The organism is Enterococcus sp. AZ077, assembly GCF_051714965.1.
GTDB lineage: Bacteria > Bacillota > Bacilli > Lactobacillales > Enterococcaceae > Enterococcus_B > Enterococcus_B hirae.
Genome location: NZ_JBIOSX010000001.1, coordinates 2,387,843 through 2,503,185, shown reverse-complemented (window position 1 = coordinate 2,503,185; position 115,343 = coordinate 2,387,843). Strand labels below are relative to the sequence as shown.

The following is a 115,343-nucleotide window of genomic DNA, read 5'->3' as shown; positions in this document are numbered from 1 at the left end:
AACAGGATGCGACTATTTTTAATCACATCGTTTCTATTAAGATCACTAGTCGTTGCTTTGACAAAACTGCCTTTTCCTCTGACACGATAAATCAGACCTAATTGTTCTAATTCAGTTAATGCACGTTTAGAAGTGATTCGACTCACTTGATACTTGGTGGACAATTCCTTTTCGGTAGGTACCTGGCTGTCAACAGGTAACGATCCATCAGCAATTGCTTGTTGTAAGTCATGAAAGATTTGTTGGTATAGTGGTTGATTCATAAAAGCACCTTCTTATAAGATATATCATATAAAGATCATAGCATAAAACCACTAAAAGTAAATAAGAAAAATCTCATTTTGAAAGCGTAGACAATTGTAAAACGACGAGGTATAATCCTCTTATGATATATCAATAAAGAAAAGAGGAAAATAAATGGCATATAAAGATATACCAAAGTCAGTTCAACAGTTTATGGATGAAATTACTGCAAAATGTGGGGAAGAGCATGCAGATTGGGCTACGAATTTCTCTGCTGCCTTTGCTAATACATTGTTAACGACAGTCAAAAGACATGAAGACGGGACGACTTTCTTATTAACTGGTGATATTCCAGCGATGTGGTTGCGTGACTCCACCGCTCAAGTCCGTCCATATTTAGTCATTGCAAAAGAAGATGAAGACTTAGCTTCGATGATTAGTGGGCTTGTCAAAAAACAATTTGAATATATCAACATCGATCCATACGCAAACGCATTCAATGAAGAAGCAAATGGAGCGGGGCATCAAAGTGACCATACTGAAATGAATGATTGGATCTGGGAGCGTAAATATGAAATCGATTCCTTATGTTATCCTATCCAATTAGCTTACTTATTATATAAGAACACTGGTCGAACGGACCAATTGAATGATTCGTTTGTTGAAGGAATCAAAAAAGCCTTACATGTCTTCAAAACCGAACAAGATCACAATCAATCTCCTTATACTTTCGAAAGAGATACGACGAGGAAAGAAGATACCTTAGTCAACGACGGGCGTGGAAGTACAGTTGCACCAACTGGAATGACTTGGTCTGGTTTTCGTCCAAGCGATGATGCGTGTCAATATGGCTACCTCGTTCCTTCAAATATGTTTGCTGTAGTAGTGCTGGGTTATATTGAAGAAATCTTTACGAACATTCTCACGGAAGAAACAAGTAGTAAAGCAATCCTTGAAGAAGCCAAACGTTTAAAAGAAGATATCCAAAAAGGAATCGAAGACTATGCGTTGACTAAAAACCAACAAGGAGAAACCATCTATGCTTATGAAGTTGATGGATTAGGAAACGCTTCTATTATGGATGACAGTAATGTACCTAATTTGATTGCTGCTCCGTATTTAGGTTACTGTTCTACCACAGATGAACAATATTTAGCAACGAGAAAAACGTTACTAAGTAAAGAGAACCCTTACTTCTATGAAGGGAAATATGCAAAAGGGATCGGATCATCTCACACTCCAGAAAATTACATCTGGCCGATTGCATTAGCGATGGAAGGGATGACCACTGAAGATAAAGAAGAGAAAAAGCGGATTTTAGACTTATTAGTTGCGACAGATGCTGGTACACATTTGATGCACGAGGGGTTTGATGTCGATGATCCAAACAACTACACCAGAGAATGGTTCTCTTGGGCGAACATGATGTTTTGTGAATTAGTGATGGATTACTTTGATATTCGAGTAGCGAAATAGGAGGAATAAAATGAAAAAGAAAGTATATATCATTTCACACAGTCATTGGGATCGTGAATGGTACATGGCTTATGAACAGCATCATATGCGTTTAGTCGAATTGATGGATGATCTTTTGGAATTATTTGAAACCGATCCAGATTTCAATAGTTTCCATTTAGATGGACAAACGATTATTTTAGATGATTATTTACAAGTACGTCCAGAAAAGAAAGAAGCGGTGCAACGAGCAATTGATGCGGGGAAATTAAGGATCGGTCCTTTTTATATTTTACAAGATGATTTCTTGATCAGTTCAGAAGCGAATGTCCGTAATATGTTGATTGGAATGGAAGAAAGTAAGAAGTGGGGAACGCCTGTGATGCTCGGTTATTTCCCGGATACTTTTGGAAATATGGGGCAAACACCACAAATGATGAAACAAGCAGGACTTTCAGCTGCTGCTTTTGGACGAGGCGTAAAACCAATTGGCTTTGATAATCAAGTCTTGGAAGCAGAAAATTATTCTTCTCAATATTCTGAAATGTGGTGGAAAGGACCAGATAGCACAGAAATCTTTGGGTTACTGTTTGCCAATTGGTACAGTAATGGAAATGAAATCCCGACTGAAAAAGAGAAAGCAAGAGCCTTTTGGGACCAAAAGCTGGCAGATGCAGAGCAATACGCATCAACCGATCATCTGTTGATGATGAATGGAGTGGATCATCAACCGGTTCAAAAGGATGTAACAGCAGCAATCAAATTAGCGAATGAATTATATCCAGAGTATGAATTTATCCATTCCAATTTTGTCGATTATCTTGCAGCGGTGCAAAAGGACTTGCCAGAAGAACTTGGTTCCGTTGAGGGAGAGTTGACCAGTCAGGAAACAGATGGCTGGTATACGTTAGCGAATACTGCTTCAGCACGTGTCTATTTAAAACAATGGAATACTAAAGTTCAAAGACAAATTGAAAATATTGCTGAGCCATTAGCAACGATGGCTTATGAAGTTACTGGTAAATATCCCCATGATCAATTAGATTATGCGTGGAAAACGTTGATGCAAAATCATCCACATGACAGTATTTGCGGGTGTTCGGTTGATTCTGTCCATCGAGAAATGATGACACGGTTTGAAAAAGCAGATGAAGTAGGGAAGTATTTAGCAGAAGAAGCGATCAAACAACTTGCCCAAGCGATCGACACTAGCAGCTTACCAGCAAAAAGCTATCCTTTCTTAGTTATGAACACGGCTGGATCAGCAAAGACTGGTGAAGCAGAAATAACGATTGAGTTAGAAAGAAAATGTTTTGCAGAAGGAATACCTGAGAAATTATATGAAGAATTAGAAAAGCAACCACCAAAAAGCTATCATGTAGAAACATCCAATGGTGAAGAAGTCCCTGCATCACTATCAGAAACATTTGTGACGTTTGATTATGATCTGCCAAAAGATCGGTTTAGGATTCCTTACATGGCGAGAAAAATCACGGTCACTTTACCAGTGAGCGAAATGCCAGCTTTTTCTTGGAACACGTATGTATTAATAGAAGGAAAAGCTAAAGAAGAAAAAGAGACGATGATCCAAAAAGATGGACGAGTATTAGAAAATCAACAAGTTCGGCTAGAGATCCAACCGAATGGCACCTTGACGTTGAAAGACAAAACAACGGGCAAACAACTAGATGAATTATTGACATTCGAAGATGTTGGGGATATTGGAAATGAATATATCTTCAAACAGCCTGAAAATGACCAACCTATTTTATCAAAGGAAAATGATCAAAGTACCGTAGAAGTCGTAACTGATACGAGTGAATTAGCACAAGTAAAAGTTACCCAGGAATTATTGATCCCAGTAGCTGCTGATGAACGTTTAGCAAAAGAACAACAGATGGTCATTGAGTTTCGTCACCGTAAAGCAGGTCGTTCAAAAGAAAAGCGTGTGTTAGAAGTAACAACTATTATCACTTTAAGAAAAGACAGCAAAAAAATCGACTTTGAAACAAAAGTGAATAATCAAATGGATGATCATCGCTTACGTGTGTTGTTCCCAACAAAGTTACATGTGAAACAACATCAAGCTGATAGTATTTTTGAAGTGGTTACCCGTCCCAATGATGTATCAAGTAGTTGGGAAAATCCAACAAATCCACAGCATCAACAAGCGTTCGTTCATTTAGAAGGAAACGATTATGGAGTAACAGTTGGCAATTATGGATTAAATGAATATGAAGTAATTGATGACAGTGTGATTGCGGTGACTTTACTACGTTGTGTAGGGGAATTAGGCGATTGGGGATATTTTCCAACACCAGAAGCCCAATGTCATGGGGTACATTGCTTTAACTACAGTATCGAAGTGCATCAGCCAGAAGAAAAATTTGCTAGTTACCATCATGCTTATAGCGCACAGATTCCTTTTTCTACCACGCAAATGGCGATTCAAACAGGAACCTTGCCAGCTGAAAACAGCTATTTAACTTGCGAAGGGGAAACGTTTGCAATTACTGCTTTGAAACGAAGTAAATTTAGTGATAAAGTAGTGGTGCGTGGGTTTAATCTGTCCGGTCTTGATTCACCATTACAAATCACTAAAAATGGGAAACAAGGGGAATTATTGAATCTGCTAGAAGAAACAGTTGAGCAAACGATTGCTCCGACCGTTAGACCTTATGAAATTCGGACAATCGGATTCGAGGAGGAATAAGCAATGTATGGTGGAATAGAAGCAGGGGGAACAAAATTCATCTGTGCCGTTTCAAATGAAGGCGTTATCGTAGAAAGAGTAAGTATTCCTACAACTACACCTCAAGAAACACTAAAGCAAGTATTTGATTTTTTTGATCAATATGAACTAGAGGCGTTAGGGATCGGTTCGTTTGGTCCGATCGGTATTGATAAAAATGCCGATAATTATGGGTATGTTTTGGCAACACCTAAACCTGGATGGGGAAACTACAATTTTTTAGGCAGCATCCAAGAACGTTACGGGATTCCGATGGCTTGGACGACAGATGTGAATGCAGCAGCTTACGGCGAATTGCTAAAAGGAGCCGCACAAGGGAAAAAGAGTTGTATTTATTTGACTGTCGGTACAGGGATCGGTGCCGGTGTGGTCCTTGAAGGAGATATTTTTTCTGGACTTGCCCACCCAGAAATGGGGCATATATGGGTAAAACGTCATCCAGAGGATACCTATGAAGGAACATGTCCTTACCACAAAGATTGTTTGGAGGGGTTAGCGGCTGGACCTTCAATTGAGGCACGAACTGGAATCAAAGGCCAAGAACTTCCTCAAGATCATCCAATATGGGACATCCAAGCCTATTATATTGCTCAAGCATTGATCAATTATACGTTGACGTTAGCTCCTGAAAAAATCATTTTAGGTGGCGGAGTGATGAATCAAGACCACTTGTTGCATAAAATTCGACAACAATTCGTTGAGTTAATGGGTGGGTACATGGAAACGCCACAAGTAGATGAGTACATTGTACGCTGGGGGCTGCCGAATGAGAGTGGAATTATTGGCAGTTTGCTTTTAGCAGAAAAAGAACATGGTAAACAATAAGGTGTATATATTCTATATATAGTAATAAAAAACGGCTAGAGGTGTATCCCTAGCCGTTTTTTGATTGTGATCAGTAGTGGATCGCTCCTTACAATAGTGTCTTTACCATAAACCAGGGAGGGCTTTTGCGACAATGGTTTCTTGCGTGAAAGGATGAGACATGTGTAATTCTAACGCATGGAGCATGAGACGGTTCGCAGGCCGTGTTTGGTAAAGTGGATCACCGACAATGGGATGACCAATGTGAGAGAGATGGACCCTGATTTGATGAGTACGTCCGGTTTCCAAGACACAGTAAACCTGAGTCTGACCATTTACTACTTGATCAACGGAAACATGTGTGAGAGCCGTTTGACCTTTATGAGGATCTACCACCCGTTTTCTGCGATCGTGCCGATCACGACCGATTTTATCTTTTAAAATCAAATCCTCTTTGATTGTTCCCCAGACAAGTGCTTGGTATCGTCGATAAATCTTCTTTTGTTCCAACATTCTGCCTAGGATAGGTAAAACAAAGGGATTTTTAGCAAATAAAATTGCACCACTTGTTTCTTTGTCCAATCGATGCACGACATAAGGACGTTGCTCTTTTTTCTTTAAATACGCAGCTAAATGATTCAATAAAGTATCATTTTCGGTTGGTTCATTCGGATGAGTTTTCATGCCGGCGGGTTTATTGACAATGAGTAAATGATCGTCTTCATATAATGGTTGGACGAAGGAAGCTTTACCCAATTGGACTTCTTGGTATTGATAATCAGTTTCTTCAAAACGTAACGTAATATGGTCACCAGCGTGGACTTCAAAATGAAATAAGGCAGGTTCTTGATTGATCCACACATTTTTTCTTATACGTAAAAAGTGGCGGACTTTTCTTGGAACGAGCCATTCTTGTTCTAATAATTCTCGAATGGTGGTTGTTGGCTGGGTGTCAGGTAACGTAATCGTGATTTCCATAAAAATACTCCTTTTAGCAAAAATGCAGCTCTATTGTACCATTTTTAAAACTTATTTAAGAAAAAAGTGACTAATTTCTGATACTTCTTATGCTAAACTATCGTCAAAACTTAAAAAAACAGTTTGCCTACATCTCAAGCAGGAAGAATGAAGAACGTACCTGTGGTAGAATAAGGCGATTCAATCAAATAGACAGGAGAAGAATAAATGGATTTTCAAAGCATTTTAAGTAAAATAAAAGCTGCTTTGATCAGTTTTTGGCATTGGATTAAACCTTATTTAGGGCGATTCCATCGATGGCGAAAACGTATATGGAAAAAGTATCATATCAATAAACTGATCCTATTGATTGGCTTGATCTGTGTATTGATCGTCAGTATCTATCTTTTTATTTTAGCAAAACAGGCAAATGTCTCCACATTAAAATCGGGGCTAAGTCAGTCTACCGTTATCTATGATAAAAAGAATGAAGAAGCAGGCACCCTGTATGCTCAAAAAGGGACTTATGTGGAATTGAATGCAATCTCTCCAGATATCCAAAATGCGGTTATCTCAACCGAAGATCGTAATTTTTATCAGCATCATGGATTTGATATCAAAGGGATCGCTCGGGCAGCAGTTCGGATGGTCCTTTCAGGTGGCACTTCTGGTGGAGGTGGGAGTACAATTACCCAACAATTAGCTAAAAATGCTTATTTGACACTTGATCAAACTTTTGACCGTAAAGCAAAAGAATTATTTTTAGCCATTGAAATTGAAAAGAAATACAGCAAAGAAGAGATTTTGACCATGTATCTCAACAATGCTTATTTTGGAAATGGGGTATGGGGCGTACAAGATGCTTCAAGGAAATACTTTGGGGTAGATGCTAATCAGGTTAATTTAGCAGAAGCGGCAACGTTAGCTGGGATGCTTAAAGGTCCGGGTATCTATAATCCGATCGATCACCCAGAAAATGCAAACAATCGAAAAAACACCGTATTGAGTGTCATGGAAGAAAACGGCAAGATCACGAAACAACAATACCAAACGGAAAGCAAAGTGGATATCAAACAATACGTGAAAGATACGTATGATAATTCGGAATCAGGCTATCGCTATCCTTATTACTTTGATGCCGTGATTGATGAAGCAGTCAATGATTATGGTTTAGATGAAGAAGATGTGATGAACAAAGGATACAAAATCTATACATCACTTGATCAAAATTATCAAAAACAATTAGAAACAACGTATCAAAACAATGCACTATTTCCGGCAAATGCTGCGGATGGGGCAATGGTTCAATCCGCATCAGTCGCATTAGATCCTAAAACTGGTGGTGTTGAGGCGCTGGTAGGGCGACGTGGAGAACATGTTTTCCGAGGATTTAGTTTTGCAACACAAATGAAACGTTCTCCTGGCTCAACGATCAAACCTTTGAGTGTGTATGCACCAGCGTTAGAAGCGGGATACACCCCAGCAAGTATTTTGAAAGATGAACCATTATCTTATTATAAAGCTCATAATTACGACGGAACGTACCGTGGTGAAGTACCGATGTATCAGGCGGTTGCTGAAAGTTTGAATCTTCCTGCTGTATGGTTGCTTCATGAAATCGGTCTTCAAAAAGGTTATGATAAAGCAGAAGAATTTGGATTACCTCTATCGAAATCAGATAAGTATTATGGTTTAGCATTAGGTGGTTTAGCTAAGGGAGTTTCGCCGTTAACGATGGCTGGAGCTTACAGTGCATTTGCTAACGCTGGTAAAATGTACAAACCACATCTGATTACTAAAATCGTGGATTCAACGGGTGCAGTAATTGTTGATAAGACCAATGAAAAACCTAAACAAGTCATTTCAGAAGAAACGGCTAATCAAATGACTTCAATGCTGCTTGGGACTTTTTCTAATGGGACAGCCGTTGCAGCTAAACCGGCTGGTTATACAGTCGCAGGGAAAACAGGAACGACTGAAACCAATTTTGATCCTACCAAAGCTAACGATCAATGGATTGTTGGCTATACACCTAATGTCGTGATTTCAACTTGGATGGGATATGAAGAGTCTAGTGAATTGCATTATTTAGCAGGAACAAGTGGGAATGTGGTTGGTAAAGTCTTCAAATCGGCCGCAGAAGGCATTCTTCCTTATACTGAGCAAGAGCCTTTCCCTGTAGCAGATGCATATGCGACTGGCGGAAAAGTAGTCCCTGCTGATCAAGTCAATAATAATACGCAAACCAATGAGAACTCAGAACAATGGAAAGAAAATCTGAATAAATACGGGGAACAAGCTAAAGATGGGCTGAAAAATATCGGTGATATGGTAAAAGAAGGCGTAAGAGGTTTAGGCGAAGCTGCGAAAGATCTCTGGCGGAAATATCAAGGACAGTAATCCTATGAAAAACGATAAACAAATGGTACAATAAAACTAAACGATCTATAGAAAAGAGGCTAACTATGTCAAATATTTATGATAGCGCAAATCAAATCGAACGTGAGATTCGCGAATTGCAAGAATTCAAAGCTTTAGAAGAAGCCTATGCAAAAGTTAAAGCAAATGAAGAAGCGCATCGTCTATTCAAAGATTTCCAAGCGATGCAAATCGAATTGCAGGAAAAACAAATGAGCGGGCAAGAATTTAGCGATGAAGATGCAATGAAAGCGCAAGAAATGGCAATGAAAATTCAATCAGAAGAAGTGATCAATGATTTGATGCAAAAAGAACAACAATTCAGCACGATCATCAATGACTTGAATCGCATCATCATGACACCAGTTAGAGATTTATACAGCGAATAATTAACGTTGTAGAAAATAATTTAGCCAGAACAAGCAAAAGCAACGTAAAACAAAATTGTTTTGCGTTGCTTTTTTAGTATGAAGAAATCAGACGGGGATAACTCATAGAAAATTAGCTTATTTTTCATTGTTTAATAAATAATTATTGTTAACCTAGCTATAATAGCTGATTTTGTCTATTATAGAAGCGTAGAAATGTCTATTCAAGTAGTGAATTTCTCTCATATAAAGCAAGGAGGTGGAGCGATGAAACACAAAAAATTTTCTTGGAAAGATTTTTGGGAAATCAGTGGCTCGTATCTTTTCACGATTATTTTGCTACCCGCATTTTATTCTTTAACTACAAATCAGCCATTAACAAATGTTTTTAGCGACCAATATCTGATCGATATTCTTCTCTTGTTTCTTTTTGTGATCTTGCCATTAGCTATTTATAAAGGTGTGCGGTATCGAAAGTAAGATATGAGAGATATTTGATGATTGAGCATGAAAATAGCTAGCCATTTCAGTAATCGTCTGAAGTACCGATGAGTCTAAATAAGAAGATAGGCAACTAAAGTAGGTTAGACCAATAGAGAGAAATAAAGTAAGGTGCTGCTAAAATTAATTTTTAGCTTGACCATTCTTTTTTTTAATGGTAAAGTAATTGACGTTGCTGAAAAAGAGAAAAAGATCGTGAAATTTATTTAGAAAAATTCATTGACATTTACTTTTTAAGGTGATAAGATAACTAAGTCGTAAAAAATCAATAGCTTACGAAGCTTGATTTCATCGAAAAAGACTTTAAAAAAGTTGTTGACAAATAACAAATGATGAGTTATGATAAATGAGTTGCTGAAACACTTCTGAAAAACGAAGTTAAAAAAACTTTTAAAAAAGAGTTGACAAACAAACGTCACTCTGATATGATATAAAAGTTGCTACGGCAATCTCAACTGATTAGCTTTTAATCAAGTAGACCTTTGAAAACTGAACAAAGCAAAGACAAACCAAATGTGTAGGGCGTCTTGATTGATTCAAGACAACAAACATTTTTAACAAGCAAGCAATATGCTAGCAAACAATTGAGCTTAACAATCGTAAGATTGTTCGAACTTTTTATGAGAGTTTGATCCTGGCTCAGGACGAACGCTGGCGGCGTGCCTAATACATGCAAGTCGAACGCTTCTTTTTCCACCGGAGCTTGCTCCACCGGAAAAAGAGGAGTGGCGAACGGGTGAGTAACACGTGGGTAACCTGCCCATCAGAAGGGGATAACACTTGGAAACAGGTGCTAATACCGTATAACAATCGAAACCGCATGGTTTTGATTTGAAAGGCGCTTTCGGGTGTCGCTGATGGATGGACCCGCGGTGCATTAGCTAGTTGGTGAGGTAACGGCTCACCAAGGCGACGATGCATAGCCGACCTGAGAGGGTGATCGGCCACATTGGGACTGAGACACGGCCCAAACTCCTACGGGAGGCAGCAGTAGGGAATCTTCGGCAATGGACGAAAGTCTGACCGAGCAACGCCGCGTGAGTGAAGAAGGTTTTCGGATCGTAAAACTCTGTTGTTAGAGAAGAACAAGGATGAGAGTAACTGTTCATCCCTTGACGGTATCTAACCAGAAAGCCACGGCTAACTACGTGCCAGCAGCCGCGGTAATACGTAGGTGGCAAGCGTTGTCCGGATTTATTGGGCGTAAAGCGAGCGCAGGCGGTTTCTTAAGTCTGATGTGAAAGCCCCCGGCTCAACCGGGGAGGGTCATTGGAAACTGGGAGACTTGAGTGCAGAAGAGGAGAGTGGAATTCCATGTGTAGCGGTGAAATGCGTAGATATATGGAGGAACACCAGTGGCGAAGGCGGCTCTCTGGTCTGTAACTGACGCTGAGGCTCGAAAGCGTGGGGAGCAAACAGGATTAGATACCCTGGTAGTCCACGCCGTAAACGATGAGTGCTAAGTGTTGGAGGGTTTCCGCCCTTCAGTGCTGCAGCTAACGCATTAAGCACTCCGCCTGGGGAGTACGACCGCAAGGTTGAAACTCAAAGGAATTGACGGGGGCCCGCACAAGCGGTGGAGCATGTGGTTTAATTCGAAGCAACGCGAAGAACCTTACCAGGTCTTGACATCCTTTGACCACTCTAGAGATAGAGCTTCCCCTTCGGGGGCAAAGTGACAGGTGGTGCATGGTTGTCGTCAGCTCGTGTCGTGAGATGTTGGGTTAAGTCCCGCAACGAGCGCAACCCTTATTGTTAGTTGCCATCATTTAGTTGGGCACTCTAGCAAGACTGCCGGTGACAAACCGGAGGAAGGTGGGGATGACGTCAAATCATCATGCCCCTTATGACCTGGGCTACACACGTGCTACAATGGGAAGTACAACGAGTCGCAAAGTCGCGAGGCTAAGCTAATCTCTTAAAGCTTCTCTCAGTTCGGATTGTAGGCTGCAACTCGCCTACATGAAGCCGGAATCGCTAGTAATCGCGGATCAGCACGCCGCGGTGAATACGTTCCCGGGCCTTGTACACACCGCCCGTCACACCACGAGAGTTTGTAACACCCGAAGTCGGTGAGGTAACCTTTTGGAGCCAGCCGCCTAAGGTGGGATAGATGATTGGGGTGAAGTCGTAACAAGGTAGCCGTATCGGAAGGTGCGGCTGGATCACCTCCTTTCTAAGGAATATTACGGAGACTACACTGTTTGTTTTTCACTTTGTTCAGTTTTGAGAGGTTTACTCTCAAAGATATATTTTTGTTCATTGAAAACTGGATATTTGAAGTAAATTAGTAATACAAACCGAGAACACCGCGTTGAATGAGTTTTTTAATAAGTTCAATTGCTTATTTTCTTGATTGGACTTCTATCGCTAGAAGAAAGATCAAAACCCAACCGTAAGGTTGATAAGGTTAAGTGAATAAGGGCGCACGGTGGATGCCTTGGCACTAGGAGCCGATGAAGGACGGGACTAACACCGATATGCTTTGGGGAGCTGTACGTAAGCTATGATCCAGAGATTTCCGAATGGGGGAACCCAGCATCTTTTATAGGATGTTACGTTTGCGTGAATACATAGCGCATTCGAGGTAGACGCAGAGAACTGAAACATCTAAGTACCTGCAGGAAGAGAAAGAAAATTCGATTCCCTGAGTAGCGGCGAGCGAAACGGGAAAAGCCCAAACCAATGAGCTTGCTCATTGGGGTTGTAGGACTCCAATATGGTAGTTCTTTCAGATAGTCGAATGACTTGGAAAAGTCAGTCAAAGAGGGTAAAAACCCCGTAGATGAAATTTGGAAGGCACCTAGGAGGATCCTGAGTACGGCGGAACACGAGGAATTCCGTCGGAATCCGGGAGGACCATCTCCCAAGGCTAAATACTCCCTAGTGACCGATAGTGAACCAGTACCGTGAGGGAAAGGTGAAAAGCACCCCGGAAGGGGAGTGAAATAGAACCTGAAACCGTGTGCCTACAACAAGTCAAAGCCCGTTAATGGGTGATGGCGTGCCTTTTGTAGAATGAACCGGCGAGTTACGATTGCATGCGAGGTTAAGTTGAAGAGACGGAGCCGCAGCGAAAGCGAGTCTGAATAGGGCGTTTGAGTATGTAGTCGTAGACCCGAAACCATGTGATCTACCCATGTCCAGGTTGAAGGTGCGGTAAAACGCACTGGAGGACCGAACCCACGTACGTTGAAAAGTGCGGGGATGAGGTGTGGGTAGCGGAGAAATTCCAAACGAACTTGGAGATAGCTGGTTCTCTCCGAAATAGCTTTAGGGCTAGCCTCGGAATTGAGAATGATGGAGGTAGAGCACTGTTTGGACTAGGGGCCCATCTCGGGTTACCGAATTCAGATAAACTCCGAATGCCATTCATTCATATCCGGGAGTCAGACTGTGAGTGATAAGATCCATAGTCGAAAGGGAAACAGCCCAGACCACCAGCTAAGGTCCCAAAATATATGTTAAGTGGAAAAGGATGTGGGGTTGCACAGACAACTAGGATGTTGGCTTAGAAGCAGCCACCATTTAAAGAGTGCGTAATAGCTCACTAGTCGAGTGACCCTGCGCCGAAAATGTACCGGGGCTAAACATATTACCGAAGCTGTGGAGTACACCTTTAGGTGTATTGGTAGGAGAGCGTTCTAAGGGCGTTGAAGGCAGATCGTGAGGACTGCTGGAGCGCTTAGAAGTGAGAATGCCGGTATGAGTAGCGAAAGACAGGTGAGAATCCTGTCCACCGAATGACTAAGGTTTCCTGGGGAAGGCTCGTCCGCCCAGGGTTAGTCGGGACCTAAGCCGAGGCCGACAGGCGTAGGCGATGGACAACAGGTTGATATTCCTGTACTCGTTGTTTTTGTTTGAGCAATGGAGGGACGCAGGAGGCTAAGGAATGCAGACGATTGGAAATGTCTGTCTAAGCAGTAAGTCTTGATAGGAGTCAAATGCTTCTGTCTGTACGGACAAGCTGTGATGGGGAGGGAAATAATAGTACCGAAGTTCCTGATGTCACACTGCCGAGAAAAGCTTCTAGTGAGAAAACAACGACCCGTACCGCAAACCGACACAGGTAGTCGAGGAGAGAATCCTAAGGTGAGCGAGAGAACTCTCGTTAAGGAACTCGGCAAAATGACCCCGTAACTTCGGGAGAAGGGGTGCTGATCTAAGATCAGCCGCAGTGAATAGGCCCAAGCGACTGTTTATCAAAAACACAGGTCTCTGCAAAATCGTAAGATGAAGTATAGGGGCTGACGCCTGCCCGGTGCTGGAAGGTTAAGAGGAGTGCTTAGCGTATGCGAAGGTACGAATTGAAGCCCCAGTAAACGGCGGCCGTAACTATAACGGTCCTAAGGTAGCGAAATTCCTTGTCGGGTAAGTTCCGACCCGCACGAAAGGCGTAACGATTTGGGCACTGTCTCAACGAGAGACTCGGTGAAATTTTAGTACCTGTGAAGATGCAGGTTACCCGCGACAGGACGGAAAGACCCCATGGAGCTTTACTGTAGTTTGATATTGAGTGTCTGTACCGCATGTACAGGATAGGTAGGAGCCGTAGAAATCGGAACGCTAGTTTCGATGGAGGCGCTGGTGGGATACTACCCCTGCGTTATGGCCACTCTAACCCGCACCACTGATCGTGGTGGGAGACAGTGTCAGATGGGCAGTTTGACTGGGGCGGTCGCCTCCTAAAAGGTAACGGAGGCGCCCAAAGGTTCCCTCAGAATGGTTGGAAATCATTCGAAGAGTGTAAAGGCAGAAGGGAGCTTGACTGCGAGACCAACAAGTCGAGCAGGGACGAAAGTCGGGCTTAGTGATCCGGTGGTTCCGCATGGAAGGGCCATCGCTCAACGGATAAAAGCTACCCTGGGGATAACAGGCTTATCTCCCCCAAGAGTCCACATCGACGGGGAGGTTTGGCACCTCGATGTCGGCTCGTCGCATCCTGGGGCTGTAGTCGGTCCCAAGGGTTGGGCTGTTCGCCCATTAAAGCGGCACGCGAGCTGGGTTCAGAACGTCGTGAGACAGTTCGGTCCCTATCCGTCGCGGGCGTTGGAAATTTGAGAGGAGCTGTCCTTAGTACGAGAGGACCGGGATGGACTTACCGCTGGTGTACCAGTTGTTCTGCCAAGGGCATTGCTGGGTAGCTATGTAGGGAAGGGATAAACGCTGAAAGCATCTAAGTGTGAAGCCCACCTCAAGATGAGATTTCCCATTTCTTTAAGAAAGTAAGATCCCTGAGAGATGATCAGGTAGATAGGTCAGGAGTGGAAGTACAGTGATGTATGGAGCGGACTGATACTAATCGATCGAGGACTTAACCACATTGGTAAAGAAAAAACTCGGTAGAGTTTACGAAATACTTCAAATCCAGTTTTGAGTGAGCAAATGCAAACTCAATAATGATAACACCACAGTGTGGTGGCGATAGCGAGAAGGATACACCTGTAACCATGCCGAACACAGAAGTTAAGCTTCTTAGCGCCGATTGTAGTGAGGGGTTGCCCCTTGTGAGAGTAGGACGTCGCCACGCAAATGGTGAAAAGCAGATGAATTAAATTCATCTGCTTTTTTATTTGCATAAATTAAGAGAAAATAAAAAGTTAGGAATAATCGTATTTGGGATTGTTCCTAGCTTTTTTACAAACAAAGGTATATTAAAACAATGAAGATGGAAAAGCGAGGCATTCCTCCTATTTAGCTGGTTTTTAGTAAAAGATAAAAGGTGACAAAATTAAGTATAGTTAACAGGTTGTTTGACAAAGTGAGGCTGCCAAGTAAAAAAATTACACTGAAATTTGCAAACAGATTAAAGATAGACAGCTGGAAATACAAGTTACGCTACATATCAAAAGACAGTGTGTTAATTCCCCATTTTCTTTTTCTATCCTTTTAGAGAAAAAGGAGTAAATAATCCTCATGCTTCTACTTTTACCATAAAATACAAAAAAGTTAGGCATAAAGCAAGGGGAGAATTGGTCGGAGTAATCTATTCGAGTGAATGCGAACAAATTTTCGGTTTTTGATGAAAAAAAGCAATGAAAATGGTATGATAAAAGGGCATATAATTTTATAAAGCAGTACCTATTTTATAAAAATTATTCAAATAAAGCCGGATAAGGCATAAATTCATCTTGAGTAAAAAGGAGGACACTCGATGGTTAAATTCATCCATGCAGCTGATTTACATATCGATCGCTCTTTTGAAGGACTAGTAAATTTAGATAAATCGGTACAGGAAAAATTATTAGAGGTTAATTTAAAAGTTTTAGCAAATATTGTAGACAAGGCTATAATAAATGAAGTTGATTTTGTTTTACTTGCGGGAGACACCTTCCATCAAAATCGTCCTTCATTAAAAATCCAAAAACATTTTTTTGATCAAATCGAACGATTGAATGAAAAAGAGATTGCTGTCTATTTGACATTTGGAAATCATGATTATTATCAATCAGAGCGCTACTGGTTTACTTTTCCCGAAAATGTCCATTTATTTACTTCGGAAGAGGTAGAAACAAAGACATTTTTATCTAAAAAAGGGGAAAAGGTCGCCATCAGCGGGTTTAGTTATTTACACCAGTGGATACAGGGAGATAAAGTTGCTGAATTTCCTTTACGACACTCAGTGGATTATCATATCGGTCTGTATCATGGCGAAATAGGGAGCAATCAGCGGGGAAACTATGCACCTTTTCAGCCGTCTAAAATGCAGGAAAAAGGCTATGATTATTGGGCATTAGGACATATCCATGTGCCAATGTCTTTAAACGAAAAAGAAACAATGAATTATCCAGGGGCACCTCAAGGCCATACCCAAAAAGAGCAGACAGCTAGAAATGTTTTATTGGTTGAATTGACCTCCAGTGAATGCCAGACGATTCCGCTAGAGGTCGCAGAAGTATACTGGGAGAGTAAGACCGTTTCTTTAAAAACAGCTCGGACTACGCAAAACGTGTTACAAGTGATCCAAGAGCAGTTAACTATGGGAAATCCAAAACTGACGTTGTTAGATTTAAAGGTAACAGAGTATCATCACTTGAACCAAGAAGTGATTGATCGAATCTATTCTGGCGAATTACTTGAGTATTTAATGGAAAAAATAGCCAACCTATCTACAAATTTACTTATTTGGCGTATATCTATTAAGGAAGATGAAAGAATGAATCGAGTATCGTTGAAGGTCTCACAGACATTAGTTGACCAACTCTTTGAAACTTATCGGGTAAGTGAAGATTTCCATCAGATTTTAGGTGAGATGTACAGTCATCCTGATGCGGTTCGCTTGATGAATGATTTACCTGAATATCAGGAAGGTACCTTGACTAAAGCCAAGGCAATACTGGAGCAAGATTTTGTGTTTGAGGAGGAAAGTATATGAGAATCCTTCGAATCGAAATAGCTGCATTTGGTAAGTGGAGACAAAAAACATTTGATTTTATTTCTGGAAATCAATTGATCTACGGTGAAAATGAAGCAGGCAAGTCAACGATTTACCAATTTATTCAGGCTGTATTATTTGGCTTCCCTTCAAAAGGAAAGAAGAAAAAAGACTATACGCCGAAAGATGGGGCTGCCTATGGTGGGAAAATTTGGTTAGAACATCCAGTTCATGGAGAAATACTAGTTGAACGTTACAAACAGCAAAATCGTGGGAAATCCAAAGTCCTTTTTAATGAGCAACAGGGAAGTGATGAATTATTAGAGAAATTACTTTCTCCACTAACAAAGGATTTATTTCAGCAGGTTTTTACTTTTCAACAAGAACAGTTAACTGAACTAGATCATCTACGAGAAAAAGAATTACATGATGCACTGATCTCATTAGGGATTACGGGTAGTTCGTATGTTTTTCAAAAAAGACAAGAATATTATCACCAAGCCCAACAGCTTTTTAAGAAAAAAGGGCAGAAACTGCTTATCAATCAGAAATTGAATGAGTGGAAGAACCTTCAAGAAAGAGTCCATCAAAAACAAGAGCAGGAATCTTTTTTCGGTGAACTCGTTCGACAAGAACAAGCCTACAGTCAAGATCAAAGAGAGCTACAAAAAAAACTCCAAGAGATAAACGAAAAAATTTCTCAGATCAAGCAGCAAGAGCTGAATTATTCTTTATACGAAGAGTGGCAAACACTTAAAGCCAATACCTTACCACAAGTTCCTGAAGAACAGTTGCTTTTAGACTTAGAGGAATTCACTAAACGCTACCAGCAGATGACGGAACGCCTAGATGAGCTCGAAGCTACTTTAGAAAAACATAGCGGAATGGATCAACAGTCGGCACGATATTATTTCTATTTGGAACAAGAGCAAGTACTAAAAGAATTGCAACAACAGCAAACACAAATCGAACATTGGCTGAATGAATGGCAAAGACTCCAAGTGGAAGAACGAGAAATTGATTCAGAATTAAAAATTTTAGAACAAAGCTGGCAATGGCAACGGACACAAGAGCCACAAGAATTTTTGCATACTGAAGAGTGGCAACAACTATTTTCTGAAAATCGTTTGTTGAAAGAACAAGCCAATCAATTATCAATCAGATCAGAAATCGTCTTAGAGCAGCAGCGGACGATTGAAGCGGAGATCAACCAATTAGAAGCCACACATCCAGAATTATTACAGTCGGCACCTTCAGAAGTTCGTTCAAAGAACAAAACACCGTTTGCTATTATCGGCGGATTCTTTTTTGTGGTGGGGATCTTCCTACCAATGCCTTGGAAACTAGGAGTCTTTTTATTAGCCTTAGGTACATTGGGGTATTCATTTTATGAAAGGAAATCACTGAATGGTCAGAAAAGTGATTTATCAGAAATCAAAGGTAAGTGGCAAGAAAAACTGGGACAATTAGACAATACGTTAGCCCAAATCGAAGAGATTAATCAAAGTAAAAACAAGCTAGTGATTGAACAACAAAAAATCCAACAAAAAGCTTTCGATTTTACAAAGGTCCATCACTTAGGAACGATGAATACCTTAGAAGCGATGAAGGAATATGGGCATGAAGTATCCGATTATCAAGACTTGTATAGCCGCTTGATCAAGAAACAAGAACGAGCAAATGAGATTCAACAAAAGTTGGTACAGCTTGATCGTCAGTTTGAATTGATTAAGGAATGGTTACCGTTACAAGATAAAGGAATCGCTGAAAAAATGGTGCTTTTAACGAACTTCATCCAAGAAATGGAACAATTGAAATTCGCTAGAAGTTATCAACAAAATACACTATTGAAACAAGAAATCAACCAATTGAAAAAGAAACAAAAAAGTTTGATCGAACACTATAGCGGACAGATGGAACAGGTCGGACTTGCTTATCCATCCGAAGTAGCTGCTTATTTGCAAAAAGCGCAACAAACAAAAACACAACTTCAACGACTAAAAGAGTTGGATGAGATTCTCGCGCCACTTTTTCCAAAAAAACGGACACGGGAGCAATTAAGTACTGAACTGTATCATAATCAAGAGAAACAACGGCAGTATCAGTTTGAAGAAAAACAATTGATCGAACAACGTCAGCGGTTAAAGATCCAAATCGAGGAATTACAAAAAGATGGTACGTTGGATGAGATGTACCAAGAAGAAAGTTTATTGAGAGCACAACTGCAACAACTGATGGAACATTGGGGCGGTCTAATGGTCGCTGGGACTTTTTTAGGGGATCTGTCTACAGAAATGAGTGAACGTCAATTACCACAATTGTTAAAAGCTGCTGGTCACTATTTAGGAGTCTTAACACAAAATCATTACCAAGAGATTTTATTGAGAAATGATACTTTGACACTAACAGACGGTGTAACTGATTTTCCCATTTATGAATTATCTACAGGAACGAAAGATCAACTGATTATGGCCATGCGCTTTGCCTATCTATCGTTAGAATCAAAACGTTCGATTTGTCCAATTATCATTGATGACGGTTGGTTGCATTATGACCATCAAAGAAAATATCAATTAGCCAAATTGTTAGCTGATTTCGGTCAAAATTATCAAGTTATTTGTTTTTCTTCTGACCAAGAAATGGTAAGCTATTATCAGGAGCTTCAACAATCTGTGAATATATTAAAGGATGTATAAAGAATGAAAAAAATTCGTGAATTAGTTGTCGATGAACAATTTGAATTGTTTGTTTTAATTAAAAATGCTGATGTCAGAGTTGCGAAAAACGGAAAAAAATTTATTGCATTTACTTTTCAAGATACGTCTGGAACGATTGATGGCAAATATTGGGATGCTTCTGAAGAAGAGATCAACAAGTTTACTGCTGGGACAGTTGTTTTCTTAAGTGGGAAGCGGGAAATCTATCAAGGAAACCCACAAGTAAAGATTTTGCATATGCGATTGACTAAACTTGAAGAGCCAAGTGATCCTAGTTTTTATATGGAAAGGGCTCCTTTGAAAAAAGAAGAAATGGAAGAAGAAATCAATCAATTATTATTTGATATAACAAATGCTCATTGGAATCGGATTGTCCGTCATTTACTAAATAAATATCAAAAGCAATTTTTTGAATTTCCCGCAGCAAAACGGAATCATCATGCTTTTGCGAGTGGATTAGCTTACCACACATTGACTATGTTGCATTTAGGTAAAACGATTGCTGATGAATATCCAGAATTGAATCGATCGTTGTTATACGCAGGAATCATTTTACACGATCTCGGAAAAGTGATTGAATTATCTGGACCGATGAGTACGGAATATACTTTAGCGGGTAATCTAGTGGGGCATTTGGTACTAGTAGATGAAGAAATCACGAGAGCATGTATCGCATTGAAAATAAATGAAGCAGATGAAGATGTTTTGGTATTAAGACATATGGTCTTAGCACATCACGGCTTATTAGAATACGGATCGCCGGTTCGACCACGTATCATGGAAGCAGAAATCTTACATCAGATCGATAATCTCGATGCTTCAATGCAAATGATGTTGACGTCGATTCGTCAAACAGAACCTGGAAAATACACTGAACGGATTTTTGGAATGGAAAATCGCAGTTTCTATGTTCCCAAAGAACTATAGATAACTAAAGGCACGTAGCCTAACACGAACTACTTGTGAGCCTACGTGTCTTTATTATTGGAAAATTTATTTTGTTATTGATAAAAATCTACAATAGTGTAAGATTGTAGTCAGATGAGAAACCGTTTTACTAATAGGGGGAAAATAGTTAATGAATCATTATATCCAATCTCTTGGCGTTCAAAGAGATCCGCTATTTTTCTGGGTATTGGGAATTTTCTTCTCAGTATGTTTGTTGTATATGGCTTATAAATTGAGAAACAAATCCAAGATTGCTTTGATTACTTTAACGACTACGGGCGTCTTTATTTGTATTTTTGCTATGTTTGCAACGATCGTTACACTGATGACCAGAATCAGTTACTAAAAAACAGCTCTTTGTCAAAGTGAATAGGTAGCGAAAAAACATCAAAGTCAATCATTTACTTTGGTGTTTTAATCTATGCTTATCTTTTACAAAAAATAAGGTGGAAATTACGATCCTTCTTAGAAATTATAGCGTCAAAAAAACAGACCTGGATAGGTCTGTTTTTTTCATCTTATTTGCTTGATGATTCAGTTGTTGATGATTCAGAAGTTTTTGTTGATTCAGTTGTTTTAGATTCAGAAGATTTTGTTGATTTTGTTTTAGACTCAGATGTATTGGTATTAGCTGTTTCCATAGTAAATGGCGTTAATACATTTTTAAAGGCATCATCTGTGACTTTTACATTTTCTTCTTTTAATACTTTAGCGATAATTTCTTTTTGTAGGTCTTGATCACTTTCTTTTGTATCTCGGGCGATTGATTCTAATTGTTTCTTGTATTTATTCATGTCATCGCCTTTATTTTGGTTTTTGACCATTTTTACAACATAATAATCTGTTGAGTATGAAGTTGTATTTGTCGCTGAAATAATGTCAGATACTTGACCGTCTTTTAATTTGAAGGCTGCTTCTTTCACTTCAGTTGGAACATCTGTCGTTTGAGAATCAAATTTGATTTTTCCGCCATCTTTTTTAGTTGCTTCATCGGTTGATTTTTCTTTTGCCAGTTTCGCAAAATCAGTTCCGTCATCTGCTGATTTTTTCACTTCTTTTGCTTCATCTTCACTACTTACTTTAATGATTTGTGCTTCAACTTCTGGATGGAAAGTTTTCCAAGCTTCTTTTAAATCTTTTTCTGTCACTTTGACGTTAGCACTTATACCAGCTTTTAATACTAAACTGCTTCTAAGTGCTTGTTTATATGAGTCTTCTGTATAACCAGCTGCTTCTAATTGTGATTTAAAGGTGTCACCGTAAGTTTCTTCATTCTTTTTGTATTCAGCATTGACATCTTTATCCGTTACTTTATCGCCATATTTATTTTCAAAGGCTTTGTAAATAATCATATTTTGAACTAATTGTTGGTTGTTTTGCGTATGTTTTGCTTCATTATAAAAATCTTCAACCGTGATAGTTCCGCCTTTCATTGTGGCGATGTCTTTATTTGTACTACCTGAACAAGCAGCTAATGCTAATACAGCTAGCGCACTAGTTGCAGCTAAAATTATTTTTTTCTTTTTCATTAAAATTGCTCTCCTGTGATTTATTATTATTCTTACAATAATAACTATACCATATCTATTTATTAATAAAAACGTTCTCGTGATAGTTTCAAATAAAATTCAAATTTTGATCACATTCCTAACTAAAAATTAAAAAAACAATAAAATTAAAATCAAAAGTGTTATAAAATTCCGCATTATTGCATGTCTTGTGGCAAATCATTTGTTAATTTTTCAACTTGTTCTTGGATTTGTGCAATTCTTGGTTCTGCTTGAAATTTAAAATTTTCAATATCTTTTTTCATTGATTCTTGAAAAGCGGGGATCAAAGTATTAGCTGTTTCTTTTGTGTCAACTAATGCTTGTTTGAAATTATTAAGACTGTTATTTAAATCATTTGTTAATTCCGTTGCTTCGTCTAGTTCAGCGATCAATTTTTTTCTGGTTTCGTTCCCGCTTCTAGGAGCAAATAACAACCCGGATATAGCTCCAACGGTCGTTCCAAAAACGATTCCTTTTAAAAAGTTTTTAATCAATGTTCTTCACCTGCTTTACAATGGTATGTTGAATTTGTTGCAATTCTTCCGCACTATATTCTGACTGATGGTTGCCAAAGTGGATCGAAAAATCATCTTCTTTACTATAGCGAGGGACCAAATGGACATGTGAATGAAATACAGATTGATAAGCCAATTCACGGTTATTATTCAAGATATTCAGTCCTTGCATCTCAGGAAAGGCTTCTTCAATTGAACGAGCAATTTTAGGGATACGTGAAAAAACATCAGCTGCTAGTACTTCGTCATATTCAAAAATATCAGAAACGTGTTGTTTTGGAATAACTAGTGTGTGTCCTTTTGTCGCTTGGGATATATCTAAAAATGCATAGACTTTTTCGTCTTCGTAGATTTTATAACTAGGGATTTCTTGTTTAATAATTTTACAAAAGATACAGTTTTCCATAGGAAACATCCTTTCCATCAAAAATATTATTTATGTTAACTTTACCATATGTTCAAAGATTTGTATGAAAAAAAATAAATTGACTTCGTTTTCTTCATGGTATAATAAAAACAATCGAACGACGGAGGAAAAATTATGAGTCTAATTGTGGAACATGTAACAGGTGGCTATGGACATCTACCTGTTTTAAAAGATATTAGTTTTAGTGTACAGCCTGGCGAAATGGTAGGATTGATCGGTTTAAATGGCGCTGGAAAAAGTACAACGATCAAACATATCATTGGCCTCTTAGAACAAAAAAAAGGATCTATCACGATTAATGATCTGAGTTTGAAAAAAAATACTGAAGAATACCGAAAACAAATCGGTTTTATACCTGAAACGCCTTCTTTATATGAAGAACTAACTTTAAGAGAACATATCGAAGTGACTGCGATGGCCTATGATATTCCAATCGATATAGCGATGCAACGAGCTGAGAAATTGTTACATACGTTTCGTTTAGAGAATCGTTTGGAATGGTTGCCAGCCAATTTTTCAAAAGGGATGAAACAAAAGGTGATGATCTTGTGTGCTTTCTTGATCGAGCCTTCTTTGTATATTATTGATGAGCCTTTTTTAGGATTAGATCCATTAGCAATCAATGCTCTTTTAGAACTAATGGTAGAAATGAAAAATGAAGGTTCAGGGATCTTGATGTCTACGCATATTTTAGCTACGGCAGAAAAATATTGTGATCGTTTTGTAGTTCTGCACAATGGAGAAATACGTGCAGATGGAACCTTAAAAGACTTACAGGAGGAATTCCGACTACCTGATTCTTCACTGGATGAAATTTATATCTCCTTGACAAAGGAGCAGGATCATGAATAATTTCTTTCAATTGCGATTAGCAAAACACCAGAAAAAAATGATGAAGTATTTGCGTTATGTACTAAATGATCATTTTGTATTGGTTTGCTTATTTCTATTTGGCGGAGTCGGCTTTTACTATTCAAACTGGTTAAAAACGTTAACGACTCCTTTTCAAATGGGCGGGATTATCCTTACGATCTTTTGGTTTATTTGTTTGTTTTTTGGTAAATTTGCCACTTTCACGCAAGCGGCCGATCTGGTTTTTCTACTACCGAAAGAAAAGGAGATGCATCAGTATCTCCAACGAGCTTTTCTTTATTCCAGTCTATTTCCTTTTCTGTTCTTAGGACTAGCTTGTGGCTTTTCAATGCCCCTCGTGGTTGTGACAACCGGGCAGCCTTTTTCTTTTTATTTCGTTTATTTACTGATTCTCTGGGGATTGAAGAGTAGTCAACTACAAATCAAACGAGTGGAGCTTTTCCGAATTGAAGAGAAAAAATTGATGGTATGGAAAGCTTCTTGGTATCTTTCGACATTGCTGATCTTGTTGCTTACGGTCTATGGATGGCTCTGGCTTGGATTGTTAGCTATGTTGATTCAATTAAATATTTACTTTTGGTTTTTATGGAAAAATATGACGTATCGGTTGGATTGGGAAAAAATGATACAAAAAGAAGAGCAACGTTTACATCAAATCTATCAATTCATCAATCTTTTCACTGACGTGCCGGAAATCACTTCTAAAGTCAAAAGAAGAAGGTATTTAGACCCGTTGCTTCAACATACGAAGAAAACGAAAGATAATACTTATTATTATCTTTATGTCAGAAGATTTATTAGAGGTTCTGATTTCAGTGGTCTTTTCTTACGCTTAGTGTTGATTGGAAGTATCTTGATTGCGGGTATTGAAGATGTTTATTTTATAACTGCTATTGGGGCGCTTTTTATCTATTTGATCGGATTCCAAGTGATTCCTTTATACAATCAATTTCGTTACATGACACTTGTCCAACTTTATCCAATCACGGAAAAGCAAAAAGAAGTTGCGCTGCAAAAGTTATTGTTAAATCTTTTGCTGATTGCCGCTAGTCTTTTTGGATTGATTGGTGCGATCGTATTAAATGGTCTAGACAAACTCATACCGATTATCAGTTATTTGATTGTCATCGGCTTGTTTATTAAAATCTATACACCGACTCGGATCAAGAAAATGAACGAATAAAAGAGGTGAAAAAACGAGAGAATAAGGCAGATTTGCTTTTTCTCTCGTTTTTTTGATAAAAGATGGTTTTTTAGAGAGGAATACAGGAAAAAAGAACGTATATGTGCTTGACGTTCGGGGCTTAGGCGACTAGAATAATAAGTACTGCAAATCATAGAGTTTAGAGGACGGGAGAATGCATGATGGAGTTTCAGTTAGACCAAGAATGGCGTTTACGCCCAATCAAAGGTGATACGGGAAAAACATACATAGGCATGCGCGATGAAGATAAGGTCTTTATTAAACGCAATACGACTCCAATGCTTGCTGCACTATCCCGAGAAGGAATTACACCAAAACTGGTATGGACGAAACGGACAGGAAATGGCGATACCTTAACAGCACAGGAATGGCTAGAAGGACGTTTATTAACTCCGACCGAGATCGGCCAGCGAAATGATGTTATTGATGTCTTGTATCATTTGCATCATTCTGCTTCACTTAAAACGATGTTGACTCGGATCGGTGGTAGAGTGATGACACCAGAAAAAATGTTGCAACAATATGAACTGGAGTTACCTGAGACACTCAGAAAGAATCGATTTTTACAAATCGTTCACCAGTTTTTGCGTCAACAAATTCCACAGATGGATAAAGAGAACTTTGCAGTTGTACACGGAGATGTCAATCATCGGAACTGGTTAGTGTGCAAAAATTATTTGTATCTAGTTGATTGGGATTCAATTATGTTTGCTGATCCAGCGGTGGATATTGCCACGATTTTAGGGAATTATGTTCCATTATCTAATTGGAATCAATGGCTCGTTACTTATGGGATTCGCCCAACGGATGAGATATTAGAAAAATTACATTGGTATGCTGCGATGAATCTTTTACAAGAGATTACCCGATATTGTCAGCGTGAAGATCATCGACGAATGAATGAAGAGATCTTACAGTTGAAAAGAATTTTTAGTGGTTGAGCAAAGAGTCAAAAAGAATGAGTACGGTGTACGAATAAAGCATTTATTGTCGATTATTTATTCAGAGTTAAGATCAGAAGAGTAGAACATCACTTGTCTGATCTTTATTTTTTTAGGAAAGAAAGGAATGGAGTTTTCATGCGTGTACGTAATCGCCCAGGTGCTGCTGAAATGCTAGCAGCGCATCCAGATCTAGTAATAAGTGAACCAACCAAGTGGAGAGGTAAGTGGAACGAACTATTTGGCAATGAGCAGCCGATCCATATTGAAATTGGTATGGGAAAAGGTCAGTTTATCACAGGAATGGCTAAGGCTCATCCTGAAATCAATTATATCGGGGTAGAAATGCAAGTCAGCGTTGTATCAATTGCTTTAGATAAATTAATTGAACAACCATTACCAAATTTAAAACTATTGCATGTTGATGGTTCAGCGTTGACGGAATATTTTGCAGATAGTGAGATTGATCAAATCTATTTGAACTTTTCTGATCCGTGGCCTAAAAAAAGACATGAAAAACGCCGGTTAACGTATCATACATTTTTAGCGGTGGATGAACAAATTCTACGCCCTAAAGGAGAAATCCATTTTAAAACAGATAACCAAGGACTATTTGAATATTCATTAGCTAGTTTTTCTCAATACGGCATGATCATCAAACAAGTATGGTTAGATTTACATCAAAGTAAATATGAAGGAAATATCATGACTGAATACGAAGAAAAATTTTCTTCAAGAGGTCAAAGAATCTATCGTGTTGAAGCTCAATTTCCAGATAAAACGAAGAAATAATGACTTCATTTAATCAAAAGCAACCGAAACATTTTTGTTTCGGTTGCTTTTTTGGTTGTAGATGCAGCTGTTCGAGCAAGGAAAAATTGTAGGACAAAATATTTTCGTATTTATTTTATATAGAAGGTTCAATCAAGTTAAATTTAGAAAATGAAAATAAGCCTTTATCTGTGATCTTTAATTCGGGGATGACAGATAATGTTAAAAATGAAAGTGTTAAAAATGGATCGAATGATTGACTGGCACCTAACGCATGTGCTTCTTTAGTTAAGGAAACTAACTGCTCATTCACAGCTAAAAAAGGTTCTTGAGACATTAAGCCACCGATTGGTAAGGGTAAACAAGCCAACTCTTGACCATCTGCAACAGCGATCATTCCGCCACCTTTTTTGATTAATTGGTTTGCTGCTATTAACATATCTTCGTCATTCGTTCCCACCACGACGATGTTATGGGAATCATGCGCAACAGTTGTTGCAAGAGCTCCTTTCTTTAGTTGAAATCCCTTAACGATCCCAACGCCAACATTTCCTGTTCGATGGTGACGTTCGATCACAGCAATTTTTAGTTGGTCGTTGGCAATTGAAGGAACAAAGACACCGTTTTTTGTGTCTACTTCTACGAGACAATCATTGGTCAATAAACTATTAGGAATGACTTCGATCATGTGGGCTTTTTCAGTACAAAGTGGTAAAGCAAAAGAATCGACCGTTAATGGTTTCACATCCATTTTTGGTAATTTTTGAGCATAAGTATTTTTTTGTCTCGGAAATTGTTCCAGATTCAATTGTGCATTCTCTACCACGATTTTTCCATTAGAAAAGACAGTATTGATTGGAAGAGTCGTTAAATCATTGGTTAAAAAGAAATCAGCTTGATAGCCAGGTGCGATGGCGCCTAGCTGACTTAAGCCAAAACATTCGGCAGCGTTTAGTGTGGCCATTTGAATAGCTTGTAATGGTTCCATTCCTAAATGGATTGCTTGGCGTATGATGTGATCGATAGAGCCTTCTGCAACCAGATCATCGATCAGTTTATCATCCGTGACAAATAAACAACGTCGTGAATTTTCTGGTGTTACAACGGGAAGGAGTGCTTCGAGGTCTTTTGCAACTGTCCCTTCTCGAATCATTAAATACATCCCTAAAGCTAGACGTTCTTTTGCTTCTTGTGCGTTAGTCGCTTCATGGTCGGTTTTTATACCAGCCGTCAAATAGACGTTTAGCTCATCTCCTTGAATACCAGCTGCATGACCATCGATTTTCATATTTTTCTCATGCATCAATTGTAATTTATCAATGATGGTTTTTTCGTTATTTGCAACAGCTTGGTAGTTCATCACTTCAGCAAGTCCCAGCACTTCAGGACGATCAAGAAAAGGAATGAATGATTGAGCATCTAGCACTGCGCCGCTTGTTTCAAAAGGTGTTACAGGAACGCAGGATGGCAGCATGATAAAAATATTCATTGGTACGGATTGGGCATCTTCAATCATAAAATCAAGCCCAATACTCCCTGCTACGTTTCCTATTTCATGAGGATCAGTAATTACCGAGGTGACGCCATGTAATAAAGAAATTTTTGCAAACTCGCTTGGAGATAAAAGTGAACTTTCGATATGCACATGCCCATCAATAAGTCCTGGTACGAGGTATTGATTTTTTGCATCATAGATTTCTTTGCCTTCGTATTGACCGATCCCCACGATTTTACCGTCACAAATCGCAACATCACCGGTTAGGATTTCTTTTGTAAAAACGTTGACGATTTGTGCATGTTTGATTACCAGATCAGCTGGTTCTTTTTTCCCAGCGACTAAAATATGCTTTGTTCGTAATGATTCCACCATGTTCCCTCCAAAATAAATTTTTAATAGTATAACATAAATTCGGATTTTGCCCATCTTTTAGCATTTAATGATACAAAAATAAAATAGTATTAGAAAAAAGACGTATGTTTTTTATGGAGGGGATAAGATGGATATAAAGGAGATATCAGATGATCTCATTAATGAAAGTTATAAAAAACGTGTTCAAGATATCTATATAATGCCTAATCAAACTGATTTCAATATTTATTACCGCTATAGTAAAAAACGAACATTCCAAAAAAGTATTGCATCAGATATTGGACAACAATTAATCTCACGCTTTAAATATTTAGGAGAGATGGATATCGGTGAGAGAAGAAAAGCGCAATTAGGTGCAATGACTTACGTCTTAAAAGAAAAAGAGGTCAGACTGAGACTGTCTTCTGTAGGTGATTACTTACAAAGAGAAAGTTTGGTGATTCGATTACTTTATGATTTGTCTGAAAAACAGTTCCGCTGTTTTTGTCCTGAGGATTTAAAGGTGATCAATGAGCGGAGTAAAAAGCGTGGGCTCTATTTGTTCAGCGGACCAGTTGGGTCAGGAAAAACTTCTTTGATGTACTATTTGGCACAAGATAAAGAGGTACAAGTAATTACAATAGAGGACCCAGTAGAAATTGAAGAAACAGCCTTTTTACAATTACAAGTAAACGACAAAATCGAACAAACGTATGAGGAATTGCTGAAGCTTGCATTACGTCATCGTCCAGATTTATTGATCATTGGAGAAATCAGAGATAGCAAGACAGCGAATGTAGCAATTCGAGCAGCGTTGACAGGTCACCGTGTATTTGCGACGGTTCATGCCCGCCATTTAGATGGAACCGAAGCGAGAATTCTTGAATTAGTTGGCAGAAGCGATGAGTTTTTTGAATGTTTATCTGGCGTAATCTACCAAGAAATCCTTTTAGACCAAACACAAGCAGCAGCAGCTTTATGGGGTTACAACTTTACCTACAATGATTTTGAGAGGAAAGGGTGGGACCAAAGCTATGAAGAAGCAAAAAATAGTCGCTGGCGATCGTTTGCCTTCTAAGAAAATGTCACTGAACCATCAAGCAAAGTATATTCGACTGATGGGGGAGTTACTTGACCATGGATTTAGTATTCAAGAAGCAACGGAAATATTGTTGAAGATCACACCTGTCCCCCATATTTATTTACAGCAAGGACACCGTTTATTGCAAGAAGGACATTCTTTTTATGAGGTTCTACAAGCATTGGGTTTTACTCAAGACAAGCTTGTGCAAATCGAGTTAGCCAGTGCGCATGGGAACTTGATCCAAACATTGAATGGGATGGCAGAACAATTTCGTCTCGTAGCAGAATTTCGAAAAGAATTAAAAAAGATGATCAGTTACCCGTGTTTACTGTGTTTGTTTTTATTAGGGATCTTAGTTGCATTACGCCAATTTATTTTGCCACAGTTATTAACTTCGGAAATGGTCATGGATACGCATTGGGGAATCCGATTCTTGCAGTCCTTTCATTGGTATGTTCTTCTTGTTTTACTATCTGTTGGTTTATTATGTCTGTTTATCAAGATCAGGCTCCTAAAAATGGATATGATTCAACGAGGGGAATGGTTCAGCAACAAACCATTGATTGGTTCGCTTTTTTCCCTCTACCAGTCTTCTTATATCGCTTTAGAATTTGGGAAATTATTCTACGAGGGATTAGAATTGCGCCAAATTATTTTTTGTTTGAAAGAAACAAAACAAGGGAGTTTGATCCAACTATTAGCATTTCGTCTGACAAAAGGGTTAGAATCAGGAATTTCTTTAGCACAGCAGTTTGAGACTTATTCATTTTTAACGGCTGAATTTAGTCAAATCGTTTTACAAGGGGAAGCAAAAGGAAACTTAGGTAAAGAACTTTTGTTTTACAGTAAATTAGCAAGACATCATTTTTTCCAAAAGGTGAACCGTGGACTTTCATGGATACAGCCAGTCCTTTTTCTAGGAATTGCCAGCTTGATTCTATTGATTTATGCAGCAATTTTACTGCCGGTTTATGGCAACATTGAGGAGGTTTTATTATGAAATATCTAGTCAATTTCAGACGAAAACAATTAAGGAATGTTGAAAGTTTTACGTTGATCGAAATGCTGATCGTCTTATTAGTGATCAGTGCATTAGTTCTCTTGTTCATCCCTAATATTTCCCGTTATCGAGATCATGTCAATCGAGAAGGCAAACAAGCAGTGATGCAATTGGTCGATGCTCAAAAAGAATTGTACTCTTTGCAAAATAATGGGAAAGTCCCAACGATCGCAGAACTCTTAAAGGAGGGATATATAAAGCAAGAACATGCAGATGCCTATAACCGCAAATAAACCAATTTGCTTTACTGGTTATACTTTGATTGAAACCTTATTTGTTTTGACGATCACTTTAGGATTATTTCTATTCCCTTCACTTTCGGTCTCAGCTTGGCAAAAGCAGATGACAATAGAGCAATTTTTTGCACAATTTGAAAGTCGGATATATGCCACGCAGAAAATAGCCATTGTCAGCCAACAAGCTACAAGAATCTTTTACGATCAATCAAAGGATCAAATTGTTTTTGACGTACCTAATCCAAATCTCGGTTGGTCAACTTTAGAGGTGCCAGATGAAATTACTGTCCAACAGATGGAAAAGCTCATATTCGCTTCGGGAACCGGAAATGAAAGTTCATTGCAAGCCTATCGGTTCTATTGGACAAATAAAAGACAAACAATCGTTTATCAATTTCAGCTAGGGAGTGGCCGATATATTAAAAAAATCGAATAGACATGCTTTTATTCTATTAGAAACAGTAATGGCTTTATTCATTACATTATCGTGTATCTTTCTTGTCAGTCACGGGAATTTGTATTTATTAACTGCAGAAAAGCAAAATAATCAGGAAATCTTATTACTTCGCAGACTATATGAAGATGTAAAAACCTACCGAATGTATGAACAAATACCGAACCGAACGTTAAATGGACCAGATAGTCAGACAACCATAACCGCTAAAAAGAAAAAGATCGAAAAAGTGAAGCTCACACAAGGAGACAAAGTGATTGAGATTACCAAAATACCAGAATAAAGCTGCCTTTACACTGATTGAATGTTTGATTTCGCTTGCCATTTTAAGTGCTGTTTTACTTTCAATCAGTCTTTTAATCACGCAAACAACGAAAGTGGAACAATATTTACAACGAAAGGATCAAAAAGAGTGGCTGATTTTTTTAGCTCAGTTTGAAGAAGAAATAAAAAAAGGAAAAAATGTCGTCATTAAAGATAACCGTATTTATTATGAGATGGAAAAGAAAACCTATTTATTTGAGCAATATCATGCGTTGATACGTAAACGAGAAGTATCAGGGGGACACCAACCTGTGTTAACACAAGTCAAACATTGGGAAGTGAGAGATTCTACTGCAGCTATCACATTTTTAATCGAATTTATAAACGGAGAGAAGTATGAGGGGATTTGGACCAAGCCACTATCATAAAAAGTATAACAAGGGGTTCAGTAGTAATATCTTATTCTCAACCTTACTATTGTTTTTAGTTTGTAGTTCCTTATTGTCGATCATTGTACAAACTTATCGCTCGACAGTAGATTTGAACCAACGCACCAAAAATTATTATGTAGCAAAAATAATCAAACAAATGGTTTTATCTGAAAGTAACGAGTTGAAAGAACAGGGAATGTATCAATATAATGTAGGAAAGGCTCATTACAAAAGAAAAGCGAATCAGCTAACGATCGAAATTCAGATCGAATCTCAGCATTTTCAGTTCATAGAAATGCTTAACAGTGATACAGAAAGTAACACAGAAAGTGAGCGAATCCATGAAAACGCACTCTTTTCTGTGTTACCGCTGTTTACATAACGTTTATGTTTTTTATTTCACAAACAAAAAAGTGTGAAAACGATTGAAATTTTGCTCATAGTTCGTTAAAATTAAACAGGTAAAATAATTGTTATAATATATCTAGAAATGAGGTGCACCATGTTACCAGAAAAAATGGAACAGGGGTTTGAACAAAACCTAAAAGCGATTCAGCTTTTACAAAATGCATTGGGAACTTCCTTTTTAGAAGCCTATGTCGAAAATGCTGAAAACTTAATCGACAACTATCAAGTACGAGTGGTAGATGGAGTACCGTCTGAAGAAATCAAGCAACAGATTTCTGCTTTGTATAAAGAACTCAGTCAACTTTCCTTTGAACCAGAAGAGTGGCGCCGTCTGTCACAACTACTGTTACTAAAGGGGAGTCAGACAGAACATCTTCAAGCGAACCATCAACTTACTCCAGATAGTATTGGTTTTTTATTTGTCTTTTTAATTGAACAGCTATTCACAAATAAAGAAGAGCCAATCAAGATTTTGGACATTGCAGCAGGAATGGGCAACTTGTTATTAACAGTTCTTTTAAACCTATCAAGTGCGGGATACCAAGCGGAAGGGATGGGTGTAGATATTGACGATACGTTATTAGCGGTTGCTGCTTCAACAAGTGATCTGACTCAGGCGAATGTTCAATATTTTCACCAAGATGGCTTACAAGAATTACTGATTGATCCAGTGGATGTAGCTATCAGCGATTTACCGATTGGTTATTATCCGAATGATCAAAAAGCAAAAGAGTTTTTAACAAACACCACACAAGGGCATAGTTATGCCCATCATCTGCTATTAGAACAGGCAATGAAGTATGTCAAACCAGATGGATTCGGTCTGTTTTTGATGCCAAGTAACTTCTTAGAAACAGAACAAAGTGAAGAAGTCAAAAGATGGTTTAAAGAAGAAGGATATCTTCAAGGAATGATCCAATTACCAGATGAATTATTCCGTAACAAGCAATCACAAAAAAGTATTTTGATCTTGCAGAAAAAAGGAACAAAGGCAAAACAAGCACAAGAAGTATTACTTGTAAAACTTGATTCACTAAAGAAACCAGAGAAGGTGACTGAATTTTTTAAAGAATTTGAAACATGGAAATCGTCTTCTCTTTAATCACGCACTAAGAAGGAGAATTATATGTCTAAAACAATTGCTATCAACGCTGGAAGTTCAAGTTTAAAATGGCAGCTATATCAAATGCCAGAAGAAACCGTAATTGCTAAAGGAATTGTCGAAAGAATCGGTTTAGAAGATTCAATTTTTACGATCAAATATGGTGAAGATCAAAAATTTGAGAAAATCATGGACATCGATGACCATGAAGTAGCAGTAAAAATGTTGTTAGATCAACTGATTGCATTACAAATCTTAAGTTCTTACGATGAAATCACTGGGGTAGGACATCGTGTGGTTCATGGTGGAGAAACTTATGCTGATTCTGTAATCGTGGATGAAGCTGTGATGGATCGCATTGAAGAATTGGCAGAGTTTGCACCATTGCATAACCCTGCTAATCTAATGGGTATCAAAGCATTTAAAAAAATCTTACCTGATATCCAAAGTGTGGCTGTGTTTGACACGTCATTCCACGCAACAATGCCAAAAAGCAGTTATTTGTATAGCTTACCTGTTTCTTACTATGAAGATTTCAAAGTAAGAAAATATGGCTTCCATGGTACAAGTCATCGCTATGTAGCAGAACGTGCGGCTAAGATGTTAGAGAAACCAATCGAAGAGTTGAAATTGATCACTTGTCACTTAGGGAATGGTGTTTCAATTACGGCAGTAGATGGTGGAAAATCAGTTGATACTTCGATGGGATTCACACCACTGGCAGGTGTAACAATGGGAACACGCTCAGGGGACATTGATCCAGCTGTTTTACCTTATCTAATGGAAAAATTAGAGATTGATATTGATGAAATGGTCAACATTTTAAACAAAAAATCAGGTTTGTTAGGTCTAACAGGTTTATCAAGTGACATGCGTGATCTTGAGAAAAACTATGAACAAGAACATATCCATTTGGCATATGACATCTTTGTAGACCGTATCCGTAAATATATTGGTGGATATGTGACAACGATGAACGGCGTTGACGCAATTGTTTTCACTGCTGGAATTGGCGAAAATGATGGGCACGTCCGTAGTGAAATCATTAAAGGCATGACATGGTTTGGTTGTGAAATTGATCCTGAAATGAATAAAAAACGTGGGGAAGAATTAGATATCTCCACAAAAGATTCAAAAGTCAAAGTACTTGTCATTCCAACTGATGAAGAATTGATGATCGCTCGTGACGTGGAACGTTTACGTAAATAAACTATTTGTTTGCTGGACAGCAATCAACCTTACTTAAGGACCTCAAAGAGAGCCTGGGACAAAACAACTTGTCTCAGGCTCTTCTAGTATCTCTAAAAATGATTAAACGGCGTTCAAGAAGCAACTCCTCAACAATAAGCGATGATTTTCTAAAATATGAGGAGTTATTCTAAAAAATCCTCTTTTATCATATGTAAAAATAAATAAAAGCGGTTGTGACATACTTTTGTCACAACCGCTTGTTTAGTAATTAATCATTCTTTTTCAGGTAATTTATTCTCTAAATCAGTACGTACCACTAGAACATCACAAGTGGCGTTACGAATCACATATTCTGAAACAGAACCAATAAATAGACGTTCAACAGCATTCAATCCTGTTGCACCTAACATGATTAAATCTACATGGTTATCCTCAGGAATTTCTTTAGCGATGATTTGTTTCGGCGAGCCGTATTCAATCACGGTAGTAACATTGTTCAATCCCGCTTTTTTAGCATTTGCTTCATAATCAGCTAGCGTTTGCTTCGCCATTTCAGTTGCTTGCTCTGCCAACATGCCATCAAATGATGAAACGGTTTGGAAAGAACGAGTATCAATCACGTGTGCTAATAAAAGTTCTCCATTATTTCTGATAGCAACGTTTACGGCTTTTTTAAAAGCTAATTCAGCTTCATCAGAGCCATCTACGGCAACCATAATTTTTTTGTACTGTTGTAACATAAGCATTCACTCCTTCAGATAAATCAATCATTTATAATTCTATTGTAAAACAAGTTGAACAAAAAGAGAATTATTTACTGTTTGGTTTGACCATTTTCCGAGCGAAAGTAAAACTGAAGACAGAAGCAACAATAATGACCAAGAGCAGGTAAGCCAAAGCAATAAATCGTTGATTGAAGAAGGCGACAAAAATACCTAACACCCCTAGGAAAGCGTAAATGGCACCATAGAATTGTAAATAGCCACGATTTTTTTCTGTTTCTTCTATTAATACGAAAAAGATGGGTTGTTTTTTTAATAAATAATAGCTAACAAATAATAATAATAATGCGGCAATGCCCATTAAAAGTTGAATCATAGAAATTCCTCCAAAAGTCTAAAGATTGGTCAAATAATGTTTTTCAAGGGATCTACTCGAAAAAAAAGGAGCTGTACCAAGTAATTGGCATAGCCCCTTAATCTTCAAAAAATGGTAATCTCCGTTAATGCCGTTGTTCGTCCTGTAGTATTGATCCCGCGAATTCAAGCAGGTGGGTCCCACGGTCGTAGCCTCGAACTACCAAATGATAAGGCATGTTACCAGCAGTGACACAAGACGGGTCCCAAGATATCAATAAAAATGTTCGGTCAACACACAAAGAGGACAATTCGAACATCACAGATTTCCCACCTCTATAGTAGCATATGGAAATAAAAAGAGCAATGAGAGCGCTCATGGAAAATCAAGTCTATGTCGTTGGCTTATTGCCTCCTGATTTTTTCCATTCTTTGATTCGCTGATATTGTTGCCCAAGGGCTTGTTCATATTTCCCTGTAGTCTTCGGATGATAATAAGACGCTTGTTTTAATTTGTCGGGTAAATATTGTTGGTTCACCCAGGCTTGATCAAAATTGTGAGGGTATTGATAACCAATCCCACGATTCAATGCCTTGGCTCCTTGGTAATGACTGTCTCGTAAATGATCGGGCACTTCGCCAGCGTTGCCTGAGCGGATATCAGCAATCGCTTCATCTAAAGCGGCATAAGCAGAATTTGATTTAGGAGAGAGACAAAGATCAACTACGGCATCTGCTAAAGGAATCCTTGCTTCGGGAAGTCCTAGACGTTCAGCAGCTAAGACAGCATTGACAGTTCTAGCTGCGGCAGCAGGGTTTCCTAGACCAATATCTTCATAACCAATCACCATCAAGCGCCGACAGATACTTGCCAGGTCACCAGCTTCAACCAAACGGGCTAAATAATGAAGTGCTGCATTAACATCGCTTCCTCGGATCGATTTTTGAAATGCTGAAATCACGTCATAGTGAGCATCTCCATCTTTATCATGAGTAAGTGCTTTTCGTTGGACACATTCTTCAATGATGGCTAATGTCAAATGAATGATCCCCTGTTCATTTGGCTCGGTCGAACGAGCCGCTAATTCCAAGCCGTTGAGTGTGCTTCGAAGATCGCCGTTCGTTGCCCGTGATAGATGAAGCAAAGCGTTTTCGTCTAATTCAATAGCTAGATGACCAAGCCCACGCTCTTTATCACTTAGAGCTGATCGAACCGCTTGCTGGATATCTAATTCGTTTAAGGGTTTTACTTCAAAAATCTGTGTTCGACTGCGAATAGCAGGATTAATCGTGATATAGGGGTTTTCAGTTGTTGCGCCAATCATGATGATCCGTCCATTTTCCAGATGAGGGAGCAAAAAATCTTGTTTCGTTTTATCAAGACGATGGATTTCATCAAGTAAGAGAATGACAGTGCCACTCATTTTGGCTTCTTCGGCAACTACTTGTAAGTCTTTCTTGGAATCAGTTGCTGCATTGAGCATGCGAAAGGCAAATTTGGTTGAGCCAGCAATCGCACTAGCAATACTGGTTTTACCAGTTCCTGGTGGACCATATAAAATCATGGAAGACAACATTTTGGCATCAACCATTCGCCGAATAATTTTTCCTTCACCAACTAAATGTTCTTGTCCTACGACTTCATCGATCGTTCGTGGACGCATCCGATAAGCTAAAGGTTGCTGCATAAAACGGCCTCCTTTTTTATTTTTCGTTCGTTAATTATAACATACATTAGGACAATCCACTTTATGGTAACGCTAATTTAGAACGCCGTAAACCGTAAAGTGAAAGGAAACGAGTTTACTCATATTCAGGCTAAGTTTAACAGGGAGGATTCTTATTGAAAGGACTGGGGGGACTTTTAAAATAAAGCACCAGTTTCCTCGTTTATTCTGATTTGAGGTAAAATAAAGGGAGTGAAGACACAGATGGCTTGGAGGAGGAGAAAAATGAAAGCGACACGATTATTGAGTGAAACATTGTTACGAGCACAAGAACGGTTTGAAGAAACGTTAGACCAGCTAGATGTAGCTGAAGCAAATACGATGCCGGCACCTTTGATCAAATCAGTAACTTGGCTGATCTGGCATACTGCTCGAGAATTAGACCTTCAAATATCCGATTTGAAAAATAGTGAACCACTGTGGTTTAGTCAAGACTGGTCTGGAAAATTTGCATTAGATCTGCCTGATGATACGCAAGATTGGCAACACACACCTGCGGAAGCAAAAAAAGTCGTCGTAACAGACAAAAAACTACTTACAGATTATTTAGCTAATAGTGTTTCATTGACGATTGAGTACTTGGAACAAGTCGATGAAGGAACACTTGATGAAGTCATTGATTCCAACTGGACACCTCCTGTCACACGTGAAGATCGTCTCGTGTCGATCATTGATGATGCAGTGATGCATTCTGGTCAGGGGATCTATACTCGCCGACTGGTGATCGGTAAATAATGAATGCTAAACCTTGTTCTGGTTTGAACGGTCTATGTAAAATCCTATAAAAGGCTGTGACAGAAGTGTCTAGTTCTGAAAAATAAGCCGGAGAATCCGAAGATAGTTCTTCCTATTTTTGGGATTTTTCGGCTATTCTTATCTGCCTGTCTATTGCTGTAGGTTTTTCTTGGTTTCCATAGCTTATGCTTTCAATATTGTGTATGATAAGGGTGGTGAATAAAATGACAAATAAAGAGCAATTAGATGAACTTTTATTGAATAAAACAACACCCGAAGTTGCCAGAGATCTTTTAGGGATGTATTTAGAATATGTTACGCCAACTGGTACCGTTGGTGGTTACATCGTTGATGCAGAGGCATATCTTGGTCCAGAAGATGAAGCGGCTCATAGTTTTGGGATGCGCAGAACCCCACGAGTGGCAGCGATGTATGAAAAGCCAGGAACGATTTATCTTTATACGATGCACACCCACCGTATTTTAAATATTATTACGCAACCTGAAGGGATTCCACAAGGGGTAATGATCCGTGCGATCGAGCCTGCAACTGGTGTGGCTCAAATGAGCATTAACAGAGGTGGGAAGACTGGTCCTGATATTAGTAACGGTCCCGGAAAATTGGTAGCGGCATTAGGATTACCACAAGAACTTTATGGACAATCGATTTTAGACAGTCCGTTGCATTTTGTTTTTGAAAAAACAAAAATACCTAAGAAAATCATGGCTTTGCCAAGGATCGGTATTCCTAACAAAGGAGAATGGACAGACAAACCATTACGTTTTGTAGTGGCTGGAAACCCATATCTATCATTACAAAGAAAGAACCTGGTGGAGGAAGACTGGGGCTGGAGGAAGAAAAAATGAAAAAAACAAACTTACTAGACTACTTAGACAAAACAATCGAAAAAACGATCACTGATTATGATGTGGCATTAGACTGGGATACGAAAAACCATACGATTGAAATCATTGTCCGACTATTTGCAGAAAATAAAGCGCATTTGGAAATCGATGATGCCGAAGGTGTAGTTTCCGAAGAAGAAATCATTGAATTTGAAGATGGTATTTTATTGTTCAATCCACAAAAATCCCATTTTGATGAAAAAGATTATCTAGCGGTTATTCCTTATGAAGGGAAGAAAGGGATAGCCAAATCGGTCATTGATGCATTGATTGAGTATTTGAACGAAGTATTAGCGCAAGGGCAAAGTGATCTCTTAGATTTTCTTGATGCAGATGATGAAACGGCAGTGTTTGAGTTGAATTGGGACAATCAACAGTTAGCAAAACTAGTCGAAGAAAAACAGCAAAATGAGACGGACGTCTATTTGCCTTATCCAAGTTATTAAGGAGTGAATGTCATGAAATGGAATGAAGTAAAAGTTGAAACCGCCAGTGAAGCAGTGGAAGCTGTGGCTAATATACTAATGGAAGCAGGAGCAAGCGGTGTTGCGATTGAAGATGCTTTAGACGTTGAAAATTTCAAGTCTGATCAATATGGGGAAATCTTAAATAAAGAAGATTTTACTTCATTAACAGAAGGCGCACTGGTGATGGCTTATTTCCCTGAAACGATTTTTTTACCAGAGATTTTGCCTTTTATCAAAGACCGTGTAGCCCAACTCCCAGAATTTGGCTTGGCGATCGGTAAAAATATCATCACCGTTAGTGAAGTGGAAGAAAGTAACTGGGCAACTGCTTGGAAAAAGTATTATCACCCAGTACGGATCACCAGAATGTTAACGATCGTGCCTAGTTGGGAAGCGTATCAAACAAGTGATCCATTAGAAAAGATCATTACATTAGATCCTGGAATGGCATTTGGAACAGGGACACATCCAACTACCTCTTTAACATTGCAAGCATTAGAAACGGTATTGCGTGGCGGAGAAACACTTTTAGATGTAGGAACTGGTTCTGGCGTCTTAAGTATCGCAGCAAAATACTTAGGAGCCAAAGATGTTTATGCCTATGATCTGGATGAAGTGGCTGTTCGTGCAGCGAAAGAAAATATGGATATGAATGAAGTAGCCAAAGATGTTCACGTAGCTGCTAATGATTTATTGAACGGCATCACAATCGAAAGTGATGTTATCGTGGCGAACATCTTAGCAGATATTATTTTGTTGATGATCCCTGATGCTTGGCGCTTATTAAAACAAACGGGGCGCCTGATCGTATCTGGTATTATTGAAGAAAAAAAACAAATGGTCATTGACGCCATGAAAGAACAGGGCTTTGTCGTTGATCAAATTTTCCAACAAAAAGATTGGTATGCAATTATCTTGAAAAAGCCTGAGGTGGAATAAATGCAACGTTACTTTTTAGAAGAGGTGTATCAACCAGATACACGCTTCGAACTTTCGGGAGAGGCATTTCATCATATCGTACGGGTCATGCGCATGGCGCCAAAAGATCAAGTCTATTTAGTATTCAACGATCAAGTATCGATTCGTGCGGAGATCACAGAAATCAGTGAAGATACCGTTTATTTGAGCGAGCTTGAAAAAGAAAAAAGCCAAAAGGAATTACCCAATAACATCACGATTGCCAGTGGTTATCCAAAAGGGGATAAACTAGACTGGATCGTTCAAAAAGGAACAGAATTAGGTGCGCATGGATTTATTGGCTTTCCAGCTAAAACATCTATTGTAAAATGGGATGCGAAAAAAAGAAACAAACGTCAAGAACGTTTGAACAAAATTGCTCAAGAAGCAGCTGAACAATCTCATAGACAGATTGCGCCCCAAGTGGAATTATTGGAAAGTCAGAAAGCTCTTTTTGATCGACTATCTGCTTATGATGTGTTGTTGATTGCTTATGAAGAGTCAGCAAAACAAGGAGAACTAGCCAATTTAGCTAAGGTATTCCAAGAAATCACTGATGGTAGTCGGATTTTAGCCATTTTTGGTCCTGAAGGAGGTCTTGCTCCTGAAGAAGTTGAAGCCTTTGTGGAAAAAGGTGGAATCTTATGTGGATTAGGACCACGGATTTTACGTACGGAGACGGCACCTCTTTATCTTTTAAGTGCGGCAAGTTATCAGTGGGAGCTCACTCACTGATAATAACTGAATAAAATCAGGAAAAATTGAAAAAATTACGAACAATCTGTATAATAAAAACAATTATTTTATTGTAAACAACGGATGACATCAAATGAATGGTGTGCATGAGTTTGTTTCTAGTTATGTTATAAAAAAGAAGAATGGTTTTTAATATTATTCGGAGCAACAGCTGTTGTTCGTAACCTTTGAAAGGGGGATGTTCCATGCCAAAAGAAGAATTATTGACAGGTCCTGGAGTGATTAAATTGGTTAGCCAATACATGGGACCTGATCATGTAGCATTTGTTCAAAAAGCTTGCGATTATGCAACGGCTGCTCACGATGGCCAGTTTCGTAAATCAGGCGAACCATACATTATCCATCCTATCCAAGTTGCTGGGATCTTAGCTGATTTAAGAATGGACCCCCATACTGTTGCAACTGGTTTTTTGCATGATGTTGTAGAAGACACCGACGTTACTTTGGATGATTTGAAAGAAGAATTTGGTCCAGACGTTGCAATGTTAGTTGACGGTGTAACGAAACTAGGGAAAATCAAATACAAATCACATGAAGAACAATTAGCAGAAAATCATCGAAAGATGTTATTAGCTATGGCGCAAGATTTACGTGTAATTATGGTGAAATTAGCTGATCGACTACATAACATGCGTACGCTAAAACATCTTCGTGAAGATAAACAACGTCGAATCGCCCAAGAAACTTTAGAAATTTATGCACCATTAGCTCATCGCTTGGGGATCAGTCGAATCAAATGGGAATTAGAAGATACCGCACTTCGCTATCTCAATCCTAAACAATATTATCGAATCGTGCATTTGATGCAAACGAAACGAGAAGAACGAGAAAAATATGTCAACGCCACAGTCGAAGATATTCGTCTAGCAACAGAAGAACTAGATATCTATGCAGAAATCTATGGACGTCCTAAACACATTTATTCCATTTATCGGAAAATGAAAGACCAAAAGAAACAATTCAATGAAATCTATGATTTACTTGCAATACGGGTAATCGTTGACTCTATCAAGGATTGTTATGCTGTTTTAGGAGCAATCCATACCAAATGGAAACCAATGCCAGGGCGGTTTAAAGATTATATTGCTATGCCTAAAGCAAATATGTATCAATCCTTGCATACAACAGTCATTGGACCAGCTGGAAATCCGGTAGAGATCCAGATACGAACTCAAGAAATGCACGAAATCGCCGAGTTCGGGGTGGCTGCACATTGGGCATACAAAGAAGGTAAAAATGATAAGGTCGAACCAGATGGTATCACGAAACAATTAAGCTGGTTCCACGAAATCATTGAACTGCAAGATGAAAGTTATGATGCTTCAGAATTTATGGAAGGTGTCAAAGGAGATATCTTTAGTGATAAGGTCTATGTTTTCACTCCTAAAGGGGACGTGACAGAACTGCCAAAAGGTTCTGGACCTTTAGATTTTGCTTATAGTATCCATACTGACATTGGAAATAAAACAACGGGTGCCAAAATCAACGGCAAAATGGTTCAATTAGATTATAAGTTGAAAAATGGAGACATTATTGAGATTTTGACTTCACCTAATTCGTTTGGTCCAAGTCGAGATTGGTTGAAATTAGTTGCTACGAGTAAAGCTCGCAATAAAATCAAACGTTTCTTCAAAGCGCAAGACAGAGAAGAAAATATCATCAAAGGACATGAAGCAATCACAAAATGTATTATCGATCTAGGCTTTGCACCAAAAGAAATTTTAGCAAAAAGTAAGCTGCAAGATGCTTTAGAAAAGCTGAATTATCAAACGGAAGATGATATGTATGCAGCTGTGGGTTATGGTGAAGTCAGTGCATTGACGATGGCGAACCGTTTGACTGAAAAAGAAAGAAAAGAACAAAAGATTGAGCAACAAAAACAAGAAGCTGAAGAAATCATGAACCAACCGAAAAAAGAACCGGAAAAAATGAAGGTTCGCCATGAAGGTGGTGTCGTGATTCAAGGTGTCGATAACTTGTTGATTCGGATCAGTCGTTGCTGTAACCCGATCCCTGGAGATGATATCGTGGGTTATATCACTAAAGGAAGAGGAATCTCAATTCACCGAAGAGACTGTCCGAATGTCCAAGTAGACAAGCCAAATGTGGCCGAACGCCTGATCGAAGTTGAATGGGAAGATACCTCGAATACCAGAAAAGAATATGATGCTGATCTGGAAATTTATGGTTATAATCGTTCCGGCATGTTAAATGATGTCTTACAAACGGTAAATACCATGACTAAAAACTTAAACAGCGTGGAAGCGAGAACCAACAAAGACAAAATGGCAACGATCCATTTAACAGTAGGGATCCAAAATCTTGCTCACCTAAAGAGCATCGTGGATAAAATCAAAGCTGTACCAGATGTGTATAGCGTGCGACGAACCAATGGTTAGGAGGAAAACACGTGAGAGCTGTTGTCCAGCGAGTAAGTAAAGCTTCAGTGACGATCGATCAACAAGAAGTTGGGAAGATCGATCAAGGGCTGGTTATTTTACTAGGTATTCATGAAAAAGATACGCAAGATGATGTTGATTATTTAGTAAAAAAAATTGCACAAATGCGTATTTTTGAAGATGAACAAGGAAAAATGAACCGTAGTGTAGAAGATGTCGAAGGACAAATTTTGAGTGTGTCCCAATTTACGCTGTTTGCAGATACTAAAAAAGGAAATCGTCCAAGTTTCATCTCAGCAGCTCGTCCCGAAACAGCTATTCCACTATACGAGGCTTTTAATGAAGGGATTAGAAATAGAGGGATTACCGTAGCAACCGGCCAATTTGGAGCTGACATGGCAGTATCTTTGATCAATGACGGTCCGGTTACTATCATTATTGATTCTCAAAATAAATAAGAGATGCTAGTATATTCATAATTGATTGAAATAAGATGAGCAGGACTCGTCAATTTCTTTAACCGATCCTCAGAGATTCGCACAAGCGATGAATCTTTGAGTGATCGGTTTTTTGTGTGCCTACTCGAAAAGTGTCATACAGATGGGGGAACCTATTTTTTAAGGAAAAAAGAGTGATTTTAGAGGAGAAATAGTTCTAAAATCGAGTCCATTTGGTCTTTTTGGTTTTAGAACACTTTTTTTGTCAGCTATCTAAAAAAAAGATAAGCTAATAATAGATGAAGTGTTCTATTGGAGGAGATAAAAGATGAAAGAGGTACCAGTAGTCGATATAAAGATAACCGAGATTAAAAAAAGATATGAGCAAGGTTATCACTTGTTAGAGGAATTACGTAAAGAGGCAAATGCGCCAGTAGTGAAAGCAAAAATCTTCAATAAAGAAGCGATTGTGATCTATGGAAAAGAAGCCGCTCAAATTTTTTATGATCCAAGGAATTTCAAACGAAAAGGAGCAATGCCTAAATTAGTATTAAAAACGTTGTTTGGGAAAGATGGTGTTCAAACACTAGACGGTGCCCAACACCATCATCGCAAATCGATTTTTATGGATTTGATGACACCGGAAAGAATGGATACGTACCATCAAATTTTAGAAAAAAATTTGTCTCAAGCGTTAAACGAACAACATGGACAATTTGAATTATTTGATTTAAGTAAACAAGTACTATTTACTTCGATTTGTGAATGGTCAGGAATCAACTTAGCAGAATCGACCGATGAAGAAATCAATCAGTTCGCTGATTACCAAATTTCTATGATCAGTGGGACATTTACGTCGCCAATCGATCATATCAAAGGGGTTGAAAATCGTAAAAAATCTGAACAATGGGCTCAAAGGTTGATTGAGGATGCACGAGCAAACCCTGTTCCAGGTAAAGAAGAGGTCGCTTTATATGCTTTTGCCCAAGCAACTGATCTTGATGGTAATTTGTTGCCAATCGAAGTGGCTGCGGTGGAATTGCTCAATATTATTCGACCAACTGTAGCATTGACAGTCTGGGCAGCTTTGATGGGACATGCTTTATTCAGTCGACCAGACTTAAAACAGCAGTTAAAAAATGACTTTACAGAACTTCAAGATCCGTTTATTCAGGAAATGCGTCGTTACTATCCATTTTTCCCAATGTTGCCAGCCATTGCTTTAAAAGATGTGTCAGTTGACGGCTATCTTATTCCTAAAGATAGTTGGGTTATTTTGGATCTATACGGGACGAATCATGATGAGCGTACAATCGATGCGCCAGATTCATTCATGATCAAACGTTATTTAGGGAAAGCAAAAGATCTTTCTTACGAAGAGGAATATGAGATGATTGCTCAAGGTGGAGGAGACTTTCGACAAATGCATCGCTGTGCAGGAGAATGGATCACTTTACACAGTTTACGGGTCTTTTCTGACCAATTAGTCAACCATTATGAATTTTCAGTACCTGAACAAGATTGGACGATCCCTAGTAATCAATTTCCAACTTATCCTAATAGTCGTGTACTCTTATATAAAGAATAGTGCGTAGAAAATAAAAAGTCTGAAATATAAATCTCATTCTGTAGCGCCCCCCAAAAAAAGTTAGACTAAAAAAACTAACTTTTGGGGGAGCTTTATTTTTTATTCTAAAACAAGTAAACGGTGTTCAAAGAGCTGACCTTCGGCGATAAGTCAAAAAATCTCAAAACATGGGGAGCTGTTTCGAGATTTCCCTCCTTAACGCTCAGGTCAAAACGCTCTTTTCACAACCTCTAATTCACGGTGTTCAAGAAGCAACTCCTCAGCAATAAGCGATGATTTTCTAAAATATGAGAAGCTATTTTAAAAAATCCTCTCTTATTCGCTCGGAGCTGATCGCTTCTTTCACAACCTCTTGTTTCAAAAGTTCTTTTAGTTTAGCTTTTTTTCTTTTTGTTTTAGACTAAAGAAAAAAGGAGGAATTGCGAATGGCAGAAATAAGAATTGGACATTCACAAGTTTATGCTGAACAACTTGGCTTAGGAGCGAATGCGATCGGTGGTCATAATCTTTTTGCTAACTTAAAAGATGAAACTGGGAAAGAAGTTGTACGAACCGCTTTGCAAAACGGCATCAATTTAATTGATACTGCTTATGCTTATGGAAATGGACGTTCAGAAGAACTGATCGGTGAAGTCTTGCAAGAAAATGAATTTGATCGTTCACGGGTGATCATTGCCACTAAAGCTGCCCATGTTCCTGGACAAAAAGGGGTATTCAATAATTCACCAGAATCTTTGACCCGTTCTGTAGAAGAAGCACTCCGACGTTTACAAACTGATTATATTGATATTTTTTATATCCATTTTCCAGATAAAGAAACGCCAAAAAATGAAGCAGTCGCTGCGTTGCACAAACTAAAAGAAGCAGGGAAGATCCGTGCAATCGGAGTCTCTAATTTTTCAATGACTCAACTGAAAGAAGCAAATCAAGATGGCTATGTTGATGTTGTTGAAGATAAATTTAGTTTGATCCATCGTGAAGCTGAAAAAGAACGTTGGCCTTATCTTGAACAACATAACATTAGTTTTGTCCCTTATTTTCCACTTGCTTCCGGCTTGTTAACGGGAAAATATCATTTAAATAGTCTTCAAAGTATGGCTCCAGATGACCCTCGTAAGAAGAATCCGGATTTTCAAGGAGAGAGGTTTGAAAAAATCATTCAGGCTGTCGAACAACTTGCACCGATTGCGAAAAACAATCAAGCTAGTATTGCTCAACTCGTTTTAGCTTGGTATATGAAAAATCCACGGATTTCTGTCGTGATACCTGGAGCGAAAAAACCGGAACAAGTTAGAGATAATGCTCGTGCATTAGATATTCATTTATCGTCCACTGATTACCATACCATTGATCAACTCTTTAAAGATTTTTAGAAAAATACAGAGAAGGTCGTGACAGAAGAAGTTAGCTCTGAAAAAATGAGCGTGTACTGGAATGAAGGATGCTAGTAATTAAGGAGATGTTTCATTCAGTTAGTCGGTTAGCACCTTATTAATTCTCAGTTGATTTACAGATTTTTCTTGACTTTACGCCTTGTTTTTAGTAGGTTATAGGTAATATTGAAAATATCAATGAAAGAGCGAGTAAGTTTCTGAAGCTTTACAAGAGAGGATCATCAAGGCTGAAAATGATCTAAAGTTTTAGGTTCTAAAAGACACTCTGGAGATGGACGAGTGAAAAGCCGTCCCGTGTACGAGCGTTAATCGTTAGAGGAAAGAGCAATCTTTCAAAAATAGGTGGTACCGTGTATGAATTAGTCATTCACCCTTGTTCGTAATGAATAAGGGTGGATTTTTTTTTACATAGAAAAGTAAAGGGGAGAAAAAAATGAGTTTCCAAAGACCAAAAGGAACAAATGATATTTTACCTGGTGAGTCAGAAAAATGGCAGTTCGTGGAAGAAACAGCGCGTTTATTGTTTAGAGATTATCAATACAATGAAATCCGCACGCCTATTTTTGAACACTATGAAGTCATTTCTCGAAGTGTAGGGGATACAACGGATATCGTGTCAAAAGAAATGTATGATTTCTATGACAAAGGGGAACGCCACATCACTTTACGTCCAGAAGGAACAGCACCGATCGTTCGTTCTTTTGTGGAACATAAATTATTTGGACCAGAATATGCAAAACCTTATAAAACATTTTATATGGGACCAATGTTTCGTTATGAACGCCCTCAAAAAGGTCGTTTACGTCAATTCCATCAAATAGGAGTAGAAGCTTTTGGTTCTGACAATCCAGCAACTGACGTAGAAAGCATGGTTATGGCCCTTGATTTCTTCAAACAATTAGGAATCACTCAAATTCGATTAGTGATCAACTCGCTAGGAGATAAAGAAACGCGTCAAGCATATCGTCAAGCATTGATCGACTATCTTTCACCATTTGAAAAAGAGTTGAGTGAAGATTCACAACGTCGTTTGCATGAGAATCCGTTGCGGGTGTTAGATAGTAAAGACAAACGAGATCAAAAGTTTGTTGCTGATGCACCATCGATTTTAGATTTCTTAAGCGAAACAGCACAAAAACATTTTGATATGGTCGTTGCTATGTTGGATGCACTTAATATACCTTACGAAATCGATAGCACGATGGTTCGAGGGTTGGATTACTATACACATACAATCTTTGAGATTATGAGTGATGCACCAAAGATGGGCGCACAAGCGACAATTTGTGCAGGTGGACGTTACGATAATCTGGTTGAAGAACTAGGCGGACCTCAAACACCCGGTTTTGGTTTTGCGATGGGAATCGAACGCTTGCTGTTAACAATGGAAGCAGAAGAAGTCGTGATTCCGGCATTTAATGAATTAGATGCTTATGTCGTGGCTTTAGGCGAAGAAACGAATATCGAAGCATTGAAACTGGTGCAAACGATCCGCAATTTTGGGTTTTCAGCTGATCGTGATTTTATGGATCGTAAAGCAAAAGCACAATTCAAAACGGCTGATAAAGCGAATGCTAAGTTAGTGTTAGTTATTGGCGGAGATGAGCTGGAAAACCAAACGGTCACAGTCAAATCAATGGCTAATAGAAAAGAAAAAAGCTTTAGTTTAACAGAAGTTTATGAACATTTTGATGAAGTCTATGATGAAATGACTTTATTCGAGTAGGAGGAAAAAGAAAAATGGCACAAAGAACAACTTATTGCGGTTTGATTTCAGCAAAAGAACTAGATCAAACTGTTACATTAAAAGGGTGGGTACAAAAGCGAAGAGACCTAGGGGGAGTAATCTTTATTGATTTACGTGACCGAGAAGGAATCGTCCAAATCGTTTTCAATCCTGAAGTCAATAAAGAAGCATGGGAAATCGCGGATAAATGTCGGAGTGAATACGTGATTGAAATCACTGGTGTGGTTCGTAAACGTGAGGAGCTAGCCATCAACCCTAAAATGGTCACTGGTGAATATGAAGTATTCGCAAACGAAATTGTTATCTTGAACAAAGCAAAAACACCACCGTTTTTGATTGAAGACGATCAAACAGTCGGAGACGAGATCCGTATGAAATATCGTTATTTAGATTTGCGTCGTCCAAAAATGACGAAAAATATCAAAATGAGAAATGAAACAACGAAAGCAATCCGTCATTATTTAGATGATAATGATTTCATGGATATCGAAACACCTTATTTAGGAAAATCAACGCCAGAAGGGGCTCGTGACTATCTTGTTCCTTCGCGTGTTTACCCAGGGCACTTCTATGCTTTACCTCAATCACCTCAGTTGTTTAAACAATTATTGATGAACGCAGGATTTGATCGTTACTACCAAATCGTTCGTTGTTTCCGTGACGAAGATCTTCGTGGTGATCGTCAGCCAGAATTTACTCAAGTAGATATTGAAACGACATTCTTGACGGCAGAAGAAATCCAAGCTTATACCGAAGGCTTGATTGCGAAAGTGATGAAAGATGTTCGTGGAATCGACGTTACTTTACCGTTTCCTCGCATGACGTATGACGAAGCAATGAATCGCTACGGTAGTGATAAACCAGATACACGTTTTGAGATGGAGTTGATCGACTTAAGTGAAATCGTCAAAGATGTTGATTTCAAAGTCTTCCAAATGGCTCTTGAAAAAGGTGGCGTCGTCAAAGTTTTAAATGCTAAAAATGCTTCAAGCAACTACTCTCGTAAAGATTTAGATAATCTTGGGCAATACGCTAGCCAATTTGGTGCGAAGGGATTAGCTTGGCTAAAAGTAGAAGAGGACGGCTTGAAAGGTCCAATCGCTAAATTTATGGGAGATGCAACAGAAGCAATCGTTCAAGCGACAAACGCTGAAGTTGGAGACATTTTATTATTTGGTGCGGATACAAAAGAAATCGTAGCTGCAACACTAGGTGCAATCCGTACACGCTTAGGAAAAGAATTAGGCTTAATTGATGAATCAAAATTCAATTTCTTGTGGATCACAGAATGGCCACAATTTGAATATTCTGCAGAAGAAGGACGCTACGTATCCGCTCATCATCCATTTACGATGCCAAAAGAAGAAGATCTTGAACGCTTGAGTACAGATCCAGCTAGTGTCTATGCAGAAGCATATGATATCGTATTGAATGGCTATGAGCTAGGCGGTGGTTCAATCCGGATCCATACTCGTGAAATCCAAGAAAAAGTCTTAGAAACTTTAGGCTTTACGAAGGAACAAATGGAGGAACAATTTGGTTTCCTATTAACTGCATTGGATTATGGGTTCCCACCACATGGCGGTATTGCTCTTGGCTTGGACCGTTTTGTGATGTTACTTGCTGGTGAAGAAAACATTCGTGAAGTTATTGCTTTCCCTAAAAATGGTAGAGCAGCAGATGTCATGAGTGATGCACCAAGTACGGTATCAGATGCCCAATTATTTGACTTGAATATTGATGTAACCAGCATGGACTAAGTTTATTCGTATTGAACAAAAGACTAGTAACTCAATTCCATTGATCGTTTTATAAATAATAAGTACGGGAGTCTGGACTAGGTGTAAAAAGACTCTCGTACTTGTTTATGTTGTCTTGATTTAATTCCAAAACGATTTATAATTAAGCCATAGCGTATAATGTCAGTTGAGTTTTAACCCATATTTTCAATGGATGCTACGTTTAGTGATGCGATAGGCGAAGAATGAATCCTTCTTTTTGGTTAGTGTAATGATGGATCATTATAGAGTAGTCACTGAACGTAATCGTTCGTTCTTTCATTATATACTACGTATCTTTACTCACTATCCAAATTAAAATTAAGAAAGGAAATTCCGGGAAAAGAGAGAAATTGACTTCCAGCCAATGATTGTCTCTTCATACGAATTCATATGAAAGTACGAGATCGTAACCGGAAATACAAAGCAATGAAAAAAACTTTCGAAAATTGGGCGCATCATGATTATACGACCAAGCTTTCGGTATCTATCGTTTATGCATTGATTGCATCAGTAGCACTAAACTTTTTTTATCAACCAGGACATATTTATTCAAGCGGAATCACTGGCTTGGCACAAATACTGACTACTTTATCTAAATCGTTGATTGGATTCGAAGTACCCGTCTCAACGACTTTATACTTATTGAATATTCCTTTATTTGTTCTTGCTTGGGTGAAAATCGGTAAGAAGTTTACGATTTTTACATTTATCACCGTGACATTGACGTCACTTTGTATCCATATCCTTCCTCTAACGGTTCTTTCAACTGATCCAATCATCTGCGCGATTTTTGGGGGAGCTGTGATGGGGTTAGGGATCGGGTTAGCCTTAAGAAATGGCTTATCCTCAGGTGGTTTGGATATCGTCAGTATCACTATTCGTAAAAAGACAGGAAAATCGATTGGTTCAATTTCGATTTACTTCAATGCATTGATTGTTTTCGTAGCTGGTATCCTTTTTGGCTGGCAATACATGTTTTATAGCGCACTTTCGATCTTTGTCAGTGGGAAAGTAACCGACGTGATGTATACGAAACAAAAGAAAATGCAAGTGATGATCGTAACGAAGCATCCCGAACGAGTAGTCAATGAAATCCAAAACTGTATGCGTCGTGGAATCACGATCATCAATGAGGCAGAAGGAGCTTACAAGCACGATAAACAAACGGTGTTGATGACGATCGTTACACGCTATGAGTTGCCTTTGTTAAGAGAAGCGATGAAAGCTTCTGATCCACAAGCGTTTGTCAGTATCGCCGAAAATGTCCAAATTCTTGGTCGGTTTTATGAAGAGGGCGTTTAGTGCAAGTGCAACTTATTGACAGAAAAAGTGACATATCCAAATAAATGAATCGATCAGTGTGGCTGGAAACAACTTTATTCTACAAATCGTTTGATAAAGTTGGGCATTGTGTAGCTTGATTTGTATCTGGAGGGTGAGAATCTTCAAACAGTTTATCCTGTTTTGAGATTTTCACCCTTCATTTTGCTAAATTTGTCGTAACGATCTTAGTAAAGTGATTCTTTCAGTTAGATGTAATCTTACTGAGACTTCAAGGTTATTTTTAGTTATACGTTGTCCATAGTTGAATTTTTATTAAAGTTGCGGAAAAAGTTATTCTTTTTTTCAAAGTTTTATGGGAAGATAGAAATGATAGCGAAAATCACATGAATTTTTCTTGCTATTTTTGTGCAATACACGTATATTACAAATGAAAAAAGTTTATGAAAAGTTGGAATATTGAATGGAAAAACAAAAAAGGTTAAAAAATAGTCGCTACATTACTGGTTTTGACGGTATTCGTTCTTTGGCAGTAGTAGGAGTGATTTTGTACCATTTGCTCCCTACAAGTTTGAAGGGTGGTTATTTGGGCGTCCCGATATTTTTTGTTGTATCAGGCTATTTGATCACTGATTTATTACGGCAAGAATGGGAACAAAATGGCAAAATCAATATTTGGCAGTTTTATGTCCGACGAATGAAAAGGTTATATCCAGGATTAGTGTTTTTACTAATCACTGCATCTGCTTATATTACGTTATTTCAACGAGGGTTATTGAATAACTTACGAGGAACAGTCGTTAGTAGTTTATTGTATGTCAACAACTGGTGGCAAATAAAAAATGGTTTGTCTTATTTTGATCGATTTGCCAATGAATCACCGTTTACCCATATTTGGTCATTGGCGGTGGAAGGTCAAAACTACTTAGTTTGGCCCATTCTTTTTGTTTTGTTAATGGTTTTTGTACGTAAAAAGAAGTGGATCGTTTATACAGTCCTAGGAGGATCACTTATTTCTGCGATCCTCATGATGATCCTGTTTACGCCAGGCGGCGATCCAACTCGAGTATATTATGGAACAGATACGCGATTGTTTTCAATTTGGTTAGGAAGTGCTTTGGCTTTTGTCTGGCCAAGTACCCGATTGAAAAAAAATATTCCGAAGCAAGCAAAACGGGTGTTGAATCTAGCCGGATTGATTTCACTGATCGCATTGATCCTCTTCTTTTTCTTGTTAGATGATCATTATAGTTTTGTCTATTATGGGGGCATGCTGTTAGTTAGTCTCTTCTGTGTCGTTTTAGTTGCGGTAACAGCGCATCCAGGCGCAAGTGTGAACAAATGGTTAACCAATCCCGTGTTTTCTTGGATCGGTAAACGAAGTTACGGCATCTATCTGTATCAATTTCCAGTCATGATTTTTTATGAAGCAAAAGTTGCGAATATTGCGGATCATGTTTTGCTTCATACATTGATCGAGATTTCATTGATCCTGATCATTAGCGAACTTTCTTATCGCTACATTGAACGTCCTTTGGCACGATTCGATTATGGACAAACGATTCAAGTAGTCAAAGGCTGGTTCACTAAGCCGATTATCAGCAAGCAAAAACCTTGGGTCATTCCGGGAACATTGATGGTGTTGATCGCTCTTGTTGGTTTTGTTACAGCACCTAAGAATTCAGTGACTGCGGATCAAAAAAAATTACAAGCACAAATTGCTGAAAGTAAAAGATTGGCGGAGGAAAGCCAGAAAAATGAAGATAATAATTCCAACACCGTTGATCAAGCAGTTCTTGACAAATATGGACTAACAGCTAAACAAGGAAAGAAAGCGCAGAAATTAGAATTGACAGCATTTGGGGACTCAGTCATGTTAGATGCAGCGACTGATTTGAAGGAGTTATATCCTAAAGTTGTTGTTGATGGAGACGTTGGTCGACAATTATATGCGAGTGAGCCATATATTGAAGAACTGAAAAAACAAAACCTATTGAAAGATACGGTTTTGATTGGCTTAGGAACAAATGGTGCCTTTTCTGAATCGCAATTTGATAGCATCATGAGTGCCTTAGGAGATCGTAAAGTTTACTGGGTAAATGTCCGCGTTCCTACAAAACGTTGGCAAAACGATGTGAATGCCTTGTTAGCACAAATGGCTAAAAAATACGATAATCTTACATTGATCGACTGGTATGATTATAGTAATAGCCACAATGATTGGTTTTATGATGACCAAGTACATCCAAATCCAGAAGGAATGAAACACTATATCCATTTAGTAAGTGAAACTTTATTAGGGAAAGATAAAACGAAGAAAACTGTTTCAAGTGAATCAACCCAAAATGATACGAATACTAATAGTGGTAGTGTAGCTAGTTCTGCTAATGGAAATGGTAGTACGGAATAGTTGAATAAGAGATAAGACATCTTGATTTTCCGGCTCTTTGTCAATAAGGACTGATGAGTGGTATAAAATCAAATACGGATCAGAATGAACCTCATTCTGACCCGTATTTTTTGTTATTTCACGTTAATTAATTGATTGCTCAAAAAGATTCTAATATTCATGTTCTCAAATGATTTAAGTCCGTAAGCTACACGTTTGACTGTCTTTATGTGGGGATTCTTTGCTTCTATTTTTCCATTAGAGTAAGGGTAAATCAGTGCATTGGTAATTCCTTCTTCATAAGAAAGAAGGTTTTGAAGTTTCGCTCGAAAGCGATCATCCAGCGCTTCTGGAAGTTTTTTTAATAAGGAGAAGAATAAGATAGAATCTTTGAGATGAAACATCTTCTTCTTCCTAGGTCAATTAATAGTTGAAAAAATAATAAATAAAATCAAAAGTATAATTTCAATCAGTGGTTCAATCCAAATTTTTTCTGAATTTATAAATACATTCTTTTTATTTTTAACTAGTCCACCACCATATTCTTTTGGAAGTATTAGTTCCAAGAGAAAACCAAATAATAATGGTATTAAAAATACATACTTAGATCCTTTTATTAGTAAGTAGACAGAAGAAAAACTAAGTAAGAACTGTATTACTTTGACTATTCTAATAGAACGAATCGTTTTTAATTTCAATATACTGTCACCTTTCGTTTATACAAGAATCATAACTTTATCTTTCCTATAAAGTTAATACGCCAGTGTATTGATAATATGCACCAATATGCGTGCCGTTTTTATACTTACCCGTCCACTTCACATAGCCTTGGTATTTTTTTCCGTCTTTATATTTAACTTGCCAAATTTTTGTCAAGCTTGGAATCCAACGACTTGATCCATATGGTTTGTTTTGCATATAAACATACTCAGAAAAATTAAGCGTGCTAGCGCTACTATGTATCATTAATCCTGACATGTCATACTGTATATTATTAGTGGGTTCGGCTATAACTTCTTCAGTACCAGCCATAGTGTTTTCACTGGTAAAAGCAACTTCACCTATAATAATCATTGAACACGTCATTACCATGTATGTAGTTAAAATTAAGCCTTTTAGTATCACTTTTTTCATTATTCTTTACCTCCTTAAATTAATTTGACACCATACTTCCTATTTCAATTTATCACGTTACCTTTAAATGCTGCCGATATTTTCACAAAGTATCGTTTTAAACTCATAACTGCTAATAATTTTTAATTTTTGGTTGTAACTTTATGTAAAAATCATCAAATCCATAAAACGCCTCAACATTATTTTAATTCTTTGTCAATAAGAACCGATAAGTGGTATAAAATCAAATACGGATCAGAATGAACCTCATTCTGACCCGTATTTTTTGTTATTTCACGTTAATTAATTGATTGCTCAAAAAGATTCTAATATTCATGTTCTCAAATGATTTAAGTCCGTAAGCTACACGTTTGACTGTCTTTATGTGGGGATTCTTCTGGAAGCTTTCGTAAGCAACCTCGATACATCATCAGTCCCATAAATTATAGAGCCGATTTTCCTCTAACAATGAGTGCTGAACTCATTTGAAAGGATCTCAAGATGTCTTTTCAACTGTTTGAAGTAGGTAACAATCAACAGCCAAAAAACTAATTTTTGTGTTTTTGTTTAGTTCTCGTACATCCCCTTAAAAGGTCGATTCAGCCCCAGTAATATTGACCCAAATTATTGTTCTGGCAACATGTGAGAGGGCTGTGTCTTTAAATACCGTTCTTTTTGAGTGCGCGTGAGTTTTTTAAAGGCTGCTTCGGCTTTTGTTGCGTCACTCCTAGTTGCAAACACCTCAGCATGGATCATTTTGACGGGTCGCCTTTTTTGTAATCGGGTATATTTAGCTCCTGTCCCATGATTGTGTTCTGCTAATCTTCTTGAAAGATCCGTCGTATAGCCACCGTAAAACGTGCCATCTTTACAAGCTAAGACATAAAAATAATGCTCACTGGCCATAAAGAATTTCTCGGATTTCATTTGTATAGCTACCATCAGGCATGTATGTGATCAACGGTGAAGCAACTTTAAAGCCATCTAATTTGCCTTCTTTGATTCCTTCGATCAACAAAATATTTGCCTCTTTCCCCATTTTTGGATAAACGAATTGAATTTTTTTAGGGGCGATACGGTGCTTTTCTAGTAACTGAATAATTTCTAAAAAGCGGTCTGGGCGATGGACCATTGCAAAGCGTCCATTGGTTTTTAATAATTTACTAGAAATTTTGATCACATCTTCAAGAGTAGTATGGATTTCATGTCGAGCAATCGCTAAATGCTCATTCGGATTTTTTTTATTGGTTGGTAATCCCTTAAAATAAGGGGGATTACAGACGACTAAATCACATGAATTATGACGAACAACGGATAAACTTTCTTTTAAATCAAGCGTATGGATGGTCATTTGGTGTGTTAGCTCGTTTAATTGGATACTACGTCTTGCCATATCCGCTAAACGTGGTTGAATTTCGATTCCATCAATCAACGCATTCGTTCGTTTGCTCAAAAAAAGACCGACTGCACCATTTCCTGCACAGAGGTCAACGATTTGTCCTTTTTTCGGTACACGTGCAAAATGAGCAAGTAAAACAGCATCTAGTGAAAAAGAAAAAACGTGAGGACTTTGAATGATTTTAATATCATTTGCATATAATTGATCGATCCGTTCATCTTCGTGAAGCATGGGTTCCCTCCAAAATGAAAAAACTAAGTGATTGTATTATACTATTTTTATAAAAAAGAACCAAGGTACCTTGTAAAGTTTCCTAAATTTAGGCATACTATGACCATACACCTAGAAAGGAAGAGACTATGTTCTATCGATTTATGAGAGGGCTAGTCCGAGTGATCTTAGCAGTGATCAACGGCAATGCCCGATATGAAAATAAAGAAGTTTTACCACAAGATGAGAATTATATTTTGGTAGCGCCACATCGAACTTGGTGGGATCCTTTATATCTTGCTGTAGCAGCTTCGCCTAAAGAATTTAGCTTTATGGCAAAAGAAGAATTATTCAAAAATCCAGTATTACGCTTTATTTTGACACATGCCCATGCGTTTCCAGTAAAAAGAGAAAATCCAGGACCTAGTGTCATCAAAACGCCAGTTAAAATTTTAAAATCTACTCATTTAGGTTTGATTATGTTCCCAAGTGGAACAAGACATGCAACGGAATTAAAAGGCGGAATGGCATTGATTTCTAAAATGTCAAAAGCAAAAATCGTTCCTGCTGTCTACCAAGGACCATTGACTTTGGGTGACTTATTCAAGCGCAAACGGGTGGTTGTGCGTTTTGGTGAACCGATCGATTTGTCTGATATCAAAAAAACAGACAAAGAAGGAATGGCAGAAATCGAACGTAGAACACAAGAGGCTTTCGATCAATTAGACAAAGAAGTCAATCCTGACTTTAAATATGAAATCAAAAATAAAAAGTAAATGATTCTTTTTCAATAAACATCAAAGCGCAAGGTAATGATAAAAGTTGTGATTCTTTCTAAGCATGGGACTATCTATGTTTATACGGAATCAGCAACTTTTTTTCATTGCCTATTTGTTTTAGTCCGTAATGATCCTAGGTATCATGTAATGAGGGGAAGTGTTATAATAATTAGAAGGACATTTTTTGAGGTGATGAGATGCGTTTTTTACATACAGCTGATTGGCATATTGGAAAAAAACTACAAGGATACGATCGAATCAAGGAACAAGAGCATGTTTTAACCCAGATCTTAGCAATTGCAAAAGAAGAAAATGTTGATGCAATCGTGATTGCGGGAGATCTTTATGATCGAAGTGTTCCGTCAGTGGATGCCATTGAAGTGTTCAATCAATTGATGGTCGAATGGAATCTACGGGAAGGATTTCCGATTTTTGCGATATCCGGAAATCATGATAGCGGTATTCGTCTTTCGACAGGAACACCTTGGTTCAGTCAGTCCGATTATTATTTACAAACTAGATTGCCAGAAGCCTTTCAACCAATCATATTCAAGGATACGCAATTTTTCCTTTTGCCTTATTTTGAACCAATCTCAGCGAGGATATATTTTGAAGATGAGCAAATACGCACCATTCAACAAGCAATGGAAAAAGTCATTGAGAAAATGAAAACGCAGTTTGACTCAACAAAAAAACAAGTGTTAGTGAGTCACTTTTTTGTGACCGGGAGTATGAAATCAGATTCAGAAACCAAAATTGAAGTAGGCGGATTAGATGCTGTTCCAGGAGATTTACTTGAACCATTTGATTATGTCGCATTAGGACACCTCCACAATCACGCAGCATTGAATCAAAAAAATGCCCGTTACAGTGGGTCGCCTTTAAAATTTTCATTGTCAGAAATCAATCAAAAAAAAGGTGTCTGGATCGTAGATTTAGAAGAGAACGTCTCTTTGAATTTTCGAGAACTGACCCCGTTATATGATATTGAAGAAATAACAGCAAGTTTTAAAGAGCTGTTGAATCCAGATTTTTATCAGACGATCAATCGTGAAAATTATCTCCAAATTTATTTGGAAGATCGAACAATTATCCCTAACATGATGAATCAATTAAGAAAAATCTATCCACGGATACTTGGTGTGGAACGTTCAAACGGTCGAGTAGAACTGAAACAGGGAAAACAAAAAAAGATGATGACAAAGGATCCACATAAGATCGCACAAGGCTTTTTCAAAGAAATGACCAAGGAACAGTTGACGAACAAGCAGGAAATCTGGTTAAAAGAAACGCTACAAGAACTCACGGACAGGAATGATCAGTAATGAAACCCAAGAAATTACGACTAAAAAATTTTGGTCCTTTTATTGACGAGACAATTGATTTTGCGAAATTGACCGAAGCACCACTATTTTTGATTACTGGAAAAACAGGTGCAGGAAAAACGACTCTTTTTGATGGAATGACTTATGCATTGTTTGGTGAAACTTCTGGCAGAATCAGGACTGGTAAAGAAATGCGGTCTCTTTTTGCTACGCCTGAAGAAGAAACGTGTGTCTTTTTTTCATTTGAGCATCAGCGGCTGAATTATGAGATTGAACGTAAGCCAGAACAACTCTTGGCCAAACGTAAAGGTGAAGGCAATCGAAAGCAAGTAGCAAAAGTTTCTTTGACGATCTTTGATGAAGCGGGCAAAGAAATGCGCCAATACACGAAACGTAGTGAAGTGGATCAATTAATCAAAGAATTAATGAATCTGGATGCGAAACAGTTTTCTCAGATCGTTTTACTACCTCAAGGAGAATTTCGTAATTTTTTAATTTCATCAAGTAGTGAGAAAGAAATTGTCTTACGTAATTTGTTTGGCACGCAATTTTTCCAACAACTTAATGAACAATTGAAAGAAAAAGCCAAAGAACATCAAAAAAAATTAGATCATCTTGAGCAAGAATTGAGTTTGCTGCAAAAACGGTTTATCCCTTTGGACACAGGAACGGTTCCTGAAACCTTAAGTTTTGATGCGTTATTCACTTATTGGCAGGCAGAGCAAACAACATTACAAGAAAGACTTCTCCAAGAAAAAAATAAACTGGTTCATTTACAAGAACAACAAAAGCAATTAGAAGATACCTATTATCATTCGCAAACATTGCAAACACGTCAGGAAGAAAAGCGAAAATTAGAGCAAAAATATGCAAAATTGATCCAGCAAGAAAGTGAAATCAATGAAATAAAACAATGGATCACTCATTATGAATTTGCTGAACGACTGGTCGATACGTTGACACGAAGTCAAGAATACCAGAAAGAACAAGCAGAACTGATTGATAAAGAACAGACTTGTTCTGAAACATTCGTGCAACAAGAACAAGCGTATGCACAGTGGCGTAAAGATGAACCTGAACGAAAAAATGCCCAACAAGAAATGGAACATGCAGCGAATCGATTACAAGTCATGAAGTCATTGATCCCAATTGCGGAAGAATGGCAAAAAAAGCAAAATGAAAGTGAAGAGTTACAAAAGGCTAAGAAAAAAGCAGAAGAAAAAGAACAAAAAATTCTTCAAGAACAAGTCCAGTTAAAAGAAGAAGAACAAAGACTAGCAGAACTGCTGCTTGACCAAGATCGCTTGCACAGTGATCAATTGTGTTACGAACAACTTCGGCATGAGCAAGAAAAGTACCAAACTATCCTTACAGAAAATCACCAGAATACAGAACAGTTAAAGATGAATCAAACCAAGTTGTCCGAACTGATTACAAAACTCCAAGCTCAACAAGTAATGTTAAGCAAACAAAATAATCAAGTTGATCTTTTAAAGAGTCAATGGGCAAGCCAACAAATTGCGAAGTTGCAATTGCTATTATTACCGGGGCAACCTTGTCCAGTTTGTGGGTCAACGGAGCATCCTAAACAACAAAATGAGCATGTATTGCCTAATCAAGAAGAATTTGTCCAACTGGAAGCAAATTTAGCCGAGGCAGAAACAAACCTTGAACAAATCAATCAAGAAATAGGGCGTAGTGAAGCAGAAAAAGCACAAATAGAACAAAAAATAGCTGACTTGGAAAACTTCGGAACAGAAAAACAAGTAGAGATCCAAAAAAGCAAAGAACGATTACAACATTTGATCCAGCAATCGTTTAAATTTGCCATAGCAGATGATCCTCTTGTATCCTTAGAAAAAATCCAGCATGATTTGGATTCGCGTGCAGAGGCCATCACACAGGCAAAAATCGCTACTCAAACACTAACTGAACGTTTAAGTCTTATCGAAGATCAGCGAAAGAAGATCACCGAACAAATCAGCCAAAACAAAGAAGAGCTCCAACAAGTACAAGGGGAGCTTGTTACCTTGACGAAACAGTTAGAAGGACAAAATACTCAGACTTTGATTGAGGATGTCAACCAATTAGAAGAAAATGTTGCGATGAAAGCCCAATGGTTAGCAGAAGAAAAAACAAAAGAACTTCATTTTTCTCAAGAAATCAGTTTGTTAAAAGCGCAAATGGCTAATATTCATGAACAACAGGTAAAAATTGAAAATAAAATTCAGCGTATCCAAGAGCAAATTTCAGCAAAAATAAAAGAGCAAGCTTACTTTAAAGAAGCAGATGAGGTATTGGCATTTGCTAAACAAACAGTTGAATACCAAGAGAAGAGTCAACTGGTCAACGCATATGAGAAAGAACGATTAATCGTTGAAGACCGCTTAAGCCAGTTGAACCATGTTGCTTTAGCTGAAACACTTCCTGATTTAGAACAATTGGAGCAACAACTAGATGAGCTAAAAGCTGCGGTTCAAACACAACAGGAACATTGTTATCACTTGCAAGAGCAAGAACAGCAGAATCAGCAAATCATCGAAGAATTTTCTTCGATTTATCAAGCGAGTCAAGAACAATTAGATGAATTGATCCAACTACAACAATTATCGCAAACGATGAATGGGGAAAACCCCAGAAAAACCAGCTTGGAAAGATACGTACTACAAGTGTATTTACAAGAAGTACTACAAGTGGCAAATGTGCGATTGCAACGTCTGACGAAAAATCGTTACCAATTTGAGCTTGCAGATGAAGTGGGAAGTTACCGTGGGAAAACAGGGTTGGAGATCAATATCTATGATGATGAAGCAGGTCTGACACGTGGGGCTCATACGCTATCTGGTGGCGAAAGTTTTATTGCAGCTTTATCCTTAGCGTTGGCTTTAGCTGAAGTGATCCAGACACAAGCCGGTGGTGTGTTGATCGAAGCGTTATTCATTGATGAAGGATTTGGATCGTTAGATGAAGAAGCACTTGAAATGGCGATTGAAGCATTAGAAACAATTGAAAGTGAAGGTCGTATGATCGGGATCATCAGCCATGTGAGAGAATTAAAAGAACGAGTAGTACAACAAATCAGAATCGAAACAGAAGGTAGCGGACAAAGTAAAGTACGCTATCATCTTGGATAAGAGGGGGATTAACTGATGAAATGGAGCATTCCAGAAAAAGTCATTGCAAGAGGACGTCAATATCTGCAAGAAGGACGGGTATTATCGGTTGTCCCTGACCAAGAAGAAAAAGTTTGGCATGCGGAAGTCTTAGGCAGTGAATTGTATATGGTCGATTTAGATGGGACAGCCAAAGAAGTCGATTTCTGCCAATGCCCTTATTGGGAAGAACATCATTATTGTAAGCATACAGTGGCAGTGGAACTATACTTGCGTTCTAAGAATCTTTCACGAATAATCAAGGCAGATCAACCAGCGTTAGAACCCGTCAAAAAAAGTAGCGAAGGTGAAATTTTAACGAAAGGTTTTTCAAGATTAACTGTCAAAAACCATTCACCACGGATGCAACCATTGATTGTGGAATATCAAGTAGAAACGATTGAGACCAATCATTATCATCCGGAATTAGCTATTTTAGCCGTTTATTTGCGGATTGGCTATTTAGATCAGCCAAAGAAAACGTATATCGTTAAAAACATTTTTGATTTTTTACATTCCTATATGGAAAATGAACGTTACACTGTGAATAAACAATACCAGTTCCATCTAGATCAACGAGCTTTTCAAGGAGAAGATCAAGTAATCTTAAAAACGTTAGCTGAGTGTGCCCAAACGCAACTTCTTTTAGGTGCAAACGGCCTACAAGTTAAAGGGAAATTAGATAAACGCTATTTGTTATTACCGATCGAACAAGCAAAAACATTGTTAGAACAAATGAACCAAACGACGAAACTCCAAATGAAGATCGGAGAAGTGAATTATCAAGGAGTCCGATTTTCGAATAATGAGCCTTCCTTAGAATTTGAAGTAACAAAAAAAGAAGAGGCTTATCAATTAAGTGCACTGAATGATTTTGAATTATTCTTTACTCATTATCAATGGGGAATGATCCAAGGAACATTTTATTCATTAACAAAACGTCAACAAGCAGTCTATTTAACTTGGAAACAGCTTATGAGAAGATTTGAGAAACTCGAAGTATTGTTTCTTAAGCAAGAACTATCCTCATTATTCAAAGAAATCATTCCATTGCTATCTGAAATTGGTCAAGTCAGCATAGCGGATGAAGTAAAAGCAGAAGTTGCTGATGTGCCAGTGGAATTTATTTTCTTCTTTAGAAAATCGAAAGGCAAGATCCAGGCTCGTGTTGATTTTGTGTATGATGAAGTCGTTTTTTCAACAGATAAAAAACATGAAGTTATTGCTGAAAATGCTTCTGAAGTATTAAGAGACAAAGCCCAAGAACAACGCGTATTAGACTTGTTCAAAATGTATCGCTACCATCGTAATGATACAGGCTATGAACGGTTATTGCCGACAGGAGAAGAATTGTATACTTTTTTCCGTACGGAGTTAGCCGTTTTCCGTCAGTTTGGTGAGGTTCGCCTTGGGAAAAAACTTCGGGAATTGTATTTAGATGCACATCGACATCAACCGAAGATCGAAGTGGAAGAAACCAGTTCATGGTTAGATATTCGTTTTGATGTGACTGGGATTGAGGAACAAGAAATCAATCAGGTCTTACAAAGTTTGTTGCGAAATGATGCTTTCTATACGTTAGAAAATGGGCAAGTACTGTCCTTTGATTCCGAAGAGTTTCAGCAAACAAGTCAAATCTTGCAACAATTCCGTGAATCGATCCGTTCAGAATCTGGAACGATCCATGTGCCTAAAAACCAAGGATTGATCATTCAAGATAAGTTAGCAGGAAGTTCAGCAACTTTTGGTGACTCCTATCAAAAAATGATCCAAGATCTAATACAACCTGAACAATATCAAGTATCCTTGCCAGCAGGTCTACAAGCTGAATTGCGTGATTACCAAAAACAAGGATTTCGATGGTTGAAAATGCTGGGAAATTACCAGTTTGGCGGAATTTTAGCAGATGAAATGGGTCTAGGAAAAACCCTTCAGACAATTGCCTATTTGCTTTCAGAAAAAGAAGAAAAAGGCGAACTCTCTGCTTTGATCGTCGCTCCTGCTAGTTTGATCTATAACTGGCAAGCAGAAGTGAAAAAATTTGCTCCTTCTTTGAGCATCCAAGTAATCAACGGGAATAAAAAGGAACGAGAAGAACTATTAGCTCGTAAGGCAGATATCAGAGTCACTTCTTATGCTAGTTTAAGACAAGATTTAGCAGATTATCAAAAACATGCGATTAATTATTTGATCCTTGATGAGGCTCAGATGGTTAAAAATAGTAGTACCAAAACAGCTCAAGCGCTACGAGAATTAAGTGTACCGCAACGTTTTGCCTTAAGTGGGACGCCAATTGAGAATAATCTGGAAGAACTATGGTCGCTCTTTGCGACGATTATGCCGGGATTTTTCCCGAATAAGACCCGCTTTAGAGAGCTGGCACCTGAAGAAATTGCCCGAATGATTCGTCCGTTTGTGTTACGAAGGGATAAGCAAACCGTGTTAAGCGATCTACCAGAAAAAACCGAGATGAATCTTTATTCTGCATTGACAGAAGAGCAAAAAACCGTGTACTTGGCTTATTTACGTCAGATGCGAGAAGAGATTTCTACTATGGACTCAGAAGCTTTTAAAAAGAATCGCATCGGTATTCTAGCTGGTTTGACACGATTACGCCAAATTTGCTGTGATCCAAGATTATTCTTGGAGGATTATGAAGGTGGCTCAGGAAAGCTAGAACAAGTCAAAGATCTACTGGTCGCAGCCAAAGAAAACAATCGGCGGGTTCTGTTGTTTTCTCAATTTACAGGTATGTTGACCATCTTACAAGAAGAACTAGCAGAATTAGGAATTTCTACTTTTTACTTAAGAGGAAGCACCAAACCGCAAGATCGTTTAACGATGGTAGATGCATTCAATGAAGGAGAACGAGATGTCTTTTTGATTTCATTGAAAGCTGGCGGAACCGGACTCAACTTAACGGGAGCAGACACGGTAATTCTGTATGATTTATGGTGGAACCCAGCCATTGAAGAACAAGCGGCAGGACGTGCGCACCGTATCGGACAAAAAAATGTGGTCGAAGTTTGGCGCATGATTGCAGAAGGAACGATTGAAGAGCGGATGGATTCGTTACAACAAGAAAAAAGAGAGTTATTCCAAAAAGTCATCCAAGGAAATGAAGACCAATTAACCAAATTAACGGAAGATGATATTCGGATGATTCTGAGTGTCGGAGACCTGGAAGACTAAAAATTTTGAAACAAAAAATAATTAAATCTTAAGACTCAATAATAAAAAACTCTCGAAACAAGATTATGTTTCGAGAGTTTTTTAGTTATTTGTTTTGCTAGGAGCTGTGCATGGATGCTTTAGCTGAAAATTACTTTCATCGTTTCTAATAATTGATCAAATGAGGTGATTTCGATATCACAGTTCAATGGACCATCAACTTTTCGTTCACGATGGTTAAACCAAAGCGCTTGCCAACCAGCTCTTTTAGCACCTAATACGTCATTGTCGTAGTTATCGCCTACATATAGAGTTTCTTCTGCAGTTAGATTGAAACGTTCTTCAGCAAGTTGAAAAATCTCTTTTTCTGGTTTCTGAAATCCTGTTGCTTGCGAAACGATCATATGCTGTGAAGGAATCCAGTTTGCTAATTGAAGTTGATTCAATTTTTTGGTTTGATGATCGGTGGGACCATTGGTAATGATTCCGAGAGGGATATTCATTTCAGTCAAGAAGTCCAATGTTTTCTTTACTTCCTCATGAAGACAGATATTATCTAATTCTTCTTCATAAACTTGTTGGAAATAAAGACCTTCTTCTTCAGTAATATGTGGATAATCTAAGTCTTTTAGTGATTGGCTGATTCGATGTGCACGCATATACTCCAAGGTCCATTTTCCTGCCATCACTTTAGGGAAATTTTCATCACTGTGATGACGGAACCGGAGATATAATGGTCCCATATCTATATCTGAAACAAGCGGTACTACTTTTTTTACCGCATTTCTAAATGGCTGTTGTTGATCGTACATCGTATCATCAACGTCAAAAACAACTGACTTAATCAAATTCTACACGCCTTTCGGTTTTCATCATTTTTTTCATAAATCCTCGACTATTGTATCAGAAAAATACCGGTTAAAACGTTGTTAAATAAAGGTTTTTATTACTATATTTCTCTTTTCTTGACAGAATAAGCTTTTTAAGTTTCAGTTTTTTTCACTAAAATAGTAAAATTGAATATCATTTGATTATCTGATGAATAAATTAATCCTCAATGAAACGAAATTCTGACTAATTTTAATAGAATAATCCTATTTTACTTGATAAAGAATGTTTTTTTTAATACAGAAAAACGAAAATGATTAAAATATAAAATAACACTTAATGATGGCGATAAGGCGTTTTGTAGTGATTTTCATTTTATAACCATTGTAATATAAAAGGGTGCTTAATTAGCGGACAAAATAAGGGTTAGGTTCAATTAAAAGGACTGTTGTAATAGCAAACAAAATAAAGCAGACAGAAATAAAAAACATAATTTTTTCAAAGAAACCGTTTTTTTGTAGGATGAGTAATAAAATAATAGTACAACTTTAAAGCCTGTTTCAATGGCAGGTTATATTTGAATTAAATTTGAAAACTCTCATTTTTTAATTGCTAACTAAACGTAAAGCGTTGGTTTTACGGAATATAAATCTTAGATAACTTTCATTTTTTTGATAAAATATTATGAAAAAAGCTAGCTATTTAAAAGTTGATTATGTATAATAGAAACAGATGGAAGATTATAATGATCTTCTGTTACAAAAAAGTGACATTAGTCATGAAAAGGAGTGGTGCACGTTGTTAACACTATATACTTCCCCAAGTTGTACTTCCTGTAGAAAGGCCCGTGCGTGGTTACAAGAACATCAAATTCCATTTGTTGAACGAAATATCTTTTCTGAACCATTAAATAGTTCAGAATTAAAGGCAATCTTACAAATGACTGAAGATGGCACAGAAGAAATTATTTCAACACGTTCAAAAGTTTTCCAAAAACTAAACATGGATCTTGATGATTTACCATTGCAAGAACTGTTAGAACTCGTTCAAAATAACCCTGGATTGTTGCGTCGTCCGATTATGATCGATGACAAACGCCTACAAGTTGGTTTCAATGAAGATGAAATCCGTCGTTTCTTACCACGTGATGTACGTCAATTGGAATTGCGTCAAGCACAATTAATGGCTGGATTATAGAAAATAAACGTTAACTTAGAAAAACTATTTTTGTAGTTTTTCTAAGTTTTTTTTTACCAGAATAGAAAGTACATATAACTAGATGTAACATGCAAAGGAATTTTACTCTTTGGGTGATAGCGAGATTTGAGAAGACCAAAATACTTGGTCTCAAAAATTTGATTTATTGTTAAGGATTACTTTTTGAATGCCGTTTATTCGTTCTCGCATTAGGAGTGGCTTTTTGTCCTAAGCTCTTTTTTACGTTTAGCTAAGTGAAAAAAATGATGTCAAGGTTAAATTAAAAACTTATTTTGATTTTAAATGGTAATTTTTTTTCTTTACATTTAAGCTTATTTCGCTACAATGAAGTTATATTGATAGTTGTGGCAAAGTGAGGTGTAGCCAGATGGAAATGGAACATATTAATGAAAATACGATCCGAGTAATGATCGGTCATGAAGATTTAGAAGAGCGAGGCGTCTCATTTTTAGACTTGCTTGGTAACCATAGAGAGATCGAAAATTTTTTCTACAGTATTTTAGAAGAAGTTGATATTGAAGATGAGTTCCGCAGTAGCGAAGCTGTTACATTTCAAGTGCTTCCTAAAGGAGACGGTTTAGAACTTTTTATTAGTAAAAACTTACCGAATGAAGAAATGCTCCAAGAAGACGAAGACTCTTTAGATTCTGATGATGTAACTGAATTTATCCAGCAACAAATCTTAAATAATGAAGAAGAAACGACTGAACGCATTTCCGATGAAACAGAACACCAAGCGATTTTTGCTTTTGAAGACTTTGAACAAATGATTCAACTAGCCAATGATGTCGAGTTGGAATCAGCCTGGACAGATTTGTATTTACTAGATGGTATCTACTATTTAGCCGTACATTTTTGGATGGAAGATTTAAACCAAACAGATGTCGCTAATGAAGTAGCTCGAATTTTAGAGTTTGCAGAAAGAAGCGATCGGACCATTGAAACATTGAACGAATATGCGCAATTACTTATGGAACGAAATGCTTTGGAACGTACAAAATTTTATTTTGCGTAAGCAGCAAATAATCAAAGAAACAATTTGAAGAATCTGATCAATGAAAATGATCAGGTTCTTTTTTTGACGTATTTTCTTTTAGAAGGGGGGCAGCTAATTTATGATGGTTGCAATTGATAAACATGGAAAAAGATATCTGGCTACAACATGTACGAAACGGCAAAGTCTTTTCTGCCCAGCTTGTAAGGAACCAGTGATATTAAAAACTGGGCAGCAAAAAACAGCACATTTTGCTCACAAAAATTTACAGGATTGTTTTGGTTTTAGTGAGAAAGAAACAACGGAGCATCTCCAACTCAAAAAATATTTTTTTGAGTGGTGTAGACAATTTGTTACTCATCCGCTTGTCTTAGAAGCCTATTTACCAGCCCTTCGACAAAGACCAGATATCCTTTGCGGGGATCTAGCCATAGAAATTCAGTGTTCAGTTCTCGCTTATGAACGGATGAAAGAACGAACAAAAGGATATCTAAGCAAAAACTATCGTGTTTGGTGGATCTTAGGCTCTGCTTTTTTCAAAAATGATCGTTTAAAAACGAGAGAAAAGTACTTTTGTATGTACAATGACACCATGGGCACTCATTTATGGAAAATCGATTGGCTGGAAAAAAGATTATATTTGTTTTATCATTTGGCAGAATTATTTTCTGGAACAGTAACCTATGAAACAATCAGCTGGCCTTTCTTTAGTAAATCTCCTGTAAGTCTATTAGAAAAACAGATGGAGAATCAAAATCGGCAAAAAGTTCTTACTAATGTTGGCTGTCAAAAATGGTTACAAAAAAAATTATACTATCGTCAGTCTAAATACGTTCATTTACAAAAACAATTCTATCTTAGAAAAAAACATTTACTTTATTTATCTCCATGGATGTACGCAGAAAGTCGATTTTTTTTTATTTTCAAGAAAAAGTCTTCTTTTATCGTCTTTTATTTGAAGAAATCATCAGTGAACAAGCAGGCAGAAACAAACAATGGAAGTATCTCAATTGGCTCCAAAAAATTGAACCAAATAAAACAACTTGGCTTTATCCAATGGTTGATAAGAAAAAGATTTTCCGATTACTTTACCAGGAGTGTGAGGAGATATTCTTGATGTCAAACAGAAATAAATTATGATACACTAATTAAGAGTAGCTGATTTTAGTAGGCTTATTCATTTTTCTATTTTCAATATGAATTAGAAAAAAAGAGTGAAAACAATAAAGGAGTGTATTAAATGAGTGAAACGACCCAATTACCAAAACGAGAAGAATTGCCTGAAGAACTAACTTGGGATCTCACCAAAATCTTTTCTAGCGATCAAGAATTTGATGAAAAATACCAAGAATTAACAGAAGAATTAAAAAATTCCGATCAATATAAAGGAACATTAGCAAAGGGTGCGACAGAATTTCTGAATGCGCTTGAATTTGTTTTAGATGTTTACCGAAAAGTGGAACTCATTTATGTCTATGCTCATTTAAAAAATGACCAAGATACAGCAAATACGACTTATCAAGCGTTATATGCGAGAGCAGGAAGTTTATTTTCTAAAGTAAGTGAAGCAGTCTCTTGGTATGAACCAGAAGTCCTTCAACTTTCGGATGAGCAGATTTGGCAGTATTTTGAGCAAGAGCCGAAGTTAGAACTGTATCGTCATTACGTAAAACAAATGGTGGATAATCGTGCGCATATATTATCTGCAGAACAAGAATCATTACTAGCTGGAGCAGGAGAAATTTTTGGCGCTTCCAGTGATACTTTTGCTGTTTTAAACAATGCCGATCTAGAGTTTCCTACGATCGTGGGAGAAGATGGGAAAAAAATCCAGCTTTCTCATGGTGTCTATGGTCAATTGATGGAAAGCACAGATCGTACAGTTAGAGAAGCTGCATTCAAAGGGCTTTATCGTGTCTATGATCAATTTAAAAATACGTTTGCTTCAACATTGAGTACCCATATCAAAGGGCACAATTACAAAGCAAAAATTCGCCATTATCATTCTGCTAGAGAAGCTTCTTTGAGCAACAATCATATTCCAGAAAGTGTTTATGATACATTGATTGAAGTAGTCAATAAAAATCTTCCGCTATTGCATCGCTATATGGAATTACGCAAACGTCTTTTAAATGTAGAAAAACTGCATATGTATGATCTATATACACCAGTATTAGGAGAAGCTCCTATCAAGTTCACTTACGAAGAAGCGAAACAGAAAGCTTTGGAAGCTTTGGCACCAATGGGGGAAGAATATCTGTCAGTGGTAGAAAAAGCTTTTGCTGACCGTTGGATCGATGTGGTCGAAAATAAAGGGAAACGAAGTGGCGCTTATTCTTCAGGAAGCTATGATACCAATCCTTATATTTTAATGAACTGGCATGATACGTTGGATCAATTATTTACGCTCGTACATGAAATGGGACATAGTGTGCATAGTTACTTTACTCGTTCAAACCAACCGTTTGTTTACGGTGATTATTCCATTTTCTTAGCAGAGATTGCTTCAACAACTAATGAAAATATTTTGACAGAATACTTGCTTGAAACTGAACAAGATCCACGTGTTCGTGCATATGTCTTGAATCATTATCTTGATGGATTCAAAGGAACGATTTTCAGACAAACACAATTTGCAGAATTTGAGCATTTCATGCATGAAGAAGATGCCAAAGGTGTACCTTTGACCAGTGAATATCTAAGCGACAGTTATGGGGAATTGAATGCCAAATATTATGGATCAGCGGTAGAAAAAGATCCGGAAATCAAATATGAATGGTCTCGTATCCCACATTTCTACTATAATTATTATGTTTATCAATATGCAACAGGCTTTTCAGCTGCCTCTGCTTTGGCGCAGAAAATTTGGGGTCAAGAGCCAGATGCTCTAGAAAAATACCTTACTTATTTGAAATCAGGAAATAGTGATTACCCAGTTGAAGTCATGAAAAAAGCAGGCGTCGACATGACAAAAGCTGATTATATCGAATCAGCTATGACTAAGTTTGAACAACGATTAAATGAATTAGAGGAACTAGTTGAAAAATTGTCATAAGTGTTCGAGACAAGAATGCGTTGATTATCAACAGATAGCTTCTGTTTCTTTTATCTGATCTAAATAGCTGAAACCCACAAAAGTCCTATGTGGATTTCTGTGGGTTTTAGTTATTTACCTCATAATTAAAATAAATAAGAGCATTTTATTTTTTTATAGTTGCTTGTTCATATTGACGTAAATTTTATTTTTTTTTATGCTATAGAAAATAATTTGTCTGATAGATGTTGGAGATGCCTATCAATACTTCTAAAAATACATAGATGGTATTCAAGTGTCAACTCTATGAAATAAGCCAAAATTTTTCTTATTGTCAGAGAAGTTGCACAATATTTTTGTACCATACACATTCAAAAAAGAAATGGAAGGATGAATATGTCTTTTTGGGGATTTGAACAAGAGTCAGATGAAGTAGTGTTAACTTATGTCAATTGTCATGTACGTTGTCTGCGAGAAGCTGCTCGCTTGGAAATGAAGAAAAGAAGAGCAAAGAACGCGAAGAATAAAAAACAGAGCTATAATAGGAAGAAGGTGAGCCAGAAATGATGGAAGTACAAATCACTAGAAAAAGTGAGTTAACAGAAGGTGGTTGTAATGCCTGTGGTATCGTAGATGCTGCGATTTATTCGCTGCAATTAGGAACGAAAACAGCAATCATCGCTGATTTGACTGTGAGTTCGTTAGTTGACAGTCTAGCACTACTAGAAGGATATGAAGGTGAGGACATCTATGAAATGTTAGGAGAAGTTCGCCAGTTGAGTAGAGCGGGCAAGACGATCAATGTTTCTGAAGAATTAGGAAATGTGACTTTTTGTACAGCTGATCAGCAACTGACCGTCAAAAATAGGATGGAGCGTCCAGCTTTATTTGAGCAAGTGAGTCAGATCCTTCAACAGTTTTTTGAATTAGGACCATACAAATTTAAAGAAATAGCCACTGTACCAAAACATGATCCTGAATGGCAAAAACGAATCGAAGATCAAACGGATCATGCGTATTTATTTCAATAATAGCAGATGTTTTATTGAAATGGATATGGTGAGAAAATTAGCTGCAAAAAGACCGACCGCCAAAAGTTGTTTAAATGAACTTTTGGTGGTCGGTCTTTGTTTTGACACTTCAGGTAGCATTTCATGATTATTTGTTTTTTTTTGAAAAGTGACGATCATAATTTTGCTTTATTCTTTTGAAACGTAACGTTGAACTACCTTACATTTCTTTCATTGGATTAAGCTGAAACACTTTCTTCCATAATCTTTGTAGTACCATTGCCGATGTGTGCCACATAAAATTCTGGGGCGTAGCCAACGACGTCTAAGTATTCATCATAGACCTTGTTTTTAAAGTTAGGGATATTTTCTTCTTTGACTAATGCGATCGCACAGCCACCGAAGCCAGCTCCTGTCATACGGGCGCCTAGGACACCTTCTTGTTTTTGAGCTGCATCGACTAATGTATCAAGCTCGATACCAGTTACTTCATAATCATGTCTCAACGAATCGTGTGAAGCATTTAATAATTGACCAAAAGCAGCCAAGTTTCCTTGTACCAGTTCAGCTTTAGCTTCTAATGTTCGTTGGTTTTCAGTAACTGCATGACGAGCACGACGAATCAATGTGTCATCACCAATCAAATCAATGTTTGCTTCAAATGTTTCTTCGTCTAAATCACCTAATGCTTGAATAGCTAATTTTTGTTGGAGACGTTTTAGTGCTTCTTCACATTCACTACGTCGTTCATTATATTTAGAATCAGCTAATTCACGACGTTTATTTGTATTCATGATTACTACTGCATAGCCATCTAATTTTACTGGAACCATTTCATATTTTAACGTATTTGTATCAAGTAGAATAGCTTTGTCTAATTCGCCAAAGCCAATCGCAAATTGGTCCATGATCCCCGAGTTGACACCGATAAATTCATTTTCTACTTTTTTACCAATTTGAACTAATTCAAGTCGATCAATGGATAAATGGAATAAGTCTTCTAAGGCAACACCGACTAACAATTCTAAGGAAGCGCTACTTGAAAGTCCTGCACCGTTCGGGATCGTCCCTTCAACTAAGAGTTCAAAACCATGTTCAATTGGGTAGCCTGCTTCGTTTAGTTTAACGATCATACCTTTGACATAGTTTGCCCATCCTGCTTGTTTGTCGTAATCAAGTTGGTCTAAAGTAAAGCTGATGACACCGTCGTCTTCAAAGTTTGTTGAGTAGACCAATACTTTATTATCCTCACGAGGTGCGGCAACTCCTTGTGTGCCATAAGTGATGGAGGCAGGGAAAACATGACCACCGTTATAGTCTGTATGTTCACCAATCAAGTTGATTCTGCCTGGAGAAAAATATTGTGTGGTTTTTTTAGGTCCAAAGATTTCTGCGAATTTTGTATTTAAACTGCGTTTGATTTCCATAGTTAGATACCCTCTCTTGTGTCGATTTTAAATTCTGTAGTTGTTTCAAATGGTGTGTGTGCTGCTAAATGAATATTTCCAAAAGCTGGATACTGTTCTGCTCCGGGAGCGATTTGAGTCTCAAACGTGATACCACCGTGGTTGGCTAGTTTCTTTCCATGCATTTCTGGGGTATCTTGCCCAAAGTTAGCAGTGAAGATCACAACACTAGGTGAATCGGTCATGATGCTTACTTTGATTTGTTCATCGGGACTTAATAAATAAGCCGATACATGATTCATACCTGGGTTATTTAAAAAGAAAGGATGATCGATCCCATCAACAAGTTGTTTTTGTTCAAATTGACTAGTAAAGACGGTGGTTAATTTTTGAGGTGTTTGAAAATCAAAAGGTGTTTGAGCAACACTCGCTTTTTCGCCAGTTGGTATACTATCAGGTCGTAATGGAGCGAAAGACTCACTGTCTAGCCAAAGTGTATGTTGATCAATTGATTCTTCTACATCGCCACTTAAATTGAAATACACGTGGTTGGTCGGATTGAAAAGGGTATCCTGGTCACTGATTGCTTGCGTTCTAACACGCCAAATGTTGTCTTCTGTCAAAGTATAACAAACTTCTACGGATAAATTTCCAGGAAAACCATGTTCTCCGTCGGGACTGGTAGTAGTAAATGTGACTGAGCTTTCTTTGTCTGTTTCACTTAGTTGATACGTCCATTTTTTCTGTTCAAATCCTGGTGTACCTCCATGAAGTGAATGCCCTGTCTGAGGATCGACACTCAATTGATAGGTTTGATCATTCAAAGAAAATTGTCCTTTTTCAATCCTACCTGCTGTTCGTCCGATCGTTGCTCCGATATAAGCATCTTTTGTCAAATATTCTTGTGCGGAGTCAAACCCTAAAATTAATTCCCGATCATTAGCAGTTAGCTGAACGATCCGTGCACCTAAGTCAGTGACGGCTAATTTAAGTCCGTGAGTATTGGATAATGTGATCAAATGGTACCCCTGACCAAAGTCTTTTTCTGTAATCGTCATAATATAATTCCTTTCTTAATGTTGTGGAATGATAAAGTCATCTTCTAATTCAGATGCGAGTTCTTCATGTGAAGCTAATTTATTTTCTAGTTCTTTGACGATTTGCGCATGTTTTTTCTCTGTCAAAGTGATCTTCCAAGCAAAAATGATGGCAGAAAAGAACATCAATGCTGCAGGAACATAAAATGCATACGCTTTAAAAGTCATGATTCCATGATTGATAATATCAGCAGCAGAAGCATTTCCAGTCATACCAGCTGCGATTGCGACAAACCCAACGATCCCATTAGATAAAGCACCTGCAATTTTATCGAGCAGTGGGCGAATCGATAAAGTCACAGCTTCGTTACGAATCCCATTTTTCCATTGTCCATATTCCACAGAATCAGTGATTGTCATCAAGGCAGATAAAAAGATCAACTGTTGTGGGAAGTAAAATAAAACAAGTCCAACGATCACGATCGGTAAGCTAGTGCCTGCGATAGAGAAGAAGAAGTAAGAACTGATCATCATCGCAATACCGCCGATATAGACATAGCGTCTAGAAATCAATCGTGTCAAAGCAGGGAATAAAGGCACAGCGACTAGTCCAAGTAAAGCTGCTACTAAACCGACAATCCAGAATTGAGTTGGTTGACCTAAGACATATTTGAAAAAGTAGAATAAAACGGCAGTTGTTGCTACATTGGCAATAGCATAAGCAATATAAGAAAGTGCTAACCACATTAATTGGTCATTTTGGGCAATTGCTTTGAAGACATCTTTGATACTTGCTTTTTCATTTTGTTGACGAATCGCCGTGTCGACTTCTTTTGTTCCTAAAGCTGTAATAATTGCAGTTCCTCCAGAGATCACAGCGGTAATCACACCGAACCAGAACCAACCTGAAGCGCCTTCAACATGATGAGCAGTAACTAAATAAGTGAAAAATGTGACGATTGGTACGACGACCAAAGTGGTCCCGTTTGCTCCTAAGGAAGAACCGAATCGAGCAAAAGTCGCGAATTTTTCTCTTTCTTTGGTTTCAGTACTTAAAGCTGGAATCATTGACCAAAAAGCAATATCTTTAAATGAATAAAAACTATCTAATAATACAAAAACAATGGTAAAAAGGATGATAAACAAAGTTGTATTGTGAGTAGCAAGGCCAAAGAAATTAGTAAAAAGAAAAATCAAAAGGAATGAACTAACTAAACCACCAATGACCAGCCATGGTTTAAATTTTCCATATTTTGTTCGAGTATTATCAATAATCCCGCCAATCAATGGATCGAAAACGATTTCAATTAAACGAATACCAACGACTAAACTGGTCACCGTAGCGATCATTCGAGCAGTAGTTGCTTTATCTGTACCTGCAAACATCTCGCTTGTTACAAAAACCATAAAATAAGTGCTGAGAGTAACATAAAAAGTATCATGACCGAATGCGCCTAAAGCATAAGAAACCCGTTGTATCATTTTGTTCTTCATAGTATCTAATCCCTTCTTTGTTAAATATACAATAAAAAGTTAACCGGTTACAATAAATAAATAAAGTTCTTTTTCTACTATTGACTTTATCAAGAAAACGCTTCCTGATGAATATATTTTTGTGACTAATATTTAACTTTTTGTTGCACGTTGTAGAACAAGAAGAGTAAAGTAAAAACAAAGGAGTGAGAGCGATGGAGCAAGCAATATTTTTAAAAAAAGAACGTCAAGAATTAGCTAAAGGGTGTTATTTTGACTTTTGTGGATTTTCAAAAACTTTGCCATATCATTCTTTCGGTCCAGCAATCAGACAAGATTATGTGTTACATGTCGTGATGGAAGGTAAAGGAACTTACCATGTGAAAGAACAGCAATATCAATTGCAAAAAGGGGATCTGTTTTTGATCCGGCCAGGGGATTCTACTTTTTATTTAGCAGATGGTGAAGAGCCTTGGGTCTACTGTTGGTTGTCTTTTGGTGGGCCATTAGCGAAAGAGATCATTGAACGTTCCTTATTCAAAGAAGATCAGTATACAATGGTTTCTGCAGGTATTTCGGCATATATAGATATTATTTTGGACTGTCTTCATTATTCACAAGACGGTTTAGCAGATGAATTAGAATTGACGGCTTTGACTTATCGCTTTTTATCCGTATTACTAAAAGATGGCGGGAAAATCGGTTTGGGAAATCAAAAGGTTTCTTCGCCACTAGCAATCGAGACAGTGAAGTATATTGAAGAACACTATCCAGAAAATTTAACAGTAGAGGAAATTGCTCGACAACTGTCAGTCAACCGGAGTCATCTATCAAGAGTCTTTAAAAATCAATTAGGAACGAGTATCAAAGAATATTTGATTGGCGTGCGAATCAACCGAGCAGCATTTTTATTATCGTTGACTGATGATTCAGTAGAGAGTATCGCTTATCAAGTTGGTTTTAATAGTTTAGTTGTATTTAGCCGAATGTTCAAAAAGACAACTGGAGAAACAGCAACAAATTATCGGAAACGGATGAAAAATGAAGCGTCCCAAAACCTTTCATTAGGTGCTTTGAAGAAAGAATTAGAAGAACAAGAGATTGTTTCCTGGTCTACCTAACCATAAGGCAGGAGACTAATGACATTTTGTGTTCTGTGCTAAACTAGGAAATAGCAAGAATGAAGAGGAGTCAAGAAATGAGAACTTTGATTATCGTTAGTCATCCTACGATTGAGACATCATTGAACCAACAATTTTTTAAAGAAGCAACTGAAAATTTAACGGTTACTTGGCATCATTTGGAAAAACATTACCCAGATTGGACGATTGATCGTGATACAGAACTTGAATTATTAAAAACACATGACCGGATCATCTTCCAATTCCCTTTGTATTGGTATAGTGCGCCAGCTCATTTAAAACTATGGGAGGACACTGTATTGGAACATGCTGACGAAATTCTTAGAGGCAAAGAATTAGGGGTTGTCGTGACAACTGGCGTTTCTGAAAAAGAATATCAAGCAGGCGGGAAAGAAGAATATACCATTTCTGAATTATTAAGACCGTATCAGCGGATTGCCCACAAGTTTGAAATGACTTTTTTACCTCCATTTGTGATGGCGCAATTCATGTATCAAACAGAAGAAAAGCGTTGGGAGCGTTTAGTGGTGTATCAACAATACCTGACATTAGTAGGCAAACCGACCTTGATCCAGCGAATAAACTGGTTTATTGAGCGACTAAGCAGCAATCATTCTTTACAACAACTAGATCAGACCAAGCAAGCATTCTTAATCGACTATTTAGAGAATGAAAAAGAAGAGATTGAAGACCTCACATTTATCTTACAAGAATTAAAGGAGCAATAAAATGGCGGAAGAATGGTTTGTACGACAATTGGAAGAATTAAGTACATCGGTAGATTATGAAACAAAAGCTTTGTTGCATGAAACAAAAAAACTTTTACTGGAAATTTCAGAACGAAAAGTCCAATTACAAGGAGAAATCGATGGAGAATCCTGGAATCATCAAAAATGGTGAGTTTTGTTTATAAATAACACAGTTTAAAATGTTCAGAATGATGATTATTTGCTACAATGGGATTAAAGTAGGATTGATAACGCTATTTTATATACTAATGGGTGGTGAAAGTAATGAACGAAGAAAACGAGCAAAGAGTCAATGTCCGAATGGCTCGTAGACAACAACAGAAAAAAGAAACGCAACGCCGATTGATCAAAATTGGTTCGGCTGTTGCCGTTTGTTTAGTCCTTATAGGTGCTGTTACAGCTCTTTATTTTCATGGAAAGAATAGTTCGAGTGCAGAAAGCTCGGTCGCAAAAACAAGCGAAACTACCACAAAAAAAGCTTCTTCCACAACGAAACCAAAAAATAAAGAAACTGCAAGTTCGACTCAAGAATCGAAAACAGGCACACTGACGGATCAGTTACAAACGATTATGACAGATTATACAAAGAAATTGGAAGAACAAACGCCTCGTTTGATCGAAGAATACCAAGCTGAGATTCAGAACAATCAAAACGGTGTGATGGGGTTGTCTGCGATTGCTAATCAAAAGGCTCGAGCGCTACAAGCTATTTCCGATGAAGGGATCAGCAAATTACAAGCTACGTATCAAGCAGCACCAACCAAAGAAGGCGTAGATCTTGCAAATTGGATCAACCAACTTTCAGCCGATTATACGGAACAAGTAGCTAAAATTTCTGATATCTATCTCCGAACAAGTGCTTCGGTACAAGCAGAAACGTCAAGCAGTCAAACAACTAGTGAAACGGAAACTAGTGTTTCTCAGACGACTGACTCAACGACACAATCTTCCAGTCAAGCTACCCAAGCTACCCAAGGAACCGAAGGACAGACAGCAAGCGCTACTTCAAATGAACAAGCTGCTACTACTGTCGTTCAACAAGGAGAAGGTCCCAACCAGATTGCGGAACGTACAGGGATACCAGTTGATAAGCTTTTATCATTGAATGGGATGACGATGGACAGCTATTTCTTCAGTCCTGGAGAAGTATTGAAATTGAATTAAGCCACTGACAAGATGCCTTGATCAGCAAAAATAAGCTAGCGACCAATTAATTGATTGGACACTAGCTTATTTTTTTGAATTGAAATGGTTTGTTTAAGTTCATCGTGAACTGAATAAAAGATATAGATAATAGTAAGATAGTGATACATAAATAATCGTAGAAATTTTTTTATTTTAGACCATAAAAAAAGCAGGGTCCCATTTGATGGGAAGCCCTGCTTTTTTGATGAAGATTAGCGACTTTTCAGTCTTCGTTCACGTAGAAAATAATGAATCGTCATGTAGCACAAAAACACGAGACCAATAATCAATGGAATTCTTGTTTCTTGATTGATAAACATAAAAATCAAGACAATGGCTAAAAATAATAAAGTAAGATAATTGGTATAAGGTGATAATGGCATTTTAAATGGATGATCTCTCATTTCTTCTGGGTGTTGTTTTTTAAATTGGATCTCACTAAGTAAGATAACTACCCAAGGAACCATCCCCGGTAAAATACTGGAACTATAGACAAAAACGAAAATATTTTCTGCATGATTCACAAACAAAGGTAACAGGTAATTTAAAACTAGGCCAATCAATATCCCGCTAGAAATCGCTACGACTGGATAAAAAGGTACGCCATGACGGGTTAGTTTTAAAAATTTCCTCGACATTTTTCCATTGATTGCTAAGGTGTAGATCATTCGACTGGCACTGAAAATACCAGAATTACACCCAGATAAGGCAGCCGTCAAGACGACGAAATTGATCAATCCGGCAGCAAATGTGATCCCGATTTTAGAAAATGTTTGAACAAATGGGGAACCTATTGTGCCTAATTGATTCCATGGATAGATACTAACGATAATAAAAATAGCACCAATGTAAAAAATCAAGATTCGTCCAATAGTTGATTGAACAGCTTCAACGATCGTTTTTTTCGGATTTGCAGCTTCTCCAGCGGCCATTCCGATCAGCTCGATTCCTTGATAAGATGCAACAACAATGGATAGCGCAAAAAAGAAACCTTTTACTCCGCCGGTAAAGAAACCGCCGTTTTTCCAAAGATTAGAGATCCCGACTGCTTGGCCTTGATTTCCTAAGCCAAATAAGATGACACCTAGCCCTACCAGAATCATCAAAACGATCGTGCCGACTTTAATCATTGAAAACCAAAATTCTAGTTCACCAAAAGCTTTAACAGAAGCTAAGTTGGCAAGCATCAAAAAGAGGATGACGACAATCCCAGGAATGATTGTTGGCAGATGAGGCCACCAATAATTCATATATTCACCGACTGCAATGACTTCACTGATCCCGACAACAATAAACTGAAAGATGTTACTCCAAGCAGTTAAATAACCAGCGACAGGATGAAGATAATTACTAGCATAATTCGCAAAAGAACCCGTTGAAGGATCGACATAAAGCATTTCGCCAAGTGCTCGCATGATCAAATAAAGAAAGAGACCTGCGACAGCATAGGCAACCATTACTGAGGGACCTGTCCAACGAATGGTTGAGGAAGCACCCATAAACAATCCTACGCCGATCGTTCCTCCTAGTGCAATCATCTGAATGTGACGGGCACTAAGGCTTCGAGTTAATTTTTCTTCTTCCATACTAAAACTCCTTTCATTTTTGAGTAAAACAAGCAAATACGAATAAATGATAGACATTAATAACAAATAAATGATCAATAAAGACAATTTGCTTTTAAAACTCTTGATGTGATTTTACAGAAAGTTCTCACAAATTGCGAGCCTTTCTTGTAAAAAAATCATGCGGGATACTTGAAAATGCTTTCGTCTTTAGTTAAACTATAGTTAAATAAAAAGTTAGGTAAACCTAAAAGGAGTGGAGAATGTGTCAGAAGCGATCATTAATATCCAGCAATTAACCGTTGCTTATCAAGGAAAGTTAGCGTTAAACGAAGTTGATGTAATGATCCAACCCAAAAAAATCACTGGGATCATCGGTCCAAATGGTGCGGGAAAATCAACTTTTATGAAAGCTATACTGGCTTTGATTCCCAAAGTATCTGGAGAAATTTCTTTTGGCGGTTCATTGCTAAAAGAAGCACGTAAAAAAATCGCTTATGTTGAACAACGAAATGAATTGGATCTCTCTTTTCCAATTGATGTGTTAGGTGTGGTCTTATTGGGGACTTATCCATCATTAAGGTTGGGACAACGTCCGGGAAAAAAAGAAAAAGAACGAGCACAGCAAGCATTAGAAAAAGTCGGTATGGCTTCGTATGGGAAGCGACAAATAAGCGAATTGTCGGGTGGACAGTTACAACGTGTTTTTATTGCCCGCGCATTGGCGCAACAAGCAGAATGGATTTTTCTTGATGAGCCATTTGTAGGGATTGATGCCGTAAGTGAGAAAAAAATTTTTTCAATATTGAAAGAATTAAAAGCAGCAGGTAAAACGATCATCATTGTTCATCACGACTTGCACAAAGTAACAGAATATTTTGATGAAGTGATTTTATTGAATCAGCAATTGATCGCTGCCGGACCTGTTGCAACGACATTTACTTCAGAAAATCTGAAGATTGCTTATGGTGAAGTGATCGGGCAATTAGTGAAAGGAGCAAAAGAAAAATGATCCAATCGTTTATTGAAGGAATGATGAACTACCAGTTTTTACAATATGCATTGTTCACATCAATGCTCGTTGGTTTGGCTTCCGGGGTGATCGGATCTTTTATCATCTTACGAGGGATGTCGTTGATGGGAGATGCTATTTCACATGCGGTCTTACCAGGAGTAGCAATTTCTTACATGTTTGGCTTTAGTTATATTTTAGGTGCCACGGTCTTCGGCATGTTGACGGCAGGACTCATTGGTTTTGTTACCCAACGAAGTCGATTAAAGAATGATACAGCAATCGGTATCGTCTTTAGTTCATTCTTTGCATTAGGAGTCATTTTGATTTCTTTTGCCCAAAGTGCTACGGATCTTTACCATATATTATTTGGAAATGTGTTAGCGGTGAGAGAAAGCGACCTGCAGATGACGGCGATCGTTAGCGGTATTGTGTTATTGTTTGTGTTCATTTTCTATAAAGAACTCAAAATTACTTCTTTTGATCCGATGATGGCTAAAGCTTATGGGCTAAATATTACCTTGATCCACTATTTGCTCATGTTTTTCCTGACGTTAGTCGCAGTGGTTAGTTTACAGACAGTAGGGACGATCTTAGTGATTGCGATGTTGATCACACCAGCTGCTACAGCTTATCTATTAACGAATAGTTTAGTGAAAATGATTGCTATCTCATCAACAGTTGGTGTATTAAGTGCAATCTTGGGGGTATTTTTTAGTTATAGCTATAACTGGCCTTCCGGTGCAACCATCGTTTTAGCTTGCGCGCTATTCTTTCTGTTGGCATTTTGCTTTTCACCTTCTAAGGGAATCTTTTTTGCTCATAAACGAGTCATAAAAGGCGAGTAAAAAGAATGATCATGTAAAACAAATCATTTGAAAAAAGGAGTAATGAGATGAAAACCAATAACTATCGGATTTTTTGGGTAATGTTCGCAAGTTTCTTTTTGTTAGTAGGCTGTGGCAGTCAAGAAAAGCAGGAAGCTAATAAAGAAACGACTAAAGAAACATTGAATGTTGTAGCAACCAACTCTATCTTAGCGGATATGGCAAAAGAAGTAGGAAAGGAACATGTAGCTGTTCATAGTATCGTGCCTGTAGGAACAGATCCTCATGAATATGAAGTGTTACCAGAAGACATCAAAAAAGCGAGTGATGCCGATGTGATTTTATATAATGGGCTAAATCTAGAAACTGGTAATGGCTGGTTTACAAATTTAATGGAAACCACACATAAAAAAGAAGAGAAAGATTATTTTGCAGTGAGTAAAAAAGTAACACCCATTTATTTATCAGGTGGGACTTCCAAGAGTAAAGCTGACCCTCATGCCTGGTTAGATTTATCGAATGGGATGAAGTATGTAGAAGAAATTACCCGTATTTTTTCAGAAAAAGATGCTGAAAATAAAGCAGTCTATGAAGAAAACGCAAAAAAATATATTGAAAAGTTGAGCGAATTGGATGAAAAAGCTAAAACAAACTTTCAAACAATTCCTGAAGATAAAAGATTATTAGTAACGAGTGAAGGAGCTTTCAAATATTTTTCCAAAGCTTATGGAATCCCAGCAAGTTATATTTGGGAAATCAATACAGAAAGTCAGGGAACTCCTGAACAAATGAAACGAATCATCAATCAAGTAAGAGACTCTGCAGTACCCGCTTTGTTTGTCGAAACAAGTGTTGATCCTAGAAGCATGGAACGTGTGGCGAAAGAAACGGGAGTAGCTATCTATGATCGATTATATACAGACTCTATCGATAAGGAAGGCAAACCAGGAGATTCTTATTATAAGATGATGGACTGGAATATCCGAACGATCCATGATGGGTTGACACAAGAAAAATAAATGGTACAAAATAGCTTTCATTCAAAAAACTAGAAAAGAATGCGTGCTAAATAGCCAGCCGAAGAGATCAAAATCAGTTCGTTAGATTTTGGTTTCTTCGGCTTATTTATGCTAAAAATCAAGATTCAAAAAACAAGAAGCAGGAGGATTCATTTACCCTGATTTATGTGGAAAGGAGATCAAGCGAAGGCTCACTTATTTTGCAAGTAAAAAAATAAAAAAAACGTCTGCTTTTTGTTAGTTTCGGATACCTTTTTTTGTTGTTTTCCGTTATAGTTAAAGATAAGAAAGGAAGGTAAAGCTATGAATTTTACGCGTAAAGATAAACAACTAATCAAAGAAGAAATCCTTAAAGTGATCGAACAACAGGATAGCTCTGATAAAGATCAAGACCTTCAATTTCTTGAAACAGAAATGGCTAAATTATTCATAGCAAGTCCAAGTGAATCGGATGTAGAAGAACGTTATCCGGGGAAATGGCTTTTTGATGAATTTCAGCCATTAGATGAACAGACTGGAATTGGTTATTTTGTCTCGATTTCTTCTGTTGGATTTATTCCAGGAGTATTAGTGAAACAAAATAATGAAATCAATATCAAGGCATGGCCAGCATTATTTTCCACAATGGGGACAGAAGGGGTCATTGAAAAAATTCAATCGGCTTATTATAAAAGTTCGTTTATTGCAAATAGTAAACTAATGAATACATTCTATAATCGTTTGGTTTTGATTGCCCGCCCAGGAGATATTCCACAAACATTTACCTACTCGCAGCAAAAGAATCTCTACGAAGAAACATTATATTCCAGAGATTTATCCACTTTTTCTGCAGTAGAACAGGTTCGATTGCATGAATTGTTGCATACTAAGCCAGTATCGCTCAACTTTTTTCAAGCGCTAGATAACCAAAGAAAATGGTTGTCTCTCAACTATTGGGAAATCTTTGCTACTAGAAAAAGATGGATGGAAGAACGAAAGATCGCAGATCAACAGATCCAATTTGTCCAGCTAAAAAGAGATCGGCTTTATTACGGAATTTATAGTCGCTAGCAATTATTTGAATAGGTGGAAAAGATGACAAAAACCTTAAAAGAAGAAATCATTGAAGAAAGCAAACGTTTAGGTATTGATAAAATCGGATTTACGACGGCAGAACCCTTTGATTATTTAAAAGAGTCTTTAGAAGAACAAAAAGCCGCTGGACATACTTCGGGATTTGAACATCCAGTGATTGAAGAACGTTTATATTTAGAAAAAACTTTTGATCGCCCACAATCGATTATCGCTATTGCTTTAGCTTATCCAACCAAGATCCATGAAGAGGTCCCAAAAGATGAAAAAAGAGGACAATTTGCGCGGGCATCTTGGGGAATCGATTACCATGATATTTTACGTGACCGTCTCAATCAATTGATTACTTTTATCCAAAGCAGAGCAAGTGTCTGGCAACAAGAAGAAGCTTGGCGGTTTGCCCCACAAGTGGATACTGGAGAATTAGTAGATGTGGCTGTTGCACAAAGAGCAGGACTAGGATTTATTGGTCGAAATGGGTTGCTGATCACAGAAGAATACGGTTCATTCGTGTATCTTGGAGAAATTGTCACCAATATCGTATTTGAACCTGATGAACCAGGTGTTTTTGGCTGTGGTGATTGTACTCGTTGTGTGACAGCTTGTCCGACAAAAGCTTTGTTAGGCGATGGCAGGATGAATGCACAAAGATGTTTATCTTATCAGACCCAAACCAAAGGGCTAATGCCAAATGAGTATCGGAAAAAAATGCGAAATGTCATTTACGGGTGCGATATCTGTCAGTTAGTCTGTCCTTATAATCAAGGGAAAGATTTCCATTTCCATGAAGAAATGGAACCAAAAGTAGAAGAAGTCTATCCGAAATTAAAACCAATGCTTTCTTTATCAAATAAAGAGTTTAAACAACAGTTTGGGCATTTAGCTGGTTCATGGCGAGGGAAAAAACCATTGCAAAGAAACGCTTTGATTGCTTTAGCAAACCTTGGGGATACTTCGGCTTTACCTGAGATCGAAAGCTGCTTAAGTGATGTTCGACCGGTTATTCGAGCAACCGCTGCTTGGTCGATTGGGCGTTTAGGTAGAAAAGAACCAGAAAAATGGTTGGAAACTTTAGAGCAAATGAAACAACGCGAAGAAGACCAAGAAGTGATCACAGAAATTATAGAAGCGCAAGAAATGTTAGCCAAGAAAACGAAGCGAAAAAAGAGGACATGAAAGAAGCGGTCAGCTCCGAGCGAATAAGAGAAAATTTTATGTACAAGATTCCTTTCACTTCTATAATAAGAAAAAAATAGAGTATTATGCTAAAACAAGCGTAGTACGACAAAGAGACTAGGACAGTTAGTTTGTTCTAGTCTTTTTATTGATTAAAGTAAAATAATGGATCATAACTAAATAATAAAAAGAATCTGTATTAGAAAATTTCAATACTTAGAGTAGTATAATCCACTGAATGTTCGACTTGTTTATAATTGAAGCAGTTCAAAAAATAGAATACTATCGGTTTTTTTAGCAAAAAATCTAGAAATACCAGAAATTTCAAAAATATTAAAAAACTTATCTTAAAATTTTTTAGTAAAGGTTGTAATAATTACTCAATTTTTTGTCGTTTTGACACATAATTACTAAAAAAAAGGATAAATTAAATAAAAAAATCAAAAAAGTTAAAAAAAAATACCAGAAATATTACAAAATATAAGATTTTCTAAACTTTATAAGAAAATGTTAAAAAACGGTTTCTTTCTTATGAGATAAGGGTTCTAAGACTTTAGTCGTACTTTTTTGTCCAGAGTTATGTTACAAATGTTAAAAATTAGGATATTTTGTCATTAAATGTCATATTTCTTTTACCTATGAAATATTTCTAGATGATAAAGTTAATGACGTTGATAAATACATGGAAAAAAAAGGAGATAAACATGAATTCAATTAAGAAGATCGTTTTAGGAACAACTTTTGCTGCTGGTGCAACTGCAATGTTTGTAGGAACAACTGCTCATGCTGACGAAGTCTATACAATTAAATCAGGTGATTCACTATCAAAAATCTCACAAAAATTTGTTGGAGATAACTCATTGATCGATGCAATCGCTGAAAAAAATGGTATCAAAGACATCAACCGCATCTATGTTGGCGAAGAATTAACGATCCCGACTTCAAGTGATGCTTCAGCAAAAACAGTCGAAGCACCAAAAACAACTGAAACAGTAACGGAAGAACATACATATGTTGCTCCAGTTAAAACAGTTGAAGTAACACCTGCTGCTCCAGCTGCTCAAACAGCAACAGCTCCAAGCAATTCAAGTTCTGCAAAAGAATGGATTGCGAATAAAGAATCAGGCGGTTCTTACACAGCAACTAACGGCCGTTACATCGGACGTTACCAATTAGATGCATCATACTTAAATGGTGACTACTCTGCTGCAAACCAAGAACGCGTAGCTGATCAATATGTATCATCACGTTATGGCTCATGGGATGCTGCTCAAGCATTCTGGTTAGCAAACGGCTGGTACTAAGTCGATTATTGAATACTAATAAAAAGACAAAACCAAGAAATCGTGTCATTCGATTTCTTGGTTTTTTTTGCTGTTTAGGGATGAGACAGTAATGACGAAAAATAAATGAATGAAATAGTTATCTCTTTGTTCATCTTAGGTTTTCTTGATGTAGTTATGGAGATCTTTTTGATAGTCCGTTCCATGCCACGTACCAGTATTTATAAATTCAGCTAAGAGATAACCGATATAAGGACCAGTCGTCAAACCAGAAGAACCGAGTCCACTTGCGACGATCAGATTTGGTTCATCGAATAAAGGACCGAAAAACGGAGCAAAATCAGACGTATATGCCCTCGTTCCTACTTGTAACTGATAAGGCTGTGAAAGTAATTTTTCTGGTTGTACAAAAAAAGCTTTTGTCTGTTCAGTCAACTGTAAAAATGCTTCATTAGTAGGAGTCAGATCCCATCCTTGTTCATTTTCATGTGTAGCGCCCAATAAGATTTTTCCGTCATTGAAGGGAATGAGGTCTGCTTCTCCATCTAGCATGGCAACAGGCCATTTTTGGCTTTGGAGCTGATGAGTAGTAAAAGCGATCAACTGCCCTTTTTGAGGACGAAGATCGACCTGATAGCCTAATGGCTCCAATAAAGACTTCAAGGAAGGACCAGGAGTCAAAATGACCCGGTCAAACGGTTCTTCACCAAATTCTCCGAGGATCAGCCAACCATCACTCCTTTTTTGTAGGCGAATCTTATCGTTTATTACTGTTACACCAGCCCTTTTCAAGCGTGCAGTTAAATAATGAAGGTAAGCTTTTCCGTCTAAACGGCCACCACCAGTGATGAATAAAGAGGGGGTCGGTTTTAATAAAGGAAGTAAATCAGCTGTTTGATCCGCTTTTAATAAATGGATTTCTCCGATCTCAGGTGCCTCTTTTTTTCGTTCTTCTGCAAGATCAAGTAATTCTGCTAATTGTTCTTTTTGTCGAAGCAAGAGTGTACCGGAACGAGCATAAATGGTCGGATCAAGTGCGAAATCTTGCACTAATTTTGGGAAAAATGCCGCACCGTCTTTGGCTAAACGATACCATGTTTTATTTCTTCTTTTGGATAACCATGGAGAAATGATTCCCGCACTTGCTTTGGTTGCCTGACCGATTCCATGGTCAAATAAGGTGATGCTGTATTTTGTGGTATCTACATAATTGGCTAATGTCATACCGATGATTCCACCACCGATAATGGCGATTTTTTCCATGTTTGATTCCTCCTTTACTTACAAATTGTATTTTTGCACAAAAAAACGGCAGTTGCAAACGACTGCCGTTTCAATCAATCATGAATGTTTTGTAGTTAAACTATAACGAATAAATAAGATAAAGCTGATAACTAATAGAAGAAGTAATACACCTAAAGCAACTTGTGAACCGAATGTCGTGGCGACTTTATAGCTCAAATCAGCATGCGCTTGAATAAGGTTGATAATGATTGCCACTAATGAAGTAGCAACGGCACCAGAAAATTGTTGTAAGGTATTAAAAACAGCATTGCCATCACTTTGATAGTCATCCGTTAAAGCATTCATCCCAGTGGTCATCATATTGCTATAAGACAAACCAATCCCTATCATATAGATCACGTGGCAAGTAATCAACAATAGCAATGAAACATGTCCTAGAAGAAAGACTAGTGCGGACCAACCAACAAGAGCAAGGAGTAATCCGGCAAAAATCGGTTTTTTGGGACCGTGTTGATCAAGCAGTTTTCCAGAAAAAGGCGATAATACAGCGCCAATCGTAGCTCCTGGCAACATGGCGATTCCAGCGATGAAAGGGCTGTTTCCTTGAACAATCTGAACAAAATTTGGTAAGACAAAAGAAACGCCTAGCAATAAGAACTGGTAGATTAAAAAGCTGAATAAGAATAAACGAAATGTTTTATTGGAAAAAATGGTTAGTTGGATCAATGGATAATCGGCTTTTTTTGTTCGTTGATAAAAAAGGATCCCACCAATAATCGCTATTAGTAACGCAAACCAACTAAGCGGTTGTCCTAGCATACTCAAAAACGTTAAGCTACCGCTAAATAATAAACACAAACTAAATACACTCAACACATCCAAACGTCCACTTTTTTGAACGGGCATTGAAGGAATAGCAACTAAGCCGATGCCAAGAGAAAGAATCAAAATAGGAATCAAGAAAAGAAAGATATGATTCCAAGTGAAATTTGAAGTTAAGATTCCCCCGTATGTTGGCCCGATAGCCGGAGCAATTGCTGTGGTCAGTGTTCCCACCCCCATCATCGCTCCGCGGCGGTTCATAGGCGCAAAGGTCAAAATAATATGGAACATTAGTGGTAAAGCAATCCCGGTAGCTGCCCCTTGTAAAAGCCGACCAAGTAATAAAATGAAGAAAGTCGGAGAAAAGAAGTCAACAATGATTCCTGCTAAAAAAAGCAGGTTTGAAAGTAAAAAGAGACTTCTAAGGCTGAAATTTCGTGTTAAATAAGTTGATAATGGCACGATGATCGAGATCATCAGCAGGTAAATCGTTGTCACCCATTGAACTTGTGCAGTCGTTAATTGAAACTGGTTGATCAACGTTGGAAATGTGACGTTCATTGCTGTTTCGATCAACACTCCCGCAAAAGACATCATGCCGGTTGCGATGACTGCAGGTACTAAGAGTAATTGTTTTTGTTTTGTCATATCCTCACCTCAAAAAATTTCGTAAAAAAAGAGAGTGATTTCTATTATAAAAATAGAAACCGCCTCTCTCTCGACACGTAATATACGTGTTATCTGTACGATTTATTTCCATCGCTTATTCTAGCATAGAGGTAAAAAAAGTGTCAACCAGGTTAGCCAAGTCTTTTGAAAAGAGTTATGATAGTAGAGAATAAATCATCGCAGGAGGAAAAAATGGCTACGATTGATTGGAAAAAAACGGAACCAGGTTATAGTAGTAAAAAAAAGCCACAGATCTTAACGTTATCCCCACAGAATTTTTTTAGCATAAAAGGAGTAGGGGATCCAAATGAAGACGATTTTCAGCGACGAGTGGCAGCTTTATATGCTGTTAGTTATGTGATCCGAATGGCCCCAAAGAAAAATTGGCAGATTCCTAACTATCTTCCCTACACTGTTTATCCATTAGAAGGACATTGGGGATTACAAGAAGCTTATTTGCAAGAAAAAGTAATGAAGAAGAGTCATTTTGCTTATCAGATCATGATCAAACAACCTGAATTTGTGACGAAAGAAGTTGCACATGAGGCTCTACTACGTGTAGCGGACAAAATTCCCAATGATTTGTTCGACCAAGTAGTATTTAGTAGCATGGATGAAGGATTAGTCGCTCAGATGCTTCATGTGGGACCATATGAGGATGAGCCACAAACCTTTGAAAAATTAACAACGTTTATCGAAGAGCAGGGGTATCAACGGATAGCTAAAGAACATAAAGAAATTTATTTAGGGGATCCGCGCAGAGCCAACCCAGAAAAACTGAGAACGATTTTGCGTGTCAAGATTGCGCCAAAAAATCAACTAAAAAAATAAAAGTAAAAAATACCAAAAAAGGCAGAAAAACGATTATTTTTTTGCTATAATCAAAGACAAGAGGTGTCCGCTATGAAAAAAATCCAACGACAAGCATTGATTCGTCAGATCATCACAGAAAAACCAATCAGCACACAAGAAGAACTATTGCTTTGTCTTCAAGACGCAGGGGTGACAGCCACTCAAGCAACTATTTCGCGTGATATCCGTGAGCTGAAGTTAGTGAAGTCTACGGATGAAAATAAGCAAGTTCGTTACAATCTATTCAGTCAGCCTGCTGAAACGTTACATGAAGAACGACTACAAGCAGCTGTTAAAAGAGAAGTCTTGAAAATACAAGTTGTTCAATTTATGATCGTGGTGCTAACAGAAAAAGATGGGGCGGATGTCGTAACCAATTGGTTAGATGAAGTCGCTTATCCAGAAGTTGTTGCAACGATTGCTGGAGTGGATACATTCATTGTGATTTGCCGTTCGGAAGAAGAAGCACAAGATTTTGCAGAAAAATTAGAAAGAATGAGGGAATAAAAGAAGGGAGAATGATTTATGTCTTTGTTGAAAGCGCTACAAAACGGATCTGATATTCGAGGGATTGCCATGACGACGGAAACACATTCAGCTAATTTGACACCAGCTGAAATCCAAAAAATAAGTTGTGGCTTGGTTAATTGGTTAAAAAGGGATCATCCACGCAAATATCAAGAAGGTAAATTAACGGTAGGAGTGGGGCGGGATAGTCGAATCAGTGGTCCAACGTTAGAAAAAGCGCTGATTGACGGATTAATCGAACAAGGCATAAATGTTCTTGATTTTGAGTTAGCTACGACACCGGCGATGTTTATGGCTACTCAGTTTTCTCAATTCCAGTGTGATGCAAGTGTGATGCTAACAGCTAGTCATTTGCCGTTTTACTTTAACGGCATGAAGTTTTTTACAGCTAATGGCGGCGCAGAAAAAGAAGATATCGCATTTATTTTATCAGAAACAACACCAAATAAAACCAATCATAAGGGGACAGTCCAAAAAGCTGATCTGTTAACACCTTATGCAGAAGACTTAGTTCAAAAAATCAAAAGTGGTATTAGAAAGAAAGGAATGTCTGACACAAAACCGTTAGCTGGCTGGCGGATCATCGTCGATGCAGGAAATGGCTCCGGTGGTTTTTTTGCTGAAAAAGTACTACAACGATTAGGGGCAGATACGACAGGTTCGCAATTTTTAGAGCCCGATGGTCATTTTCCGAACCATATCCCGAATCCAGATAATGCTGAAGCCATGGCAAGTATCAAGCAAGCTGTTTTAGAAAGTCAAGCCGATTTAGGAGTGATCTTTGATACGGATGTTGACCGTTCGGCAGTAGTCAGTGCAAGTGGTCAAGTGATCAATCGTAACAATTTGATCGCCTTATTAAGTACGATCGTGTTAAAAGAATACCCTGGAGCGACGATCGTAACTAATTCACCAACGTCTAATCACCTAGAAACGTTTATTGAAGAAAAAGGTGGCAGACAAGATCGTTACATTTCAGGTTATCGTAATGTCATCAATCGTGCAATTGCATGCAATAAAGAAGGAATCGATGTTCCATTAGCGATTGAAACAAGTGGGCATGCAGCATTCAAGGAAAATTATTTTTTAGATGATGGTGCCTATGTCATTGCAAAAATTTTGATGCTTTTGCCAGAACTGAAACAAACAGAACAAACGTTGGAAGAGATTATCCACGACTTAAAACAGCCACAAGAAGTACAAGAAATTAGGTTAAGGCTTAGTGGAGAGGATCCGAAAAAACAAGGGGCAACAATTATTCAAGGGCTAGCAAACGAATTGAACGAAGAGGGACTGGTATTTCATCCGGAAAATGAAGAAGGAATTCGTTACGATCTAAAAGAACCATATGGGAATGGCTGGTTTTTATTACGAGCAAGTTTGCATGAACCATTACTGGTGCTCCAGATCGAAAATGATGAAGTTGGAAAAAATCAACACGTTTTACAGCTACTTGCGGAACATTTAAAGAAATACTCAAATGTTGAACCACTGATAGTGGATACTAAGGAAGCGAAGGGAAATGAAAAGTAAAAATGGTTGCGAACATAGTAATTTTTTTGACTGTATTAGTTTATGGTGTTAATTTTTTAGTTTTTCTTTATCTTAGAATCAATCATATCAAAAATTGTGTAGAGAAATTAGCTATTTATTTGGGAACAAACATGACTTTATTATTTACGAGTGGTATTTTTCTCTTTTTTGGAAAAATCATTGAAGATGGCATCCTTGTTTTTGAATAAGTAACTTTCATGAGAAAATAAACTAAAATGCTCATGTTAATCAAGAAGTCCTCAATCGTTGCAGTATGAATCTAGGAGCAGAATTTTTGAACAAATCGCTGGATATGCTTACACTGGTAATAGACGAAGTGTCATATCGAAAGGAGCAGTACAATGAAAAAATTATACGAAACAGCGATGATCAATCATGGCGGACGAGAAGGCGAAGTAGCAGCACCAAATGGTTCAATGCAAATGAAGATCACTCCTCCAGGCATCCATGCTGAAGGAACAAATCCGGAACAACTATTTGCTGCGGGCTATGCCTCATGTTTCAATGGTGCGCTGCAACATATGATCAAAGAAGCAAATTTGACCGTAGACTCCACAGTTAAAGCACGAGTTTCCCTTTATACACTTGATGAAGGTGGTTATAAAATCGGTGTGGTCTTAGAAGTACATGTTGACGATGTGAGCGAGGAACAAGCCAAGCAATTAGCGGAAGATGCCCATGATTACTGCCCTTATTCAAAAGCGACAAGAGGAAATATTGATGTTGAGGTAGTGACAGTTTAAACGATTTTTCTATCTGAGGAAGAAGTAAGTACCTTTAGATAAGTACTTTTTTATAAAAAACAGGACCGGTAGAATTTTCTATCGGTCCTAAAAGTGATGGTGACGAGTCTCAAACTATTCTTGGCTTATAAATGCCAATAGAAGCTAAAAATGATCGACCAGCAAGCATTTCTACTGTCTTTAGTAGGACAGCAATGGCTTGCTGGTCGATCATTCTTATTTTTATTCTGTTGAGTGGTAAGGACCCAAAGGATGTTGGACATAACCACTTTTGCATGTTTTATTTTTTACTTGGCGGTGTCCCATACATTTTTGGTGTAACCCGTTGTAATTTTGGCTTATCACCTTCAACTTTTGGCTCTGCTAACCATTGGTATTCGCCTTCACCATCTAAGGCTTCGCCACTTGCCCAAGAACCTTTGCTGCTTTCATCACCTTCTGAGAAATTATAAAAGTCATAGGCGATATCTTTTCGTTCGTTTTCACGATTGAACGTACTTGGTACAAGAATGGAGCCTTCATTTTCTTCTAATTCTTTCACGGCACTTGCCCATAAGTTTTGATGATAACTATCTCTTGCAAGCAAGACTGCTAATAAGTCTTTGACGCCACGGTCATCGATCATTTCATAGATACGAGCGACTTGTAACCGTCCCTGAGATTCAGCATTTAGATTGGCACGGAAATCAGCTAACAAGTTTCCACTTGCAACGATATAACCGCCACTCCAAGGGTTGCCAACACTATCAGCAGGGCGTGGTCCTAAGCCAGCGACAATTGCATGCTGAGGATTCATACCAGAGATGATTGCGCCGATCGTAGGATCTTTTTTCATTGCTTCTTCTTGGTCTTCAACTGGCGCATCTTCTAATAATCGTGCGACCATCGTTGCTAACATTTCGACATGTCCAAGTTCTTCTGTTGCGATATCCATTAACATGTCTTTATATTTTTCTTCTCCTCGACAGCTCCAACCTTGAAACAAGTATTGCATTGCCACACTCATTTCTCCGTATTGTCCACCGATAAGCTCTTGTAAATATTTTGCGATTAACGGATTCGGACGATCTGGTTTTGCTTCAAACTGTAGTTCCTTTTGGTGTCTGAACATCAAAAATTCCTCCTAATCTTTTATTAATACATTTACATTCTGCGCTTTAAAATGAGAAAACACAAAGGAAATGCTTAGAAAAAGTACGGTGACAGATTTAATCTGATATATGAGTAGACACGCCTAATAAATTGTTATTTTCTGATTAAAATGATATCGTTATATTAAAATGTTATCGGTTGCAAATGGCGAAAGATAACCTTTTTATTAAAAAATGGAGGGATAAAATGAAAAAGTTGTTAGTTACTGGGGTGCTGGCAAGTACAGCATTATTTTTGTTGGGAGGTTGTGGTTCAAGTAGTGCAAAGTCAAACGCAGCTAGTTCATCTGAAAAAACAAGTGACGGGAAGAAAACTATTGATTTCTGGTCATTTTGGGGATCAGGAGCACGTAAAGAAGTGATCGAAGAGATCATTGACGATTACAATCAATCACAAGATAAGATCCAAGTAAATTATAAATACCAACCGTGGGGGGATATTTGGACCAAATCATTGTCAGCGATTACAGCGGGGAATGCACCAGACGTGATTGTTCAAGATATCAATTCAGTTGCTCAAAGAGCTGAAGCGCAACAGGCCACAAACTTATCTAAATATGTAGATGAAGAGACCTCAAAAGATTTTTATCCACAATTGTGGGATACAGTGGAGTACAAAGGTGATCCATATGCGATTCCGTTCAACACAGATACTCAAGTTATTTTTTATAATAAAAAATTATTTAAAGAAGCAGGAATCGCTGAAAAAGATTTACCAACTACATGGGATGAATTAGAAAAAACCGCCCATCAATTGGATAAAAAAGATAAAAAAGAATTCACACGAATTGGATTTTATCCTTTATGGAATTTAGGGGCAGATGTCTGGGCATTAAATGCAGATAATGGGACAAGCTGGTTTGATCAAGACGGCAAAATCAAAATCGATACGAAGAATAAAGTTGAAGCATTAGAGTGGATCCAAGATTGGCAAGACTATTATGGGAAAGATACGATCAATAAATTAGAGGCAGAATTTGGCTCAGGTGTTTCTGATCCATTCATCTCAGGTTTAGTCGCAATGCGTGCCCAAAATATCAATTATTATTCGAGCTTGATGGAAAATGCTCCAGAAGATTTTGATTTTGGTGTCATTCCGCTTCCAGAAAAAGAAAAAGGTTCTGGTCATTGGTCATGGGGCGGCGGCTTTGTACTCGAAGTACCTTATGGGGCAAAAGATCCAGAAGCTTCTTATGACTTTATCAAGTATCTTTCTTCACCAGAAGTTCAAGAAAAATTTGGCGAAAAGAGTTTTGATATCATGGCAAGTAAAACAGCCAATGAGAACTTAGTGAAGAATGAACAGCTAAGTGACAAGGGACGAATGATCTATCAAATGGCTGATGAGAATTTCAAAAATACGGTCATTACACCTGTCCCATTAGCAGCACCAGATTATACGACACTAGTGAACGAACAAATCGATCAAATTCTCTTAGGAACAAAAACACCAAAAGAAGGTTTAGCTGATGCTCAAAAAGCGGTGGAGAATCTAGTAAAACAAAATAACTAATCAACTGTTGACTAATTGAAAGAAAAAAGGAGGCAAGAAAATGAAGCGTTTATCAATCCGAAAGAAAAAAGAGGCAAGATGGGCCTATTTATTTATCTCGCCTTTTATTATTGGCTTTGTCGTCTTTATGTTAGGGCCCATGCTTTTTTCTGTTATCGGAAGTTTCACTGATTATAATTTGACTTCTAAAATGAATTTCATTGGATTAGCTAATTTTAGACGGATGTTTCTACACGATGATCTTTTTTGGAAATCATTATACAATACAGTGTATTTCGTCCTATTCAATGTTCCTTTAACCACAATATTTAGCGTATTTCTAGCAACGATTTTAAATCAAAAGATCAGAGGTATCAGTATTTTCCGAACGATGTTTTATTTACCTGCAGTCCTATCTGGTGTTGCTGTTTATATTTTATGGATGCAACTGTTTTCACCTTCTGCCGGGTTGATCAATACGTTTCTAGGTTGGTTCAATATTTCTGGACCAGCCTGGTTGTTTGATCCTAACTGGACAAAGCCAGCTTTGATTTTAATGAAAATCTGGAGTTCTGGCGGAGCAATGTTGCTTTATTTAGCGACTTTGCAAAACGTTCCACGCTCTTTATACGAATCAGCAGCGATTGATGGTGCTGGCGTATGGGGGAAATTTAAAAATATCACGTTGCCATTGATCACACCGATTATCTTTTACGATGTGATTACTTCAACGATTGGTTCTTTTCAAATTTTTCAAGAAGCTTATGTGATGACTAAAAATGGAACAGGTGGACCAGCTAACTCTTTACTATTTTATAATCTTCACATGTGGAATAAAGCTTTTGTCGCATTCGACATGGGGTACGCAATGGCGATGTCAATGATCCTATTTTTGATCGTGTTAGTATTGACTTTTATTAATTTGAAACTGGCACCTAGATGGGTCTATTACTCTGGAGGTGATGGCAAATGATGGAATATTTCAAAAGAACAAGTGTTAACCGCCAAACCAAAAAAATCGTTAGTTATCTCCTCATGATGGCTATCGGGATCGTATTGATCACACCATTATTGTGGATGGTATTTACTTCTTTAAAACCAATGGAAGAGATCGTACGTTATCCTCCAACTTTTTTTCCAGAAAAAATTGTTTGGCAAAACTATCTGGATACAATTACTGCTTTCCCCTTCTGGCGTTATGCAAGGAATACTTTATTGATCACAGTCTTAGTGGTATTTGGCAATGTTCTCTCGAATTCCTTCATTGCTTATGGGTTTGCGAAATTAGATTTTCCAGGAAAAAAGCTAATGTTTGCTTTAGTCCTTTCTACGATGATGATTCCAGGTTTTGTGACCATGATCCCCCAATATGTTCTATTCTCAAAAATAGGCTGGGTAGGAACTTATTTACCATTGATCGTTCCATCATTTTTCGGCAATGCATTTAATATATTTTTGATGCGTCAATTTTATTTATCCATCAATGATGAATTAATTGAAGCGGCAGAAATCGATGGAGCAAATCATTTCTATATTTGGAGCCGTCTGATGCTGCCGCTGACTAAACCAGCGTTAATCACGATTGCGATCAATTCATTCAATGCGGCTTGGAACGATTTTTTAGGGCCGTTATTATACATCCAAGATCAAGAGAAGTATACTTTACAGATTGGGTTGCAAGTTTTCCAAAATCAGGCGACGACTCAATGGAATTATTTGATGGCAGGAGCCACACTTGTTTTGATCCCAACGATTTTGATGTTCTTCTTTGCGCAACGTTACTTTATTGAAGGAATGGATTTGACAGGAGGGTCAAAAGGCTAAATGAATAAAATTCATAGTGAAAAAATCAATCAGCATTTTTTGACAGTCATTGAATGGATTCCGTCATTGCTTATTTTGCAATTCTTATGGCTATTAACTAGCTTACCGCTGTTGACAATTGGCAGTGCTAGTCGTACGGTTATGTCTACCATTTATCACTACCACAAAAACGAAGAGAAAAAGATCCATACGTTGTTTTGGCAAGAACTTCGTCATAATTTTTTGACCTATCGTAAGCAAGACCTCATAGTCAGTTTCTATTTATTGCTTTTACTAATTGATAGTCGTATTTTTCTTTACTGGGGCGGAGCATGGGGATTGATATTGATGTATGCTTCGTTAAGTGTCCTTTTTTTAAGTATCGTGATGGTTAGCTACCGTATGTTGCTCCAACTAGAGAGAGCAAACGAAGTCCCTCTTTTTACTGCTTTTATTTTATTTTTTTATCAATGGAAAAACGCTCTCTTACATTTAGGGGGAACCCTGCTACTACTGCTTTTTTTATTCTTCCTGGGACCTATTTATGTGGTTTTAGTCGGAGGAAGTTCATTGCTTTATTTACAAACTTTTTTGTTTTTTGGACGGAAAGAAATAAAGAGCCCTTCAAAAGTTTAAGAATAGTCAAAAAATTTGCGATGAAAGAATCAACTACCTGACTAAATATTGAGGAATAAACCCATCGTTTCAGATGTAAGGCGTACGGAGAGAGAAATAGTTGAAAATATGGTTACTTGTCACGTTCGGCCTTCTTTGTTATGGTTATAGCAAGAAAGAAGTAGGAGGACAACAAGATGGCAAAAATTATGGTTGTAGAAGATGAAGAAATCATCCGCCAACTCATCATGGAAGAACTGGAAAAGTGGCAGTTTGAAACGTTCGGTACCTCTGATTTTAATCAAGTATTTGCAGACTTTGAAAAAGAAGAACCTCAACTTGTTTTATTAGATATCAATCTTCCGGTCTTTGATGGCTACTACTGGTGTCAAAAAATTCGAGAAGTCTCCAAAGTGCCGATTATTTTCATCTCCAGTCGAAATACCAATATGGATATGATCATGGCGATGAATATGGGCGCAGATGATTTTGTCACCAAGCCTTTTCAAATTGATGTGCTGATTGCCAAAATCAATGCTTTATTGCGACGTTCATACAATTATGGGGAACTGTCGAGTGAAGTCATGAGTCATAATGGGATCACGTTGAATGTTGATAATGGGAGTATGGAAATCAACGGTGAAATCATCGATTTAAGTAAGAACGAATACCGATTATTATTTATCTTGATGAAGCAACATGGGAAAATCCTTAGCAGAGAAAAGTTATTGAGAGCATTATGGGATGATGAGCGGTTTGTTGATGACAATACATTGACAGTCAATATCAATCGTTTACGTCGGAAAATCGAACAAGCAGGGATCAAAGGATATATCGAAACAAAAGTCGGGCAGGGCTATATTGTTCCCTGAAAGGATGAAAATAAATAATGAATTTCTTTAAATACTTAAAGGATCAATGGTCGTTGCTCTTAGGCTGGCTCTTTTTTGTCTTGCTAACGATTTTTGTCATGTGGTTAGCACCTAATATTTTAGTCGACTGGACGATGGTTGGCTATCTGGCGCTTATTCAAGCCGTATTTTTGTTTTTTTATTTACTTGTCCGTTATTTAAGTAAACGTCATTGGTGGGAAAAACTTGCCGATCTCAAACAAATATCTCCGCTACAAAGTTATTTGAGTGGCGGTCATACAGAAGAAGAAAAATTAGTCGAAGATTATATCAATCAATTGATCCGTGAGCACCAAGAAGTCATGCAAGAGGCGATTAGTAACCAACAGGATCAAAAAGATTACATTGATTCGTGGGTCCATGAAATCAAGGTGCCTTTAGCAGCCTCTGAACTCTTGGTGCGTTCGATTGAATTTGATATTGATGATCAAAAATATACCCTATTAGAAAACGAACTAGCCAAAATCGATGAATATGTAGAACAAGTTCTTTATTATGCACGGTTGGATAGTTTTTCGAGAGATTATTTAATCCAAGAGTATGAATTAAAAAGCATCATTCAGCCAGTGATCCGCAGTCAGGCGAATTACTTTATTCAAAAAAATCTTCGGTATGAGATTATTGGAGAAGATCAAAGAGTTTTAACAGATGCCAAGTGGGTAGCTTTTATATTCAAACAAATTTTGAGCAATGCGATTAAATATACACCTGACCATCGAGAAATCATCATTTCGATCGAAAAGAACCAACAAGGGATCTCTTTAGCCATCAAAGACTCGGGCATCGGTATTCCTAAAGAAGACTTGTCGCGGATTTTTGACAAAGGATTCACAGGTTCTAATGGACGATTGAGTAAAACACATTCTACTGGTTTAGGGCTTTATTTGGCTAAATCCTTAGCTGAAAAACTTGGGATCCAACTACTTGCTGAATCAATTGTAGGAGAGGGAACAACGATGACCCTGTTTTTCCCAATCTTAAATTTCTATAATGAGAAACGTTAGAAAATAGTTAGAATCGAAAAAAACTTCTTGTGTTGTGAACGTTTTCGCTGATAAGTTTCATATCATGTGAAATAAAAGGAGATTAGTTATGGAAATTTTAATAGCATTAATCCCTATGGTAGCATGGGGAAGTATTGGTTTAGTAAGCGGGAAAATTGGTGGCGATGCCAATCAACAGACATTAGGGATGACGATTGGTGCATTTATCTTTTCATTAGTTGTCTTTTTCATCGTTAGCCCAACAATCACACCATGGATTTTCTTGATTGGATTCCTCTCTGGGTTAGCTTGGAGTGTTGGTCAAAACGGACAGTTCCATGGAATGAAATTTATGGGCGTTTCTGTTGGTTTGCCTTTATCGACTGGTTTTCAATTAATTTTGAATACGATTGCGGGAGCCGTTTTCTTTCATGAATGGACACAAACGAAAGATTATGTATACGGTATCCTAGCTTTAGCACTTCTTGTTAGCGGTGCCTATTTAACAGCTCGCCAAGATGATGAAGGAAAAGTTGATACTGACAATAAAATGCTTGATTTTGGTAAAGGGTTTAGAGCATTGATCTATTCAACGATTGGTTATGGTGTTTATACGATCATTGTGAACTGGGCTAACTTGGATGCGATGTCAATCATCTTACCTCAAAGTATCGGAATGATCTTAGGTGCAAGTTTCTTTGCCTTTCGTAAAGTTAAAGTGGATCAATTTGTTTGGAAGAACATGATTTGTGGTTTGCTATGGGGAATTGGGAACGTGTGCATGCTCTTAACTGTTAAATCACTTGGTTTAGCTGTTGGATTTTCATTATCACAGATGGGGATTATCATCTCAACTTTAGGTGGTATTTTCATTTTGGGAGAAAAGAAAACGAAAAAAGAACTTGTTTACGTTATTGTCGGTTGCCTTTTAGTCATTTTAGGTGGTATCATTTTAGGGTATATGAAAACGGCTTAATGGCCGTTTTCCAACCTAAAATAGGGAGGTACTGCCATGGATTTGTTTCGTAAGAAAGAAATCAATCTCAACCACACAAGTGGGATGAAGAAAGATCTGAAAACGTCCGATTTAATTATGCTTGGAATTGGCGCAATTATCGGCACAGGAATATTTGTAGTGACAGGGGTTGCGGCCAATCAAAATGCGGGTCCAGCACTGTCACTTTCATTCGTTTTAGCTGCAATCGTTGTCATTTTATCGGGGTTAAGCTTTGCTGAGTTTGCCTCACGTGTGCCAGTCATTGGTGGCCCGTATGCGTATCTTTATGTTGTTTTTGGTGAATTTGCCGCCTGGTTAACAGGTTGGTTGTTGATTGGCGAATTTCTATTAGCAGTTTCGTCGGTTGCTTCCGGCTGGTCTGGTTATGTTCAAGGGTTCTTGGAAGGATTTGGAGTCCATTTACCACAAGCCTTGACCAGTGGTTATAATCCTGACAATGGCACCTATGTCGATTTGATCGCAGTGTTCGTTGTCATATTTGTGACATACATCGTTTCTTTAGAAGCCAAAAAAGCATTAAGATTGAATAATATCATGGTTTTTGTGAAATTCGGTATTATTGCATTATTTATCGTTGTAGGGATTTTCTTTGTAAAACCTGAAAACTGGCAACCATTTACACCATTTGGTTTTTCAGGCGTTTTAGATGGAGCAGCTCTAGTCTTCTTCGCTTTCTTGGGATTTGATTCAGTTGCAATGGCAGCCGAAGAAGTGAAAGAGCCACAAAAAGACGTTCCTCGAGGGATCATTGGTTCGATCTTGATTGCCACAGCTTTATACATCGTAGTTACCTTGATTTTAACGGGGATTGTTCCGTTTACTGAATTAGGGGTCAGTGACCCAGTTGCCTTTGCGATGCGTTACGTTGGTCATGGAACAATCGGAGCTGTGATTGCAGTCGGTGCCATTTTGACGCTCTTGACCGTAACGATTTCTATGATGTATTCGCTAGCTCGGTTATTGTTTGCTGTAAGTAAAGACGGTCTTTTACCTAAATTTATGACAGAGATCGATGAAAAGCATCGGACGCCTAGAAAGGCGACTTTTGTAGCTGGGGTAGCGGCTTTATTTTTCGCTGGTTTCTTCCCATTGAATATTCTCGCTGAACTAACAAACATCATGGCGTTGACCTATTTGATGTTAGTCAGCTTAGGATTACTTAAACTAAGAAAAATGTTTGGTAAACCAAAAGCCGGTGAATTTAAAGTGCCATTTGTACCGATATTACCGATCATATCTATCGGTACATGCTTGGTATTGATGCTTCGTTTACAACCAGTCACATGGATCGTCTTTGGTATCGTGATGGCGATTGGATTAGTGATTTACTTTGGTTATGGGTACCAACATAGTAAAATGAATCAACAAAATTGATGATTCGTTCTTTCTAAACGACCTAGGTTTAGAACCTATAGCGTAATTTGATAAGACGAGTGTAAGACATCTTGAGTCCTTCGATGAATTGGTTAGCCAAATTCATTTTGAAGGATTTCGGGGTGTCTTTTCTATCCTTTTAAAGCATAAAAAAGATGTTGGCGAATTTCACCAACATCAAAAAGTATAGAGCCTTTTTTGAATGATCCATGCAAAATAGTCTTATTGTGTTAAATCGAGTAATTTTTGTTTCAAGTCGTCTTCCATATGACCAAGTTCGACTTCTGCATGACGACGTTTTTCTTTCCCTTCTTTTTGGATGCGTAATGTTTCTTGGATTGTTTCGATCAAATCATTTTGAGTTGTTTGTAAGGTTTCAATATCAACGATCCCACGTTCATTTTCTTTTGCTGTTTCAATAGCAGAGATTTTCAACATTTCTGAATTTTTCTTCAATAGGTCATTGGTTGTTTCAGAAACTTGACGTTGGGCGGTTACCGCATCTTTTTGGCGAAGTAACGTCAAGGCGATCACTACTTGGTTTTTCCATAGAGGGATCGCTGTTGCGATTGATGCTTGGATTTTTTCTGCTAACGCTTGGTTAGTATTTTGGATTAAACGGATCTGTGGTGCTTGCTGGATAGTGATCTGTCTTGCCAAACGTAAATCATGTGTTCGTTTGTCTAAACGATCTAGAAATTGAGTATAATCATTTGCGATTTGAACATCCATTTGATCGCCTGTTTCTTCGGCTTTTTTCATTGCTTTAGGAATGATCGTTGTTTGAAGTTCTTCCATCTTCAATTCGCCAGCTGCGATATAAATATTCAGTGCATCAAAATAATCTTTGTTTTTTTGATAGAGTTGTTCGAGCATCAAATTATCTTTTAAAAGCCCGTCTTTTTCTTTTTCTAGCTTAACAGAGATTTTATCGATTTGGGCACCGATCTTTTGATATTTTGCAGTCACTTCATAGATCGATTGTTTTACTTTGCCAAACATCCGTTGAAAAATATTGCCTTCGCCAGCTCGTAATTCATCAGGATTTGCTTCTTGCAGACGATACATCAATTCAGTCAATGAATCTCCGACAGGACCAATATCTTGTGCCTGTACATGATTTAACATGGATTGTGAAAATTCACTTAACTTCGTTTGAGCAGCAGAACCGTAGCTGATCACCGACTGTGCATCTGAAACATCGATTTTAGCTGCTAGCTCTTTGGCTTGCTCTTGTCGTTCAGCAGGTAGTTTATCAATCAAGCGTGCAGCGGTTTGTTGTTCTTGCAAAGCATTGATTTCTGACTGTTGTGTTTGGGTTAATTTATCTGTTGGGGTAGAGAACGGATTATTTAACAAATCATCTAACGTGTCATTTACAGGTGTTACCTCTTTAGGTTTATTATCCATTTAAAACTCCTCCTCGTGGTTCAATGTGATGCGATAGGTTCAATGTTATCATTTTTGTAAAAAAACAGTTGTTCATCTTATTCATCTATTATAAAGGATAAACAAAAGAAAGGATAAGCAAAAGGAGTGTCTAAGAAACAAAACACTCCTTTATGATTCTATTAACCGATCATTGAGATTGATTGTTATCATCAGATAGATTCTCTCGTTTTAAGCTTTGTTTCGCAACTGATATTTCTACATCTAGATCATCTAAATCTTCAGAGACAAATTGTTGATAGTCTTGAGCAATCAGATGTGCTAGTTGATCAATGATTTGTGAACTTTCTTCGAGCTTTTCATAAGTCTGTTTGTTTTTGATTTCATGGTCGTTGATCTCAATATATTTATTGGTCAAATCGACTAAGTTTGGTAAGTGAGTATAAAGAAATTGACTTGCTTCGTGTAATCGGTTGGGCTCTTTCACCAATGCTTTGAAGAGTGCTTTGGCCGCCTTCACTGTATCGTGACGAAGATCGACAGCTTTTAGTTTGGCTGTTTGTTGCATGTTTTGTTGCAATTGTTCAATTTCGACTTTCGTTTGATTCATTGTCTGTCTAAAGAAAGTAATCTCACTAGGTGTCATCCCGCTTTTTGTATAATGTGATTCAAGTTCATCAGATAAATCGGGCATTTCATTTTTTGCTGATTTTTTCTTGCCAGAGCCAAAGATTCCCCAAATCACTAAAGCTGCGCCGATAATCAAAATGACTGTTACTAAAGAAAAGTGACCTTGACGAATCAAAAGAAACACCAACAATAGACCTAAGATCCATCGCCAATTTAATTTTCGCATAATAAGCCCTCCATATATATTCCATCCATTTTAAGTAATGAAGCGTTGTTCTCATTTCCACCCTTATTTTAGCACACTCAACCTAAGAAAGAGTATGGGACTAAAGGAGGATTTTGTAGATTTAGAGAATTTCTAAGGTTTAGTTATGGTAAACTAAAAGAAAACTCTAGAAAAATTGAAAAGTAAACGAAAAGCGGGTATTATTACAAAGAAAGTGGGAGAAAGATGCTTGAATATGAGCAATTTGAAGAAAAAACGATCGAACGAAAAGAAATCTATCACGGAGCAATCATCGATGTTGCAGTAGATGACGTCCGCCTGCCAGATGGGAAACTTGCCAAACGTGAATTAGTGTTTCATCCGGGTGGTGTAGGGATCATCGCATTTGATGATCAGGATCGTTTATTATTAGTGAAACAGTTTCGGAAACCATTAGAAAAAGTGATTTTGGAGATCCCTGCTGGGAAAATCGATCCAGAAGAAAGCCAAACACCGGAACGTACCGCTGCAAGAGAACTGGAAGAAGAGACTGGGTATCGGGCAGGAAAGCTCAAACATGTTTCATCTATGTATCTTTCACCAGGATTTGCAAATGAGATCATGCATATTTATCATGCGATTGATTTACAGAAAGTAGAGAATCCGTTGGCTCAAGATGAAGATGAGGTGCTTGAATTATATGCACTGACTTTCGCAGAAGCTAAACAAGCAATAGATGATCAACTGATCTGTGATGCGAAAACCATGTATGCGATCCAATATTGGGAGCTATTGATTAAAGGAAAGTAGAGGGATCGGCTGATGGCCAAAGGACCGCTGATTACGAGAAGTGAATTACGTAAACGACAGCAGGCGCAAGCCCAAGAGTCATTAAAACGGCAAAGAAAAGAAGAGGCTGCTTATCAGCAAGAAGAAAAGAAAATTGCTAGTTTTTATCGAAAGGAACAAAAACGGAACAAACCTATCACAAAAACAAGAATCGGTGAACGTGAAAAAACGACGAAGTGGAATTCATTTTTGATGAAATCCTTGATTATTGTTATTCTATTATTGTGTGTCGTATTTTTTGCGGTCGCATTTATTTAGAAAGAAGGAAAAAGCTATGAAAATCGGTATTATCGGTGCAATGGAAGAAGAAATCAAAATTTTAAGAGAAAAGCTAAGTGAACCCTTGTCATGGGAACGAGCAGGAGCATTGTTCATTTCAGGTTCTTTAGGAAGACATGAAGTAATTGTGGTTCGTTCAGGGATCGGTAAAGTTTTGGCATCAGTCACGACTAGTTTGTTGATCCAACAATATGGTGTAAATATGGTCATCAATACAGGTTCAGCGGGTGGTATCGGACAAGGGCTACAAGTAGGCGATATCGTAATCTCTGATAAAGTAGCTTATTTTGATGCAGATGCAACCGGATTTGGCTATAAGCCAGGACAAATACCAGGGATGCCGCTTTATTATGAAGCAAGTACGTATCTTCGCACAGAGATGGCAAGAGCAGCCAAAGCGATAGATCTGAATGTGAAAGAAGGCTTGATCGTTACTGGAGATACGTTTGTTGATTCTTCCGAAAAAGTAGAAGAGATTTTAACAAACTTTCCAGATGCGTTGGCTTGTGAAATGGAAGGAGCGGCTGTTGGACAAACGGCTCGTCAGTTCAATATTCCTTTCTTGATCGTTCGTGCGATGAGTGATACTGCTGATCATGCAGCGACACAAACCTTTGATGAGTTTATTGAAGATGCAGGGAAACGTTCTGCTGAGATGGTAATCGAATTTGTCAAACATCTTGTATAAGGAGCCCATTAATGAAAGCATTGATCTCGATTGATTACACGTATGATTTTGTGGCAGATGACGGGAAATTAACGACAGGTAAAGCTGGGCAAGTGATTGAACAAGCAGTGACGACTCACACGAAAAAGTTTATCGAAGAGGGAGACTTTGTGGTGTTTGCGATTGATGCGCATGACCCATCGGATAACTTCCATCCTGAAAATAAACTATTTCCTCCGCATAACGTGATTGGCACCAATGGTCGTGCCCTTTATGGTTCGCTACAAGCTGTTTACGAAAGAGCTCAAGAACAAGCCAATGTCTATTGGATTGATAAGCGGCATTACTCTGCTTTTAGTGGAACAGATCTAGATATTCGGCTCCGTGAGCGGGGGATCACTGAACTCTATTTGACTGGCGTATGTACGGACATTTGTGTGTTGCACACAGCTGTTGATGCATATAATTTAGGCTATCAACTGTTTATTTTTGAAGATGCTGTAGCTAGCTTTGATCCAGTCGGTCATGACTGGGCACTACGTCATTTTGAAACAGTCCTCGGGGCAACGTTGATCAAGTAAATATATAATAAGCTTGTTAATGATTTGTGGGCCTAACTGGTTCATGAAGTAACCAGATCGTTCTGTTGTACATTCTGTCGTACGATAGAGTAAGTCAATACGGAAAAATAAACCGAAGGGGGACTGGGACAAAGTTGTCTCAACCTCTTCTTCGGTTTATTTTCTTTCATAATTTTGTAAGATTTTTTAAGTCAATCAATCAGTATCCATTTTAAGCCGATGGTTCGATTCTTTTCCAATCGCTGAAATAGCGGCTTTTATTAGGAGATAAAGAGTTGGTTTGCTAGTTTGTGCTTATGAATGAGTGGCAATAACTTATAGGTAAGCAAACTAGCTACGAACACAAGTAAGATATCGCAACTTAAATCAATCAATGTGGAAACTGCTAGCACACTGTAAATAACATTCGTTTCTTTAAGGTGAAAGAATAAAATCAAGCATTTATACAACAGACCGATTAAATAGAGATAAAGTAATCCTGAATAGTTAATGATCAGGATTTTTTTTAATGGGTGCCATTTTCTACGCCAGAACAATTTTGACAGTGTAGCTTGAATCAGTGGGAAAGTTGCAAAAGATAGTAGAAAGCCAAAACTAGGTTTAAAAATATAAAAAATACCTCCGCCACTAGCGAAAATCGGTAATCCAATGAGCCCTAGGATCAAATAACTGAATGTGACAATGAGCCCGTATTTTGTTCCTAATAAAGGATAAATCAGATAAATCGTTATAATTTGTAAAGATAAATAATCGAATAGTGGTAACGGAATCACTAGTTTTGCTGTGATGATCAATAATGCCATCATCATCGCCATCATGGTGATATCTCGCCTATTTGTATACATTTAAATGCCACTCCTTACTAAGTTCTCTTTTTTTTGTTCTCGATTTTAACCAATGAGTTAAATCCTCTAAATAGGGTAATTTGCCAATTTGTGTGATTCCTGTCTTATCTGTCATCCATTGGCTTAAATCTTCCATGTCATTCTTTTCATTTGCTTTACTTGAATTAAAAACCAGACCTGCTATTGGAATGTTTTCGCTTTGTAATAAACTAGTCGTTAGCAACGTATGATTGATTGCACCTAAATAATTATCCGAAACGAGAATAACCGGTAATTGCAAAAGTTTGATCATGTCTAACATGGTTTGCGAGTCATTAATGGGAGAAAGCAGACCACCTGCTAATTCAAAAATCGTGGGTCGATTTTTTTTCAAGACAACATTTGCTTTTTCCTTCAAGACAAGTAGATCGATCCATTGATGTTCTTTTCTGCTAGCGATATGTGGAGATGCTTCTAATGACATTGAATAGAAATGAACAATATTTTGTTTCTCAATATGGCAGGCTTGATAAAAATCTGTATCAGGAAACGGTCCTGTTTGGATCGGTTTCACGAGTAACGGTTCCTGATTTGTCAGATCACGTAAATATTCATAGAGTAAGACACTGATCACTGATTTTCCACAATCGGTATGAATCCCGCAAATAATATAATTATTCTTCATTACAGACACCAGCCACAACTAAACCTAAACGATCAAGCATTTTTTGATCTTCAGAAATAGGTGCTCCTTTCTCTGTCAAATAGTTGCCTAAAAAAATAGAATCCACGATCAATAAAGCAAATGGTTGGAGTTCTCCTAAATGAAACTCTCTTCCGGCACTTACCCTAAGTTCTGTAGTAGGGAATAGTAACCTCAGCATGGTTAGGATTTTTAAACATTTCATAGGGGTTAGTTCATTGTGTTCCTCAAACATTGTTCCAGCAATTGGAAGTAAAAAATTGACTGGAACGGAATAAGGCTCTTGATCTTTTAAGTCAAAAGCCAGATCGACTAATTGTTCATCTGTTTCTCCCATGCCACAAATAAAACCAGAGCAAATATTCATTTTGCGCTGACGAAGTTTGTTTAATGTTTCTAACCGATCATCATAGGAATGGGTTGTTGTGATGTTGGGGTAATTATCTCGACTAGTATTAAGATTATGATTCAATCGATCTACTCCACACGATTTTAAATAATCAATTTGTTCCTCAGTAACTAAGCCAATGGATAAACAAATCTCAATCGACATTATGCTTTTGATCGTTTGAATTGCCTCACCTAAAAGGTGGATTTCTTTTTTTGATGGGCGTGTTCCGCTTAACGCAATGCAAAACACACTGGAATGATTCTTTTTAGCAATCAACGCTTTACGAATGATTTCTTTTTTGGGTAATAATCCATATGTTTCAATCGTTGCAGAACTTTTTTTTGATTGCGCACAATAACCACAATCTTCTCTACACAAGCCGCTCTTAGCATTCAGCAATGTATTCAGACGGATGATATTTTGTGACTTGTTTGTTTTGAGCTGAAGGGCTTGTGCATAATACCCCCATAAATTAGTTTTGTCTTTTAGTATCTCCAGACATGTTGTTTTTGTTAGCGGAACACAAGGTTCGAATAGATTTTCCATAAAAACACCTCTTTACTTTCGTTAACTAATTTTATTACAAAGGTTAACGAAAATAAAGGGGTAAATGAAATGATGCAGTTTTATGACTATTTATGGTCGGAAAGAGTAGATAACACTAGAGAACAGTGAAGGAAGATGGAAGGATTTATTTTTCTTTATTAAGTGGATTTGGTTTGTGGGTAGTCAAAATGAGCTTGGTAGAAAAGTAAATGATAATATTAAGAGAGGTTGAGACAAAAGTGTTCAGCATCAAGAAATAAGAAGGAATTTCCGAAGATGCTACTTTTGTCTCACCGTGAACAAGAGGTCGTGAAAAGAGTGTGTTGACCTGAGCGCTCACCAAGTAAAAACTGCGACGAGTAATCGCAGGAGCATTAAGGATGGAAATCTCGAAACAGCTTCCCATGTTTTGAGATTTTTTGACTTATCGCCGAAGGTCAGCTCTTTGAACACCGTGAATCAGAGGTCGTGAAAACATCGGGTAGCTCTGATGACAATAAGAAAGAATTTTTTGAAACAGCTCCTCATGTTTTGAAAAATTCAGGCTTATTTCAAGGAGCTGATGTTTGAACACCGTTTAGCAAGAGGCTGTGAAAGAAGCGTTTAGCTCCGAGCGAATAAGAGAGGATTTTTTAAAATAGTTCCTCATATTTTAGAAAATCATCGCTTATTGTTGAGGAGTTGCTTCTTGAACACCGTTTATCCGTTTTTAGAGATACTAGAAAAGACTGAGACAACTTTTGTCTCAGTCCCTCGTAAAGAGAAAAATAGTGTTCAAACAACCGCTCCTTGAAATAAGTCAATTTTTTTATATGAGAGGTTGTTTCAAAAAATTTTCTTATTGCCATTGGAGCGTTTTTTAACTGTATTACCAGATATGCACTCGTTTTTCAGGTGGAAGATACATCGCGTCTTTTTCAGTGATCGCAAATGTGTCATAAAATTCCATCAAGTTTTGGGGTTGGATATTGGCACGTAATTTAGCAGGGGCATGAACGTCGATTTGTAACAACAATTGTTGGTATTCTTTTTTTGCTTTTGTCCGCCAAATCGTCGCCCAGCTGATGAAAAAGTCTGCTAGTGAGTGATCTGCTTCGGTTTTTGCTGCTTCTAAAGCACAACTTAGACCGCCCGCATCTGCTATATTTTCTGAAACAGTAAGCTTACCATTAACAGTACCATCAGCAAATGATAAGCCATCAAATTCTTCGATCATTGCTTGGGCTTTTTCTTGGAAGTGCGCTAGATCTTCTTCCGTCCACCAGTTATTTAAATTACCATATTCATCGAATAAGGCACCATTATTATCGAAGGCATGAGAGATTTCATGGGCGATGACGGCACCGATCCCACCGTAGTTTGCTGAACTTGATTGTTCTAAACTATAAAATGGTGCTTGTAAAATAGCAGCTGGAAAAACAATGACATTTCTGAAAGGGTGGTAATAGGCGTTGACTGTATCAGCACTCATTTCCCATTCCGTCCGATCAACAGGTTGATTCCAGCGACCAAAACGTTCTTTCAATTCGATTTTGCTGAAGGCTAAAGCGTTGGAAAGCAAGGTTCCGCCTTCTTCTTGTGTCACTGTGTGGTACTTCGTATATAAAGCAGGGATTTGGTCTGGATAGCCGACCTGAACTCCTAGTTTATCTAATTTGATGATCGCTTTTTTTCGAGTAGTATCGCTTAACCAGTTGTTTTTTTCTAAACGATCTTTATAGACAGAGATCATTTTTTCGATCATATGCTCAACATCTTTTTTGGCCGCTTCACCAAAGTATTTTTTGCCATAATAATCGCCAACTACTTGGTCAAATTGACCTGAAGCTAAGTAATAGGCAGCTTTTTTCTGCGGCATGGCTTCATCTGTGCCTGAGAGTGTCCGTGAGAAGATTCCGCTGATTTGTCTAAAGTCTTCTGATAGATAACTACTCAACGAACGAATCGTTCGGACGATCATCCAGCTTTTGATCAATTGAAAATGTTCTGTGGTTAGTAGTTCGCCTAACTGTTCAAAATAAACAGGATCCGTCACGATTACTTTATCCGGTGTGGTACCAATCAATCCCACTGTCAACTTTTCCAGATCCAGTTTATCGGTATAGTGGATGAAGGTGTCAAATGACCGGGGATTGTACATTTTGCTATAATCCGCTTTTTCTTCCGCACTTTTAACATGAGGCGCAACCAATCGATCAAATTGGATGGCTTGTTCAACGATTGCCTCTGCTTGGCTTTTTTCTTTTCCGGTTAATTCAACGAGTTGGACCATCATATCAAAGAAAACGCCTAATAGTTGCGCACCATTTGGATGTTCTGCAGTATAGTAAGTTTTGTCAGGTAGAAATAATGAAGGGGGATAAGCAAATAATGCGTTTGTTTGTGCATTTTTCATATCCGCATCGACATCTAAGCTAAACGGTAAAGGTAAACTATCCAATGTCCAAGTAGGAAATTGTTGGTTCAAGTCTTCAAAAGATTCGATTTTTTCAATTCGTTCAATTAAAGGAAGCAACGGTTTAGCAGCTAACTGGTTTCTTCGATCATAATCATTAGCTAATTGATAAAAATGAAGAAAGTGACGCATCATATCTGATTGGACTTTATCAGGTTCAGCCAGCATATGATCAATATCTGTCATCAAAAGATCATCGATACCGTCAACTAAGTCCTGGAAACCGCCAGTGGCTGGTTTATCAGCGGGGATCTTGGCTGTTTTTAGCCATTCTTCATTCACAGCTTCAAAAAAGTCTTGCTTTATAAGTTCTTTGTTCATTCGGTTATCGCTCCTTTTTATCTAATGTTCCTATTATCATATAAAAACAGCGAATAAACAAATAGAAAGAGGAAAGAAGCACTTGTTGGGGTCTTGCCGTAGTCACAGCAGAACTAGTCTATCTGATTTGTTTTTCTCCTTATTTCACTTATAATAAAAAAGACGGAGGTGATTCGTTCTTGAAAACTGTATTTGAACAATCAATCGAATGGAATCTAGATGGTATCAAGAAACGGTTAAGCGCTGTGGAACAGTTGGCGATGAAGGATGAAGAAAAGGGTTACGCTTTAATTTTTGAAGATGGTAGTTATGTCATCCTAGATCAAAACAAACAACCAATAGAATACGGTCCTGCGAGCCACTCCTACCCAGATGCAAGAAAAGCTTATCAACTCGTACCGATGACTGAAGCAGAAGTCACCAATATTTCTCGTTGGCTTGCAGATAATCGTGAAAAAGCTTTGATTGCGCCAAAGGAAAACGGACAAGAACTTTTGGATTGTTGGGTGGGATTGCCTGAACAACGGTTTTTAAACTATAAAAATTGGCGGACACCGTCTGGCTATCTTTGTGGGACCTATGCTGCAACTGTCCTTATTGCTTATTACCAAGATTTTCAAAACGAATTGTTTTTCTCTCCAACGTTACGTGAAAAAGGAACGAAAGACCATGCGCAACTAAGTGAAGCATTACGCCAAGCGATCCAGCCGCTAGGACTTCCGACGGTTCCCGGTCAAGTCAGTCATGGTATCACGAAGTTTTTAAAACATACAGGAAATCGAGTGTCTGCTAGAAGTACGATGCTTGGTTCTTGGCAGCGAGCGACTAAACGGATTCGCCAAGGAAAACCTGTGATCTTAGGGGTGTTGAAAGTATTAGGGAGCACCTATGGCAATCATTGGGTCACTGCATATGCATATTATCGATCCTCTTCTGGAGAACGCTTTTACAAAGTTCATGACAACTGGGGCAACACGGATCAATTGATTCCTGCTAGTTGGTGTAATGGAACTGTTTCGCTGCCTTAAAAATTATTTACAGAAATTACCAGAAAAACTGGAAAAAATATGTTAAACTATCGAAGAAGAGAGAACAATAGGGAGGACAACATGAGTAAAAAGTATCAGGATGACACATTGAAAATCTTTAGCTTGAATGGAAATCGACCACTGGCAGAAAAAATTGCCAAGGTGTTTGGAACGGAGCTAGGAAAAAGTGTCGTAAAACAATTTAGTGATGGAGAGATCTCGATCAATATCGAAGAAAGTATTCGTGGGGATCATGTTTATATCGTGCAATCAACCAATCAGCCAGTTAATGATTATTATATGGAATTATTGATCATGATCGATGCGATGAAACGTGCCAGTGCAAAAACAATCAATGTTGTGTTACCTTATTACGGTTATGCCAGACAAGACCGTACAGCAAAACCACATGAACCGATCACAGCTAAATTGATTGCTAATTTGATCCAAGAAGCTGGCGCAACTCGTGTGCTGACATTGGATTTGCATACAGTTCAAGTCCAAGGATTCTTTGATATCCCTGTAGATAACTTATTCACAATGCCATTGTTTGCTCACTATTACCGAGAACTTGGTTTAACAGGTGACGATATTGTTGTCGTTTCACCAAAAAATAGTGGTGTCCAACGTGCAAGAAGTCTTTCTGAATATTTGAATAGTACATTGGCGATCGTGGATCACGCCGATGATGCAGATGAAAATAGTGGATACGTGATTGGCGATGTCCAGGGAAAAACATGTATCATGGTCGATGACATCTTGAATACTGGTGCAACGCTTGCTCGAGCTGCTAATGTTTTGAAAGAAAACGGAGCAAAAGAGGTTTATGCTTGTGCTTCACATGGCTTGTTGTCTGTTCCTGCAAAACAAATTTTAGATGATGCACCGATTAAAGATATCTGCATCACTGATTCTGTATTTACTCAAGAAGAACGTCATCCTAACAATTTAACGATTGTTACTTGTTCAGAGCTGATGGGAGAAGCGGTTAAACGAATTC

Annotated in this window: 100 protein-coding genes, 3 rRNA genes, 1 other RNA gene, 2 pseudogenes and 1 other annotated feature (2 of these 107 running past the window's edge); of the genes and pseudogenes, 77 read left to right on the top strand and 29 right to left on the bottom strand. The window is 37.8% G+C overall.

Features of this window, described 5'->3' with window-relative positions:
• Positions 1–263, bottom strand: partial view of a GntR family transcriptional regulator gene (locus IGL28_RS11645; protein WP_010720919.1) — the beginning only. 784 nt of this gene lie to the left of the window's left edge; the window shows 263 of its 1,047 coding nt (coding positions 1–263); its start codon is at positions 261–263; its stop codon lies beyond the left edge, outside the window.
• Between the two features lie 154 nt (positions 264–417).
• On the opposite strand from IGL28_RS11645, the gene IGL28_RS11640 reads away from it, so the two are divergent.
• The 3 genes from IGL28_RS11640 to IGL28_RS11630 are packed head-to-tail and all read left to right on the top strand — an operon-like array spanning position 418 to position 5,275.
• Complete coding sequence (locus tag IGL28_RS11640; protein ID WP_081128774.1) at positions 418–1,719, top strand: glycoside hydrolase family 125 protein; 1,302 nt, start codon at positions 418–420, stop codon at positions 1,717–1,719.
• A 10-nt stretch (positions 1,720–1,729) separates the two neighbouring features.
• Entirely contained in the window at positions 1,730–4,411 is a 2,682-nt protein-coding gene (locus tag IGL28_RS11635) for an alpha-mannosidase (RefSeq protein WP_081128772.1), read from the top strand.
• A gap of 3 nt (positions 4,412–4,414) precedes the next feature.
• A complete protein-coding gene (locus IGL28_RS11630; protein ID WP_081128770.1) occupies positions 4,415–5,275 on the top strand; it encodes an ROK family protein in 861 nt (286 codons plus the stop codon).
• 102 nt (positions 5,276–5,377) lie between these two features.
• Here the strand turns inward: IGL28_RS11630 and IGL28_RS11625 are convergent, their stop codons facing one another.
• Positions 5,378–6,232: an RluA family pseudouridine synthase gene (locus IGL28_RS11625; protein ID WP_053766248.1), complete on the bottom strand. Its 855-nt coding sequence runs from the start codon at positions 6,230–6,232 to the stop codon at positions 5,378–5,380.
• A 207-nt stretch (positions 6,233–6,439) separates the two neighbouring features.
• Between IGL28_RS11625 and IGL28_RS11620 the strand changes: the two genes are divergently transcribed.
• The 10 genes and pseudogenes from IGL28_RS11620 to IGL28_RS11575 all read left to right on the top strand — a co-directional run bounded on the left by IGL28_RS11620 (position 6,440) and on the right by IGL28_RS11575 (position 20,884).
• Positions 6,440–8,611, top strand: a complete 2,172-nt coding sequence (locus tag IGL28_RS11620) for a PBP1A family penicillin-binding protein (RefSeq protein WP_034867921.1) — start codon at positions 6,440–6,442, stop codon at positions 8,609–8,611.
• Positions 8,612–8,676: 65 nt separating this feature from the next.
• Positions 8,677–9,018, top strand: a complete 342-nt coding sequence (locus IGL28_RS11615) for a YlbF family regulator (protein WP_010720913.1) — start codon at positions 8,677–8,679, stop codon at positions 9,016–9,018.
• A 246-nt stretch (positions 9,019–9,264) separates the two neighbouring features.
• Positions 9,265–9,477 carry a hypothetical protein gene (locus IGL28_RS11610; protein ID WP_010720912.1) on the top strand — a complete coding sequence of 71 codons (213 nt, stop codon included), beginning with the start codon at positions 9,265–9,267 and terminating at the stop codon, positions 9,475–9,477.
• 637 nt (positions 9,478–10,114) lie between these two features.
• Positions 10,115–11,674 (top strand): 16S ribosomal RNA (locus IGL28_RS11605).
• A 232-nt stretch (positions 11,675–11,906) separates the two neighbouring features.
• Positions 11,907–14,820: ribosomal RNA gene (locus tag IGL28_RS11600) — 23S ribosomal RNA — on the top strand.
• Positions 14,821–14,912: 92 nt separating this feature from the next.
• A 5S ribosomal RNA gene (gene rrf / locus IGL28_RS11595) occupies positions 14,913–15,028 on the top strand.
• Together the 16S, 23S and 5S rRNA genes form the textbook arrangement of a ribosomal RNA operon.
• Before the next feature lie 624 nt (positions 15,029–15,652).
• Positions 15,653–16,873, top strand: a complete 1,221-nt coding sequence (locus IGL28_RS11590) for a metallophosphoesterase family protein (protein WP_081128408.1) — start codon at positions 15,653–15,655, stop codon at positions 16,871–16,873.
• Positions 16,870–19,589: pseudogene (locus IGL28_RS11585) on the top strand (AAA family ATPase). Before IGL28_RS11590 ends, IGL28_RS11585 begins: the two are co-directional and overlap by 4 nt.
• The gene (locus IGL28_RS11580; RefSeq protein WP_010720909.1) at positions 19,573–20,517 is read left to right on the top strand and encodes a 3'-5' exoribonuclease YhaM family protein; all 945 of its coding nucleotides are present in this window, start codon (positions 19,573–19,575) and stop codon (positions 20,515–20,517) included. Before IGL28_RS11585 ends, IGL28_RS11580 begins: the two are co-directional and overlap by 17 nt.
• Before the next feature lie 151 nt (positions 20,518–20,668).
• The gene (locus IGL28_RS11575; RefSeq protein ID WP_010720908.1) at positions 20,669–20,884 is read left to right on the top strand and encodes a hypothetical protein; all 216 of its coding nucleotides are present in this window, start codon (positions 20,669–20,671) and stop codon (positions 20,882–20,884) included.
• A gap of 172 nt (positions 20,885–21,056) precedes the next feature.
• Here the strand turns inward: IGL28_RS11575 and IGL28_RS11570 are convergent, their stop codons facing one another.
• From IGL28_RS11570 to IGL28_RS11560, 3 genes are all read right to left on the bottom strand, one after another.
• Entirely contained in the window at positions 21,057–22,067 is a 1,011-nt protein-coding gene (locus IGL28_RS11570; protein ID WP_081128411.1) for a peptidylprolyl isomerase, read from the bottom strand.
• Between the two features lie 176 nt (positions 22,068–22,243).
• Positions 22,244–22,582, bottom strand: coding sequence for a YtxH domain-containing protein (locus IGL28_RS11565; protein WP_010720906.1), 339 nt, complete (start codon positions 22,580–22,582; stop codon positions 22,244–22,246).
• The gene (locus tag IGL28_RS11560; protein ID WP_010720905.1) at positions 22,575–23,009 is read right to left on the bottom strand and encodes an HIT family protein; all 435 of its coding nucleotides are present in this window, start codon (positions 23,007–23,009) and stop codon (positions 22,575–22,577) included. Before IGL28_RS11560 ends, IGL28_RS11565 begins: the two co-directional genes overlap by 8 nt.
• Before the next feature lie 135 nt (positions 23,010–23,144).
• Here IGL28_RS11560 and IGL28_RS11555 point away from each other — a divergent pair, with 135 nt between their 5' ends.
• The 4 genes from IGL28_RS11555 to trmB all read left to right on the top strand — a co-directional run bounded on the left by IGL28_RS11555 (position 23,145) and on the right by trmB (position 26,840).
• Positions 23,145–23,882, top strand: a complete 738-nt coding sequence (locus IGL28_RS11555) for an ABC transporter ATP-binding protein (RefSeq protein WP_010720904.1) — start codon at positions 23,145–23,147, stop codon at positions 23,880–23,882.
• The gene (locus IGL28_RS11550) at positions 23,875–25,086 is read left to right on the top strand and encodes an ABC transporter permease (RefSeq protein WP_010720903.1); all 1,212 of its coding nucleotides are present in this window, start codon (positions 23,875–23,877) and stop codon (positions 25,084–25,086) included. The genes IGL28_RS11555 and IGL28_RS11550 overlap by 8 nt, the downstream gene beginning before the upstream one ends.
• A gap of 179 nt (positions 25,087–25,265) precedes the next feature.
• Positions 25,266–26,048: a phosphotransferase family protein gene (locus IGL28_RS11545; RefSeq protein WP_010720902.1), complete on the top strand. Its 783-nt coding sequence runs from the start codon at positions 25,266–25,268 to the stop codon at positions 26,046–26,048.
• A 138-nt stretch (positions 26,049–26,186) separates the two neighbouring features.
• Positions 26,187–26,840: a tRNA (guanosine(46)-N7)-methyltransferase TrmB gene (gene trmB / locus IGL28_RS11540; RefSeq protein ID WP_010720901.1), complete on the top strand. Its 654-nt coding sequence runs from the start codon at positions 26,187–26,189 to the stop codon at positions 26,838–26,840.
• A 115-nt stretch (positions 26,841–26,955) separates the two neighbouring features.
• On the opposite strand, the gene ade is transcribed toward trmB, so the two are convergent.
• Positions 26,956–28,686 carry an adenine deaminase gene (gene ade, locus IGL28_RS11535; protein ID WP_053766349.1) on the bottom strand — a complete coding sequence of 577 codons (1,731 nt, stop codon included), beginning with the start codon at positions 28,684–28,686 and terminating at the stop codon, positions 26,956–26,958.
• A gap of 130 nt (positions 28,687–28,816) precedes the next feature.
• On the opposite strand from ade, the gene comGA reads away from it, so the two are divergent.
• The 9 genes from comGA (at position 28,817) to IGL28_RS11490 (ending at position 34,916) form a co-directional block, all read left to right on the top strand.
• Positions 28,817–29,746, top strand: a complete 930-nt coding sequence (gene comGA, locus IGL28_RS11530) for a competence type IV pilus ATPase ComGA (RefSeq protein ID WP_010737071.1) — start codon at positions 28,817–28,819, stop codon at positions 29,744–29,746.
• Positions 29,703–30,752, top strand: a complete 1,050-nt coding sequence (comGB, locus tag IGL28_RS11525; protein WP_081128412.1) for a competence type IV pilus assembly protein ComGB — start codon at positions 29,703–29,705, stop codon at positions 30,750–30,752. Before comGA ends, comGB begins: the two co-directional genes overlap by 44 nt.
• Complete coding sequence (comGC, locus tag IGL28_RS11520) at positions 30,749–31,045, top strand: competence type IV pilus major pilin ComGC (RefSeq protein ID WP_010720897.1); 297 nt, start codon at positions 30,749–30,751, stop codon at positions 31,043–31,045. The genes comGB and comGC overlap by 4 nt, the downstream gene beginning before the upstream one ends.
• Complete coding sequence (comGD, locus tag IGL28_RS11515) at positions 31,026–31,484, top strand: competence type IV pilus minor pilin ComGD (RefSeq protein ID WP_376116151.1); 459 nt, start codon at positions 31,026–31,028, stop codon at positions 31,482–31,484. The genes comGC and comGD overlap by 20 nt, the downstream gene beginning before the upstream one ends.
• Before the next feature lie 28 nt (positions 31,485–31,512).
• Entirely contained in the window at positions 31,513–31,785 is a 273-nt protein-coding gene (locus IGL28_RS11510) for a hypothetical protein (RefSeq protein WP_081128414.1), read from the top strand.
• Entirely contained in the window at positions 31,760–32,194 is a 435-nt protein-coding gene (comGF, locus tag IGL28_RS11505; RefSeq protein ID WP_034700735.1) for a competence type IV pilus minor pilin ComGF, read from the top strand. The genes IGL28_RS11510 and comGF overlap by 26 nt, the downstream gene beginning before the upstream one ends.
• Positions 32,163–32,579: a competence type IV pilus minor pilin ComGG gene (comGG, locus tag IGL28_RS11500; protein WP_081128415.1), complete on the top strand. Its 417-nt coding sequence runs from the start codon at positions 32,163–32,165 to the stop codon at positions 32,577–32,579. The genes comGF and comGG overlap by 32 nt, the downstream gene beginning before the upstream one ends.
• 120 nt (positions 32,580–32,699) lie before the next feature.
• Positions 32,700–33,707 (top strand): class I SAM-dependent methyltransferase, encoded by a 1,008-nt coding sequence (locus IGL28_RS11495; protein WP_081128417.1) that lies wholly within the window; start codon positions 32,700–32,702, stop codon positions 33,705–33,707.
• Positions 33,708–33,731: 24 nt separating this feature from the next.
• Entirely contained in the window at positions 33,732–34,916 is a 1,185-nt protein-coding gene (locus IGL28_RS11490; RefSeq protein ID WP_010737077.1) for an acetate/propionate family kinase, read from the top strand.
• A gap of 254 nt (positions 34,917–35,170) precedes the next feature.
• Here IGL28_RS11490 and IGL28_RS11485 read toward each other — a convergent pair whose 3' ends face one another.
• From IGL28_RS11485 to IGL28_RS11470, 4 genes are all read right to left on the bottom strand, one after another.
• Positions 35,171–35,638, bottom strand: coding sequence for a universal stress protein (locus IGL28_RS11485; RefSeq protein WP_010720888.1), 468 nt, complete (start codon positions 35,636–35,638; stop codon positions 35,171–35,173).
• Between the two features lie 70 nt (positions 35,639–35,708).
• The gene (locus IGL28_RS11480) at positions 35,709–35,996 is read right to left on the bottom strand and encodes a hypothetical protein (RefSeq protein WP_010720887.1); all 288 of its coding nucleotides are present in this window, start codon (positions 35,994–35,996) and stop codon (positions 35,709–35,711) included.
• Between the two features lie 114 nt (positions 35,997–36,110).
• Positions 36,111–36,305: non-coding RNA, 6S RNA (gene ssrS, locus IGL28_RS11475), on the bottom strand.
• A gap of 61 nt (positions 36,306–36,366) precedes the next feature.
• On the bottom strand, positions 36,367–37,662 hold the full coding sequence (locus tag IGL28_RS11470; RefSeq protein ID WP_081128418.1) for a replication-associated recombination protein A: 1,296 nt from the start codon (positions 37,660–37,662) through the stop codon (positions 36,367–36,369).
• Positions 37,663–37,926: 264 nt separating this feature from the next.
• Here IGL28_RS11470 and IGL28_RS11465 point away from each other — a divergent pair, with 264 nt between their 5' ends.
• The 13 genes from IGL28_RS11465 to IGL28_RS11405 all read left to right on the top strand — a co-directional run bounded on the left by IGL28_RS11465 (position 37,927) and on the right by IGL28_RS11405 (position 54,558).
• Positions 37,927–38,436, top strand: a complete 510-nt coding sequence (locus IGL28_RS11465) for a DinB family protein (protein WP_010737081.1) — start codon at positions 37,927–37,929, stop codon at positions 38,434–38,436.
• A 224-nt stretch (positions 38,437–38,660) separates the two neighbouring features.
• Positions 38,661–39,302, top strand: coding sequence for a DNA-3-methyladenine glycosylase (locus IGL28_RS11460; RefSeq protein ID WP_053766269.1), 642 nt, complete (start codon positions 38,661–38,663; stop codon positions 39,300–39,302).
• Complete coding sequence (locus IGL28_RS11455) at positions 39,299–39,787, top strand: DUF3013 family protein (RefSeq protein WP_010720883.1); 489 nt, start codon at positions 39,299–39,301, stop codon at positions 39,785–39,787. The genes IGL28_RS11460 and IGL28_RS11455 overlap by 4 nt, the downstream gene beginning before the upstream one ends.
• Positions 39,788–39,799: 12 nt before the next feature.
• Complete coding sequence (gene prmA, locus IGL28_RS11450; protein ID WP_010720882.1) at positions 39,800–40,747, top strand: 50S ribosomal protein L11 methyltransferase; 948 nt, start codon at positions 39,800–39,802, stop codon at positions 40,745–40,747.
• A complete protein-coding gene (locus IGL28_RS11445) occupies positions 40,748–41,500 on the top strand; it encodes a 16S rRNA (uracil(1498)-N(3))-methyltransferase (protein WP_081128420.1) in 753 nt (250 codons plus the stop codon).
• A gap of 206 nt (positions 41,501–41,706) precedes the next feature.
• Entirely contained in the window at positions 41,707–43,920 is a 2,214-nt protein-coding gene (locus tag IGL28_RS11440) for a RelA/SpoT family protein (protein WP_010720880.1), read from the top strand.
• Positions 43,921–43,931: 11 nt separating this feature from the next.
• Positions 43,932–44,378: a D-aminoacyl-tRNA deacylase gene (dtd, locus tag IGL28_RS11435; protein WP_034699948.1), complete on the top strand. Its 447-nt coding sequence runs from the start codon at positions 43,932–43,934 to the stop codon at positions 44,376–44,378.
• A gap of 307 nt (positions 44,379–44,685) precedes the next feature.
• Positions 44,686–45,945, top strand: coding sequence for a cytochrome P450 (locus IGL28_RS11430; protein WP_197725904.1), 1,260 nt, complete (start codon positions 44,686–44,688; stop codon positions 45,943–45,945).
• A gap of 425 nt (positions 45,946–46,370) precedes the next feature.
• On the top strand, positions 46,371–47,318 hold the full coding sequence (locus IGL28_RS11425) for an aldo/keto reductase (RefSeq protein WP_081128423.1): 948 nt from the start codon (positions 46,371–46,373) through the stop codon (positions 47,316–47,318).
• A 189-nt stretch (positions 47,319–47,507) separates the two neighbouring features.
• Positions 47,508–47,717, top strand: a binding site (T-box leader).
• A 55-nt stretch (positions 47,718–47,772) separates the two neighbouring features.
• On the top strand, positions 47,773–49,065 hold the full coding sequence (gene hisS, locus IGL28_RS11420; RefSeq protein ID WP_010720876.1) for a histidine--tRNA ligase: 1,293 nt from the start codon (positions 47,773–47,775) through the stop codon (positions 49,063–49,065).
• 14 nt (positions 49,066–49,079) lie between these two features.
• Positions 49,080–50,846, top strand: coding sequence for an aspartate--tRNA ligase (aspS, locus tag IGL28_RS11415; RefSeq protein WP_081128424.1), 1,767 nt, complete (start codon positions 49,080–49,082; stop codon positions 50,844–50,846).
• Between the two features lie 447 nt (positions 50,847–51,293).
• Positions 51,294–52,169 (top strand): YitT family protein, encoded by an 876-nt coding sequence (locus tag IGL28_RS11410; protein WP_010720874.1) that lies wholly within the window; start codon positions 51,294–51,296, stop codon positions 52,167–52,169.
• Between the two features lie 442 nt (positions 52,170–52,611).
• Positions 52,612–54,558: an acyltransferase family protein gene (locus tag IGL28_RS11405; protein WP_010720873.1), complete on the top strand. Its 1,947-nt coding sequence runs from the start codon at positions 52,612–52,614 to the stop codon at positions 54,556–54,558.
• 113 nt (positions 54,559–54,671) lie between these two features.
• On the opposite strand, the pseudogene IGL28_RS11400 reads toward IGL28_RS11405, so the two are convergent.
• The 5 genes and pseudogenes from IGL28_RS11400 to IGL28_RS11380 form a co-directional block, all read right to left on the bottom strand.
• Positions 54,672–54,938 (bottom strand): annotated as a pseudogene (locus tag IGL28_RS11400) (transposase); the annotation flags it as partial.
• Positions 54,939–54,956: 18 nt separating this feature from the next.
• Entirely contained in the window at positions 54,957–55,235 is a 279-nt protein-coding gene (locus IGL28_RS11395; RefSeq protein ID WP_081128426.1) for a hypothetical protein, read from the bottom strand.
• A gap of 46 nt (positions 55,236–55,281) precedes the next feature.
• Positions 55,282–55,671, bottom strand: a complete 390-nt coding sequence (locus IGL28_RS11390; RefSeq protein WP_081128428.1) for a hypothetical protein — start codon at positions 55,669–55,671, stop codon at positions 55,282–55,284.
• Between the two features lie 603 nt (positions 55,672–56,274).
• Positions 56,275–56,556, bottom strand: a complete 282-nt coding sequence (locus tag IGL28_RS11385) for a GIY-YIG nuclease family protein (protein ID WP_053766274.1) — start codon at positions 56,554–56,556, stop codon at positions 56,275–56,277.
• A complete protein-coding gene (locus tag IGL28_RS11380; protein WP_063627540.1) occupies positions 56,546–57,280 on the bottom strand; it encodes a tRNA1(Val) (adenine(37)-N6)-methyltransferase in 735 nt (244 codons plus the stop codon). The genes IGL28_RS11385 and IGL28_RS11380 overlap by 11 nt, the downstream gene beginning before the upstream one ends.
• A 128-nt stretch (positions 57,281–57,408) precedes the next feature.
• Here IGL28_RS11380 and IGL28_RS11375 point away from each other — a divergent pair, with 128 nt between their 5' ends.
• The 4 genes from IGL28_RS11375 to IGL28_RS11360 all read left to right on the top strand — a co-directional run bounded on the left by IGL28_RS11375 (position 57,409) and on the right by IGL28_RS11360 (position 65,707).
• Complete coding sequence (locus tag IGL28_RS11375; protein ID WP_053766275.1) at positions 57,409–58,035, top strand: lysophospholipid acyltransferase family protein; 627 nt, start codon at positions 57,409–57,411, stop codon at positions 58,033–58,035.
• A 200-nt stretch (positions 58,036–58,235) separates the two neighbouring features.
• A complete protein-coding gene (locus tag IGL28_RS11370; RefSeq protein WP_081128430.1) occupies positions 58,236–59,363 on the top strand; it encodes an exonuclease SbcCD subunit D in 1,128 nt (375 codons plus the stop codon).
• Positions 59,363–62,497: an AAA family ATPase gene (locus tag IGL28_RS11365; RefSeq protein WP_081128432.1), complete on the top strand. Its 3,135-nt coding sequence runs from the start codon at positions 59,363–59,365 to the stop codon at positions 62,495–62,497. Before IGL28_RS11370 ends, IGL28_RS11365 begins: the two co-directional genes overlap by 1 nt.
• A 15-nt stretch (positions 62,498–62,512) precedes the next feature.
• Complete coding sequence (locus IGL28_RS11360) at positions 62,513–65,707, top strand: DEAD/DEAH box helicase (protein WP_438843960.1); 3,195 nt, start codon at positions 62,513–62,515, stop codon at positions 65,705–65,707.
• Between the two features lie 119 nt (positions 65,708–65,826).
• Here IGL28_RS11360 and IGL28_RS11355 read toward each other — a convergent pair whose 3' ends face one another.
• Positions 65,827–66,534 (bottom strand): HAD family hydrolase, encoded by a 708-nt coding sequence (locus IGL28_RS11355; protein WP_010720866.1) that lies wholly within the window; start codon positions 66,532–66,534, stop codon positions 65,827–65,829.
• A gap of 778 nt (positions 66,535–67,312) precedes the next feature.
• Here IGL28_RS11355 and spxA point away from each other — a divergent pair.
• The 5 genes from spxA to IGL28_RS11330 all read left to right on the top strand — a co-directional run bounded on the left by spxA (position 67,313) and on the right by IGL28_RS11330 (position 72,791).
• A complete protein-coding gene (gene spxA / locus IGL28_RS11350) occupies positions 67,313–67,711 on the top strand; it encodes a transcriptional regulator SpxA (RefSeq protein ID WP_002296384.1) in 399 nt (132 codons plus the stop codon).
• 388 nt (positions 67,712–68,099) lie between these two features.
• Positions 68,100–68,747 carry an adaptor protein MecA gene (locus IGL28_RS11345; RefSeq protein WP_010720865.1) on the top strand — a complete coding sequence of 216 codons (648 nt, stop codon included), beginning with the start codon at positions 68,100–68,102 and terminating at the stop codon, positions 68,745–68,747.
• Between the two features lie 100 nt (positions 68,748–68,847).
• Complete coding sequence (locus IGL28_RS11340) at positions 68,848–69,843, top strand: competence protein CoiA (RefSeq protein WP_081128436.1); 996 nt, start codon at positions 68,848–68,850, stop codon at positions 69,841–69,843.
• A gap of 123 nt (positions 69,844–69,966) precedes the next feature.
• Complete coding sequence (pepF, locus tag IGL28_RS11335) at positions 69,967–71,781, top strand: oligoendopeptidase F (RefSeq protein ID WP_034699929.1); 1,815 nt, start codon at positions 69,967–69,969, stop codon at positions 71,779–71,781.
• A gap of 542 nt (positions 71,782–72,323) precedes the next feature.
• A complete protein-coding gene (locus IGL28_RS11330; protein WP_034867740.1) occupies positions 72,324–72,791 on the top strand; it encodes a DUF4809 family protein in 468 nt (155 codons plus the stop codon).
• A 218-nt stretch (positions 72,792–73,009) separates the two neighbouring features.
• Here IGL28_RS11330 and IGL28_RS11325 read toward each other — a convergent pair whose 3' ends face one another.
• The 3 genes from IGL28_RS11325 to IGL28_RS11315 are packed head-to-tail and all read right to left on the bottom strand — an operon-like array spanning position 73,010 to position 76,707.
• A complete protein-coding gene (locus IGL28_RS11325; RefSeq protein WP_010720860.1) occupies positions 73,010–74,197 on the bottom strand; it encodes a galactokinase in 1,188 nt (395 codons plus the stop codon).
• Positions 74,198–74,199: 2 nt separating this feature from the next.
• Positions 74,200–75,234 (bottom strand): aldose epimerase family protein, encoded by a 1,035-nt coding sequence (locus tag IGL28_RS11320; RefSeq protein ID WP_081128438.1) that lies wholly within the window; start codon positions 75,232–75,234, stop codon positions 74,200–74,202.
• A gap of 15 nt (positions 75,235–75,249) precedes the next feature.
• The gene (locus IGL28_RS11315; RefSeq protein WP_438843959.1) at positions 75,250–76,707 is read right to left on the bottom strand and encodes a glycoside-pentoside-hexuronide (GPH):cation symporter; all 1,458 of its coding nucleotides are present in this window, start codon (positions 76,705–76,707) and stop codon (positions 75,250–75,252) included.
• Between the two features lie 194 nt (positions 76,708–76,901).
• On the opposite strand from IGL28_RS11315, the gene IGL28_RS11310 reads away from it, so the two are divergent.
• The 4 genes from IGL28_RS11310 (at position 76,902) to IGL28_RS11295 (ending at position 79,741) form a co-directional block, all read left to right on the top strand.
• Positions 76,902–77,807, top strand: coding sequence for an AraC family transcriptional regulator (locus IGL28_RS11310; RefSeq protein WP_081128440.1), 906 nt, complete (start codon positions 76,902–76,904; stop codon positions 77,805–77,807).
• 77 nt (positions 77,808–77,884) lie between these two features.
• Positions 77,885–78,556: an NAD(P)H-dependent oxidoreductase gene (locus IGL28_RS11305; protein WP_081128442.1), complete on the top strand. Its 672-nt coding sequence runs from the start codon at positions 77,885–77,887 to the stop codon at positions 78,554–78,556.
• 1 nt (position 78,557) lies between these two features.
• Positions 78,558–78,728 (top strand): hypothetical protein, encoded by a 171-nt coding sequence (locus IGL28_RS11300; RefSeq protein WP_164445097.1) that lies wholly within the window; start codon positions 78,558–78,560, stop codon positions 78,726–78,728.
• A gap of 113 nt (positions 78,729–78,841) precedes the next feature.
• The gene (locus IGL28_RS11295; RefSeq protein WP_081128444.1) at positions 78,842–79,741 is read left to right on the top strand and encodes a LysM peptidoglycan-binding domain-containing protein; all 900 of its coding nucleotides are present in this window, start codon (positions 78,842–78,844) and stop codon (positions 79,739–79,741) included.
• Positions 79,742–79,974: 233 nt separating this feature from the next.
• Here IGL28_RS11295 and IGL28_RS11290 read toward each other — a convergent pair whose 3' ends face one another.
• Positions 79,975–81,348 (bottom strand): amino acid permease, encoded by a 1,374-nt coding sequence (locus tag IGL28_RS11290; protein ID WP_010737111.1) that lies wholly within the window; start codon positions 81,346–81,348, stop codon positions 79,975–79,977.
• Positions 81,349–81,592: 244 nt separating this feature from the next.
• On the opposite strand from IGL28_RS11290, the gene IGL28_RS11285 reads away from it, so the two are divergent.
• The 6 genes from IGL28_RS11285 to IGL28_RS11260 all read left to right on the top strand — a co-directional run bounded on the left by IGL28_RS11285 (position 81,593) and on the right by IGL28_RS11260 (position 87,736).
• Positions 81,593–82,339, top strand: a complete 747-nt coding sequence (locus tag IGL28_RS11285) for a metal ABC transporter ATP-binding protein (RefSeq protein WP_010737112.1) — start codon at positions 81,593–81,595, stop codon at positions 82,337–82,339.
• A complete protein-coding gene (locus IGL28_RS11280) occupies positions 82,336–83,187 on the top strand; it encodes an iron chelate uptake ABC transporter family permease subunit (protein ID WP_438843958.1) in 852 nt (283 codons plus the stop codon). The genes IGL28_RS11285 and IGL28_RS11280 overlap by 4 nt, the downstream gene beginning before the upstream one ends.
• Before the next feature lie 47 nt (positions 83,188–83,234).
• Positions 83,235–84,185, top strand: coding sequence for a metal ABC transporter substrate-binding protein (locus IGL28_RS11275; protein ID WP_063627531.1), 951 nt, complete (start codon positions 83,235–83,237; stop codon positions 84,183–84,185).
• A gap of 303 nt (positions 84,186–84,488) precedes the next feature.
• Positions 84,489–85,235, top strand: a complete 747-nt coding sequence (locus IGL28_RS11270; RefSeq protein ID WP_010720849.1) for a hypothetical protein — start codon at positions 84,489–84,491, stop codon at positions 85,233–85,235.
• Between the two features lie 24 nt (positions 85,236–85,259).
• Positions 85,260–86,432: a tRNA epoxyqueuosine(34) reductase QueG gene (queG, locus tag IGL28_RS11265; RefSeq protein ID WP_010720848.1), complete on the top strand. Its 1,173-nt coding sequence runs from the start codon at positions 85,260–85,262 to the stop codon at positions 86,430–86,432.
• A gap of 704 nt (positions 86,433–87,136) precedes the next feature.
• Positions 87,137–87,736: a LysM peptidoglycan-binding domain-containing protein gene (locus IGL28_RS11260; protein WP_010737115.1), complete on the top strand. Its 600-nt coding sequence runs from the start codon at positions 87,137–87,139 to the stop codon at positions 87,734–87,736.
• A gap of 135 nt (positions 87,737–87,871) precedes the next feature.
• Here the strand turns inward: IGL28_RS11260 and IGL28_RS11255 are convergent, their stop codons facing one another.
• Positions 87,872–88,978 carry an NAD(P)/FAD-dependent oxidoreductase gene (locus IGL28_RS11255; RefSeq protein WP_081128446.1) on the bottom strand — a complete coding sequence of 369 codons (1,107 nt, stop codon included), beginning with the start codon at positions 88,976–88,978 and terminating at the stop codon, positions 87,872–87,874.
• A gap of 78 nt (positions 88,979–89,056) precedes the next feature.
• Complete coding sequence (locus IGL28_RS11250; RefSeq protein WP_010737117.1) at positions 89,057–90,430, bottom strand: MFS transporter; 1,374 nt, start codon at positions 90,428–90,430, stop codon at positions 89,057–89,059.
• A gap of 213 nt (positions 90,431–90,643) precedes the next feature.
• On the opposite strand from IGL28_RS11250, the gene IGL28_RS11245 reads away from it, so the two are divergent.
• The 5 genes from IGL28_RS11245 (at position 90,644) to IGL28_RS11225 (ending at position 94,128) form a co-directional block, all read left to right on the top strand.
• A complete protein-coding gene (locus IGL28_RS11245; RefSeq protein ID WP_081128448.1) occupies positions 90,644–91,282 on the top strand; it encodes a GyrI-like domain-containing protein in 639 nt (212 codons plus the stop codon).
• 72 nt (positions 91,283–91,354) lie between these two features.
• A complete protein-coding gene (locus IGL28_RS11240) occupies positions 91,355–91,810 on the top strand; it encodes an arginine repressor (protein ID WP_010737119.1) in 456 nt (151 codons plus the stop codon).
• An 18-nt stretch (positions 91,811–91,828) separates the two neighbouring features.
• Complete coding sequence (locus IGL28_RS11235; protein ID WP_081128450.1) at positions 91,829–93,364, top strand: phosphomannomutase/phosphoglucomutase; 1,536 nt, start codon at positions 91,829–91,831, stop codon at positions 93,362–93,364.
• Between the two features lie 2 nt (positions 93,365–93,366).
• A complete protein-coding gene (locus tag IGL28_RS11230; RefSeq protein ID WP_010720841.1) occupies positions 93,367–93,573 on the top strand; it encodes a hypothetical protein in 207 nt (68 codons plus the stop codon).
• Positions 93,574–93,726: 153 nt separating this feature from the next.
• The gene (locus IGL28_RS11225; protein ID WP_053766289.1) at positions 93,727–94,128 is read left to right on the top strand and encodes an organic hydroperoxide resistance protein; all 402 of its coding nucleotides are present in this window, start codon (positions 93,727–93,729) and stop codon (positions 94,126–94,128) included.
• Between the two features lie 280 nt (positions 94,129–94,408).
• Here the strand turns inward: IGL28_RS11225 and IGL28_RS11220 are convergent, their stop codons facing one another.
• A complete protein-coding gene (locus tag IGL28_RS11220) occupies positions 94,409–95,239 on the bottom strand; it encodes a manganese catalase family protein (RefSeq protein ID WP_081128452.1) in 831 nt (276 codons plus the stop codon).
• Positions 95,240–95,466: 227 nt separating this feature from the next.
• Here IGL28_RS11220 and IGL28_RS11215 point away from each other — a divergent pair, with 227 nt between their 5' ends.
• The 8 genes from IGL28_RS11215 (at position 95,467) to IGL28_RS11180 (ending at position 103,475) form a co-directional block, all read left to right on the top strand.
• Positions 95,467–96,792: an ABC transporter substrate-binding protein gene (locus tag IGL28_RS11215; protein WP_063627526.1), complete on the top strand. Its 1,326-nt coding sequence runs from the start codon at positions 95,467–95,469 to the stop codon at positions 96,790–96,792.
• Positions 96,793–96,832: 40 nt separating this feature from the next.
• A complete protein-coding gene (locus tag IGL28_RS11210; RefSeq protein ID WP_081128454.1) occupies positions 96,833–97,744 on the top strand; it encodes a carbohydrate ABC transporter permease in 912 nt (303 codons plus the stop codon).
• On the top strand, positions 97,741–98,595 hold the full coding sequence (locus IGL28_RS11205) for a carbohydrate ABC transporter permease (RefSeq protein ID WP_081128456.1): 855 nt from the start codon (positions 97,741–97,743) through the stop codon (positions 98,593–98,595). The genes IGL28_RS11210 and IGL28_RS11205 overlap by 4 nt, the downstream gene beginning before the upstream one ends.
• Entirely contained in the window at positions 98,596–99,210 is a 615-nt protein-coding gene (locus tag IGL28_RS11200; protein ID WP_010737124.1) for a DUF624 domain-containing protein, read from the top strand. It abuts the gene before it with no gap.
• A 176-nt stretch (positions 99,211–99,386) separates the two neighbouring features.
• A complete protein-coding gene (gene sapR, locus IGL28_RS11195) occupies positions 99,387–100,061 on the top strand; it encodes a two-component system response regulator SapR (protein ID WP_010720833.1) in 675 nt (224 codons plus the stop codon).
• A gap of 17 nt (positions 100,062–100,078) precedes the next feature.
• Positions 100,079–101,104: a two-component system sensor histidine kinase SapS gene (gene sapS, locus IGL28_RS11190; RefSeq protein ID WP_010720832.1), complete on the top strand. Its 1,026-nt coding sequence runs from the start codon at positions 100,079–100,081 to the stop codon at positions 101,102–101,104.
• 88 nt (positions 101,105–101,192) lie between these two features.
• Positions 101,193–102,059: a GRP family sugar transporter gene (locus IGL28_RS11185; RefSeq protein WP_010720831.1), complete on the top strand. Its 867-nt coding sequence runs from the start codon at positions 101,193–101,195 to the stop codon at positions 102,057–102,059.
• 36 nt (positions 102,060–102,095) lie between these two features.
• Entirely contained in the window at positions 102,096–103,475 is a 1,380-nt protein-coding gene (locus tag IGL28_RS11180) for an APC family permease (RefSeq protein WP_010720830.1), read from the top strand.
• 222 nt (positions 103,476–103,697) lie between these two features.
• Here IGL28_RS11180 and IGL28_RS11175 read toward each other — a convergent pair whose 3' ends face one another.
• Positions 103,698–104,885: a toxic anion resistance protein gene (locus IGL28_RS11175; protein WP_010720829.1), complete on the bottom strand. Its 1,188-nt coding sequence runs from the start codon at positions 104,883–104,885 to the stop codon at positions 103,698–103,700.
• A 169-nt stretch (positions 104,886–105,054) separates the two neighbouring features.
• On the bottom strand, positions 105,055–105,720 hold the full coding sequence (locus IGL28_RS11170) for a 5-bromo-4-chloroindolyl phosphate hydrolysis family protein (protein WP_010737126.1): 666 nt from the start codon (positions 105,718–105,720) through the stop codon (positions 105,055–105,057).
• Positions 105,721–105,945: 225 nt separating this feature from the next.
• Between IGL28_RS11170 and IGL28_RS11165 the strand changes: the two genes are divergently transcribed.
• The 4 genes from IGL28_RS11165 to IGL28_RS11150 are packed head-to-tail and all read left to right on the top strand — an operon-like array spanning position 105,946 to position 108,075.
• A complete protein-coding gene (locus tag IGL28_RS11165) occupies positions 105,946–106,509 on the top strand; it encodes an NUDIX hydrolase (protein ID WP_010720827.1) in 564 nt (187 codons plus the stop codon).
• A gap of 12 nt (positions 106,510–106,521) precedes the next feature.
• Positions 106,522–106,806 carry a cell wall synthase accessory phosphoprotein MacP gene (macP, locus tag IGL28_RS11160; RefSeq protein ID WP_010720826.1) on the top strand — a complete coding sequence of 95 codons (285 nt, stop codon included), beginning with the start codon at positions 106,522–106,524 and terminating at the stop codon, positions 106,804–106,806.
• A 16-nt stretch (positions 106,807–106,822) separates the two neighbouring features.
• Positions 106,823–107,515 (top strand): 5'-methylthioadenosine/adenosylhomocysteine nucleosidase, encoded by a 693-nt coding sequence (locus IGL28_RS11155; RefSeq protein WP_010737128.1) that lies wholly within the window; start codon positions 106,823–106,825, stop codon positions 107,513–107,515.
• A gap of 11 nt (positions 107,516–107,526) precedes the next feature.
• Positions 107,527–108,075 (top strand): cysteine hydrolase family protein, encoded by a 549-nt coding sequence (locus IGL28_RS11150; protein WP_081128460.1) that lies wholly within the window; start codon positions 107,527–107,529, stop codon positions 108,073–108,075.
• A 260-nt stretch (positions 108,076–108,335) separates the two neighbouring features.
• Here the strand turns inward: IGL28_RS11150 and IGL28_RS11145 are convergent, their stop codons facing one another.
• The 4 genes from IGL28_RS11145 to IGL28_RS11130 form a co-directional block, all read right to left on the bottom strand.
• Positions 108,336–108,920: a biotin transporter BioY gene (locus tag IGL28_RS11145; RefSeq protein WP_081128462.1), complete on the bottom strand. Its 585-nt coding sequence runs from the start codon at positions 108,918–108,920 to the stop codon at positions 108,336–108,338.
• Positions 108,907–109,584, bottom strand: a complete 678-nt coding sequence (gene bioD / locus IGL28_RS11140) for a dethiobiotin synthase (protein WP_034699883.1) — start codon at positions 109,582–109,584, stop codon at positions 108,907–108,909. Before bioD ends, IGL28_RS11145 begins: the two co-directional genes overlap by 14 nt.
• Positions 109,574–110,539: a biotin synthase BioB gene (bioB, locus tag IGL28_RS11135; RefSeq protein WP_081204196.1), complete on the bottom strand. Its 966-nt coding sequence runs from the start codon at positions 110,537–110,539 to the stop codon at positions 109,574–109,576. The genes bioD and bioB overlap by 11 nt, the downstream gene beginning before the upstream one ends.
• Before the next feature lie 868 nt (positions 110,540–111,407).
• Complete coding sequence (locus IGL28_RS11130) at positions 111,408–113,315, bottom strand: M13 family metallopeptidase (protein WP_128427465.1); 1,908 nt, start codon at positions 113,313–113,315, stop codon at positions 111,408–111,410.
• Between the two features lie 179 nt (positions 113,316–113,494).
• Here IGL28_RS11130 and IGL28_RS11125 point away from each other — a divergent pair, with 179 nt between their 5' ends.
• Positions 113,495–114,343 (top strand): dihydrolipoamide dehydrogenase, encoded by an 849-nt coding sequence (locus tag IGL28_RS11125; protein WP_438843957.1) that lies wholly within the window; start codon positions 113,495–113,497, stop codon positions 114,341–114,343.
• An 81-nt stretch (positions 114,344–114,424) separates the two neighbouring features.
• Positions 114,425–115,343: the 5' portion of a ribose-phosphate diphosphokinase gene (locus IGL28_RS11120; protein WP_010720818.1), read on the top strand. Its footprint extends 56 nt past the window's final position; the window shows 919 of its 975 coding nt (coding positions 1–919); the start codon lies at positions 114,425–114,427; the stop codon falls past the right edge of the window.

Coding starts and splice junctions, on each gene's coding strand:
- IGL28_RS11640 (WP_081128774.1), top strand. CDS start 418: ATGGCATATAAAGATATACCAAAGTCAGTTCAACAGTTTATGGATGAA.
- IGL28_RS11635 (WP_081128772.1), top strand. CDS start 1,730: ATGAAAAAGAAAGTATATATCATTTCACACAGTCATTGGGATCGTGAA.
- IGL28_RS11630 (WP_081128770.1), top strand. CDS start 4,415: ATGTATGGTGGAATAGAAGCAGGGGGAACAAAATTCATCTGTGCCGTT.
- IGL28_RS11625 (WP_053766248.1), bottom strand. CDS start 6,232: ATGGAAATCACGATTACGTTACCTGACACCCAGCCAACAACCACCATT.
- IGL28_RS11620 (WP_034867921.1), top strand. CDS start 6,440: ATGGATTTTCAAAGCATTTTAAGTAAAATAAAAGCTGCTTTGATCAGT.
- IGL28_RS11615 (WP_010720913.1), top strand. CDS start 8,677: ATGTCAAATATTTATGATAGCGCAAATCAAATCGAACGTGAGATTCGC.
- IGL28_RS11610 (WP_010720912.1), top strand. CDS start 9,265: ATGAAACACAAAAAATTTTCTTGGAAAGATTTTTGGGAAATCAGTGGC.
- IGL28_RS11590 (WP_081128408.1), top strand. CDS start 15,653: ATGGTTAAATTCATCCATGCAGCTGATTTACATATCGATCGCTCTTTT.
- IGL28_RS11580 (WP_010720909.1), top strand. CDS start 19,573: ATGAAAAAAATTCGTGAATTAGTTGTCGATGAACAATTTGAATTGTTT.
- IGL28_RS11575 (WP_010720908.1), top strand. CDS start 20,669: ATGAATCATTATATCCAATCTCTTGGCGTTCAAAGAGATCCGCTATTT.
- IGL28_RS11570 (WP_081128411.1), bottom strand. CDS start 22,067: ATGAAAAAGAAAAAAATAATTTTAGCTGCAACTAGTGCGCTAGCTGTA.
- IGL28_RS11560 (WP_010720905.1), bottom strand. CDS start 23,009: ATGGAAAACTGTATCTTTTGTAAAATTATTAAACAAGAAATCCCTAGT.
- IGL28_RS11555 (WP_010720904.1), top strand. CDS start 23,145: ATGAGTCTAATTGTGGAACATGTAACAGGTGGCTATGGACATCTACCT.
- IGL28_RS11550 (WP_010720903.1), top strand. CDS start 23,875: ATGAATAATTTCTTTCAATTGCGATTAGCAAAACACCAGAAAAAAATG.
- IGL28_RS11545 (WP_010720902.1), top strand. CDS start 25,266: ATGATGGAGTTTCAGTTAGACCAAGAATGGCGTTTACGCCCAATCAAA.
- trmB (WP_010720901.1), top strand. CDS start 26,187: ATGCGTGTACGTAATCGCCCAGGTGCTGCTGAAATGCTAGCAGCGCAT.
- comGA (WP_010737071.1), top strand. CDS start 28,817: ATGGATATAAAGGAGATATCAGATGATCTCATTAATGAAAGTTATAAA.
- comGB (WP_081128412.1), top strand. CDS start 29,703: ATGAAGAAGCAAAAAATAGTCGCTGGCGATCGTTTGCCTTCTAAGAAA.
- comGC (WP_010720897.1), top strand. CDS start 30,749: ATGAAATATCTAGTCAATTTCAGACGAAAACAATTAAGGAATGTTGAA.
- comGD (WP_376116151.1), top strand. CDS start 31,026: ATGCCTATAACCGCAAATAAACCAATTTGCTTTACTGGTTATACTTTG.
- IGL28_RS11510 (WP_081128414.1), top strand. CDS start 31,513: ATGGCTTTATTCATTACATTATCGTGTATCTTTCTTGTCAGTCACGGG.
- comGG (WP_081128415.1), top strand. CDS start 32,163: ATGAGGGGATTTGGACCAAGCCACTATCATAAAAAGTATAACAAGGGG.
- IGL28_RS11495 (WP_081128417.1), top strand. CDS start 32,700: ATGTTACCAGAAAAAATGGAACAGGGGTTTGAACAAAACCTAAAAGCG.
- IGL28_RS11490 (WP_010737077.1), top strand. CDS start 33,732: ATGTCTAAAACAATTGCTATCAACGCTGGAAGTTCAAGTTTAAAATGG.
- IGL28_RS11485 (WP_010720888.1), bottom strand. CDS start 35,638: ATGTTACAACAGTACAAAAAAATTATGGTTGCCGTAGATGGCTCTGAT.
- IGL28_RS11480 (WP_010720887.1), bottom strand. CDS start 35,996: ATGATTCAACTTTTAATGGGCATTGCCGCATTATTATTATTATTTGTT.
- IGL28_RS11470 (WP_081128418.1), bottom strand. CDS start 37,662: ATGCAGCAACCTTTAGCTTATCGGATGCGTCCACGAACGATCGATGAA.
- IGL28_RS11465 (WP_010737081.1), top strand. CDS start 37,927: ATGAAAGCGACACGATTATTGAGTGAAACATTGTTACGAGCACAAGAA.
- IGL28_RS11460 (WP_053766269.1), top strand. CDS start 38,661: ATGACAAATAAAGAGCAATTAGATGAACTTTTATTGAATAAAACAACA.
- IGL28_RS11455 (WP_010720883.1), top strand. CDS start 39,299: ATGAAAAAAACAAACTTACTAGACTACTTAGACAAAACAATCGAAAAA.
- prmA (WP_010720882.1), top strand. CDS start 39,800: ATGAAATGGAATGAAGTAAAAGTTGAAACCGCCAGTGAAGCAGTGGAA.
- IGL28_RS11445 (WP_081128420.1), top strand. CDS start 40,748: ATGCAACGTTACTTTTTAGAAGAGGTGTATCAACCAGATACACGCTTC.
- IGL28_RS11440 (WP_010720880.1), top strand. CDS start 41,707: ATGCCAAAAGAAGAATTATTGACAGGTCCTGGAGTGATTAAATTGGTT.
- IGL28_RS11430 (WP_197725904.1), top strand. CDS start 44,686: ATGAAAGAGGTACCAGTAGTCGATATAAAGATAACCGAGATTAAAAAA.
- IGL28_RS11425 (WP_081128423.1), top strand. CDS start 46,371: ATGGCAGAAATAAGAATTGGACATTCACAAGTTTATGCTGAACAACTT.
- hisS (WP_010720876.1), top strand. CDS start 47,773: ATGAGTTTCCAAAGACCAAAAGGAACAAATGATATTTTACCTGGTGAG.
- aspS (WP_081128424.1), top strand. CDS start 49,080: ATGGCACAAAGAACAACTTATTGCGGTTTGATTTCAGCAAAAGAACTA.
- IGL28_RS11410 (WP_010720874.1), top strand. CDS start 51,294: ATGAAAAAAACTTTCGAAAATTGGGCGCATCATGATTATACGACCAAG.
- IGL28_RS11405 (WP_010720873.1), top strand. CDS start 52,612: ATGGAAAAACAAAAAAGGTTAAAAAATAGTCGCTACATTACTGGTTTT.
- IGL28_RS11390 (WP_081128428.1), bottom strand. CDS start 55,671: ATGAAAAAAGTGATACTAAAAGGCTTAATTTTAACTACATACATGGTA.
- IGL28_RS11385 (WP_053766274.1), bottom strand. CDS start 56,556: ATGGCCAGTGAGCATTATTTTTATGTCTTAGCTTGTAAAGATGGCACG.
- IGL28_RS11380 (WP_063627540.1), bottom strand. CDS start 57,280: ATGCTTCACGAAGATGAACGGATCGATCAATTATATGCAAATGATATT.
- IGL28_RS11375 (WP_053766275.1), top strand. CDS start 57,409: ATGTTCTATCGATTTATGAGAGGGCTAGTCCGAGTGATCTTAGCAGTG.
- IGL28_RS11370 (WP_081128430.1), top strand. CDS start 58,236: ATGCGTTTTTTACATACAGCTGATTGGCATATTGGAAAAAAACTACAA.
- IGL28_RS11365 (WP_081128432.1), top strand. CDS start 59,363: ATGAAACCCAAGAAATTACGACTAAAAAATTTTGGTCCTTTTATTGAC.
- IGL28_RS11360 (WP_438843960.1), top strand. CDS start 62,513: ATGAAATGGAGCATTCCAGAAAAAGTCATTGCAAGAGGACGTCAATAT.
- IGL28_RS11345 (WP_010720865.1), top strand. CDS start 68,100: ATGGAAATGGAACATATTAATGAAAATACGATCCGAGTAATGATCGGT.
- IGL28_RS11340 (WP_081128436.1), top strand. CDS start 68,848: ATGATGGTTGCAATTGATAAACATGGAAAAAGATATCTGGCTACAACA.
- pepF (WP_034699929.1), top strand. CDS start 69,967: ATGAGTGAAACGACCCAATTACCAAAACGAGAAGAATTGCCTGAAGAA.
- IGL28_RS11330 (WP_034867740.1), top strand. CDS start 72,324: ATGATGGAAGTACAAATCACTAGAAAAAGTGAGTTAACAGAAGGTGGT.
- IGL28_RS11325 (WP_010720860.1), bottom strand. CDS start 74,197: ATGGAAATCAAACGCAGTTTAAATACAAAATTCGCAGAAATCTTTGGA.
- IGL28_RS11320 (WP_081128438.1), bottom strand. CDS start 75,234: ATGACGATTACAGAAAAAGACTTTGGTCAGGGGTACCATTTGATCACA.
- IGL28_RS11315 (WP_438843959.1), bottom strand. CDS start 76,707: ATGAAGAACAAAATGATACAACGGGTTTCTTATGCTTTAGGCGCATTC.
- IGL28_RS11310 (WP_081128440.1), top strand. CDS start 76,902: ATGGAGCAAGCAATATTTTTAAAAAAAGAACGTCAAGAATTAGCTAAA.
- IGL28_RS11305 (WP_081128442.1), top strand. CDS start 77,885: ATGAGAACTTTGATTATCGTTAGTCATCCTACGATTGAGACATCATTG.
- IGL28_RS11300 (WP_164445097.1), top strand. CDS start 78,558: ATGGCGGAAGAATGGTTTGTACGACAATTGGAAGAATTAAGTACATCG.
- IGL28_RS11295 (WP_081128444.1), top strand. CDS start 78,842: ATGAACGAAGAAAACGAGCAAAGAGTCAATGTCCGAATGGCTCGTAGA.
- IGL28_RS11290 (WP_010737111.1), bottom strand. CDS start 81,348: ATGGAAGAAGAAAAATTAACTCGAAGCCTTAGTGCCCGTCACATTCAG.
- IGL28_RS11280 (WP_438843958.1), top strand. CDS start 82,336: ATGATCCAATCGTTTATTGAAGGAATGATGAACTACCAGTTTTTACAA.
- IGL28_RS11275 (WP_063627531.1), top strand. CDS start 83,235: ATGAAAACCAATAACTATCGGATTTTTTGGGTAATGTTCGCAAGTTTC.
- IGL28_RS11270 (WP_010720849.1), top strand. CDS start 84,489: ATGAATTTTACGCGTAAAGATAAACAACTAATCAAAGAAGAAATCCTT.
- queG (WP_010720848.1), top strand. CDS start 85,260: ATGACAAAAACCTTAAAAGAAGAAATCATTGAAGAAAGCAAACGTTTA.
- IGL28_RS11260 (WP_010737115.1), top strand. CDS start 87,137: ATGAATTCAATTAAGAAGATCGTTTTAGGAACAACTTTTGCTGCTGGT.
- IGL28_RS11255 (WP_081128446.1), bottom strand. CDS start 88,978: ATGGAAAAAATCGCCATTATCGGTGGTGGAATCATCGGTATGACATTA.
- IGL28_RS11250 (WP_010737117.1), bottom strand. CDS start 90,430: ATGACAAAACAAAAACAATTACTCTTAGTACCTGCAGTCATCGCAACC.
- IGL28_RS11245 (WP_081128448.1), top strand. CDS start 90,644: ATGGCTACGATTGATTGGAAAAAAACGGAACCAGGTTATAGTAGTAAA.
- IGL28_RS11240 (WP_010737119.1), top strand. CDS start 91,355: ATGAAAAAAATCCAACGACAAGCATTGATTCGTCAGATCATCACAGAA.
- IGL28_RS11235 (WP_081128450.1), top strand. CDS start 91,829: ATGTCTTTGTTGAAAGCGCTACAAAACGGATCTGATATTCGAGGGATT.
- IGL28_RS11230 (WP_010720841.1), top strand. CDS start 93,367: ATGGTTGCGAACATAGTAATTTTTTTGACTGTATTAGTTTATGGTGTT.
- IGL28_RS11225 (WP_053766289.1), top strand. CDS start 93,727: ATGAAAAAATTATACGAAACAGCGATGATCAATCATGGCGGACGAGAA.
- IGL28_RS11220 (WP_081128452.1), bottom strand. CDS start 95,239: ATGTTCAGACACCAAAAGGAACTACAGTTTGAAGCAAAACCAGATCGT.
- IGL28_RS11215 (WP_063627526.1), top strand. CDS start 95,467: ATGAAAAAGTTGTTAGTTACTGGGGTGCTGGCAAGTACAGCATTATTT.
- IGL28_RS11210 (WP_081128454.1), top strand. CDS start 96,833: ATGAAGCGTTTATCAATCCGAAAGAAAAAAGAGGCAAGATGGGCCTAT.
- IGL28_RS11205 (WP_081128456.1), top strand. CDS start 97,741: ATGATGGAATATTTCAAAAGAACAAGTGTTAACCGCCAAACCAAAAAA.
- IGL28_RS11200 (WP_010737124.1), top strand. CDS start 98,596: ATGAATAAAATTCATAGTGAAAAAATCAATCAGCATTTTTTGACAGTC.
- sapR (WP_010720833.1), top strand. CDS start 99,387: ATGGCAAAAATTATGGTTGTAGAAGATGAAGAAATCATCCGCCAACTC.
- sapS (WP_010720832.1), top strand. CDS start 100,079: ATGAATTTCTTTAAATACTTAAAGGATCAATGGTCGTTGCTCTTAGGC.
- IGL28_RS11185 (WP_010720831.1), top strand. CDS start 101,193: ATGGAAATTTTAATAGCATTAATCCCTATGGTAGCATGGGGAAGTATT.
- IGL28_RS11180 (WP_010720830.1), top strand. CDS start 102,096: ATGGATTTGTTTCGTAAGAAAGAAATCAATCTCAACCACACAAGTGGG.
- IGL28_RS11175 (WP_010720829.1), bottom strand. CDS start 104,885: ATGGATAATAAACCTAAAGAGGTAACACCTGTAAATGACACGTTAGAT.
- IGL28_RS11170 (WP_010737126.1), bottom strand. CDS start 105,720: ATGCGAAAATTAAATTGGCGATGGATCTTAGGTCTATTGTTGGTGTTT.
- IGL28_RS11165 (WP_010720827.1), top strand. CDS start 105,946: ATGCTTGAATATGAGCAATTTGAAGAAAAAACGATCGAACGAAAAGAA.
- macP (WP_010720826.1), top strand. CDS start 106,522: ATGGCCAAAGGACCGCTGATTACGAGAAGTGAATTACGTAAACGACAG.
- IGL28_RS11155 (WP_010737128.1), top strand. CDS start 106,823: ATGAAAATCGGTATTATCGGTGCAATGGAAGAAGAAATCAAAATTTTA.
- IGL28_RS11150 (WP_081128460.1), top strand. CDS start 107,527: ATGAAAGCATTGATCTCGATTGATTACACGTATGATTTTGTGGCAGAT.
- IGL28_RS11145 (WP_081128462.1), bottom strand. CDS start 108,920: ATGTATACAAATAGGCGAGATATCACCATGATGGCGATGATGATGGCA.
- bioD (WP_034699883.1), bottom strand. CDS start 109,584: ATGAAGAATAATTATATTATTTGCGGGATTCATACCGATTGTGGAAAA.
- bioB (WP_081204196.1), bottom strand. CDS start 110,539: ATGGAAAATCTATTCGAACCTTGTGTTCCGCTAACAAAAACAACATGT.
- IGL28_RS11130 (WP_128427465.1), bottom strand. CDS start 113,315: ATGAACAAAGAACTTATAAAGCAAGACTTTTTTGAAGCTGTGAATGAA.